The organism is Saccharophagus sp. K07, from assembly GCF_014336955.1.
In the GTDB taxonomy this organism is placed as follows: Bacteria; Pseudomonadota; Gammaproteobacteria; order Pseudomonadales; family Cellvibrionaceae; genus UBA5868.
Map to the genome: position 1 here is coordinate 1,094,228 of NZ_QRAI01000001.1, position 115,343 is coordinate 1,209,570.

At 51.4% G+C, this 115,343-nt stretch carries 93 protein-coding genes and 7 tRNA genes (2 of these 100 running past the window's edge); 61 read left to right on the forward strand and 39 right to left on the reverse strand.

Going from position 1 to position 115,343, the window contains the following annotated elements:
- On the forward strand, positions 1-18 hold the final stretch of the coding sequence (locus DWB84_RS04665; RefSeq protein WP_187408562.1) for a pseudouridine synthase. It extends 699 nt beyond the left edge of the window; 18 of the gene's 717 nt are visible here — the last part of the coding sequence; its start codon lies off the left edge, out of view; the stop codon is at positions 16-18.
- Positions 1-1,523 carry the 3' portion of an alpha/beta fold hydrolase gene (locus DWB84_RS04670; RefSeq protein WP_187408563.1) on the forward strand. Its footprint begins 1 nt before the window's first position, so only the last 1,523 of its 1,524 coding nucleotides appear in the window; the start codon is cut by the window's left edge — 2 of its three bases fall inside, at positions 1-2; the stop codon is at positions 1,521-1,523. The genes DWB84_RS04665 and DWB84_RS04670 overlap by 19 nt, the downstream gene beginning before the upstream one ends.
- A gap of 2 nt (positions 1,524-1,525) precedes the next feature.
- Positions 1,526-1,891: a rhodanese-like domain-containing protein gene (locus DWB84_RS04675; RefSeq protein ID WP_255428828.1), complete on the forward strand. Its 366-nt coding sequence runs from the start codon at positions 1,526-1,528 to the stop codon at positions 1,889-1,891.
- 22 nt (positions 1,892-1,913) lie between these two features.
- On the opposite strand, the gene DWB84_RS04680 is transcribed toward DWB84_RS04675, so the two are convergent.
- From DWB84_RS04680 to folD, 3 genes are read right to left on the reverse strand one after another with little or no spacing between them, the layout of a single operon-like run.
- Entirely contained in the window at positions 1,914-2,942 is a 1,029-nt protein-coding gene (locus DWB84_RS04680) for a class I SAM-dependent methyltransferase (protein WP_187408564.1), read from the reverse strand.
- A gap of 2 nt (positions 2,943-2,944) precedes the next feature.
- Positions 2,945-3,637 (reverse strand): pseudouridine synthase, encoded by a 693-nt coding sequence (locus tag DWB84_RS04685; RefSeq protein ID WP_187408565.1) that lies wholly within the window; start codon positions 3,635-3,637, stop codon positions 2,945-2,947.
- Entirely contained in the window at positions 3,634-4,482 is an 849-nt protein-coding gene (gene folD, locus DWB84_RS04690) for a bifunctional methylenetetrahydrofolate dehydrogenase/methenyltetrahydrofolate cyclohydrolase FolD (protein ID WP_187408566.1), read from the reverse strand. The genes DWB84_RS04685 and folD overlap by 4 nt, the downstream gene beginning before the upstream one ends.
- Before the next feature lie 223 nt (positions 4,483-4,705).
- On the opposite strand from folD, the gene DWB84_RS04695 reads away from it, so the two are divergent.
- The 9 genes from DWB84_RS04695 to rfbB all read left to right on the forward strand — a co-directional run bounded on the left by DWB84_RS04695 (position 4,706) and on the right by rfbB (position 10,955).
- Positions 4,706-4,782, forward strand: a tRNA-Pro gene (locus DWB84_RS04695).
- Positions 4,783-4,874: 92 nt separating this feature from the next.
- Positions 4,875-4,951: transfer RNA gene (locus tag DWB84_RS04700), tRNA-Arg, on the forward strand.
- A 26-nt stretch (positions 4,952-4,977) separates the two neighbouring features.
- Positions 4,978-5,053, forward strand: a tRNA-His gene (locus DWB84_RS04705).
- Positions 5,054-5,284: 231 nt separating this feature from the next.
- Positions 5,285-6,163 (forward strand): glucose-1-phosphate thymidylyltransferase RfbA, encoded by an 879-nt coding sequence (gene rfbA / locus DWB84_RS04710; protein WP_187408567.1) that lies wholly within the window; start codon positions 5,285-5,287, stop codon positions 6,161-6,163.
- A complete protein-coding gene (rfbC, locus tag DWB84_RS04715) occupies positions 6,163-6,711 on the forward strand; it encodes a dTDP-4-dehydrorhamnose 3,5-epimerase (protein ID WP_187408568.1) in 549 nt (182 codons plus the stop codon). Before rfbA ends, rfbC begins: the two co-directional genes overlap by 1 nt.
- An 8-nt stretch (positions 6,712-6,719) precedes the next feature.
- On the forward strand, positions 6,720-7,580 hold the full coding sequence (gene rfbD / locus DWB84_RS04720) for a dTDP-4-dehydrorhamnose reductase (protein ID WP_187408569.1): 861 nt from the start codon (positions 6,720-6,722) through the stop codon (positions 7,578-7,580).
- Positions 7,577-8,587: an NAD-dependent epimerase gene (locus DWB84_RS04725; RefSeq protein WP_187408570.1), complete on the forward strand. Its 1,011-nt coding sequence runs from the start codon at positions 7,577-7,579 to the stop codon at positions 8,585-8,587. Before rfbD ends, DWB84_RS04725 begins: the two co-directional genes overlap by 4 nt.
- A 48-nt stretch (positions 8,588-8,635) precedes the next feature.
- Positions 8,636-9,802 carry a nucleotide sugar dehydrogenase gene (locus tag DWB84_RS04730; protein ID WP_187408571.1) on the forward strand — a complete coding sequence of 389 codons (1,167 nt, stop codon included), beginning with the start codon at positions 8,636-8,638 and terminating at the stop codon, positions 9,800-9,802.
- Between the two features lie 46 nt (positions 9,803-9,848).
- Positions 9,849-10,955, forward strand: coding sequence for a dTDP-glucose 4,6-dehydratase (rfbB, locus tag DWB84_RS04735; protein WP_187408572.1), 1,107 nt, complete (start codon positions 9,849-9,851; stop codon positions 10,953-10,955).
- Positions 10,956-10,978: 23 nt separating this feature from the next.
- Here the strand turns inward: rfbB and cmoB are convergent, their stop codons facing one another.
- Positions 10,979-11,950 (reverse strand): tRNA 5-methoxyuridine(34)/uridine 5-oxyacetic acid(34) synthase CmoB, encoded by a 972-nt coding sequence (gene cmoB, locus DWB84_RS04740; RefSeq protein ID WP_187408573.1) that lies wholly within the window; start codon positions 11,948-11,950, stop codon positions 10,979-10,981.
- Positions 11,947-12,675: a carboxy-S-adenosyl-L-methionine synthase CmoA gene (gene cmoA / locus DWB84_RS04745; RefSeq protein WP_187408574.1), complete on the reverse strand. Its 729-nt coding sequence runs from the start codon at positions 12,673-12,675 to the stop codon at positions 11,947-11,949. The genes cmoB and cmoA overlap by 4 nt, the downstream gene beginning before the upstream one ends.
- Positions 12,676-12,920: 245 nt before the next feature.
- Between cmoA and DWB84_RS04750 the strand changes: the two genes are divergently transcribed.
- Both DWB84_RS04750 and DWB84_RS04755 read left to right on the forward strand, forming a co-directional pair.
- Positions 12,921-14,546, forward strand: a complete 1,626-nt coding sequence (locus DWB84_RS04750; RefSeq protein ID WP_187408575.1) for a tetratricopeptide repeat-containing response regulator — start codon at positions 12,921-12,923, stop codon at positions 14,544-14,546.
- A gap of 13 nt (positions 14,547-14,559) precedes the next feature.
- A complete protein-coding gene (locus tag DWB84_RS04755; protein ID WP_187408576.1) occupies positions 14,560-15,252 on the forward strand; it encodes a sensor histidine kinase KdpD in 693 nt (230 codons plus the stop codon).
- A 19-nt stretch (positions 15,253-15,271) separates the two neighbouring features.
- Here DWB84_RS04755 and DWB84_RS04760 read toward each other — a convergent pair whose 3' ends face one another.
- Positions 15,272-16,630 carry a nitrogen regulation protein NR(II) gene (locus DWB84_RS04760; protein ID WP_187408577.1) on the reverse strand — a complete coding sequence of 453 codons (1,359 nt, stop codon included), beginning with the start codon at positions 16,628-16,630 and terminating at the stop codon, positions 15,272-15,274.
- Positions 16,631-16,930: 300 nt separating this feature from the next.
- Between DWB84_RS04760 and DWB84_RS04765 the strand changes: the two genes are divergently transcribed.
- The 5 genes from DWB84_RS04765 (at position 16,931) to DWB84_RS04785 (ending at position 21,154) form a co-directional block, all read left to right on the forward strand.
- A tRNA-Val gene (locus DWB84_RS04765) sits at positions 16,931-17,006 on the forward strand.
- Between the two features lie 45 nt (positions 17,007-17,051).
- Positions 17,052-17,128 (forward strand) — tRNA-Asp (locus DWB84_RS04770).
- A gap of 550 nt (positions 17,129-17,678) precedes the next feature.
- On the forward strand, positions 17,679-19,025 hold the full coding sequence (locus tag DWB84_RS04775) for an apolipoprotein A1/A4/E family protein (protein ID WP_187408578.1): 1,347 nt from the start codon (positions 17,679-17,681) through the stop codon (positions 19,023-19,025).
- Between the two features lie 39 nt (positions 19,026-19,064).
- Positions 19,065-20,000: a 1-aminocyclopropane-1-carboxylate deaminase/D-cysteine desulfhydrase gene (locus tag DWB84_RS04780; RefSeq protein ID WP_187408579.1), complete on the forward strand. Its 936-nt coding sequence runs from the start codon at positions 19,065-19,067 to the stop codon at positions 19,998-20,000.
- Positions 20,001-20,032: 32 nt separating this feature from the next.
- On the forward strand, positions 20,033-21,154 hold the full coding sequence (locus DWB84_RS04785) for a cyclic nucleotide-binding domain-containing protein (RefSeq protein ID WP_187408580.1): 1,122 nt from the start codon (positions 20,033-20,035) through the stop codon (positions 21,152-21,154).
- 23 nt (positions 21,155-21,177) lie between these two features.
- Here the strand turns inward: DWB84_RS04785 and DWB84_RS04790 are convergent, their stop codons facing one another.
- The gene (locus DWB84_RS04790; protein WP_370589682.1) at positions 21,178-22,068 is read right to left on the reverse strand and encodes a DUF1853 family protein; all 891 of its coding nucleotides are present in this window, start codon (positions 22,066-22,068) and stop codon (positions 21,178-21,180) included.
- A gap of 134 nt (positions 22,069-22,202) precedes the next feature.
- On the opposite strand from DWB84_RS04790, the gene DWB84_RS04795 reads away from it, so the two are divergent.
- The 7 genes from DWB84_RS04795 to DWB84_RS04825 all read left to right on the forward strand — a co-directional run bounded on the left by DWB84_RS04795 (position 22,203) and on the right by DWB84_RS04825 (position 29,234).
- Positions 22,203-23,090: an NAD(+) kinase gene (locus DWB84_RS04795; RefSeq protein ID WP_187408582.1), complete on the forward strand. Its 888-nt coding sequence runs from the start codon at positions 22,203-22,205 to the stop codon at positions 23,088-23,090.
- A gap of 9 nt (positions 23,091-23,099) precedes the next feature.
- A complete protein-coding gene (locus DWB84_RS04800) occupies positions 23,100-24,071 on the forward strand; it encodes a metallophosphoesterase (protein ID WP_187408583.1) in 972 nt (323 codons plus the stop codon).
- A gap of 57 nt (positions 24,072-24,128) precedes the next feature.
- On the forward strand, positions 24,129-24,989 hold the full coding sequence (locus DWB84_RS04805; protein ID WP_187408584.1) for a rhomboid family intramembrane serine protease: 861 nt from the start codon (positions 24,129-24,131) through the stop codon (positions 24,987-24,989).
- A gap of 33 nt (positions 24,990-25,022) precedes the next feature.
- Positions 25,023-25,289, forward strand: a complete 267-nt coding sequence (locus DWB84_RS04810; RefSeq protein WP_370589668.1) for a YeaC family protein — start codon at positions 25,023-25,025, stop codon at positions 25,287-25,289.
- 51 nt (positions 25,290-25,340) lie between these two features.
- Positions 25,341-28,004, forward strand: a complete 2,664-nt coding sequence (pepN, locus tag DWB84_RS04815; RefSeq protein WP_187408585.1) for an aminopeptidase N — start codon at positions 25,341-25,343, stop codon at positions 28,002-28,004.
- A 5-nt stretch (positions 28,005-28,009) separates the two neighbouring features.
- Positions 28,010-28,561, forward strand: a complete 552-nt coding sequence (locus DWB84_RS04820) for a cytochrome b (RefSeq protein WP_187408586.1) — start codon at positions 28,010-28,012, stop codon at positions 28,559-28,561.
- 82 nt (positions 28,562-28,643) lie between these two features.
- Positions 28,644-29,234, forward strand: coding sequence for a YceI family protein (locus DWB84_RS04825; RefSeq protein WP_187408587.1), 591 nt, complete (start codon positions 28,644-28,646; stop codon positions 29,232-29,234).
- 82 nt (positions 29,235-29,316) lie between these two features.
- Here DWB84_RS04825 and DWB84_RS04830 read toward each other — a convergent pair whose 3' ends face one another.
- From DWB84_RS04830 to DWB84_RS04860, 7 genes are all read right to left on the reverse strand, one after another.
- Complete coding sequence (locus DWB84_RS04830) at positions 29,317-31,701, reverse strand: hypothetical protein (protein WP_187408588.1); 2,385 nt, start codon at positions 31,699-31,701, stop codon at positions 29,317-29,319.
- 161 nt (positions 31,702-31,862) lie between these two features.
- Positions 31,863-33,584, reverse strand: a complete 1,722-nt coding sequence (locus DWB84_RS04835; protein ID WP_187408589.1) for a BatD family protein — start codon at positions 33,582-33,584, stop codon at positions 31,863-31,865.
- A 4-nt stretch (positions 33,585-33,588) separates the two neighbouring features.
- A complete protein-coding gene (locus DWB84_RS04840) occupies positions 33,589-35,472 on the reverse strand; it encodes a VWA domain-containing protein (protein WP_187408590.1) in 1,884 nt (627 codons plus the stop codon).
- Positions 35,469-36,488, reverse strand: coding sequence for a VWA domain-containing protein (locus DWB84_RS04845; RefSeq protein WP_187408591.1), 1,020 nt, complete (start codon positions 36,486-36,488; stop codon positions 35,469-35,471). Before DWB84_RS04845 ends, DWB84_RS04840 begins: the two co-directional genes overlap by 4 nt.
- Positions 36,481-37,017, reverse strand: a complete 537-nt coding sequence (locus DWB84_RS04850; protein WP_255428873.1) for a DUF4381 domain-containing protein — start codon at positions 37,015-37,017, stop codon at positions 36,481-36,483. The genes DWB84_RS04845 and DWB84_RS04850 overlap by 8 nt, the downstream gene beginning before the upstream one ends.
- The gene (locus DWB84_RS04855) at positions 37,017-38,000 is read right to left on the reverse strand and encodes a DUF58 domain-containing protein (protein ID WP_187408593.1); all 984 of its coding nucleotides are present in this window, start codon (positions 37,998-38,000) and stop codon (positions 37,017-37,019) included. Before DWB84_RS04855 ends, DWB84_RS04850 begins: the two co-directional genes overlap by 1 nt.
- Positions 38,000-38,968, reverse strand: a complete 969-nt coding sequence (locus DWB84_RS04860; protein ID WP_187408594.1) for a MoxR family ATPase — start codon at positions 38,966-38,968, stop codon at positions 38,000-38,002. The genes DWB84_RS04855 and DWB84_RS04860 overlap by 1 nt, the downstream gene beginning before the upstream one ends.
- A 266-nt stretch (positions 38,969-39,234) precedes the next feature.
- Here DWB84_RS04860 and DWB84_RS04865 point away from each other — a divergent pair, with 266 nt between their 5' ends.
- The 8 genes from DWB84_RS04865 (at position 39,235) to DWB84_RS04900 (ending at position 48,399) form a co-directional block, all read left to right on the forward strand.
- A complete protein-coding gene (locus tag DWB84_RS04865) occupies positions 39,235-44,130 on the forward strand; it encodes an NAD-glutamate dehydrogenase (RefSeq protein WP_187408595.1) in 4,896 nt (1,631 codons plus the stop codon).
- Positions 44,127-44,375: a DUF2835 family protein gene (locus DWB84_RS04870; protein ID WP_187408596.1), complete on the forward strand. Its 249-nt coding sequence runs from the start codon at positions 44,127-44,129 to the stop codon at positions 44,373-44,375. Before DWB84_RS04865 ends, DWB84_RS04870 begins: the two co-directional genes overlap by 4 nt.
- A 67-nt stretch (positions 44,376-44,442) precedes the next feature.
- A complete protein-coding gene (locus DWB84_RS04875; protein WP_187408597.1) occupies positions 44,443-45,447 on the forward strand; it encodes a quinone-dependent dihydroorotate dehydrogenase in 1,005 nt (334 codons plus the stop codon).
- A gap of 26 nt (positions 45,448-45,473) precedes the next feature.
- Positions 45,474-46,016, forward strand: coding sequence for a DUF2939 domain-containing protein (locus DWB84_RS04880; protein WP_187408598.1), 543 nt, complete (start codon positions 45,474-45,476; stop codon positions 46,014-46,016).
- 148 nt (positions 46,017-46,164) lie between these two features.
- A complete protein-coding gene (locus DWB84_RS04885) occupies positions 46,165-46,704 on the forward strand; it encodes a pyridoxamine 5'-phosphate oxidase family protein (RefSeq protein WP_187408599.1) in 540 nt (179 codons plus the stop codon).
- A 17-nt stretch (positions 46,705-46,721) separates the two neighbouring features.
- Positions 46,722-47,105, forward strand: coding sequence for a hypothetical protein (locus tag DWB84_RS04890; protein WP_187408600.1), 384 nt, complete (start codon positions 46,722-46,724; stop codon positions 47,103-47,105).
- 85 nt (positions 47,106-47,190) lie between these two features.
- The gene (locus tag DWB84_RS04895; protein WP_187408601.1) at positions 47,191-47,634 is read left to right on the forward strand and encodes a DUF2383 domain-containing protein; all 444 of its coding nucleotides are present in this window, start codon (positions 47,191-47,193) and stop codon (positions 47,632-47,634) included.
- A gap of 81 nt (positions 47,635-47,715) precedes the next feature.
- Positions 47,716-48,399 carry a phosphoribosyltransferase gene (locus DWB84_RS04900; protein WP_187408602.1) on the forward strand — a complete coding sequence of 228 codons (684 nt, stop codon included), beginning with the start codon at positions 47,716-47,718 and terminating at the stop codon, positions 48,397-48,399.
- Here DWB84_RS04900 and DWB84_RS04905 read toward each other — a convergent pair.
- The 4 genes from DWB84_RS04905 to DWB84_RS04920 all read right to left on the reverse strand — a co-directional run bounded on the left by DWB84_RS04905 (position 48,396) and on the right by DWB84_RS04920 (position 51,794).
- Positions 48,396-49,379, reverse strand: a complete 984-nt coding sequence (locus DWB84_RS04905) for a lysylphosphatidylglycerol synthase domain-containing protein (protein WP_370589669.1) — start codon at positions 49,377-49,379, stop codon at positions 48,396-48,398. The two genes, DWB84_RS04900 and DWB84_RS04905, sit on opposite strands and share 4 nt — an antisense overlap.
- 1 nt (position 49,380) lies before the next feature.
- Positions 49,381-50,682, reverse strand: coding sequence for a cardiolipin synthase ClsB (clsB, locus tag DWB84_RS04910; protein ID WP_187408603.1), 1,302 nt, complete (start codon positions 50,680-50,682; stop codon positions 49,381-49,383).
- A gap of 48 nt (positions 50,683-50,730) precedes the next feature.
- A complete protein-coding gene (locus DWB84_RS04915; RefSeq protein ID WP_187408604.1) occupies positions 50,731-51,492 on the reverse strand; it encodes an endonuclease/exonuclease/phosphatase family protein in 762 nt (253 codons plus the stop codon).
- A 134-nt stretch (positions 51,493-51,626) separates the two neighbouring features.
- Positions 51,627-51,794 carry a DUF1328 domain-containing protein gene (locus DWB84_RS04920; protein WP_187408605.1) on the reverse strand — a complete coding sequence of 56 codons (168 nt, stop codon included), beginning with the start codon at positions 51,792-51,794 and terminating at the stop codon, positions 51,627-51,629.
- A gap of 291 nt (positions 51,795-52,085) precedes the next feature.
- Here DWB84_RS04920 and DWB84_RS04925 point away from each other — a divergent pair, with 291 nt between their 5' ends.
- Both DWB84_RS04925 and DWB84_RS04930 read left to right on the forward strand, forming a co-directional pair.
- Positions 52,086-52,619 carry a lipocalin family protein gene (locus DWB84_RS04925; protein WP_222868004.1) on the forward strand — a complete coding sequence of 178 codons (534 nt, stop codon included), beginning with the start codon at positions 52,086-52,088 and terminating at the stop codon, positions 52,617-52,619.
- A 313-nt stretch (positions 52,620-52,932) separates the two neighbouring features.
- Positions 52,933-54,162, forward strand: a complete 1,230-nt coding sequence (locus DWB84_RS04930; protein ID WP_187408606.1) for a glycosyltransferase — start codon at positions 52,933-52,935, stop codon at positions 54,160-54,162.
- 123 nt (positions 54,163-54,285) lie between these two features.
- Here the strand turns inward: DWB84_RS04930 and rmf are convergent, their stop codons facing one another.
- A complete protein-coding gene (gene rmf / locus DWB84_RS04935; protein WP_187408607.1) occupies positions 54,286-54,489 on the reverse strand; it encodes a ribosome modulation factor in 204 nt (67 codons plus the stop codon).
- A 530-nt stretch (positions 54,490-55,019) separates the two neighbouring features.
- On the opposite strand from rmf, the gene rlmKL reads away from it, so the two are divergent.
- The 4 genes from rlmKL (at position 55,020) to DWB84_RS04955 (ending at position 61,687) form a co-directional block, all read left to right on the forward strand.
- Positions 55,020-57,209, forward strand: coding sequence for a bifunctional 23S rRNA (guanine(2069)-N(7))-methyltransferase RlmK/23S rRNA (guanine(2445)-N(2))-methyltransferase RlmL (gene rlmKL, locus DWB84_RS04940; RefSeq protein WP_187408608.1), 2,190 nt, complete (start codon positions 55,020-55,022; stop codon positions 57,207-57,209).
- A gap of 10 nt (positions 57,210-57,219) precedes the next feature.
- The gene (gene uvrB, locus DWB84_RS04945; RefSeq protein ID WP_187408609.1) at positions 57,220-59,223 is read left to right on the forward strand and encodes an excinuclease ABC subunit UvrB; all 2,004 of its coding nucleotides are present in this window, start codon (positions 57,220-57,222) and stop codon (positions 59,221-59,223) included.
- A gap of 20 nt (positions 59,224-59,243) precedes the next feature.
- Positions 59,244-61,043, forward strand: a complete 1,800-nt coding sequence (locus DWB84_RS04950) for an ABC transporter ATP-binding protein/permease (protein WP_370589670.1) — start codon at positions 59,244-59,246, stop codon at positions 61,041-61,043.
- A gap of 161 nt (positions 61,044-61,204) precedes the next feature.
- Positions 61,205-61,687 carry a type VI secretion system tube protein Hcp gene (locus DWB84_RS04955; RefSeq protein ID WP_187408610.1) on the forward strand — a complete coding sequence of 161 codons (483 nt, stop codon included), beginning with the start codon at positions 61,205-61,207 and terminating at the stop codon, positions 61,685-61,687.
- A 160-nt stretch (positions 61,688-61,847) separates the two neighbouring features.
- Here DWB84_RS04955 and DWB84_RS04960 read toward each other — a convergent pair.
- The 4 genes from DWB84_RS04960 to DWB84_RS04975 form a co-directional block, all read right to left on the reverse strand.
- Positions 61,848-61,924, reverse strand: a tRNA-Pro gene (locus DWB84_RS04960).
- 137 nt (positions 61,925-62,061) lie between these two features.
- On the reverse strand, positions 62,062-64,860 hold the full coding sequence (locus DWB84_RS04965) for a DUF349 domain-containing protein (RefSeq protein ID WP_187408611.1): 2,799 nt from the start codon (positions 64,858-64,860) through the stop codon (positions 62,062-62,064).
- 397 nt (positions 64,861-65,257) lie between these two features.
- A complete protein-coding gene (locus DWB84_RS04970; protein WP_187408612.1) occupies positions 65,258-66,946 on the reverse strand; it encodes a hydrogenase maturation protein in 1,689 nt (562 codons plus the stop codon).
- Between the two features lie 512 nt (positions 66,947-67,458).
- Complete coding sequence (locus DWB84_RS04975) at positions 67,459-68,268, reverse strand: MHYT domain-containing protein (RefSeq protein ID WP_187408613.1); 810 nt, start codon at positions 68,266-68,268, stop codon at positions 67,459-67,461.
- 512 nt (positions 68,269-68,780) lie between these two features.
- Between DWB84_RS04975 and DWB84_RS04980 the strand changes: the two genes are divergently transcribed.
- The 5 genes from DWB84_RS04980 (at position 68,781) to DWB84_RS05000 (ending at position 75,995) form a co-directional block, all read left to right on the forward strand.
- A complete protein-coding gene (locus DWB84_RS04980) occupies positions 68,781-69,659 on the forward strand; it encodes a response regulator (RefSeq protein ID WP_187408614.1) in 879 nt (292 codons plus the stop codon).
- Complete coding sequence (locus DWB84_RS04985) at positions 69,656-70,018, forward strand: PleD family two-component system response regulator (protein WP_187408615.1); 363 nt, start codon at positions 69,656-69,658, stop codon at positions 70,016-70,018. Before DWB84_RS04980 ends, DWB84_RS04985 begins: the two co-directional genes overlap by 4 nt.
- Before the next feature lie 48 nt (positions 70,019-70,066).
- Positions 70,067-70,636, forward strand: coding sequence for a chemotaxis protein CheW (locus DWB84_RS04990; protein ID WP_187408616.1), 570 nt, complete (start codon positions 70,067-70,069; stop codon positions 70,634-70,636).
- A gap of 136 nt (positions 70,637-70,772) precedes the next feature.
- Entirely contained in the window at positions 70,773-72,932 is a 2,160-nt protein-coding gene (locus DWB84_RS04995; RefSeq protein WP_187408617.1) for a methyl-accepting chemotaxis protein, read from the forward strand.
- A gap of 30 nt (positions 72,933-72,962) precedes the next feature.
- Positions 72,963-75,995: a response regulator gene (locus DWB84_RS05000; RefSeq protein WP_187408618.1), complete on the forward strand. Its 3,033-nt coding sequence runs from the start codon at positions 72,963-72,965 to the stop codon at positions 75,993-75,995.
- A 451-nt stretch (positions 75,996-76,446) separates the two neighbouring features.
- Here the strand turns inward: DWB84_RS05000 and DWB84_RS05005 are convergent, their stop codons facing one another.
- Positions 76,447-76,779, reverse strand: coding sequence for a hypothetical protein (locus DWB84_RS05005; protein WP_187408619.1), 333 nt, complete (start codon positions 76,777-76,779; stop codon positions 76,447-76,449).
- Positions 76,780-76,918: 139 nt separating this feature from the next.
- Between DWB84_RS05005 and DWB84_RS05010 the strand changes: the two genes are divergently transcribed.
- The 4 genes from DWB84_RS05010 to DWB84_RS05025 are packed head-to-tail and all read left to right on the forward strand — an operon-like array spanning position 76,919 to position 82,651.
- Positions 76,919-77,314, forward strand: coding sequence for a hypothetical protein (locus DWB84_RS05010; RefSeq protein WP_187408620.1), 396 nt, complete (start codon positions 76,919-76,921; stop codon positions 77,312-77,314).
- A 60-nt stretch (positions 77,315-77,374) separates the two neighbouring features.
- Positions 77,375-78,607 (forward strand): TolC family protein, encoded by a 1,233-nt coding sequence (locus DWB84_RS05015; protein ID WP_187408621.1) that lies wholly within the window; start codon positions 77,375-77,377, stop codon positions 78,605-78,607.
- Entirely contained in the window at positions 78,604-79,545 is a 942-nt protein-coding gene (locus DWB84_RS05020) for an efflux RND transporter periplasmic adaptor subunit (RefSeq protein WP_187408622.1), read from the forward strand. Before DWB84_RS05015 ends, DWB84_RS05020 begins: the two co-directional genes overlap by 4 nt.
- A gap of 10 nt (positions 79,546-79,555) precedes the next feature.
- On the forward strand, positions 79,556-82,651 hold the full coding sequence (locus tag DWB84_RS05025) for an efflux RND transporter permease subunit (RefSeq protein WP_187408623.1): 3,096 nt from the start codon (positions 79,556-79,558) through the stop codon (positions 82,649-82,651).
- Here the strand turns inward: DWB84_RS05025 and DWB84_RS05030 are convergent.
- Positions 82,634-83,467, reverse strand: a complete 834-nt coding sequence (locus DWB84_RS05030) for an acyl-CoA thioesterase II (protein ID WP_187408624.1) — start codon at positions 83,465-83,467, stop codon at positions 82,634-82,636. The genes DWB84_RS05025 and DWB84_RS05030 overlap by 18 nt on opposite strands.
- Positions 83,468-83,547: 80 nt before the next feature.
- On the opposite strand from DWB84_RS05030, the gene DWB84_RS05035 reads away from it, so the two are divergent.
- Entirely contained in the window at positions 83,548-84,165 is a 618-nt protein-coding gene (locus DWB84_RS05035; protein WP_187408625.1) for a DUF4823 domain-containing protein, read from the forward strand.
- A 38-nt stretch (positions 84,166-84,203) separates the two neighbouring features.
- Here the strand turns inward: DWB84_RS05035 and DWB84_RS05040 are convergent, their stop codons facing one another.
- On the reverse strand, positions 84,204-85,829 hold the full coding sequence (locus tag DWB84_RS05040; protein WP_187408955.1) for an electron transfer flavoprotein-ubiquinone oxidoreductase: 1,626 nt from the start codon (positions 85,827-85,829) through the stop codon (positions 84,204-84,206).
- Between the two features lie 217 nt (positions 85,830-86,046).
- Here DWB84_RS05040 and DWB84_RS05045 point away from each other — a divergent pair, with 217 nt between their 5' ends.
- The 4 genes from DWB84_RS05045 to DWB84_RS05060 all read left to right on the forward strand — a co-directional run bounded on the left by DWB84_RS05045 (position 86,047) and on the right by DWB84_RS05060 (position 91,746).
- On the forward strand, positions 86,047-86,799 hold the full coding sequence (locus DWB84_RS05045) for an electron transfer flavoprotein subunit beta/FixA family protein (RefSeq protein WP_187408626.1): 753 nt from the start codon (positions 86,047-86,049) through the stop codon (positions 86,797-86,799).
- On the forward strand, positions 86,796-87,722 hold the full coding sequence (locus tag DWB84_RS05050; protein ID WP_187408627.1) for an electron transfer flavoprotein subunit alpha/FixB family protein: 927 nt from the start codon (positions 86,796-86,798) through the stop codon (positions 87,720-87,722). The genes DWB84_RS05045 and DWB84_RS05050 overlap by 4 nt, the downstream gene beginning before the upstream one ends.
- Positions 87,723-87,868: 146 nt before the next feature.
- Positions 87,869-90,004, forward strand: a complete 2,136-nt coding sequence (locus DWB84_RS05055; RefSeq protein ID WP_187408628.1) for a hypothetical protein — start codon at positions 87,869-87,871, stop codon at positions 90,002-90,004.
- 113 nt (positions 90,005-90,117) lie between these two features.
- Entirely contained in the window at positions 90,118-91,746 is a 1,629-nt protein-coding gene (locus DWB84_RS05060; protein WP_187408629.1) for a response regulator, read from the forward strand.
- A gap of 52 nt (positions 91,747-91,798) precedes the next feature.
- Here the strand turns inward: DWB84_RS05060 and xthA are convergent, their stop codons facing one another.
- Together xthA and DWB84_RS05070 are read right to left on the reverse strand one after the other, a co-directional pair.
- Entirely contained in the window at positions 91,799-92,614 is an 816-nt protein-coding gene (gene xthA, locus DWB84_RS05065) for an exodeoxyribonuclease III (RefSeq protein WP_187408630.1), read from the reverse strand.
- A gap of 152 nt (positions 92,615-92,766) precedes the next feature.
- Positions 92,767-94,896 carry a carboxy terminal-processing peptidase gene (locus DWB84_RS05070; RefSeq protein WP_187408631.1) on the reverse strand — a complete coding sequence of 710 codons (2,130 nt, stop codon included), beginning with the start codon at positions 94,894-94,896 and terminating at the stop codon, positions 92,767-92,769.
- A 351-nt stretch (positions 94,897-95,247) separates the two neighbouring features.
- Here DWB84_RS05070 and DWB84_RS05075 point away from each other — a divergent pair, with 351 nt between their 5' ends.
- From DWB84_RS05075 to DWB84_RS05085, 3 genes are all read left to right on the forward strand, one after another.
- Positions 95,248-96,540 carry an HD domain-containing phosphohydrolase gene (locus tag DWB84_RS05075; RefSeq protein WP_187408632.1) on the forward strand — a complete coding sequence of 431 codons (1,293 nt, stop codon included), beginning with the start codon at positions 95,248-95,250 and terminating at the stop codon, positions 96,538-96,540.
- Positions 96,533-98,023, forward strand: a complete 1,491-nt coding sequence (locus tag DWB84_RS05080) for a PAS domain-containing sensor histidine kinase (RefSeq protein ID WP_187408633.1) — start codon at positions 96,533-96,535, stop codon at positions 98,021-98,023. Before DWB84_RS05075 ends, DWB84_RS05080 begins: the two co-directional genes overlap by 8 nt.
- Positions 98,024-98,221: 198 nt before the next feature.
- A complete protein-coding gene (locus tag DWB84_RS05085) occupies positions 98,222-101,275 on the forward strand; it encodes a S8 family serine peptidase (RefSeq protein ID WP_187408634.1) in 3,054 nt (1,017 codons plus the stop codon).
- 44 nt (positions 101,276-101,319) lie between these two features.
- On the opposite strand, the gene DWB84_RS05090 is transcribed toward DWB84_RS05085, so the two are convergent.
- Positions 101,320-101,805, reverse strand: coding sequence for a protease complex subunit PrcB family protein (locus DWB84_RS05090; RefSeq protein WP_187408635.1), 486 nt, complete (start codon positions 101,803-101,805; stop codon positions 101,320-101,322).
- Between the two features lie 200 nt (positions 101,806-102,005).
- Between DWB84_RS05090 and DWB84_RS05095 the strand changes: the two genes are divergently transcribed.
- Complete coding sequence (locus tag DWB84_RS05095) at positions 102,006-103,247, forward strand: hypothetical protein (RefSeq protein ID WP_187408636.1); 1,242 nt, start codon at positions 102,006-102,008, stop codon at positions 103,245-103,247.
- Between the two features lie 4 nt (positions 103,248-103,251).
- On the opposite strand, the gene DWB84_RS05100 is transcribed toward DWB84_RS05095, so the two are convergent.
- On the reverse strand, positions 103,252-105,240 hold the full coding sequence (locus DWB84_RS05100; protein WP_187408637.1) for an ATP-binding protein: 1,989 nt from the start codon (positions 105,238-105,240) through the stop codon (positions 103,252-103,254).
- A gap of 254 nt (positions 105,241-105,494) precedes the next feature.
- On the opposite strand from DWB84_RS05100, the gene DWB84_RS05105 reads away from it, so the two are divergent.
- Positions 105,495-106,592 (forward strand): DUF748 domain-containing protein, encoded by a 1,098-nt coding sequence (locus tag DWB84_RS05105; RefSeq protein WP_187408638.1) that lies wholly within the window; start codon positions 105,495-105,497, stop codon positions 106,590-106,592.
- 29 nt (positions 106,593-106,621) lie between these two features.
- Here the strand turns inward: DWB84_RS05105 and DWB84_RS05110 are convergent, their stop codons facing one another.
- The 3 genes from DWB84_RS05110 to DWB84_RS05120 form a co-directional block, all read right to left on the reverse strand.
- Positions 106,622-107,620: a Gfo/Idh/MocA family protein gene (locus DWB84_RS05110; protein WP_187408639.1), complete on the reverse strand. Its 999-nt coding sequence runs from the start codon at positions 107,618-107,620 to the stop codon at positions 106,622-106,624.
- Positions 107,621-107,725: 105 nt separating this feature from the next.
- Positions 107,726-108,670: a YihY/virulence factor BrkB family protein gene (locus tag DWB84_RS05115; protein WP_187408640.1), complete on the reverse strand. Its 945-nt coding sequence runs from the start codon at positions 108,668-108,670 to the stop codon at positions 107,726-107,728.
- Positions 108,671-108,704: 34 nt separating this feature from the next.
- A complete protein-coding gene (locus DWB84_RS05120) occupies positions 108,705-109,181 on the reverse strand; it encodes a DUF4112 domain-containing protein (protein WP_187408641.1) in 477 nt (158 codons plus the stop codon).
- 316 nt (positions 109,182-109,497) lie between these two features.
- Between DWB84_RS05120 and DWB84_RS05125 the strand changes: the two genes are divergently transcribed.
- Both DWB84_RS05125 and DWB84_RS05130 read left to right on the forward strand, forming a co-directional pair.
- A complete protein-coding gene (locus tag DWB84_RS05125) occupies positions 109,498-110,046 on the forward strand; it encodes an HD domain-containing protein (protein ID WP_222868005.1) in 549 nt (182 codons plus the stop codon).
- A 128-nt stretch (positions 110,047-110,174) separates the two neighbouring features.
- Positions 110,175-110,798, forward strand: coding sequence for a YceI family protein (locus DWB84_RS05130; RefSeq protein ID WP_187408642.1), 624 nt, complete (start codon positions 110,175-110,177; stop codon positions 110,796-110,798).
- A gap of 6 nt (positions 110,799-110,804) precedes the next feature.
- Here DWB84_RS05130 and DWB84_RS05135 read toward each other — a convergent pair whose 3' ends face one another.
- The 6 genes from DWB84_RS05135 to rne all read right to left on the reverse strand — a co-directional run bounded on the left by DWB84_RS05135 (position 110,805) and on the right by rne (position 115,241).
- Positions 110,805-111,119 (reverse strand): TusE/DsrC/DsvC family sulfur relay protein, encoded by a 315-nt coding sequence (locus DWB84_RS05135; protein ID WP_187408643.1) that lies wholly within the window; start codon positions 111,117-111,119, stop codon positions 110,805-110,807.
- Between the two features lie 10 nt (positions 111,120-111,129).
- Positions 111,130-111,402 (reverse strand): sulfurtransferase complex subunit TusB, encoded by a 273-nt coding sequence (tusB, locus tag DWB84_RS05140; protein WP_187408644.1) that lies wholly within the window; start codon positions 111,400-111,402, stop codon positions 111,130-111,132.
- A gap of 2 nt (positions 111,403-111,404) precedes the next feature.
- Positions 111,405-111,761, reverse strand: coding sequence for a sulfurtransferase complex subunit TusC (gene tusC / locus DWB84_RS05145; RefSeq protein WP_187408645.1), 357 nt, complete (start codon positions 111,759-111,761; stop codon positions 111,405-111,407).
- A 21-nt stretch (positions 111,762-111,782) separates the two neighbouring features.
- On the reverse strand, positions 111,783-112,172 hold the full coding sequence (tusD, locus tag DWB84_RS05150) for a sulfurtransferase complex subunit TusD (protein WP_187408646.1): 390 nt from the start codon (positions 112,170-112,172) through the stop codon (positions 111,783-111,785).
- Between the two features lie 109 nt (positions 112,173-112,281).
- Positions 112,282-112,369: transfer RNA gene (locus tag DWB84_RS05155), tRNA-Ser, on the reverse strand.
- A gap of 67 nt (positions 112,370-112,436) precedes the next feature.
- Positions 112,437-115,241 carry a ribonuclease E gene (gene rne, locus DWB84_RS05160; protein WP_187408647.1) on the reverse strand — a complete coding sequence of 935 codons (2,805 nt, stop codon included), beginning with the start codon at positions 115,239-115,241 and terminating at the stop codon, positions 112,437-112,439.
- Positions 115,242-115,343 lie beyond the last annotated feature (102 nt).

Here is a 115,343-nt window from a genome sequence, read left to right on the forward strand (position 1 = left end):
TGGCAGTGGGAGCTCTGATGCGGCGGGCTTTGGCGGTCGTTGTATCGGTTGGCTTGGTCGCTGTTTTAGCTCTTTGGCTGTCATATAGTGCCGATCCTCCCCAATCCCCCGAGCCTGAACTCAATTTTGTTGCAAAGCGCGCTTGCGAATTCTCTTCTCAATACCGTCTCCATATCGATTGTTACTGGGTGTCTTTAAAAGACGATGGCGTCGAGGCTACCTTATCCGCGGCTATATTTCGCGCAGGTCCAGACGCCGCGTCCGATCCTCTGGTTTATGTGGCCGGTGGCCCAGGGGAATCCGGAAATACCACAGCAGAGAGTTTGGAGATTTGGGATGAGTGGCTTAGCCGGCAAGCGCTTGGGCGGGATTTTGTGCTGTTGGATTTGCGTGGTTTGGCTCCCAGTGTGCCGGCTTGGGATTGTCAGGAGTACAGTGACATTTCCCGAGACCTGCTGCAGCGCAATCTGACATTTGCGCAAGAAGCCGAAATTGTGATGCCGGTTGCCGAGCAGTGCTTGGATGCCTGGCAACAGGCCCTGACTGAGCAGGGCGGGCCAGTGCGGCAAATCCGCGATTTGCACAGCCGGCGATATGCCGATGATTTGCACCGGGCGTTACATCATCTGGGCTATCAGCAATGGAATTATCTGGCCGTTTCCTACGGCACTCGTGTTGCTCTTTTGTCTGCGACTCTGCATCAGGAAGTGCGCCGCATAATTTTGGATTCACCCTATCCGTTCGATGCAGGCAGCCTCAGCGACGGAATGATCATTTGGGCGGAGGCCTTTGCGGAATATTGGCGCGATTGTACGGCAGCGGGCTGTGCATTCGACGAAGAGAAATTCTGGCAGTTGATGGTGGAACTGCGCACAGAGCCCAGATGGGTTGAGGTGGAGGATTGGCGAACCAATCGCAAAGCACGTTGGTTGCTTAACGATGGTCGTTTGGCCGCGGCGATTTATACGGCGTTTTACAGTAGTGTGCTGCGCTCGGAGATTGCGGATGCTTTGGCGGAATTTGCGCGCGGCGATCACGCCAAATTGCAGTATCTACTGGAGGTTTTCTATAACCAGGTTTTTGATTCGCGCTTTAATAGCTCTGTTTATTGGGCGGTGGAATGCAACGACAATCCGCTGGATCCCAAAGCGTCATTTGACGCGGTGTTGCAGCAAGTCGGTCGGTGGCAGCCGTATTTTTTCGTTGACTGGGAGTACAACATCTGCCGATCGTCCCATTTTCACAATGGTCAATTGCCTGCAATGCGCAAGTTGCAGATTCCTGTATTGAACGCGGTTGGCTCGCAGGATCCAATCACCACCAAAAAACACGCGCAGGCATTGATGCCGTGGTTAGCGCAAGGTTATCTGGCGGAGCTGGCGGATACCTCGCATGCGGAATTTTTTGGTGGTGACTGCGGTCAGCGACTTATCGGTTGGTTTTTGAATGCCGCTGAGGATGAGTTGCGCGCCCAATGGAGCGAACAGCTGTCTCAATGTCGACTGAGTAAGCAGGGAGACTGACCATGCGTCTGCCGAAGGGTTTTTTGTTATTGCTTGCTGGATTATTCGCGCTACTATGCGCGCCGGTTTTTGCTGAAGATCAGAAGAATGGGGGAAAAATGACGATTTGGATTGATGTTCGCACGCCAGAGGAATACGCCCAGGGCCATATCCCGGGTTCCATCAATATTCCGTATGAAATTATCGGCCAGGAAATTAACAGCGTGACCCGCGATGTTGATTCCGATATCCGTGTCTACTGCCGAACTGGCCGCCGATCTGGTATAGCCATGGATACGCTGAAAGGCCTTGGTTTTGCCAATGTCATCAACGAGGGCGGTTTCGAGGACTTGCTCAATCGTAAAGCTCAAGGTGAGCCTATTCCTTAAAGGTTCTAAGTGTTCGCCTGAGTTAAGCGCGTAAGGCGAACACTTTGAACTGACGATTATCCTGCAGCAGATCAATTTTGCTAAAGAGCCCCGCCGCTTTCTTTTCCAGGGGAATAAAGCTATTTACAACGAAAAGGGTTGTTCCGTTATTTGCCAGTTTTGTTTTTGCCGCGGTCAGAAATTCCTGCGTCAAATCACCATCTACAGAAAATCCGCGGTGAAAAGGCGGATTGCATAAAATCAGATCAAATTTCCCTTCGACCTTATCTCCTTTGTCTCCGGCAACCACTTCAACGTTGAGCCCGCGTGCAGCAGCATTTTTTTGTGTGCAGAGAAGAGCACCGGCATTGTTATCTGTGGCAACTCGGCGTTCGCAGTTAATCCAATTGCTCGCGAAAGTGAGAAATCCGTAACCGCAGCCGAGATCCAAAATACTTTTGGCCGTTTCCCAAGCGGGTGTGTGTTCCATCAGTTGCTCTATCAGCAACGTGCTACCCGCATCAATTTTGTCCCAGCCGAACACCCCGGGTTTGCTGAAAATTGCAACGCCGTCCCAGGAACTGATTTCGACCAGTTCATGGTACGAATCGTTTTTTTCAATTTTGCCTTCAGCCGTTTTGGTCAAACTGCCGCAATAGGCCATGCCGTGTTTTTTTAACCGGCTGTCAGAGGAAAAAATTTCGCATGCGAAATCCCAGCAGGTTTTGATCCCTTCGTTTTTTTCGCCAGCAATATGCAATGCGCCGCCAGGCGTTAAATGGTTCCAGGCTTCTTGAATCAGGTGCTGGTTAATGGCTTTTTCTTTACAAATGCGCAGATAAATATGGGTGTACTGGTGATCAGATGCGAATTCCCAGTCGCAAAAGGTGGTCGGAATTCCGTATTTTTCCGCCGCGACTGCCTGGTCGAATCGGTTGGTCAGCACATCAATGGAGCGATTTGTCGCTTTGATCTGCGGCCAAATATCCCTGCCACTCTCATCCGCAAGCCAAAGACCATTGCCGTCGCTGGAGCGCATAAGCTGCAAGAGAATTTGAGTGCTGGAATCCATGGTCATAGGCTGCGTACTTCATCTTGTGTCAGATGGCGGAACTCACCCGGTTGAAGCGAGGGGTCAAGGGTCAATGAGCCAATTGATTCCCGACGAAGCTGGGCCACATGGTTGCCGACCGCTGCAAACATGCGTTTCACTTGATGGTAGCGACCTTCTCTAAGGCGGATGCGTACCTGATTGGGTGTCAGGATCTCAATTTGGCAGGGCAGGGTGGGTTTTTCCTCGGAGCGAAGAAGTACGCCTTGTTCTAGCTCGCTTACAGACTCTTGCGTGATTGGCTCAGCCAGCTCTACCCAATAAACCTTGTCACAGCGACTATTGGGCGCAGTAACGCGGTGGTTCCACTGACCGTCGGTTGTCAGCAGAAGCAGGCCGGTGGTGTCGAGATCCAGACGGCCGACAATTTGTAGAGGTTCGGTGGGATGCAGATCCCGCGGCAGCAGATCCAATACCGTTGGGTGAAGACCATCGGTATTGGCGCATACGTATCCCGCAGGCTTATGAAGCATAAGGTAGACAGGTTCGGGCAGGCGAATGACCTCATCATCGAGGGTCACCTGCTCACCTTTGATCTGCAAACCAGGGTCTTGAACAACTTGGCCGTCCACGGCAACGAGGCCGTTTTTGATGCAACGATGTGCATCGCGGCGCGTCAGCTGCGTGGCGGCACAGAGGAATTTATCCAACCTCATTTGTTGACGAGGCTTTTTTCACCTGCGTCTACGGTCTGATAAATCAGCGTATTGATAGTCATTGGGCCGACGCCGCCAGGAACAGGGGTAATCGCAGCAGCTCGTTCTGCCAGAGGCCCTAATTCGATGTCGCCGACACCGCCCGGATGGTAACCCGCGTCAACTACCACAGCGCCGTCTTTGATCCACTCGGCTTTAATGAACTCTGGCTTACCTACGGCGCCAACGACTATGTCTGCGCGTTTGATGTGTTCTTCCAGATTTTGCGTCTTGGAATGGCAAATGGTGACGGTGGCATTAGCGTTGAGCAGCATCAGAGCCATGGGTTTGCCCAGGATTGGACTTCGTCCAACCACTACCGCATGTTTGCCTGCGAGTGGGATGTTATAGGCTTCCAGTAAACGCATAATGCCTTTTGGGGTGGCGCAACCATAAGCGTGCTCTCCCATGGCCATGCGTCCAAAGCCCAAGCAGGTCACACCATCCACATCTTTATTCAGAGCGATAGCGTCAAAGCAGGCGCGCTCATCGATTTGAGATGGAACCGGGTGCTGCAGCAATATGCCGTGGACGTTGGGGTTTTGGTTGAGTTCGTGGATTTTGGCCAATAACTGCTCGGTAGTGGTGTCGTTGGGCAGTTCGACTTTGAGTGAATCCATGCCGATGCGGGCGCAGGCGTTGCCTTTCATTTTGACGTAGGTGGCAGATGCTGGATCGTCGCCGACGAGAATGGTGGCCAGAATAGGCGTGGATCCGCTGGCTGCTTGGATAGCTTTAACTCTCTCCGCCAGTTCTGTTTCGGTTTTTTGTGCCAAGGCTTTGCCGTCAAGTATGAGTGCCGTCATGATCCGGTTCCGTAAAAGTGCAGATGGGAAGGGCGCGCATTTTCCCATACCGATGCGATAGCGCCAACGTTTCCGATCTTTTTATTCGTTTTCCGTTTGTGCAGGGGCTTTGAAAAGAGAATTTCGCAGAACTGTTTTTTTGCCGTTGACGAGGCAAGGGACGATGAGTATTATGCGCACCTCTCGACGGGCGGGTAGCAAAGTAAGCCCCATCGAGTTTTGTCGGAGTGTAGCGCAGTCTGGTAGCGCGTCTGCTTTGGGAGCAGAATGTCGGGGGTTCGAATCCCTCCACTCCGACCATTCCTGAGACGGTCGACTGCCTGTGACCCCACGTGCAGAGCGATTATCCAGATCGAGCCTATAACTCGCTCCGGTTAACAACAGTAGCAAGAGCGCCCGTAGCTCAGCCGGATAGAGCAACGGCCTTCTAAGCCGTGGGTCGGGGGTTCGAGTCCCTCCGGGCGCGCCATCCACACTGGTGTCCCGGTGTCAATGGTGACTGTAGCTCAGTTGGTAGAGCCCTGGATTGTGATTCCAGTGGTCGCGGGTTCGAGCCCCGTCAGTCACCCCATCCGTATTCTCTCCTGGTTCTTCTTACTCGTTTGTGTCGATAATTTTTCCATAATTTCTCTTGTTCCTTTTTTGCGGCTATGCCGTTCTGTATTCTGTTTTAATCACACCCCTCCTGCATTAATATCTACGCGGCAAGGCCCACAGACGTGGGCGCATTTTTGCTTACAATTTGCACTCAAAATTCTGATTTGCCATCCATCTAAAACACTAAGCTAAGCGGGGTAATGGCTTGAGAAAAGGAATCATATTGGCCGGTGGCAGCGGCACCCGTCTCTATCCGCTCACTCAGGTTGTCAGTAAACAGCTGATGCCTGTCTACGATAAACCCATGATCTATTACCCGCTCGCGACCTTGATGCAGGCCGGTATCCGCGAGATTTTGATCATTACAACGCCCCTTGAGCGTGCGCGGTTTGAAGCCTTGCTCGGCAATGGAGAGCAATTTGGAATAGAAATCCAGTACGCGGTCCAACCATCTCCTGACGGTCTTGCACAAGCGTTTATTATCGGTGAATCCTTTTTGAATGGCGCATCAGCGGCCCTAGTTCTGGGAGATAATCTGTTCTACGGCCACGATCTTGTGAAATCGCTGAAAACTGCAGCGGCGCAAGAAAGGGGCGGCACTGTTTTCGGTTATCACGTAGCCAATCCGCAAGCTTATGGCGTGGTGGAGTTCGACTCGACCGGCAAAGTGCTTTCACTTGAAGAAAAACCCGCCAAGCCAAAATCCAACTATGCCGTTCCTGGCATCTACTTCTTCGACCAAAACGTCGTCGAATACGCGAAAAATGTGAAACCCTCTGCGCGAGGAGAGTTGGAAATCATCGATGTGATTAATCAATATCTCAGCGCGGGTAATTTGCGTGTGGAAATTATGGGGCGAGGAACTGCGTGGCTGGATACTGGGACGCACGATGATTTATTGGCTGCGGCACAATTTATCGCCACCCTCGACAAGCGCCAAGGCTTAAAAGTGAACTGCCCGGAAGAAGTTGCTTATCGCAACGGCTGGATTACCGCAGAACGCCTGTGTGAGATCGCCGAACCCTTGAGAAAAAGCGGTTATGGTGAGTATCTGTTGAAACTCATAGAGCGCCGGGTGTTTTAATGAAATTTATCGATACCAGCATCCCTGATGTAAAAATTTTGGAGCCGTCTGTTTTTGGTGATGAGCGCGGATTTTTTATGGAGACGTTTCGCGCTGAGGAATTTGAAAAACAGACCGGCGCTCGACCATTTGTCCAGGACAATCACAGCAAGTCCGCTCACGGTATTTTGCGAGGATTGCATTATCAATTAGAGCAAACACAAGGCAAGCTCGTCCGTGTTGTCGCTGGTGCTGTATTTGATGTGGCGGTGGATATGCGGCGGTCATCGCCAACATTTGGTAAATGGGTGGGTGTTGAGTTATCCGCGGACAACAAACGCCAGTTGTGGGTGCCTGAGGGCTTCGCGCACGGATTTTATGTGCTAAGCGAATTTGCTGAGTTCGTTTATAAGTGCACCGATTATTATCATCCGCAATCCGAAGTTTCTTTGTTGTGGAACGATCCGGAAATTGGCATTGAATGGCCTTTGGTCGGGGGTGCGCAACCAAAGTTATCAGCCAAAGATCTCAACGGCTTGTCGTTTACACAAGCTCCAAAATTTGATTGAGGGACTATATGCGCATTTTGATCGTTGGCAAAAACGGACAGTTGGCCTGGGAGCTAGAGTGTTCAAGCCCGGGCGAACATCAAGTGCAGGCCTATAGTCGCGAACAATTAAATATCTGTGAGCCAGCGAGAATTCATGATGCTTTTCGGGAATTAAATCCCGAAGTCGTGATTAATTGTGGAGCTTACACCGCAGTTGACAAGGCGGAGTCAGATGCAATGGCGGCTTACGCCATCAACGAGGGCGGGGTTCGCAATCTGGCGCTTGCTTGTCAAGAATACGGTGTCCGACTTTTGCATGTATCGACTGATTTTGTGTTTGACGGCAAAAATCACGTCCCTTATTTGCCAGAGGATCGAGCTCATCCGCTGAGTGTGTATGGCGCGTCCAAATATGCGGGTGAACAGGTTCTACGGGACTTGTTGCCGCAATCCGTGATTGTGCGCACGTCGTGGGTTTATTCGTCGAATGGCAATAATTTTGTTAAGACGATTTTGCGGCTGATAAAAGAAAAACCTCAGATCAATGTGGTGGCCGATCAAATTGGCAGTCCCACTTGGGCAAAGGGGTTGGCTCAATGGTTGTGGCAGATTGTTGCCAAACCAGAAGTGTCCGGCGTATTTCATTGGAGTGATGCCGGCGTGGCCTCTTGGTACGATTTTGCTGTCGCGATTCAAGAGCTCGCCTTTGAAAAAGGTCTTATAGAAAAGCAAATACCAATCAATCCTATTCCTTCCGAAGCATATCCGACGCCTGCGCGGCGACCCAATTATTCGGTTCTGGATAAGCGATCCGCAGAAGCGGCCGCGGATATCAAAACAGCTCACTGGCGGCAGCAGCTGTCAAAAATGTTGGATGAATTGAAATGAAAAAATACCTTGTAACAGGTGCAGCTGGCTTTATTGGTTTTTTTGTTGCGCAACGTTTGTGCGCGTTGGGACATCAAGTTGTTGGACTTGATAACCTTAATGATTATTACGAGGTGAGTTTAAAAGAAGCGCGCTTGGCGATTTTGCAGAAAGAACCAAATTTTCGTTTCGTGCGCATGGACTTGGCGGATAAAAATGGAGTTGCGCAATTGTTCGCGCAAGAAAAATTTGAGCGAGTGATCCATCTGGCGGCTCAAGCGGGAGTGCGCTACTCACTCGACAACCCTATGACCTATGTTGATAGCAATCTGCTTGGGCATATGACGATTTTGGAGGGGTGTCGCCACCACAAAGTGGAGCATCTGGTATATGCATCGAGCAGTTCTGTTTACGGCCTGAACAAAAAAATGCCATTCTCCACCGCAGATTCGGTGGATCATCCCGTGTCTCTTTACGCAGCGACTAAAAAAGCCAATGAGCTCATGTCGCACACTTATTCCCATCTCTACGATATTCCAACCACCGGTCTGAGATTTTTTACCGTGTATGGTCCGTGGGGACGCCCGGATATGGCATTGTTTAAATTCACCCGGGCAATACTCGAAGGAAGGCCGATCGATATTTATAACAATGGTGATTTGAGTCGGGATTTCACTTATATCGACGACATTGTGGAAGGCATTTTGCGAATTCAGGATGTTATTCCAACGCGCAATGCTGATTGGACGGTGGAGTCAGGATCGCCAGCGGATAGCAGCGCGCCTTACCGAATTTATAACATTGGCAATGGTCGGCCAGTAAAACTAATGGATTTTGTCGCTGCATTGGAAGCCGCTTTAGGGAAAGTGGCAGAGAAGAATTTTATGCCGATGCAGCCGGGAGATGTTTACGCAACCTATGCGGATACGCGTAGCTTGTTTGATGCCACCGGATATCAACCCGATATCACGGTGACAGATGGTGTCGGTCGTTTTGTTGAATGGTATAAAAGTTTTTACAAAATTTAGAACAATAAAACACAACGCTACTAAGCGTAAGAATAGGTGGGAGTGAAAATGAAAATTGCAGTTGTAGGTACAGGGTACGTGGGGCTATCCAATGCGGTTTTGTTTGCGCAAAACCATGAGGTGGTAGCGCTGGATGTGGTGCCGGAAAAGGTTGCGATGATCAACGACCGCAAGTCGCCTATCGTTGACAAAGAAATAGAAGAGTTTCTGGCAAACAAAAAACTGAATTTGAAAGCGACTCTCGATAAAAATGAAGCCTATGCTGGTGCGCAGTTTGTGGTGATTGCCACGCCCACAGACTATGATCCGGATACCAACTATTTCAACACGCGCTCGGTAGAAGCGGTTATTAAAGATGTGACCGCCTTTAACCCGGAAGCCGTTATGATCATTAAATCGACGATTCCTGTGGGCTTTGTAAAAAGCATGAAGGAAAAGTTCGGAATTGATCAGATTATTTTTTCTCCCGAATTTTTGCGTGAAGGCAAAGCGCTTTACGACAACTTATATCCTTCTCGCATCATCGTTGGCGAACGCTCAGAAAGAGCCGAAACTTTCGCTGCTCTTTTGAAAGAAGGTGCTATCAAAAAAGACGTCCCGGTCCTTTATACCGATTCTACCGAAGCTGAAGCCATCAAGTTGTTTTCCAATACCTTTTTGGCGATGCGGGTTGCGTTTTTTAACGAGCTGGATACCTATGCGGAAACACACGGGTTGAACTCCAGACAAATCATCGATGGGGTCTGTTTGGATCCGCGCATTGGCAATTACTACAACAATCCATCATTTGGATATGGTGGTTATTGTTTGCCGAAAGATACTAAACAGTTGTTGGCGAATTACCACGAAGTACCCAACAACCTTATCCGCGCTATCGTCGATGCCAACAGTACCCGGAAGGATTTTATTGCAGATTCCGTGCTGCGTCGTAAACCGAAATGTGTCGGTGTATACCGATTGATTATGAAAGCGGGATCGGATAACTATCGTGCTTCTTCCATTCAAGGCGTGATGAAGCGCATTAAAGCCAAAGGTATTCCTGTGGTGGTGTACGAGCCGGTGTTAACGGAAGACTTATTCTTTAATTCTCCTGTGATTCGCGATTTGCAACAATTTAAATCCCAATGTGATGTAATCTTGGCGAACCGTATGGTCGATGAGATTCGCGATGTGGCAGACAAAGTTTATACGCGGGATTTGTTCAACAGTGATTGATGCAGATATTTCGCAATCTCCGAATTAAGTGAATGAGTAAATAACAATGGCAAAAACATTATTGGTTACGGGCGGCGCAGGTTTTATTGGGGCCAACTTCGTCCATTATTGGCTCGCCCAGTATCCGAAAGATCGGGTGATTGTGCTGGATGCGCTGACTTATGCGGGTAATTTGGCAAATCTTGACAGTGTGTCCGCGAATGAAAAATTGAAATTTATTCGTGGCAACATCTGCGATACCCAGCTTGTGGAAAAAATCCTGGTGGATGAAGCGGTCGATACTCTGGTGCATTTTGCCGCTGAGTCTCATGTGGATCGCTCTATTCTCGGGCCAGATGCTTTTATCGAAACCAATATCCTGGGTACATATAGCCTGTTAAAAGCAGCCAAAAAAGTATGGTTGGACGGCCCGGCTCCGGTGCCTCATCGATTTCACCATGTGTCGACAGATGAGGTATATGGCACTCTGGGGCCAAATGATCCGGCATTTACGGAAAATACGCCTTACGCTCCCAACTCGCCTTATTCTGCGAGTAAAGCAGCGTCGGATCATCTGGTGCGTGCCTACCACCACACTTATGGTTTGCAGGTAACTACGAGCAACTGCTCCAATAATTACGGTCCATTCCATTTTCCGGAAAAGCTGATTCCACTGGTAATTACCAATATATTGCATAATAAAAAATTGCCGGTTTACGGCGATGGTTTGCAAATTCGCGATTGGCTGTATGTGGAAGATCACGCGCGCGGAATTGATCTGGTATTGCAAAAAGGTCAGGTGGGCGAGAATTACAATATTGGCGGCCACAATGAATGGGCCAATATCAATATTGTGAAACTGATTGGCAAATTACTTGAACAGGAATTTGCAGCCGATTCGCGCTGGGCAGAGAAATATCCAACAGCCGCTGCAGCAATTGCTGGCGATACCGAAAGTTTGATTACCTTCGTCAAAGACCGCCCAGGCCATGATCGTCGCTATGCCATAGATGCCGCCAAAACTGGTCGAGAACTGGGTTACAAACCGCAGGAGTCCTTCGAATCCGGCATTCGCAAAACAGTGCGCTGGTATTTGGAAAATGACGCTTGGTGGAAAGGCGTTATGGATGGCTCTTATAAGGACTGGGTGGCTAAGCAGTATTCCCACCAATAGTTAAAAATAGGAAAGCCCGCGAGTTAAGCGGGCTTGCGCGCAATCAATACAGCGCGGCGCGGCGCCGGATGACCTTCTGCTGTGAGAGCGGGATTGTTGGGGTCGAGAAATTCCGGCAGAGAATGGAAGCGCATCCAATCCGTGCTGCGTTGTTCTTCAGTGGTAGTCACACATTCGTTGACCACTCGAACATCGACGAATCCGCTTTTGCGCAGCCAGCTTGTCAATGTGATGGAGGAGGGGATAAACCATACATTGTTCATCATGGCGTAGCGTCCTTCTGGTACTAGCACCTGACCTTCGCCGCCTTCTATGACGAGTGTCTCCAATACCAGTTCGCCGCCAGGGCGCAATGTGTCTTTGAGTTCGCGCAAGTGGTCCATAGGTGAGCGGCGGTGGTAGAACACCCCCATGGAAAAAGTTGTGTCGAAGGCTTCGAGATTGGGAGGCAGTGATTCTATGCCGACGGGCAGAACATCTACCGGAATATCCCCGAGATATTTTTTCAGCATATAAAACTGCACCACGAAGCGAGGTGAGGGATCTATGCCAATGACGCGCGCTGCACCAGCGCCGAACATTCTTAGGCAGTGATAACCGTTGCCACAGCCGACGTCCAAAACACGGCGTCCCTCCAAGGAGCTGAGGTGAGGTACTACTCGATCCCACTTCCAGTCGGATCGCCACTCAGTGTCTATATGGATGCCAAATACCTCGAAGGGTCCTTTTCTCCAAGGAATTAACGCACGAAGAGCCTGTTCAAGCTGGGAGCGTTGATTGGGATCGATATTGTCTAAACCTATAGCAACCCGCTCGCGCAGTTCGACCCAGTCCGGTTGCAGATCTGGCAGTTGGTCCATGGCCTGATACCAATCCGGCAAATCGCCGTAGCGCTGTATAGAAAGGCCTTTCTCAATTGCAGAGGGGAGGTTGGCCGCCAGGGGTGCAAGAGGTGTTTCGGCCAGCTGTTCCAGCAGACGTGAGTAGTCAATCATTTGAAAGCGATGATGGAGGCGAAGTTAAAACACTGAAACCAGCAGTCGACTGAGCGAAATCCGGCGTTCAACAGGCGTTGTTGATGGGTTTTGAGTGTTTCCGGGATCAGCACATTTTCCAAGGCGGTGCGTTTTTGCGCAATTTCCAGGTCGCTGTAGCCATTGGCGCGCTTAAAGTTGTGATGAAGCTCAATCATGAGGTTTTGGTGCTCTTCATCTTCAAAAGCGATTTTCTCCGACAGGATCAAAACTCCCCCCGCCACGGTTCCCGCTGCAATTCGGCGCAAAACCGCATCTCGCTCGGTTGGAGGGATGAACTGCAAGGTAAAGTTCAGGACCGTCATAGAGGCCTGATCGATTACGGCATCCTGAATATCGCCACATATCAGCTGCACTGGAATTTCCCCGGAATCCGCAGCCAGTACCGCGCGGCAGCGTTCGATCATATCGGGGGAGTTGTCTATGGCGATGATGTTCACGTCGGCTGCATTGATGCGGTGCCGCATCGCCAAAGTCGCTGCGCCGAGAGAGCAGCCGAGGTCGTAGAGCCGCGTGCCCGCTTGGGCGTAGCGCTCAGCGATCTGTCCAATCATATGAATGATGGTGCTGTAGCCGGGCACGGACCGCTTGATCATATCAGGAAAGACAGCCACTACCTGTTCGTCGAAACGAAAGCCGGTGACTTCTTCCAGCGGGGAGGCATAAATACGGTCGATATCCGACATGGTGCGCAGGCTCAGAGGGTGCAACGAAGGGCCGAAATTCTAAACCCTTCGCGATGGAAGTCACAATCAACGCAGGGGCGATTCCGGCTAAAGGCAGGTTTGCCGGAAATTTGGCGATGATCATCTACACTTTTATAACCCTGTGCCGGAATGGCGACACTTCGTGCCGGAATGGAATTTTTGCCGTCAGAACAGGAGCTGGCGGTTGGTAGAGCGATCAACAGCAGTCTGTAGGGTAATAGACGGTGGGCGAGATTAACTTCAGCAAGTTGCGGTTCTTGATAGCCGACGACTACAGCAATTTCCGCTTTACAGTCAGTGCGATGCTGAGAAATCTCGGAATCGGCCAGGTTGATATGGCGATTAACGGGGCTGACGTGCTCGACAAGTGTCAGCGCCACACCTATGACGTGATTCTGTGTGACTACGATCTGGGGGCGGGCAAGAACGGCCAGCAGGTTTTGGAAGAACTTCGTTTTCGCAAGCTGCTCCCGCGCAAGTCCTTGTTTATTCTCATTTCGGCAGACGCCACCAAAGACGTAGTGATGGCCGCATATGATTGCGAGCCTGACGACTATTTGATGAAGCCGGTCACCACCAAGATGTTGGAGCAGCGTATCGTCCGTTTGCTGCACCAGCGCCAGGTGCTGGGACGGGCATACAATGCCCTGGAGTTGGAAGATCACCGGAGGGCGATTGCGATTCTCGGCCATTTGGCTTCCAGCGAACACCGCCATTCCCGTACTGCACAGAAAATGCTCGGTGAACTGTTTCTGGCGGAGGGGGAATATCAGAGGGCGGAGGCTCTATACACCCGAGTATTGCAGCTTAGACCTTTGGACTGGGCACGCCTGGGTTTGGCGCGGGTGAAGCACCATCTGGGGCAACTTGATGTTGCCGGTGATTGGCTTGAGAAAATCGTGCAAGAAAACCCTCTGTATCTGCCTGCTTACGATGTTTTGGCGAATAACTGGGAGCGCCTGGGTGAGGCCCGGCGAGTACAGATGACAGTGCAGCGCTCGGTGGAGATATCGCCGAAATCCATTTTGCGCCAAAAGCGCCTTGGGCAGGTGGCGGAGCGCAATGGCGACTTAAATACATCGTTGCAAGCGCTGCGTTCCACTGTGCGGCTTGGCGAATTGTCATGCCACGCCTGTGCAGAGGACGTATTCCATTTTGCGCGCGTTGCAGCTGCTTCGGTTGAGCAACGACTTTATCCCGCGGAGGCTTTGCTGGCGGAGGTCACAGAAGCCATCAGAGTGGCAAAAGAACGCTTTCGTCTACCGAAGGAGCAGACCACTCGCGCGGATTTATTGACCGCCCGGATTTTGGCCCAGGGAGGCAAAGGCGAGCGAGCCCGTTTGTTAATACGGGAAGCGGAGACGCTGTTGAACACCAAGCAGGACGTACCGCTGGAGGTGCACCTGGAGAGAATCCAGGCACTGCAGGCTCTGGGAGAAAAAACACAGGCGGAAAGTCTGCTGCAGGATTTATTGCAACGTTATGAAAATGATCAAGATGCGTTGGAAAAGCTGGATGCTCTCTTGTCTGAGCCCGTCAGTGAAACCAATCGCGCATTGCTTGCGGCGGTTAACCGCGAAGGTATCGAACTGTATAATCAGGCGCGCTTTGACGAGGCCATCGATTGCTTCGAAAAAGTAAGGCATATATTTCCGCGCCATGTTGGTGTGCATCTGAACATTGTGCAAGCGCTGATTGGCAAGTTGAGAGCAGGGCACAAAGATGCACACACCATTAAGGACACAGAAAAGGCGCTTGCCACGATTGGTTCATTGATAGGGCCGACACATTCTCAATACGCCAGATTTCAGCGGTTGCAAAGCATGGCAGCCGCTAGCATGGCTAGTTAACAGGAAAATAATAATGACAACACCTACTAATTCGGTTGATTTCTCGCTGGTTCTCGCATCCAGTGTGCACGACATGAAAAATTCCATTGGTATGCTGGTCGCATCGTTGGAATCCTTTATCGAAGATTGCCCGCCCGCCAACGAAAAGCAGGCTAAACATTTCAATACGCTGCACTATGAAGCGTCGCGTATTAATGCAGAACTTGTTCAGTTGTTGACCATCTACCGTATGCAAAATGGCCATCTGCCGTTACGGGTTGATCAACACTATGTCATCGACGTTTTAGAAGATCAGTTGGCGCGCAATCACAGCCTGCTGGACAGTCGCAATATCCACCCTCGTTTGGAATGTGACGATAATTTGGAGTGGGCATTTGACGCGGACTTGATCGGCAGTGTGGTGCAGAACGTTATCGTCAACTGTTCCCGCTACACTCGCAACGAATTGCTGGTTTCCGCAAAAGTCGAGAATGATTTTTTACGCATTTTTGTTGCGGATGATGGCACCGGTTATCCCCCCAGCATGTTGGAGGCGCCGACCTCATCAGTGAGCGGTAGTGGGGTTAATGAAGGCAGCACCCATCTCGGGCTTTACTTTGCAGAAGAAATTGCGCGCTTGCATAAGCAAAAAAATCGCGTCGGATATATTCGCCTGGAAAACGGCGCACCTTTGGGCGGCGGCTGTTTTAATCTGATGCTGCCTTAAGGCAATTCCAACTTTCTGATTATTTCACCCGCGCCAGTGGTGAACACGGCTGTCGAACAGGCAGCCGTATCAGAAAGCGCGTGCCCACGCCGGGCTTGGAGTCGACCTCAATCGACCCCTGATGGTGTTCTTTGATAATGAAGTAGGACACTGACAGTCCCAGCCCTGTCCCCACCCCCACATCCTTCGTGGTAAAAAAAGGCTCAAAAATGTGCTTTTGCACCTGGTCGCTCATGCCGGGGCCGTTGTCTTGTACCTCCAGCAGTATGTGGTCCTTTTCTACGGAAAGTCGCAAGTTGATTGTCGGCGTACCTATGGGCGTCTCTGCCAACTGAAACGCCTGTGCCGCGTTCAGTAACAGGTTCAGCAGAACCTGCTGGATTTCCGAGGCAGAACACTCTACTTCAGGCAGGTTTGGCGCGAAGTCGCGAATAAAGAACGGCATCCGCCCCTTGCCTTCTGTTTTCAACTCGAAAGTGTTAGTGGCGAGTTCCAAACTTTCGTCGACGAGCAGGGTAAGGTCGTGAAGGGCGAAGGCTGAATTGCGGGCGTGGGAAAACTCCAGCATGGTTTTAACGATTTTGGCCGCGCGTTCGCCCGCCTTTTGAATGCCGTCGAGAAACTTGGGGATTTCCCGGCTTTCCAAATACTGCACCAGACTGTGGAACGGGATGTTCAATTCCTCGGCTGCTTGAACATTTAATGCCATGCTGGCGGAGAGCCGCCGGTTAATGGTTTGCAGATTGCTCATGATGGCAGCGAGTGGGTTGTTGATCTCGTGGGCCAAGCCTGCAGCCATAACCCCAAGGCTGAGCATTTTTTCATTCTGGATCAGCGATCTTTCCATGCGCACGCGCAGGGTGACATCCTGCACCAGAATGACGGCTCCCAAAGTGTCCGGCGATACCAGTGGTTGAATGGTCAGATCCAAAAATCGCGCATCGGCCCCTTCGCCGAATGGAATGGCTTCTTGTACGTAAGCCTTGCCTTGCGCGATGGTGGCACGGATTTGTTCAGAAGGAATAGGCGGGGCGTTGTAAACGGCAGAGATCTTCTCTCCCAAAGCGCGCTGGCTGGATAAACCGGTAATTTCCTCTGCGGCCACGTTCCAATGGGTGACATAACCATCTTCTGTCACCCCGACGATTACCGTCGGCAATGAATTGATCAGGCAGCTTAAATATTCGCGCGTCTCCAGCAACAATTCTTCGGTCACTTCGTGCCGGGCGATTTCTCTATGCAACTGGAATTTGGTTTTTTGCAGAATGGGGTCCAGATCTGCAGGAGTAGGGCGATTGCGCAGATAGCGAATCAGCACGTAGACAAGAGCGATGGTTTGGATAAGGCAAATCGCCAGCAAACCCCAAACTAGCCACATGTTTTCTCCGCCCGTCAGGTCGTCGGCCCGAGCGTGCATAGGACAAACTACAGCCCCTAGAAGCAGAAACAAATGACGTCTCATTGGTGTTTTCATCAGTCAGCTAAAAAAACAGGGGCAGCTCATATTGCGCCCCAACTTACTGACAGCTTAAGCGATTTAAATATCAATTGAAAAAATGCCATGGTGCCTAAATCAACAAATAGTTCATTAAATGAGCTGTAGAGAAAAATATTGCCTGACTTGGCGATAAATGATTGACACGGAATAGGAGATGGGTAGAATGCGCGGCCTCAGCCAGGGTGGTTAGCTCAGTTGGGAGAGCGACGGCCTTACAAGCCGTAGGTCATAGGTTCGATCCCTATACCACCCACCATCGCTATGCTTCCCCAGGATAGCGGGTTGATGTTGTGAAAAAAGCGGACCGGTAGTTCAGTCGGTTAGAATGCCGGCCTGTCACGCCGGAGGTCGCGGGTTCGAGCCCCGTCCGGTCCGCCATTTTCACTATTCAAAGATCTTCTTCTGCCTCTTCACGGCTTTTCGCTGCACATTTTTGTGCGAAACTCCCTTGTCAAAATCTTGTCATCCTGCCTAACTTATTATCTATTGGACCTGATCGACGTCCATCGTTGGCCTCAAATCAGTCATGAACAATCAAATCAGTCATGAAATAGGAGTTGGGTATGCAAGACTATGTAGAAGAACTCTTGGAAGATCTGAACTATCTGGGGGAAGAGCTGGATCTGGATGAAGAGCTGGACGAGTTTGTTGAGGTGTAGTCCTAGCTCTCTCGCCGCTCTGATCGTTAGTTTGTCCTCAGTTATCCCTTTTCTTTTGCCATCTCTGTTCTATCTTTAATTCAATTGGTACTGCCATTTGGGCAGTATTTGGCGTGGCTCCGCCGTCGTTCTCCACTGTGACGTCCCTACAACTTTGTGTTGTGGTTTCGCTTCACTCTGTAGTTTCGTCGGATTTCGGGCTACTCTATGGCGCATTTCGCTGGCATCCCTGCGTCTCCTAACACAAGCGTCAAACAAGACCGGACATCATGTTTTTACTCGATACGGAAAAAGCACAAGCCGTTCTGTTCTTTGGCAGAGAAGGCATTTCGAAGGAGCTTCTTTATCCGGAATTGGAGGCGTTGCTCGACGGTTTCGTCCCTTTGGTGGAATGGGCCAACACCAAACAGCGCGGGGTCTACGTCGAATTCAATCACCAGTTCATAGTTACCGCCGCAGTATTTTTTACCATAGGGTTTGATGCGCGCGGGGCGATTGAATCTGGTTGGAATCTCCCACTTCAGGATCTGGCGCGTACTACGACCAAAGGCCCCGATCTGGGTGCCGGTCCCATCCGCATTGCCTGCGCCAGCCAATGTCCTATCGCGTATTTCAAAGATTGGCTGTGGGACCCGGATCTGAACGCCGAAGGGCCCCATTTCAAACAAATTCTGCGCTCTCTCAAACGCAATCGTTTGGGGGTGCACTTCAGTCCATCGCGCAAAGCTGAAGCAGTTTCGGGTTTGTCCGCCGAAGAAGCTCAACGTCTCGAGCTGCATCTCAGCCAGCAATTCAGCAAACAATATGAAGCCGCTCTGCGCGAGCAGATGACGCAATTGCTGGAAAGTCAGCGCCAGCGCATCGCCAGCATGATGAGCGACAAAGATCAGGCGATGCAGTCGCTGCGCAGTGAATATGAACAACGCCTTGAGGCTCTGCACAAGCGCCTGGAAGAGAGTGACGCTAAGCGCCAAGTGTTGGAAGGCAGCAATCAGGAGCTGCGCCAGACCATTGAAGGGCAGCAGCAGAAGATCGAAGGTTTGCGCGATTATTACGAACACAAGCTGCAGCGTGTGCAAGGGACCAGCAGTGAGACCTTGGACGCCGTGCGCGCCCGTCTGGATGCGGAGATACAGAACAAAGTCCGCACCGCCACCGCCGAATTAAACGAGCTGCTGAAAATTAAAGAGCTGGAGTTGCAGTACCACAAAGAACACCAGGAGCAGCTGCAGCAGGAAATTCAACGGTTGCGCCGCGAGCATCAGATGTCGCTGGCCAACAGCGGTGACTTGCTGCTGGAACGTATGAGTCAGAAAGGCGTGAACTTTGTGACTTATCAGCCGGGCGCGGGCCATATCACCATTCCTTATTCGGAAATGTCCCTGTTCCTGGAAAATCCACCTGCTTTTACCGCCGCTTATTGCGGCGTCAGTGAGGCGCAGTATCTTGCCTGGTTGAAGCACTATCAAACTCCGGTCTGTTGTGCGACGGATGAACAGGGCGAAATGTGCTGCGCAAATCTGACACGGATAACCAATCCGGCGGAATTTACGCCCGGTGAGAGCGACCTGTGCGATCTGCACAGGCGCAATCAGCGCAAACTCAAAGCCATTTAACCTATTTCCTTTCCAATGCTGCCACCGAATTGGCGGCGATTGCCGCTTGCCACCGTTGCCTCCCTTGCTCCTGTGCAAAAACTGGAATGGGGGCTGGCTCGGGCATCTGGTATCGAAGTGGCGGTCAAACGCGAAGATCTTCTCCATCCTCAGCTTGGTGGCAACAAGTTCTATAAGCTCGCGGGTCATCTTGATGCTGCAGAGGAGTCGGGCGCTGCCCGTCTGCTGAGTTTTGGTGGGGCCTTTTCCAACCACTTGTATGCCTTGGCAGCCGCTGGCGCGGCTTTGGGTGTGCCAACGGTCGGCATAGTCCGAGGTGAGCGACCATCCGTTTTAAGCCCGACTTTGCAGGATGCTCAGAACATGGGAATGGAGCTGCGGTTTGTTTCCCGAGCGGACTATCGGCAAAAAACTGACCCGGTCTGGCTGGCCCGACTGCAGCAAGATTTTCCTGGCACTTACATCGTTCCTGAAGGTGGGGGTGGCCTTGCTGGTGCGGCAGGTTGTCGAGCCTGGGGAGCTGCCGCTATAGCGCTCTCGCCCTGGACCCCAGACTGGATCTGCCTAGCCGCGGGTACGGGAAGCTCGACGGCGGGAGTGCTGGCGAGCGAAACGGGCGTGCCGGTATGCGCAGTCTTGACGCTAAAAGGGGGCGAAACCGAGGTCTCCGCCATGAAAGCCGGAATTATTGCTCAAGCTGAGCGCCTGACCAGCCAAGATTGCGCCTGTTTGCCGTCATTGTTGCTGGAGAGCAACTATCATTGTGGAGGGTATGCGCGGTTTCCGTCGGGATTGCGTCAATTCGCAATGGAGTTTGAAGCGGAAACCGGCGTGCCTTTGGACCCGGTTTATACAGCCAAGGTGTTTTGGGCGATAGCCCAAAAAGCGCAAGCAGGGCATTGGCAGCCGGGAACACGAATCCTGGTTCTCCATAGTGGCGGCCTTCAGGGACGGCGGGGGTTTTCCGGTCTCTGAGCCAAGCATGGAGCCGTTATACGGTCGTACCTATGCACGCTCAAACGATCCCTACACAACCGAATCAATGGAATTTGTTGCCGATTGCGCAGACGTTTGTCCCTCTCAACGCGCTTAAACCACACTATCTGGAATTTCTGCTGGAACAGGGCCAGGTGGAATACCTGTACGCCGGCCAGCAAGTCTTTCGGCGGGGTGTGTGTGATTACCGCCATGTCTATTTGCTCAACGGTCGCATTCGCCTTGAGTACTCATCCGGTTACAGCGAGAGCGTCGCTGCCAAAGACAGTTTTTTCCCCCTCGCCAATGAAATGCCACGCCCGTGTGATGGCATAGCGGAAACGGATTGTGCGGTTTTGAAATTGGATTCCGAGCGCTTGGATCGCATTTTGAGCTGGAGTCAGATTTCGGACTATTTACTCAGCGAGTTGAGTGTAGAACGCGATTACGACGAGGATATCGGCTGGATCAAAACCGTTCTGGATTCCAACCTGTTTTACAAAGTCCCGCCGGTAAATGCTGAACGCATTCTCGATCGTATGACGCCCCAGGTGGTATTGGCCGGTGAAGTCATTTTGCGCCAGGGTGAAATCGGCAACTGCTGTTACTTCATCAAAGAAGGGGCAGCCCGAGTCACCAGACGCAATGACAAAGGTCAGGAGCAGCATCTGGCGGATATAGGTGTGGGACGTTGCTTTGGTGAGGATGCCTTGGTGTACGAGACTCTGCGCAATGCGACCGTCACCATGGCAACCGACGGCGTCCTGATGCGCCTGGAGAAAAACGACTTCAAATTGTTGTTGCTGGAACCGCAAGTAGAAGAGGCCAGCGAGGAAGATTGTCAGGGCTTTGCTGACACTCCGGTCTATATAGACGTGCGCGCGGAAAGCGAATATGACGCAGGCCATTTATTGCTCGCCGCCAATATACCCCTCGGCTTGTTGAGCCTGAAAAAACGTTTATTGCGCCTGGATGTGCCCTATGTGTTTTATTGTGATACCGGAAGACGCAGCCGCGCTGCCGCTTATTTACTGGGCAAACAGGGTTACAACACCTTTGCCTTAAAAGGTGGTTTGATCGGTGCGGGGATGCAATATCAATTGATCAGCGATACCAGCTACATCCTGCGTGACGGCAAAGTTGAGCGGGTTTAACAGCAAGCTAGAGCGGGTTTAATTTATGGGTCGGTTAACAAGGCTTCCCGTGCTCGGTCCGGCCAATCATCCGGCACTACCATTAAACGCCGCTCGCTGAATTTATGTTGCAGCATTAAAACCTGAGTTAGCGGTGCAGCGTGAAGATCAAGGATTTCCTTCCGGTTGCGAATTTCCCCCGTTAATTCATCTGCGCCGCCAAGCCAGCGCGATTTGGTGAGCACTATCCATTCATTATTGATGTATTCGGGTGCCTGTGATCGGGTAAGCCAGTGGCTTGCTGTGCTATGCGTGGCAATTCCTGGAGGAAGCGGCAGTTCTTCGGAGCAGGGATGGAATAACACGCCTTTGACCCAAAACACCGGGTCTATAGGTCGAGCGAAATCGAGCGCATGGCTGAGCGGTAATTGGTGATCGCGCAAATGCGCCAGTTTTCTATCCAGCCGGTCGGCCAGGCCCGGTCCTATCCAATGGGGGCCATTGGCGTCCGCCACGCCGAGATAAAACTTTACCGCCGTCTCCAAATGCAGAACGCGTTCATTCTGTTTGAGCAGAAAATCTAATTCACCCAGAGTCACCTTCTGGCCTTTGATGGACTGGTAGATCGGATAGTTGTGCTCCAGAACAGTCAAGCGCGGTTCGGGTGAGTGCAACAGGTAAAACAGAATCAAGCGTTCGAAGTAGTGACCCAACCGCCGGTTGAGGTAAGCCGCCATAAATTCTTCCAGCGCATGGGGCTCGCGTTCGAGCTGCTTGAGCCAAGTGCTGAGTACTTCTGGAGATTGGCTAGGGGCAAATCTCTGGAAGGGTGGGAGGGACAACAACAGATCAAATGGCGGCGCAAGGGTCCAGCACAGGTCTTTGACCAGCGGGTGGCGAAAGTCTGTAGGGGTGGGGTGTGTTTGGGCTTGCAGAGCGGGATCTCCTTGTTACTTCTTTACCTGAACTGGCTAGTTGGAAAGAGCTGTTTACCTGGATCAACGCGGTTTACCTGGATAGGACTGCGGCATTTCCGGATAATAGGCGTTTTCGTTCGCGGAAACACGGTATGAGCCAATTCAAAAAGATCGGCCTCGTAGGGCGCCTCGGTAGCGAGGCTGCGTACTATTCACTGCAACGTCTCATTCTGTTTCTGCAAAAACAGGGTGTGGAGATTTTCCTTGATGAGGAAACTGCCGCATCCGCTCCTGTCACCAAACTGCCGCGCCTGGAGCGCGACGCGCTCGCGGATCAATGCGATTTGGTCATAGTCGTCGGCGGCGACGGCAGCTTGTTGAGCACGGCGCGCAGCATGTGTCGCACGGGAGTGCCGTTGCTGGGGATTAACCGCGGACGCCTGGGATTTCTCACCGACATATTGCCGGAGGAAATCGAGCGCAAAGTCGGCGCGGTATTGGAAGGTCGATACATTTCTGAAAGCCGCTTTTTACTGGATTGCCATGTGTATCGCGGCGGTCAGCTGATGAGTTCGGGCACAGCCTTGAACGATGTGGTGCTGCACCCCGGCGAATACATCCGCATGATCGAGTTTGAACTCTACATAGATAAAGAATTTGTTTACCGTCAGCGCTCTGACGGTTTGATTATCTCCACCCCCACGGGCTCCACTGCTTATGCTCTCAGCGTCGGTGGGCCGATTATGCATCCCGGTCTGGATGCGATAGTTGTAGTGCCGCTTAATCCCCACACTCTCAGCAGTCGTCCTATAGTTGTACATGGTGACGCCGAAATACGCGTTGTTGTCGGCGACCAACGCGATATTCGGCCTCACGTCACTTGCGATGGGCAAACTCACCAGGTTACGACGGTGGACGATGAAATTGTGGTGCGTAAAAAACCGGAAAAGCTGTGTCTTATCCATCCAGAGGATCACGACTTCTACGAAATTTGCCGCAACAAGCTCGGTTGGGCTTCTCATTCCGGTAACGGGTATTGAGGATCGACCATGACCGGACAAGAGCGGGTGTGGCGGGGGTACGACATCATTGGTGATGTGCACGGCTGTGCTTTCACTCTTGAAAAACTGCTGCACAAATTGGGTTATGAACGCGTTAATGGGGTGTACCAGCACCCGGAGCGGCAGGCGATTTTTGTTGGCGATATAGTCGATCGCGGGCCGCATATCCGCGAAGCGTTACATCTTGTAAAAGCCATGACCGATGCGGGAGTTGCCCGCTGCGTCATGGGTAATCACGAATTCAATGCCATCTGTTACACCACTCCAGCGCCTCCCGAAACGGGCCAGACGCACGTCCGCGCCCATACCCAGCGGCACAACCGCCTAATCGCCGAAACACTTGCGCAACTCGCCGCTTACCCCGAGGAGTGGCGCATGTTTTTGGAATGGTTCAAGACTTTGCCGCTCTTTCTCGAACTGCCCGGGTTTCGCGTGGTGCATGCCTGTTGGGATCATAAGTTGATCGATGAATACAAAAGTCGTTATGGCAGCGGTTTGTTTCGCGAAGAGTTGATCGTAGAGTCCATGGACTCCAATAGTTTTGCCGGCAGAGTTTTTGATCGTCTGACCCGGGGAACGGGAATTCCTCTGCCAGAGGGGACCACGATCATAGGACGGGATGGATACGTGCGTGATTCCTTCCGCACCAAGTTCTGGGCGGAAAATCCGCAAACTTATCGCGACGTTGTGTTTCAGCCCGACCCTCTGCCGGAATACATCGCGGATCGGCCCCTATCGCCCAGCGAAAGCGAGCAATTGTTGCGCTATGGCACAGACGAGCCGCCTGTGTTCGTCGGACATTACTGGCTGCAGGGAACGCCCAAACCATTGCGTCCCAATGTGGCCTGCCTGGATTACAGCGCAGTGAAATTTGGTCGCTTGGTTGCTTATAGATTTGATGGTGAGAGCAAACTGTCGCCGACAAAATTTGTCTGGGTGTATGTCGACCCCGAGAGTTGACCACCCACGGAGAAACAACTTGATAAACACATTTGGAACTAGCTTGGCAGGGCAGCGATGCCCATGGTGAAACTGTGCAGTTTTGCACCGGGACAAGTGCTTGCCCCTCTATTCGAACAATTGGATGCGCAGGGCGTGCGGTATGAGCTGCGCGATGCGAATGGCGTAGCCGAACTCTGGGTGGATGACGGCCATTTGGAATCCGCCGCGCAAGTGTTGGATCAGCTGCGCGAGAAGAATCCTCAGCCTTCGCAGATGTCTCGTGCCGAGATTGCCAAAGCCTTTTTGAGAACTTGGCCGATCAGCATCGTCACCATCGCCTTGGGTTTCGCGGGTTTTTTTCTGACGGAATATCGACCGGAATGGATACCGGGATTTACCTTTACCAAAATCACCGTCTTTGTGACTTATCTGGCCTCGTCCACTTTTACTGAAACCTATTGGATTCACCATGAGTGGTGGCGTTTGATTACACCGGCGTTTCTCCACTTCGGCATTTGGCACGTGTTGTTTAACAGTCTTGCCATGTGGGAGCTGGGCCGCCGCCTGGAATTTGTGTTGCCGCGTTCTATTTTTCTGGTTCTGTTATTGGCGACTGGCGTTATGGCCAATGTGGTCCAATATTGGTTGCCAGGGTCAGCCATTTTTGGCGGTTTGTCTGGCGTAATCTTCGGCTTGTTTGGTGCGATTGCGGTGCTTTATAGACGCACAGCATCTCCGATTTTGAAACTGCCCAAAGGGCTCTATATCCTTGCGGCCGTGTCTTTGGTGGTGTTGCCGGTCATACTGGAAAAAACCGTCTCCATTCATGTCGCCAATGGCGCCCATATTGGGGGGCTGGTGGCCGGGCTGGCGTTTGGCCTGTTGTTGCCCACCCGTTTTGTGCGTGATTTTGGGTTCCAGGATTCACGCACTTAATTTCAACACTCCTGATCCCTGTAGGTGTTCTAAGTGGAATCCCATATACAAGCAGTACTGGCGGCCATGACGCCGCAGATTTACGAGAGCTTCAAGCGGGCAATTGAACTGCGCAAATGGCCAGATGGTCGAGTATTGAGCGAGCAGCAATTGCGGACTTGTATGGAGGCGGTGATTGCCTATGAGCATCACCATGTCCCGCTTGAGCAGCGCACCGGCTATGTGCCGCCCAAAGAAGAAGCGTGCGAAGACGAAAGCCATATTCACACGCGCGAAACCCCGCTGGTCTGGCGGGACTAAAAATCCACATCTTTCTGCCAGGGACGGCAGCCATGCTTTCTGAGGTCGCAAATGACGGTTGCCCATCCCAAAACGGTTTATTTAAAAGACTATCAACCACCGCGGTTTCGAATTCAGCAAACTAAGCTCCACTTTACCTTGCGCGAACAGTTCACTGAGGTGAAAGCTGTTCTGCAGTTGGAGCGTCAGCCAGGCAGTGATGAGCGCGAGCTGCGTCTGCACGGTCAGGAGTTGCAGTTACAGGAGTTGCGCTTGGATGGACGGCTATTGGGCGAAGGGGAATATGAATTGACGGAAGAGGAGTTAATTGTTTTTTCCGTTCCCGAGCGTTTCGAACTCAGCAGTGTGGTTCACATAGAACCCCATAAAAACACGGCGCTGGAAGGGCTGTATCAGTCGCGCGGCTTGTACTGTACCCAATGCGAGGCGGAAGGTTTCCGCAAGATCACCTTTTACCTCGACCGGCCGGATGTGCTGAGCGTTTTCACCACCACCATAGTGGCGCCAGCTGGCGATTTTCCAGTGTTGTTGTCTAACGGCAACAAGATTGAATCAGGAACCAATGCCGACGGCACCCACTACGCAACCTGGCATGACCCTTTTCCTAAACCCGCTTATTTGTTCGCCCTGGTCGCCGGCAAGTTGAGCTGTGTGGAAGACCACTTCGTCACCATGAGTGGCCGGAAGGTAACGCTGCAGATTTTTGTCGAGGACAAGGATCTGGATAAATGCGAGCACGCCATGCGCTCACTGAAAAACGCTATGAAGTGGGACGAAGAGGTCTACGGGCGCGAGTACGATCTGGACATCTTCATGATCGTTGCGGTCGACGATTTCAATATGGGGGCCATGGAGAACAAGGGGCTGAATATCTTTAATACCTCCTGTGTACTGGCCAATCCGCGTACCACAACCGACCTCGGCTTTCAGCGGGTGGAAGGGGTGGTGGCCCACGAATATTTCCACAACTGGTCCGGCAACCGCGTTACCTGCCGCGATTGGTTCCAACTAAGCCTGAAAGAAGGTTTCACCGTATTCCGCGATTCCGAATTCTCCGCCGATATGGGCGCACGCATCGTCAAACGAGTGGAAGATGTGCAGCTGCTGCGCACCCTGCAATTTGCCGAGGATGCGGGCCCCATGTCCCACCCGGTGCAGCCTGCATCGTTTATTGAGATTTCCAACTTTTACACATTGACCGTGTACGAAAAAGGCGCCGAGGTGGTGCGTATGATCCATACGCTGCTCGGCCCGGAATTGTTCCGCCGCGGCACGGATTTATATTTTGAGCGGCACGACGGCCAAGCGGTCACCATCGAGGATTTTGTCCAAGCCATGGTGGATGTGTCCGGACGTGATTTCAGCCAGTTTATGAACTGGTATAGGCAGGCGGGAACGCCGGTAGTGAAAGCGCAAGATCACTACGATGCAGAAACGCGCCAGTACCACCTGACCTTGTCGCAGTCCTGCCCGTCAACGCCCGAAGCTACTGCTGAGCAAAAAGCCCCGTTCCATATCCCGGTGGCCATGGGGTTGCTTGGCGAAGCCGGTGCGCTGCGCCTGCAGCTTGCGGGGCAGGAGGTCGACGACCTGCCTGCCGACAACACCCATCTGGTGCTCGAGCTGACCGAGCGGGAGCAGACCTTTGTTTTTGAAAATGTCCCTGAAAAACCGGTGCCGTCGTTGCTGCGCAATTTCTCCGCACCAGTAAAACTGGAATACGCCTATGCGCCGGACGACCTGCTGCGCATCATTACCACCGACGACGACGGCTTCTGCCGGTGGGACGCTGCGCAGCAGCTGGGCATTATGGCGATACAAGCCAATCAAACTGATGCCGCTTTTAAAGCGCAGGACTTGGCCAACGCCTTCAAGCTGGTGCTGGACGATGCGAGTCTGGACCCGGCGCTGGTCGCTTTGATGTTGGATTTGCCCTCTGAAACCTATCTTGGGGAACAGCAGGCGGTGGTCGATGTCGATGGCAATTACCGAGCGCGCAGAGCCGTGCAAGTGCAGTTGGCTGAGGCGCTGGAGGGCGGGCTGCGGGACGTCTATTTGCGCTGCCAACAAGCTCTGTCACCTTTGGGCGACAGCGTGGAAGGCAAGGCGATTGCGCTGCGCAGTCTGCGCAACCGTGCGCTGTCCTATCTGACGCTCCTGTACAAACAGGAATACCGCAGCTGGTGCGAACGGCAGTTTGCATCCAGCACCAATATGACGGATGTGCTGGCGGCGTTGACCTGTGCGGTGCAAAGTCAGGATCCGGATATTCAGCCGTTTAGAACCCGGGCGTTGCAAGAGTTTTACGATCGCTGGCAGCACGAGCCCTTGGTGGTCAATCAGTGGCTGTCCGTGCAAGCTGCCGATCCAGGAGAAGGAGCGCTCGCGCGGGTGAAAGACCTGTTGCAATCGCCGGCCTTCGATATTCGCAACCCTAACAAGGTGCGCAGTTTGATCGGGGTATTTGCCACCCAGAATCCGCGCAATTTCCATGCGGTCGACGGCGAAGGTTATGTATTTCTCGCCGATCAGATTTTGCTGCTCAATCAGCAGAACCCGCAGATCGCCGCGCGCTTGCTGACGCCTTTGACGAAATGGCGGCGGTTTGATGCTCATCGCCAGCATTTGATGCGCGATCAACTGCGGCGCATAGCCAGGGTATCCAAACTTTCCAAGGACGTGTACGAAGTTGTGAATAAATCATTGGTGGAGTGATCTTTATGAGCTTTTGGCGCTCAAACGAGCGGAGCTATTCGGGTTTCGCAAAACTGCTGCACTGGATATCCGCACTGACAGTAGTGGGCTTATTTATTCTCGGTCTGTGGATGACAGGGTTGACTTATTACGACCCCTGGTACCGCCGCGCGCCGGACATCCATAAAAGCGTCGGAATCGCATTGCTCCTGGTGACGGTGATTCGCTTGATTTATCGGTTTTCCGTCCCATATCCCGGATCTCTGCCGAGTCATTCCAAGTTGGAGCGGCTGGCGGCCAAGTTGGCCCATGCGGGGTTGTATGTGTTGCTGTTTGTCATGTTTATCTCGGGATATCTCATTACCACGGCGCAGGGCGATCCTTTGGAAGTGTTTGGCGGTGTGCAGATTCCGTCGTTGATATCGGGTATCGATAATCTGGAGGACCTCGCCGGTGAGATTCACGAAATTGCCGCCTACACTCTCATTGGCTTGGCGGTCCTGCACGCAGGAGCGGCGTTGAAGCATCATTTCATCGATAAAAATGTCACTGTGCGGCGCATGACCAGCGGCAAATAAAAATTCAATTCATGTTGTATCCCCGCTCCCCGGGGGCATTTAGTAAAAACCCATAAAGAAAGACCATCCTTTGGAGGAAACAATGAAAAAGCGAATTACAGGTGTACTAGCGGCAGCCGTATTGGGTATGGCCGCACAGGTCGACGCCGCTGACTACGTGGTAGACAAACAGGGCGCTCACGCTTTTGTTCAGTTTCGAGTGAAGCATTTGGGATACAGCTGGCTGTACGGACGTTTCAACGATTTCGACGGCACCTTCACTTATGACGAGAAGGATCCCAGCAAAAACAAAATCAATGTCACGGTAAAAATCGCGAGTCTCGACAGCAACCACGCTGAGCGCGACAAGCATTTGCGCAGCGCGGATTTTCTGGACGCGAGCAAATTCCCGACGGCGACTTTTACCAGTACTGCTTATAAACCCACAGGCGAGAAAACTGCCGAACTCACCGGCGATCTCACTCTGCACGGTGTAACCAAACCCATCACCATCCAAGTGGAGCATATCGGTGCAGGTAATGATCCTTGGGGCGGCTATCGTGCGGGCTTTGAAGGCCGAGCCACCATCAAGCCAGAAGAGTGGGGCATTGCCATGGCTAAACTCGGGCCTGCTTCTCAGGAAGTGGAATTGTTTTTGACCGTAGAAGGCGTGCGTAAAGACGGGAAAAAATAATTTGTAACTGGATAAACAAAAAAGCGCTGGTTGTTTAACCAGCGCTTTTTTTATGCCTGTTGCTTGAATCTGGCCGAGATAATCAACGGGTCAGGGTGACGAATTGCGGTGTATCACCATTTAAATCCAGCGCGCTCAGAGTGCCGGTGAACTCATCAATCAATAACAGGTAATTGAACGTTGGATGGAGGACCATTTTGGCCGGAGTCCATACAACCCGCGGTGAAGCGTCTGCGTAGCGATAAACATCCGCGCGTTTACCCGTAGTGAGGTCCACACCGACGATCGCTTTGCGTCCACTATCCAATACCAGCGCACGGTTATTGGTTTTATCAATCACGATTGATTTAGGAATCGACAAAATATCCTCCGCATCCGGGGTCGCGGCTGGGGGAGAGAATAAGCTTCTGGCTCCTGTCGCGAGATCAACCGCAAGCACTGCATTTAAACCGCTATCTATAGCTAACAGTCGATTGTTGTCAGCATCCAAAGCAATTCCGCGCAAATTTTGGAAATTGTTGATGCGGTCAGGAGTGCTCGAGGATGAGAAAGTCGTGGATCGATACTTGTCTGCGAGATCGACCTTAATAATACCGGTTGAAACAGCTACGTATGCGGTATCGGAGGCTGGATCAATCAGTACATCCGTCGCAACTACGGGAAGGTTTAACTTCGATTCCGCTTTTTGCGTGGCGGGATCGTAGGTCAAGAATGCGCCGTTGGCTTCGTTTGCCAAAAGAAGATGCTTCTTGGCTGGATCCCATGCGCCAGTCGTCGGTGATCGCAATATTTGGACTTCAAGGCCATTGGTTTGATTGTTGTTAATGATGGCTTTATGGCCGAAATACAGGTTGTAGGCGAAAACAGAGGAAAATCTCAGGTCGAGAAGATAGGTCTGATGATCGTCGGCCAGAATGACATTTCTGACCAAGCTGTTGGTAATGTAGCCTTTTTTATCTACTGGGCCCGAAGACGCAACGGGGGTGCGAGCACCGGTTTGCATATCAACTCGGAATACCACGTCTTGCGCATCTTCCACCATATAGATCGCGTTGTCGGCAGGGCTATAGTGGAAATTCACAGAGCGGCGCAGTACATAGTCGCCGTTTTCCGGGTAGGCATTTGAGGTCAGAATTTTTGACTTATTGTCTGCGAGATCAATTGATATGATCGATGGATCATAGGGGTTGCGAGAAACTGTATCGTTCAACAGCAATACTTTTTGATTGGCGACATCTATATCAATTTTGTCAGGCAGACGCAGGCTGATATTGCTCCCACTGCTGTTTTTGACGGCGACTAAACTGCGTTTTCCATCGGCAAGCTTGACCTCTAAAAGACGCGCAGCAACTCCGCCTACATCCAACGCATAGAGAACTGATTTGGTTGGGTTGTAGGCAAGAGACTTGACGTTATCCAGTGAATTGCCGGCCCCTTCTTCGGGGAAATATCGGCTGGAAATAAGCGTGCGCTCTCCGGAGGTGAGATTGATTCGGTAGATGATTTCTCCCTCTTGTACGGAGACCGCATCTTCAGAACCCTCTGGTACTTCTTCTTTGTTGGCGTTGAAAAACTTCGCTTGTGTATCTGCAACAAACGCTACGTCATTGGCGACGATCAATGCTTTAGGCGAGTGAGCAAGATAGATGTCGGTGAAATCCGGAACTGTAAAAACGCTTTGTGCTCCAGTGGTGAGATCAACTTGGATGAATTCAGGATTGGTGTCCTTGGTGCTTTGTCTTCCCTGATAAATCAGCACACGGTTGCGCGCGACGTCTAAGGCCAGTCCGCGGCTATTTTTAATCAAATTGGTCTCTCCTGCTGGCGGTGACAGGACAGAAAGTGCACCACTTTCTTTATCAGCCGCGATCAGCAGATTTTGCGAGGTGTCCAGGATAAGCAATCGGCCATTGGCGTTGTCATCAACCACATCTCCTGGAGTTATGAGATTCGGCGAGCGATCGACAAAGATTCGATCAATTTCATTGACGCCATCTGCGGTTTCTTCGCTGATGACCAATTCATTTTGACCAGGTACGAGAGTCGCAGTGTAAGTCCAGTTCACCTCGTCGCTGGTGGCAGGCTGGCCATTGATTAAAACCTGATTGACGCCAGTAGGGTCCACCACAACTCCGCGCAAGGTGATGCTCTGCTTGTCAGTACGGGAGTAACGCGGCGGGAAGTGAACTCTGACATTGCCTTCGATGATGACACCAGAACTGCTCGATGAGCTGCTTGAGCTGGAAGAGCTGGATGAACTTGACGAAGAGCTCGATGAACTCGAAGTCGATGAGGTGCTAGTGCTGGTACTGGTAGATGAACTGGAGCTGCTACTACCCGTGTTGGAACTACGATTTTTGCTGCCGCTGTCACAAGCGGACAGCAAGCCCAAGGAGCCGAGCAGGATCGCAAGAGCGAAGAAGGAAGAAATCTTGTGCATCAATTTACCTATGGGGCTGTTTACCATGTGGGGCCGTCTAGCAGCTCTGGCAGGAACACCTGAGAATCGTTTTGCAAACCCTGGTGTGCAGCTCTGAGTTTTGTTCGTATGCTGAGCCATCTCACCAAGTCGAGGCGGGCATTGTACGGGGTGATGACACCACAACCAATACCCGGGCAGTTCTGCTTCTAGCTTGTTTTGTATAAAGGTTGTAATCCCGCTTGCGACTTTCCTGCTGAGGTTTCACTCATTCGCTGCGCGGTTCGCGCCAAAAGCGGATAGTTAATCGTGTGATCCCGACCCGCAAATAAGTTTTCCTCCAACTTGCGCAGCTCTCCTTGAACCTCGGGATCCTGTGACAAACGCCCAATATCCGCGAGCAGCAGGCGCTGCTCCGGCCAGCGCCGTTTGGCCCATTCCAGCAGCGCTGTACGGACTGCAAATGCATCCGCACGGTCGCAGGCGCGTCTTAGCTGGCGCAAAGCATCTTTGAGGCTTGCTGGTTCCGGGTCAGATGTGTTCGCGGTCTTTGCTGGTTGCTGGCGACTGTGCCACCAGAAAGCCAAGGTCAGCAGATTGCACACCAGAAGAGCGAGACTGATCCACACCCAGCGGGGATCGGTTTGGACCTGGGGAGCGGATGATGGGCCGCCAACCACAGTGGCAGTGTCTGGCAGAACTGGTGCCGCCTGAGGTGTACTGGATGTTTGCATACCTTCCGCTGGCGCGACCATCAAGGTTCGGGCGGGCAGGGTGGCTTTCTCGACTCTTTTAAGCTCAGTGTTCCACCAGGTGACGCTAACTTCCGGCAGACGCACCTCGCCAGCGGTGGAAGGAACTATTGCAACGCTTTCGACACGTTTGGCGTTTACTCCGTCGGAACTGTAGCTTTTGTCCTGCTCGGGTTTATCCGGATAGAACTTCAGCGCCGAAGTGCCGCGCTCGTCTATCAGCGGGGGAAGTTGTTCCGGCATCACTCCGGCTGCCGTTACTGTGATGGTGCGAGTTATAGGTTCGCCGACGCGGAATTCATCAGGAGAACGGCTCCATTGTTCGGCAATCGTCAGATTGTGGGCTGGCAGCCAAGGGGCCTGAGCCGGGAAATCGTCCGGCTTTGGATTGACGGTAATCGCCAGCGGCTTGGTTCTCACCCGGTGCAACTTGAAGCGACCGCCGCCAAAACCAAAGCGGGCCATGCCGGGTTGGTCGGTGGTGCGCACCGTCCACACCTGCTCGGGAATATTCACCACGCCACTGGCATCAGGAAAGACGGCATAACGAAATTCCGCGACAGCGTAGGGAGTGTTCCCGATAGTTGTCTGGAAATCCAGGCGCGGCAGCTCTTCAACTCGCGCCTGGCTGATATTGATTTGGCCGCTGTCTAGCGAATCGACACTTTGATTGAAATGCAGCCTATAGGTGACGATGAATTGCTCCTGGACGAATACAGTGGATTTGTCCACGAAAGTTTCCAAAAACACATCTTCTTTGCCGCTAATGGGGTCTTTGGCGGGCTCGGTTACGGTGATGGTTATCGCCTTGCTGTGCTGACCTCTAAGACTCAGTGGCGGAATCAGCAGCTGTCCGGTATTGCGTGGTGCCAGGGTCAGGCGCCATTCAGTAAAGGCGCTGATGGTGCCGTTGATAATCGAGTGCTGAGTGGATTTGTGGTTGGAGAGAATATCGAACTGGTTGAGCACTGAGAAATCGGGATCGCTGGCCACCTGGCGACCTTCGTAACGCACGGACAGATTCAAGGTTTCGTTGAGGCGGATATTTTGCCGATCCACTTCTACCGTCAGGCTGTCGGCGCAGACGCGTCCAGCAAACAGCAACAGCAGCAGTGTCAGCAGCCAATGGCTCCACTGAATAGGCTTGTTAGCGCTTGGGGTTTGAGCAGTTTGGTCCATAGTTCTACCAGCGTTGTTCCGCTTCGTTATCGGTAAAGCCGCCGCGCAGGGACTGTCGGCGCTGCATATATTGGTATTTGAATTTGTTGCGCAGCAGTCCGCTCGGATCGTCCGGCACTTTGCGCAGCCATTGCTCCAACATTTGCTCTTCTTCTGTCATGGGTTTGTGCATGGTGTCCGCTAACAGGGGATCACCTTCTTCATTGGCTTGCTCTTCCGTTTCAGTTACGGATCTGAGCTCGTCGTTTCCAGATGAATTCTGCTTCTGTTTCTGCTCCGCCTGAGCATAAGGATTCTCTTCTTGCGCGGCGCTTTCTTCAGATTCCTGACGCTGTGCGGCCTTTTGCGCTTCTTCATCGCTCATTTCCCCCTCTGATTGGTTGCCCGGTTGGGAGTCTTCGGACTGCTGTCCGGGATTGCCGCCTTGCGAATCGCTTTGTTCGCCCTTTTCACCGTCTTCTTGCCCGTCCTGATTTTCGCCATTAGAGCCATTCTGTTTTTGTTGTTTTTGCATTTCTGCTAGCTGACGGGCTATCTCCCGGTTTTGTTTTGCCTCGGGAAAATCCGGCTGTTGCTGGAGCGCCTGATCATACGCTTTTAAAGCTTCTTCAAATTGGCCCGCTTGGGTGAGGGCATTGCCTCTGTTATACGCATTGGTTGCGTCGCTGTTTGCGCCAAATTCATTGGCGGCAGATTCGTAATCGCCTTGCTCGTACAAAGCCGCTCCTCGCCTGTCCGGTGTGGTGAAACGAGTTGCGGCCTCGGCCTCGCCCTTTTTCAGGTCGCGCGCGGCCTGTTGGTCCTTGGTCAACCACAGGTCATCCCAGGAGAGCGCACTGGCCTGCGGGCTATAGCCGAGAGGCAGGAACACTGTCAGAAAGAACACAAAAATCCAGCCGCGCCGGAAAGTCCAGGCGACAAAAGGAATCAACAGCAGCGCCAGATACTGGCCGTGTTCAAACCACTGGTCGAACACCCGATCAGTACGCCGGGTGGCGTTGTCGGTCAGACTTGGCGACAACAGTTGTTCCAGGGTTTCGATATCGCTGTTGGTAGTCAGCATGGGGATATAGTAGGCCTGATGATCCGCAGCGAATTTCTGCAGTTGGTCTTCATTAAGGCGCGCCACCACCATCTCTCCACGACGATTTTTCGCAAAACCGCCATCCGGTAGTGGAATGGGGGCGCCATCGCGAGTTCCTACACCCCAGAAAGTCACTTGGTGGGGGATAGTGCGCAGATTCTCTCCTATAACTTGGAAGGCGCTCGGCTCGATTTCATCGGTGAGAAACAGTATATGGCCGCGCGGAACTCCGCCGTCTTTAAGCAGTTGGGTCGCCATGCTCAATGCCATTTCCGGATTGCTACCCACGGTTGGCAAGGTTGTCGGGCTTAGTGCCGGCAACAGGTTAATAATGGTCTGGCGGTCGTCGGTGAGTGGCGTGACGGTATATGCCTCACCGGAATAGGCAATCAAAGCGACTTGTCCTTCCTTGCGGGTTTGCAACAAATCGATCAATTTCAGACGTGAGCGCGCCAGGCGCGATGGTTTGACATCTTCGGCCAACATCGAAGGCGAGAGATCCCAGCAGATCACCAGCGCTTGGGTGTTGCGTTCCACTGGCTGCGGAATTTTCTGCCATACAGGCCCAGCCAAGGCTATGACCGCTACAGACCAAAGAGCCAGAAGCGCAAAAAGCGGCCATTGCCGCTGCCGTCCGTGAGCCTGATCCAGCAGGAAGGGCAACAGAGCCGGGGAGATATAACGCATCCACTGCTGGCTTTGGCGTTGGTGACGCAGGAGCGTTACGCATAACAACAGCGCCGGCAAAAGCGCCAGAAACCAGAGCGGGCGGAGAAAATGGAAATCGGCGAATGTGGCCATCATACAAGCCGTCCGTTCGTTGATCCCAACTGAAACACTCCGCTGAATACGCGAATCAGCGCGAGCAGGAAGCTGCCGAGCAGAGCTGCCGCCAGTGGCCAATAGAAGAGGGCGCTGATTGGGCGGAACACGTCTTCTTCTTGCTCTATGGGCTCCAGACGATCCAGTTCGGCGTAGATGCGAATCAGCTCTTCCGGATTGCGCGCGCGGAAATATTGGCCGCCGGTTTTGTCAGCGATATAGGTCATAGTCTCTTCGTCGAGATCGGCCGAGGGGTTCACTTTACGCCGGCCGAACAGCGTCTGCTGAATCATTTCATCCGCGCCCAGGCCGATGGTGTAAATCTTGACCCCGGCCAGCCGCGCAAGATCCGCAGCGTGACGCGGATCGACTTCGCCTGCAGTGTTGGCACCGTCGCTGAGCAGAATCAAAACCCGGCTGGATTCCGGACGTTCGCGCAGACGTTTTATCGCCAAACCGATGGCATCACCAATCGCAGTCTGCTGCCCGGCAAATCCCAATTGCGCTTCCTGCAGCAGAGTTTGCACCGTGGTTCGGTCGAAGGTCAGGGGAGCCTGCAGATAGGCGTTGGTGCCGAACAGAATCAAACCGAGTCGATCGTTTTCCCGTCGTCGCACAAAGTCACTGACAACAAACTTCACTACGTCAATGCGCTGCAGGTTGCGGTTTTGAAACACCATGTCCGGTGTTTCCATACTGCCGGAGATATCCACGGCCAGGAGCAAGTCGCGACCCGTGGCTGGCAATTGCACGGGTTCGCCCACCCATTGCGGGCGCGCAGCGGCGGCTACGCAGCACAGCCAAATCAAAACCAGAAGAAGCTGTTGCAACCAATGGCGGGCAGCGTGAATACGCCCTTGTTGCTGCATGCCAGCCAGTTGCTGAAAGAAGGGCACGCGCAAGGCGGTTTCCTGGCGGGTGTTGGGTGGTACCAGAAAATAGATCAGCAGCGGCAGGGGTAGTAACGCAAACACCCAGGGCCAGGCGAATTCAAACATGGGCGCCTCCCGGATTGGCATTGCGTTTATGTTTTTCAATCCAGCGGCGCGCGCTCTCGAGCAATTGAGCGCGTGGACAAGCCAGATCGGGTTGATAGCCGCCGTAGGCAATTGCCAAAGCCGCGTCACCTTCGAATACGGATTGAGAGCAACAGTGGTTCAGCCACAGTACCCAGGCTTCGCCGAATGCCTGATTAATGGCAGTGGATTGCGCAGGGTAAGCGCTCAAGGCAGTGCGTTTTAATAAACGGTTAACTTCTGTAGGCAATAAATCATCCGAGCAGCTGTCCAGTCGGTTGAGCAAGGCAAGCGCCTGGCGACGGTACAGGCCGCGAAGATAGTGGCGGCGCCAGCTCACAATTCCCCAGATCAAAAGGGCCAACAGCAGCACTGCGAGAACCCACCATCCCGGCGCGGGAGGCCACCAGCCCACCGCAGGTGGGGCGATGATGTCGTGCATTTGTTCTATCAGCTGCTGCGGGTTCATAGGCGAACCGCCCGGTTGGGGCATTTGCGCGATCGGTTGCATCACGACTTACCTCCATCCGTGCGGCGCGTTTGTCGCCGCGGACTGAATAAATCCTGGGCAAAGGCTTCCACTGTCTGATTCACCGGCGCATGAATATATTGCACGCCGGTGTTATTGCAGCTCTGGCGCAACTGATGCTGATGTTGTTCGAACGCAGTCAGAAACGGTTCGCGCAGGGTGGAGACATCGACGGTTACTCGGTCGATGCCATTGGAGATGGCGAGACTGCCAGCGGCGGGAAGGCTGCGTTCCAGTGGATCGTAAATATGCAGCGCCATCACATCCGAACGTTTGGCGAGATGGCTCAGCGGCTCTATGCACTGGGGTGAAAAGTCATGGAAATCGGACAGCAGAATCACCAGGCTTCCGGGGCGGGCAATGCGGCTGGTTTCCGTCAGCATATCGCGCAGGTTAGTACTGTTCTCCGGCGCTACAGGACTGGTGAGACGGTGATTAAAAGCGACCAGCTGGTGCAATAAATCCAGAACCGCGTGCTGAGTGCGGCGCGGGCGTATATCGCCCTGTTCGCGATCACTGAACAGCAGAGCGCCTATGCGATCGCTATTGTTGTTGGCAATCCAGGCGACTACCGCTGCCACTTGGGCAGCGAATACGGATTTGAAGCAGATTTTGCTACCGAAAAACATCGGTGAGCGCTGATCCACCATTACAAAAATAGGGCGTTCGCGCTCTTCCTGAAACAGCTTGGTGTAAGGGGCCTGCACCCGGGCGGTGACACGCCAGTCGATGGTGCGGATATCGTCGCCGGGCTGGTACGGTCGCACTTCGGAAAATTCCATACCGCGACCGCGATAGCGTGTGCGCACCGATCCTTCCAAAAGTGCCTGACTGCGTTTACGCGTGCGCAGGGTCAGATCGCGACTCAAATGGCGCAGACGGATCAATTCATCCACCGAGGTATAAACCCCGGCGGGGCGAGGGGCCGTTTGGCCAGTATCAGTGGGAGATGAGCGGCGCAGCATCAAAGCACAGGAACATGCTGAAGCAGTTGATCGATCACTCGGTCCGTGTTCTGGCCACTGGCTTCCGCTTCAAAGCTCAACAGCAGGCGATGGCGGAAAACATCATGCAGGACCGCCTGTACATCGTCCGGGCTGACAAAGTCTTTGCCGGCGAGCCAAGCGTGGGCGCGAGCGCAGCGGTCGAGACTGATGGTCGCCCGGGGGCTCACCCCAAATTCAATCCAGCGGGCGAGCTCCTCACTGTATTGCTCGGGCTGACGGGTCGCCGCTGTCAGTTGCACTATGTATTCCTCTACCGCTGGCGCCATATGAATCGCCAGAGCCTCCTGGCGCGCTGCGAACAATACTTCCTGACTGACTTCCGGTGGCGGCTCAGGCCGGGCTTGACGGGTGTTGGCTTCGGCGCGCGTCAAACGCAGGATTTCCCGCTCTGCTTCCACCGATGGGTACGAAACTCGCACATGCATCAAGAATCGGTCTAACTGGGCTTCCGGCAGTGGGTAGGTGCCTTCCTGCTCGATGGGGTTCTGGGTTGCCATCACTAAAAACAGCGCGGGCAATTTGTAGGTGTGTTTGCCGACGCTGATCTGGCGCTCGGCCATGGCTTCCAACAGCGCCGACTGCACCTTTGCGGGAGCGCGGTTGATTTCGTCCGCCAATACCAAGTTGTGGAAGATCGGCCCTTTTTGGAATTCGAAGGTGCCGGTTTCCGGGCGGTAAATGTCGGTTCCTGTGACATCGGAAGGCAAAAGGTCCGGAGTGAACTGAATGCGGTGGAAGTTGCCTTCGATAACGTCCGAAAGCGTTTTGATAGCCTTGGTTTTTGCCAATCCGGGTGCACCTTCTACCAAGAGGTGCCCATCGGCGATAAGGGCGATCAACAAACGGTCGATCAAATGAGGCTGGCCGACGATCTGGCCGTTCAGCCAGGTCTGGATAGTGGATACCGCTTCACGTGTTGTAGCCATGTTTTTATCCGTTCTGTTGCGCGGCTGACTGGCCGACGCAAATCAATTATGAGGAACCTTAAGTAACGAACCTTAGAAACAACAAGACCGCCGTAGACTGCGGTCTTGTTGTTGAGTTCCGAGCCAGGCCTCGCCGGGGAGCGGCGGGCAAATTGGCTATGCTATGTAAGGGCAATATTAAAAGACTTCAATAGAGGCAGAAACCGCAATGAGAGAAAAGGTTTTTGTCGCGCGATGTCCAATAAATTTTTGGGGAGAGGGTTCTCATGACAATCAATTTACCTATAACCACACCAGACGCCGCGGAAACTGCACGTTTGGGGTTGCTTGAGCAGGTTCTCACCTTTATCGACAGTCGGAGCAATCAACAGGACGCTCAACTGTTCCGTCAATTTGTCCGCATCTTTTGGAATCAATTGAATATTGAAGACTGGCAGTCCCGCGAGGTCTCGGATATTGCTGGCTGCTGTTATTCCCTTTGGTTGGCTCTGCGCAATACCAGTCAGGCCGTCTACGTAAAACTTTTCAATCCGAGTCTCGAAGAAGATGGCTGGCTGTGCAACGGTTCGGTGGTTGTTGTGCGCCAATTGGATATGCCGTTTTTGGTGGATTCTTTGCGCTTGGAACTCAACCGCCGCGCCTTGCCGATTCATTTGATCAAAAGCACCTTGATCAATGTCGCCCGTTCGCCGGATGGTGAGGTGCTCGATTTACAACCGATTCTGCAGCAACCACCACCGAATACCGGACACACTTGGCAGCAGGAGGCGGTGATTTTTCTCGAAGTTGGTGCCATTCCTTCGGAAGACGAACGACTTGAAGTTCAGAGCGCTATAAAAGATGTGTTGGCAGAAGTCGCCACCGCGGTGACTGATTATCAAGCCATGCTGGAGCAGGTGCAGTCGCTCAAGGAGAATTTGTGCTACGCGCCGGACAAAGCTCAAGCGGAAGAATGCCGCGCATTTCTCGACTGGTTGGCAGACTCTCATTTCACGTTTTTGGGTTCGCGCGTTTTTCATTTGCAATCTCCTGCGGATAATCTGCAGCTGCGCGAAGTTGAATCTCAACGCCTGGGCATTTTCCGTCGCCGCTCTGACGATATTTCTCAGCAAGGTGAAGAAGATTTTTATCACAGCACGGATTTAATTTCGTTCAGCAAAGCTTCCACGCGCTCATCCATACATCGAAGAGTTTATCCGGACTATATAGTCGTCAAACGTTTTGCCGAAAATGGCGAGGTGATTGGCGAGACGCGTTTGCTCGGTTTATTTACTTATGCCGTGTACAGCTTGAGCCCGCGCCTGATTCCGCTGTTGCGGCAAAAGGTTGAGCAGATTCTCAAACGTTCAGGCTTGGCGCCGGTCAGTCACGACGGTAAAAATCTGGTACGTGTCATCGAAAGTTTTCCGCGGGACGAGCTTTTTCAGTCCGACCTGGAAACCCTGTTTCAAACCATTATGGGGGTGACTCGCATTAATGAGCGGCGCGTGGTGCGACTCTTTATGCGCAACGATCCGTTCGGCAAATTTGTTTATTGCGTGGTTTATGTGCCGCGCGATATTTACAACACGCGTGTGCGTCTGAAAATTGAAAATCTCATTAGTCAGGCGATTCAATCGGAGCAGTGGGATTCCACCACACATTTTTCCGAATCGATTTTGGCGCGCGCCTATATGGTTTTCCGTCTGCGCGACGGTGTAACCCCCGAATACGATCCGAAATTTTTGGAAACAGCAGTTGTTGAAATTTGCCGCGGTTGGGACGACCGATTTGAGGCGGCATTGATCGAAGCTTTTGGAGAGGCCAAGGGTTTGCAATACCGCCGTCAATACAGCGGCGCGTTCGGTATGGGTTACCAGGAAAATTACGATGCGCGCGCTGCGGTGAAAGATATTCAAATGATCGACACGCTCAAAACCGAGCGCGATATCGCCATGCTGTTCTATCACCGTGTGGGAACGGCGGAAGATCAGATGGGCTTCAAGGTGATGCAGTTGCACCAGCCACTGATTTTGTCGGAAGTGATTCCGGTGCTGGAGCACCTCGGCCTGCGCGTATTGGGCGAACATTCCTACAAAATTTCCCGCAGCGACGGTGTTGTTATTTGGATGCACGATTTCCGCTTGACGCTGAATCTTTCCGTTAATTTGGACGTGCACGCTGCCAGCCGTCTATTCGAACAGGCATTCGCTGCAGTGTGGCATCAACAGGCGGAAGACGACGCATTCAATCGCCTAGTGCTAGGCGCGCGTTTGAGCTGGCGCGAAGTCGCCATGTTGCGCGCTTACGCCGGTTATATGAAGCAGACTACATTTACCTTCAGTCAGGATTACATTGCCGAAACACTGGTCAATCAGTCGGACATCACGCGCAATCTGGTGGCTCTGTTCAAAGCCTATTTTGATCCGCGCATCAACGCGGATCAAAATAAATCCGAAGCTCGTGTGGAACGCCTGAAAGAAAAAATTCTGCAGGCACTCGATGGAATTCAAAACCTCAACGAAGACAAAATCCTGCGCCGTTATTTTGAGTTTATCAATGCGACTCTGCGCACCAACTTTTATCAGAAAACCGAGTCTGGCGAAGATAAGGATTACATCTCATTCAAATTTAGTCCGCGAGAGATCAGCGATATTCCGGAGCCGCGTCCGCTGTACGAAATTTATGTGTATTCACCGCGCGTCGAAGGCGTTCATCTGCGCGTGTCCAAAGTGGCGCGCGGCGGTTTGCGCTGGTCCGATCGTTTGCAGGACTATCGCACGGAAATTTTGGGCTTGGTGAAAGCGCAGCAAGTTAAAAACTCGGTGATTGTTCCCAATGGCGCAAAAGGCGGATTTGTCGCGAAAAAACTGTATTTATGCAATTCGCGCGATGAAGTTCAGGCCGAAGGTGTCGAGTGCTACAAAATCTTTATCCGTGGCTTGCTGGATTTGACCGACAATTTCCGCAATGGTGAATTGGTGCGGCCGCAGAGTGTTTTGTGTCGCGATGAGCCAGATCCCTATCTGGTGGTAGCGGCGGACAAAGGCACCGCATCATTTTCCGATATTGCCAATGCGATTTCCTTGGAATACGGCCATTGGTTGGGCGATGCTTTTGCCTCCGGCGGCAGTCAGGGATACGACCACAAAAAAATGGCGATTACCGCGCGCGGCGCCTGGATTTCCGTGCAACGGCATTTCCGCGAGCGCGGCATTGATGTGCAGAAGGAGCCTTTTACCTGCGTCGGCATAGGGGATATGTCCGGCGATGTATTCGGCAACGGCATGTTGCAATCGCGCTGCATTAAATTGGTTGCCGCATTCAACCACCAACATATATTCGTCGACCCCAATCCCGATCCAGAAAAGTCCTACGAGGAGCGGTTGCGACTGTTTAAATTACCGCGCAGTACCTGGGCAGATTATGATGCGTCCTTGATTTCTCGCGGTGGCGGTGTGTTTTCCCGTACACAAAAATTCATTGTGATTACGGAGGAAATGCAAAATGTGCTGGGTATTGAAGAAAAACGACTGGCGCCGACGGAATTGATCAGTGCCATTTTGCGCGCGCCCGTGGACTTGTTATGGAACGGCGGTATTGGCACCTATGTGAAAGCGACGCGTGAAAGTCACGCAGATGTCGGCGATAAAAATAATGACGCGGTGCGAGTCAACGGCGCGGAATTGCGCTGCAAAGTGATAGGCGAGGGCGGCAATCTCGGTATGACGCAGTTGGGACGTGTCGAATATGCGCTTAACGGCGGTGCCTGTAATACGGACTTTATTGATAATTCAGCTGGCGTCGATTGTTCCGACCACGAAGTCAATATCAAAATTTTGCTGGACGATATGATTGCCGCCGGCGATCTCACCGTCAAACAGCGCAACCAGTTGCTCAGCGATATGACCGATGCGGTAGCGGATCTAGTGCTGCTGGATAACTATCGCCAGACATTTGCACTTACCATCGCCCAGCAGCAGTCGTTGGGACGTATGCGTGAATACGGCCAATTTATCCATTATTTGCAGAATTTGGGTTTGCTGAATCGCAAACTGGAATTTTTGCCGAGTGATGAAGAACTGGCTGAGCGTATCAATAAATCTCAACCGCTGACACGCCCGGAAATGGCGGTGCTGCTGTCCTACGCCAAAGTGATGTTGAAAGATGCTTTCGGCGAGGAAAATCTCGCAGCAGATCCTTATTTGCGCAGAAGTGTCGAAAAAGCTTTCCCGGCGCAGTTGAATGAACTCTATCGCGAGCAGGTTTATCGCCATCGCCTGATGCGCGAAATCGTCGCGACGCAGGTGGCCAATGATCTGATCAACACGCTCGGCATTACGGCGGCTTATCGCTTGCAAACCAGTACCGGCGCGCCTCTAAAAAATATCGCCCAGGCGTTTGTGATCGCCAAAGATGTTTTCAAAATGGATGCGTTCCAGGCCTATCTCACGCAGTTGGACAACCGCGTTTCTGCCAACGAGCAGGCGGCCATGATGATCAATATGGAGCGCCGCGTGCGCCGCGGTACGCGCTGGTTTCTCGCCCGCGCGCGCGGTCGGGTGGAAAGTGAAGCCTATGCTCCAGAGCGCGAAGTGGAATTGTTTCGTCGCGGCGTGGAGGACGTCAGCCGTTCGCTCGAACAGGCGTTGAACGGCGAAACCCGGGATGCATGGCAGGCGCGCTGTGATCGCTATAGGGAGCTTGGCCTTGCGGACGAGTGGATTCTGCAATTAGCTATGCCGGACAATTTATTTTCCGGCCTTTGCATTACCGAGGTCGCTCGTACGACGGGAATACGGGTTGCCGAAGTGGCAAAAGTTTTTTACGCCCTGCACGACAAACTCAAACTGGATTTGTTGGCGACGCGTTTGTCCGATGTGACCATCGAAACCCACTGGCAGGCGGTTGCACGTGAGGCTTATCTGGAGGATCTGGAATCGCAGCTGCGCGTCATTATGAGCGCGCTACTGCAGCGCTATTCCGTCGCTGAAGCGGTAGCCGGATTGGACGGATGGTTGAGCGATGACTCCTCGTGGCTGAAGCGCTGGCTGATGATGGTGAATGAAATCCAAAATGCCCGCTCAGGAGACTTCGCGCTGTTTTCCGTCGCTATCCGCGAGTTGATGGAGCTGGCTCATCTCAGCCGTGGGGCGCTCGGACAGGTTGAGGCTAAGGCATGAACGAACCGGAGATTCGCACCGTCACAGTGGCGGTCCGCCTTTCCGCAGACGAGTATCTGCGCTACTACCGGGGCGCTGCGCGTAATGTTTACGCGCGCGACCTGCAAGGCAAGGTGGTGCAGTTTCCGGCAAACCTGTTGCAGCGCTTTGTCACCACCGATGGCGTCGACGGCATTTTTGAGATTGCGTTCACTCCTGCGGGCAAAATGGTCGATATCCGACGTCTGGGGCCGAGCAATGGCTAAATCCTGGTGGCTCTGAAGCGGCAGAGCCACTAAAATTCGCGCCTTTCCCCCACTTAGTGAGCATTCTATGTACGGCCTAGCGAAAAAAATCCTGTTTGCCATGTCCCCGGAAGTCAGTCACGAGTTGGCGCTCGATTGGTTGGGGGCGGCCCAGCGCACAGGATTGCTTAAGTTGTTCTATTCGCAGCCAAGTCGCCCGGTGGAAGTGATGGGGCTGAAGTTCCCCAATCCGGTGGGGCTTGCCGCGGGCCTTGATAAAAATGGCGACTATCTCAACGCTCTTGGCGACCTGGGTTTTGGTTTTGTCGAAATCGGCACCGTGACTCCCAGACCTCAGCCCGGCAATCCACAACCGCGTTTGTTTCGTCTGACCGAACACAACGCCATCATCAATCGCATGGGGTTCAATAACAAAGGTGTTGGCCATTTGGTCGAGCGGGTGAAAAAGCGCACTTACCAAGGTATTCTTGGTATTAATATCGGCAAAAATAAAAATACGCCGGATGAGCAGGCACTGGATGATTACCTGATTTGTTTGCGTGCTGTATATCCTTACGCGGACTACGTGACAATCAATATCTCTTCGCCAAATACCCCTGGATTGCGCAGTTTGCAGTTTGGTGAATCGCTCGAAAAATTAGTGGTCGGAATTAAAAGCGAGCAAAAAATTCTCGCGCAACAACACGGACGCTATGTGCCGATTGCGGTAAAAATCGCGCCTGACATGACTGACGATGAAATCCGCGAAGTTGCCGCCACACTACAACGTCATCAAATTGATGCGGTAATCGCCACCAATACCACACTTTCCCGTGCCGGTGTCGAAACATCCCCCCATGCCAATGAAGCCGGTGGTTTGAGTGGCGCACCTGTGCGCGATGCCTCGACCCATGTGATTCGCGTATTGAGGGAGTTTCTCGGTGATACTATGCCGATTATTGGGGTTGGCGGCATTATGAGCGGCGCGGATGCCAAGGCAAAAATCGAAGCGGGTGCTAATCTGATTCAGATATATAGCGGATTTATTTATCGCGGTCCGGAATTGATCAAAGAGTGTGTAAACGCTCTGTAAAATTTGGTGTGGTTTGGGATTAGCCAATGAAAAAGCTTTTTATTCTGGTCGTAGTGCTACTGCTGTCGCTGGGCGGCTATATTGTTGCAGGGCCTTATATCACAGTATCCGCCATCCAATCCGGTATTGCGGAAAACAATCCGGAAAAACTGGAGCGTTATATCGATTTTATTGAGCTGCGCAAAAACATCAAGGCTCAGTTGATCGCCAAAATGGAGGAGTCCGATCGGGAAAGTGAAAAAAATATTTTTTCCTCTCTTATGTCAGGAATAAAGGCCAAACTGGTCGAAAGCATGGTGGAATCCCTGATAACACCTAAAGGATTGGCGAATCTCGTAGAAGGCAGAAATGCGGTAAAATCTTTGACGGCAGACGATCCTACCCCAAAACAAAATGAAGCCGAAGAAAAAGAAAATATCTTCAAGGACGCACGCTTTACCTATGATTCAGTTGATTCCTTTTCCATTCGGGTTCCTACCGAAGGCAACGAAGAAATACGCTTTGTGCTGCAGCGTCAAGGGATATCCTGGAAGCTGGTGAATTTGATCCTGAATCAAAATGTCAATTAAATAATCGATACGAAAAGAGGCTTGGATGACAATTCCAAGCCTCGCCCAATGCTCTTCTTAATTCCTCTGCTCTTATTAATTCCTTAAAAGTCCATTCTCGCCCAAAAATTGCATCGCACTCTGACATTTCATTTGTTGGAGTAGAGCCATGGCAACTTTTAAGCGAAGCGATCTGGATAACCAGCACGACGATCTTCAGGGGAAAGATGCCCTAGATAAAGTGCGGGAAATTGCTGAGAAAAATCGCGTCTGTTTTTTTGTTACTCACGCTCTGGATAAAAACTCAAGCGGCGCGCGGCCAATGACGGTAGCCGACGTCGACGACCAGGGCAGTCTTTGGTTTATCAGTGCAATCGATACTCATAAAGATCAAGAAGTGCAACAAGACTCGGATGTCAGTTTGTACTTTCAGGCCCCAGATCAGGCGGATTTCCTAGAATTGCGAGGCAGAGCCTTTGTTTCTCAAGATAAAGCACGAATCCAGCAACTTTGGGAGCCGCGCATGAACGCTTGGTTTGACGGTGGTAAGGATGACCCGCGTGTTTCTGTTATTAAAGTTGTGCCAGACGAAGGTTATTACTGGGACACCTATAAAGGTGGATTCGCATCCGGTGTGCGCATGCTGGTTGGAACTTTTTTGTTGCAGGAAACGCATCCAGACTCAGCCGAGGGGCAATTACGCATTTGACTCGAAAGGTTTCGCTAATGCTCGCTTGCTTTGCATGGCTTCTGATGGCGACCATCTTTGTTCAAGTACCTAATTTATTAGGGGTCCATGAGCAGCATAAGGATGGTTTGGTATCGGTAATGGATGCGACCAAAATCGCATTTTTTACGATTCCTATTACCTTTATTGCAACCGCAGGGTTTGCACTCTATTACGGCAGAGCAGAGCAGTATTTCAGTTATCCGGCAATGGTGATTTACGCCCATATTGCCGCGCTTATGGTTGGTATTGTTATTCAAGTTCTCTTTTTAAAAAGTAAAGAAATCAACGTATTGGAGTGGGTTGGTTTGGCTATAGCGCTGCTAGGGTTAGTTTTATCCGTTTATAGCAAGGCCATTTTGGTATGGTTTAAAAGCGGATAAGGACGGATATTGGCGTGACATTTGAATATTGAGATAGCAACCAGAATTTAACTGGTATTAATAAAACACAGCGAGGAATATGAATATGCAAACTTCTGATCGCAGCCAAGATATTAAATATCTCAATTCCTTTTTGAGAAGCGAGCTTTCCGCGGTGGAAACCTACAATCAATGCATCCGCAAACTGGATGATTCACAAATTGCCTCTGGCTTGAGCGATTTGCAAATTTCCCATCAACGCCGCGCTGAATTGTTGCGGGAAAAAATCCGCGAACTCGGCGGAACTCCGGAAGACTCATCTGGCTTGTGGGGTAGCTTTGCCAAAATGGTCGAAGGTGGTGCCAAATTGTTTGGTGATCGCTCAGCTATCGCAGCCTTGGAGGAGGGCGAAGATCGCGGACGGGATGAATATATTGAGAAGAGCGATAGTTTATCTCCGGAGGTGCAACGTTTCGTTAACGCCGAATTGTTACCGGAGCAGCGCCGCAGTCACGACGTTCTCAATCGCATCCAAAAATTGGTGCATTAATTTTTAATAACAAAAAGAAGGAATGAACCTTTAAAGCCGACACAAGTCGGCTTTTTTAATTCGGCGAAACTAGGGCAGCATATGGCCATAAATAAAATACGCTATCTTGATCGAATCGAAGCAGGGCATCAGCTACTTGACGCGATTAAACCCATGGCTGATCCTCAAGCAGTAATACTGGCCTTGCCCAGAGGCGGTGTGCCTTTGGGTTATGTGTTGGCGCAGGCTCTACACGCTCCACTGGATGTATTGTTAGTGCGCAAGTTGGGCGTGCCGGGCCAAGAGGAGGTTGCCATGGGGGCCATAGCTTCCGGCGGTTTTCATTTTGTAAACGAAGAATATACCAAAGCCTTGCAAATCGAGGATTCGGAAATTCATCTGGTAATCGAAAGGGAAATGCAGGAATTAGAGCGCCGGGAAATTTTGTATCGCAGCGGGCGCACATCGATACCATTACAGAATCGACAAGTGATCATAGTGGACGATGGTATAGCAACCGGCGCCACTATGAGAGTGGCGGTTGAGGCTGTTAGGCAGCGAATGGCTGCTGAGGTGATCATTGCTGTTCCGGTGGCTCCCGCGCAAGTCGTACATTCGCTCTCAGGAGTGGTCGAGCATATTGTATGTCCCTTGACGCCACCGAATTTTCGCGCCGTTAGTTTGTGGTATGAAAACTTTCCCCAAACGACGGACGAAGAAGTGTTGGACCTTTTACAAACATCATGGAGAGAGCTGCGTTCGTCTAAGCGAATTTCCCAAGCTTAACTATTTCCGCTCTTGCGATAATAGCTCTCATAACCAATATAAACCGGCAAGCTGATGGCAAGCGGCACCAGATAAAAAATGCAACGATAGGCAAAAACGCCTGCGATCAATTGATGTTTAGGCACTTCGCCTGCCAGTAATGCAACAAATACCGCTTCCAGTACACCTAGTCCACCGGGTACATGTGATAGAGCTCCGGCAACGCAGCTCACAAGCAAAACAGCGTAAACGGTAGGAAAGCTTAATTCGTCCGGCATGAATTGATAGATAGACGCCGCCATCAAAGTCCAGTGGATGCATGCAATGGCAAACTGTAGAACAACGATTTTTCCAGGTGGCAAGGTAATATTGTGATCTCGTATTTGGAATTCCCGCTTTTTTGAAAAAAAGCAGAAGCCCAGATACACCGCCACTATCAGTAACAATACAGCGCCAATACCTTGCAACGCGATTTTTCCAACAATCCAATTGCCTGGCGGATCAATCGCGCCTGAGGCGAAAAGGCCACCTGCCAATAAAAAATAGCCAAGCCAATTGCTGAATACGGTAATTCCTAAAATTTTGGTGACATCGCCGCTGCTGACGCCCAGACGTGAGTACAAACGATAACGAAACGCCACACTGCCTACCACAGCGCCGAGGTTAAGATTGCAGGCATAACTGATCCAAGCGGCGAGCCAAGTGGCAAAAGCAGATGTTTTGAGTTTCAAAAGATGGCGACCGATAAGATCATAAGCCGCGTAAGCGGAATAGCAGAGAAAACCTATGCCAAAGCCCACTATCAGTGTCGTGAGCTTGGTTTCGCGCATTGTGCTAAAGACTTTATTCCATTCTATTTCGCCGGCGTTTTTAATCAGCAATGTGATTACGGCGATAAAAAAGACAAGGGTTAACGCCCGTTTCAGTCCGGTGGAATGGGCTTTCGCCCAGTGCGTCATGCCGTGTCCATACTGTCTGATGGAGTTTTGTGCGGCCGTCATATCAAACCTCGCTGAGATGACTGAAATCGCGCGTTACTACCTTGCGCATATTGCCCGCTTCGGGATGTTGTTTGTTTACTCGATCTCGCATGGATTCATCTTCCATATCTGCCCGGGCTCTAATTTCACGAATGACCGGATTGTGTTTAGGGAACCAGGCAGCCAAAGAGGGCCAGTGACGCATAATGTGATAAGAGAAAAAATTCTTGATCAAATGAATACGACTGCGGCGGCTTAGCCATTTGCTCTCGATTAAGCGACTGGCCTTTTGCAGCTTGCGCATCTCCTGCATCAGCTGATAATTAAAATTGCGATCCAGCACTACTACATTCGCTTCAAGATTTAAAGCCAAGCTCAGAGGGTCGAGATTACTCGAGCCTATAGTCGACCATTCATCATCGATCAAAGCAATTTTGGCGTGTAAAGGGCGCTCTAAGTATTCATAAACACGAATGCCGTTACCGGTCAGCTCATCATAAAGGCAGCGCGCCGCACGTAGAGCTAAAGGAATATCTGGCTCGCCTTGTAGGATGACAACCACTTCAACGCCGCGTTTAGCTGCATTGCGTAGTGCGTGCAGCATACGGAAACTCGGAAAAAAATAGGCATTGGCAATATAAATTCGATGTTTGGCTTTGCGTATGCCGAGCAAATAGGCCTTTTCAATATCATTGCGATAATAGCGGTTATCGCGCGCGACGAATGCAATCCTGGAATCCCCAGCCTTTGGAGGATTGTGAATATACTTGATCATTTCCCCAAGATGACTATCGTCGGCGTCTTGCACATAGGCTTTGCATAGATTGCGGATAACTGGAACAATCGGACCTTCCACTTCAGCGGCATAGTCCTGTTTGCCGATGGGCTCGAATTCGGTCATATGTTCGTGACAGAGATTAATCCCTCCAATCAACGCGTAGCGACCGTCGATGACAACCAGTTTTCGGTGTAGGCGGCGAAACAGATTGGGGCGTGAACGAGACCATTTTGGCTGTGGGTCGAAAATTTGAAAAATCGCCCCGGCTTCCGTCAGCTCCTTTATATAGTCCCCGTCCAGGAAAAATGTACCGTAGCTATCCGCCGTGATGCCGATCCAGACGCCGCGTTTTGCTGCGGCAATCAAGGCTCTTTTAAGCGCTTTGCCCACTCTGTCGTTATTTAGAATAAAGGTTTCGATAAAAATTTCTTTTTGGGCTTGCCGAATACGTCGGATCAGGAGTGGAAAAAATTCATCCCCATTTTCCAATAATTGAATTCGGTTGCCGTTATGAAAGCGTTTATGATCTTTATAAAGCTCGAACATGGTAGTTCCCTCGACATCTGATGATTCATTGAAAATCAAAATGTCAATTTAAAATATGATCTCCGCCAGCAGCGGTTTGTGATCGGATAAATGCGACCACGGTTTATTAGGTAATACAACAGGTATCACCGTCCGGGCGCACCGGGTGTAAATCCGGTCCAGTCGCAGTAGCGGAAAATGTGCCGGAAATGTCCGGGCTGGTTTAGCACCTGTGTGTCCGAACGCTTCGCACAGGCCAAGCTCTTCACGCATATAACGATCACCGTGTAGCCGCCAGTCATTAAAATCTCCAGCGACGATCAAGGGGGCGTTAAGGTCTATTTTGTCGACCAAGCCTCGCAACATGCGCAATTGTTGCTGCCGATCATTTTCTCTCAGACTTAAATGAACGCAGATCGTATGCAGCGTTATATCGTTCGGCAAATTCAAGCAGCTGTACAGAAGTCCACGTTTTTCCATCCCATTCAGCGACACATCATGATTTTCCCAATGGCTGATGGGATATTTGCTCAAAAGGGCATTGCCGTGATGTCCTTCGGGATAAACAGCATTTCTGCCATAGGCGTAAGCATGCCAGATGCTATCAGCCAAAAATTCGTATTGGGGTTTGTGGGGCCAGCGTTCCCGATGGCGGCGAGACCAAGCATGATGTTCGCCGAGTACTTCCTGGAGAAAAACCACATCTGCGGATAGAGCTCGGACTGCATTGCGCAGTTCGGGCAATATGAAACGTCGATTAAAACTGGTAAAGCCTTTGTGTGTATTCACCGTCATCACTTTTATCGAATAAAGTGGCGCTCTGTTTGGCATCTGTTGCGCTTCTCCTGCATTTTTTACAAACAACGGCGTGTGGGTAGTTGTCTCCTGCGTAAAACAAATGCTCTGTAAAAATAAAAGCCGATAAATCGGCTTTTATTTTCTTGCAAGCTTAAGGTATTCAGCCCCTATATCCTGGGACCCCGACGTCCGGCTACAGCAAATACGATCGCCAGAATGATACCTACGACAAAGAGAATCCATGCGATGTTTGTCGCGGTGCCGGCGATGCCGGTGAAACCAAATACCGCAGCGATAAGGCCGATCACTAGAAATGTAAGTGCCCAACTAAACATATTTATATCCTCCAAGGATTTCGCTGTTTATATATGACGAGCCAAGGATCAATAGAGCTGTCGCTGTTGGCAGTGCAGTTAGTGTGCCACAACAGAAAGTCCTTGCAGATGAAGCCTGTTATGCTCACAAGGCGCATTGAATCGAAACGCTTTTACAAAAGATCCAATCTTTTTCGCCAAAAATGTAAAAAAGAACTTTTGTGTTGTTCGTGGTATCGATTTTGTATCGCTGGCACGAAGCCAAGTTGGTCATGACTGGCCAATTTTCCATTAATCAAAAGGAATAAAACTATGCGTTGTTTAATTCATTGTGTTTTTATTGTAGTGGTGTCGTTCTTGCTCCCTGCATGTGTTTCAGTACCCAAGGGCATACAGCCTATAAGTCCGTTTGATATACAGCGCTATTTGGGGGCATGGTATGAAATAGCCCGCCTGGAAAATTCATTTGAAGCAGGTCTTACTCGTGTAACGGCTGATTACTCGTTGCTCCCCGACGGCACAGTTCATGTCAAGAATGTGGGCTTTTCGCCTGAATCAGGAAAGTGGAAAGAGGCGATAGGTAAAGCTGATTTTGTGAATGGGGAAAATAAGGCGCATCTTAAAGTCAGTTTCCAATGGCCGTTTTATAGCTCTTATATAGTATTTAAATTGGATCCTAACTACCGCTACGCTTATGTTACCGGGAATGACCGGGATTACCTATGGTTGCTATCGCGCACGCCTTCCGTAAGTGAAGAAGTGCTGGAAGATTTTAAGAAAACAGCACAGGCACAGGGATTTAACTTGGACGATTTAGTGATAGTCGATCATACCCCTCTCGATTAATAGCATAATTACGGAATGTCTTAAGCTTGCAATTTTTACACGCTCTGCTTGGCATTCCGTAAAATTTATGCTCTACCTCGATCTGCCATACTCCTTTGGGTTGTCTGTAAACATTCAATTTAGTTGGGAATCTCTTTCGCTGGCACGGATCTTGAGAAGCTCGCTACGTCATTTCGTTACCTGATGAACCTTAGTCTTTTAATTACGTTCTGTTCGGTCACATCCAAGGTGAATTTTCAATGTGGGATGGGATACATTGGATTGGCGGCGCGAGCAATGAGAGAGAAGCGAGAACAATGCTATGAGAGATCTGTTGGCTAAGATCTACGAATCGTGGGGAGCGAAATCTCCTATAAATCGCATTTTTGAAAATGCGTATTTTGGCCGTCCATTTGGTAAATCAGGCCGAAAAATTTTGATGCTATATTGCCCGAGCAATCCGGTTGCGTTTAGTCAAATTTACCCTTTCTTTTTTTATGAGTCTGATATTGAAGCTCGATATGACATATCCATTCGTGCGCTGCCGCTCGACCGTTGCTACTCCGACTTGGTGCGTGAAGCTGACCTAATTTGTGTGCAAACAGAATTCTTCATTGAAGATTATCAAGTCGATGCGCTTTTTACCGATCTGAAAAAACATAATCCGAATGCTCGATTTGCTTATTTTGACTGGTTTGCGCCGCTCGACTTGCGTTTGGCAGAGATACTCAATCCTCATATCGACTTATATGTAAAACGCCAAGTATTTCGTGATCTGAAAGCTTATGATCGGCCGACATTGGGTGATACCAATTTGACTGATTATTACAGCCGCGCCTTTAAGATAAAGGACAATGTGCGTTATTTCCCCGTGCCCAATGATTTCTTTTCGAAAATCATTTTAGGCCCCGGACTATTAACCGGGCCTCATTTGCTCAATAAATTTGCTTCTGGAAAGGATTTGTCTGAGCCGAAAAACATTGATCTGCATGCGCGCTTTGCCAAATCGGGCACGCCGTGGTATTCGGCGATGAGGACGGACGCCTATTTGGCATGTCAGAAATTGACGATCGGACCTAAATTGTCCTCTTTTGCGGTGGTGTGCGGCGGAGGGGTGTCGCGTCGCCAATATTTATCTGAGCTTGCAAAATCGAAAATTTGTTTTAGTCCATTTGGCTATGGCGAAGTGTGTTGGCGCGATTATGAGGCTGCGTTATACGGCGCGCTTTTGCTAAAGCCTGACATGAGTCACGTCCGCACCGATCCAGAAATTTTTGTCAAGGATGAGACTTACGTCTCACTGTCTTGGGATCTCTCTGATCTGGCGGAAAAGGTTGAGTTTTATCTCAATCACGCTCATGAACGTAATCGCATCGTGGACAATGCCTATTCTGTAATGCGGGCTTATTTCGCCAACAAGGGCTTTTTGCAGCAGATGTCTCCCATTTTTGATCTGGCCCATGGCCGGCTGGTCAATAACGCGTTGGAGTATCCATATCCAGTATTGCCTTCGAAGAAAAAAGCTGGCGCGATGGGGAAGCTCTCTTACGGGGAGGGGTTTTGAGCGTCGTGAACGGATTGAAAATAAAAAAATTAGGCCCGCTAGAACGGGCCTTGTATCGCGTCAGCGATCCTGGGGGAGATTATAAGTTGATGAGAATGCTGCACCTGCAGCACATTGGCGAAGTCAAAAACTGTGTAATTTCTGCACCTGGGCCCTGGTGTCGAATCCGCTCCACTGATCTTCCCTTCCTTCACGCCATCCGTTCATCCATACTACGCGCGCTTTACCGGACTCGAATGGGCAGGTTGCCCAGGATCTACCCGACATGGCGGCTTGGTACCCTTTGGCAAAGGCTCGTTCAATCGGGCTACGTTTCTGGCTTCTCATTGCGTATACACCTCTCTATGGTGGGTGGAGTGGTCGATAAACGTCCGTAAGGATTTGCTATTCCCAAGAATGAATGTCCGGAGAATATGTGCAAAAACTATTTTTCGGCCATTTACCTCCGAAACTGATGGTGTCGGTTTTGACCGGGCAATTCCGCAGTCGTTCCGAGACGATCCGCACCGGAAAGTGCGCAAGGTCGTCAAATGTGACTTGGTTATTGCTCGGGAGGATGTGGAATAATTTCTACTTAATTTCCATTGCGATGACTTTATTTAAGTACAACAACATTTAAGTACATCGAACAATGGGCTGATGAGGCGGTAAGTACTATTTATCCCATATGAAAATCAGGGCCACCTCTATTCTTGCTACGCTATTGATTCTTGTTACGCTCGACATCATCTCGCAAATACATCTGCCGATGATTGCGGCCAGGTCTTTCAGTTAAACAAAGACATAAGACGATGTGAACGAATTTATACTTCTAGGCCCAGCTCCCGTTATTACCAGAATTTCTTACGATAAGTGATATGACTACAGAAAATCTCTCTTTTTTCGCCACATGCCCCAAAGGACTTGAAGATTTACTTGCGCGTGAGCTGGAAGTGTTCACTCCTGCAGCGGTCCATATGTCAATTGGCGCTGTGTACTTTGATGCAACAATCGATGTCGCTTATTCCCTTTGTTTGTGGTCGCGCGTTGCAAACAGAGTTTTTCTTCAATTAAACGATCCAAAGAATTCGCCTCCCATTGCCACGGAGTTGGCACTTTATTCCGCTGTGGCAGAAATTCCCTGGGAAAATCATATGGCTACCGATACCACCTTCGCGGTGGATTTTGTCGGCACCAACAAAGCGATCACTAACACGCAATACGGCGCTGTACGTGTCAAAGATGCCATTGTGGACCGTCTGCGGGCCCGCATTGGTCGCAGGCCCGACGTAAACAAACAGCAACCGCAAATCCGTATCCAGGCTCGATTAGCGAAAGGGCGGGTGCAAATAGGGTTGGATTTGTCCGGTGGCAGCTTGCATCAGCGGGGCTATCGCCTGGAGCAGGGCGCAGCACCTTTAAAAGAAAATTTAGCGGCCGGCATCTTATTACGTCTGGGCTGGCCAGAGCTGGCGCAGCAGGGGGCCTATTTGGTTGATCCTATGTGCGGTTCCGGCACTTTTTTGATTGAAGCGGCATTGATTGCAGCAGATACAGCCCCGGGATTGCTTAGAACGCGCAACTCCGTGAATCCGTGGGGGTTCGAACACTGGCTCGGGCATAAGCCCAAGATCTGGGGCGAACTCCTGCAATCTGCGCAAGAGCGGGCTTCCACCGGTAAGGCTGCGCTCTCAGGTGAGCGATTTTGGGGGGCGGACCAGAGTGCACGGATGTTGCAGATGGCTAAAGCCAATGCCGAAAGAGCCGGGATGGCGGAATTTATTGGGTTCAGCAAGGCCGAAATAGCCGAATTCCGCCGTCCCGAGCATATGCAGGGGACGGGTGTAATACTGTGCAATCCGCCCTACGGCGAACGTTTGGGTGAAATCGAAGAGCTAAGAGACACTTATTTGAAAATCGCCGAGATGAGCAAGCGCGAATGCCCAGGCTGGCAGCTCGCGGTGTTTACCGGAAATCCCGAGTTGGCGCGGGAGATGCGCCTGCGTCCGAAAAAGACCAATAAATTTTTCAACGGTCCGCTGCCATGTGAATTGTATGTGTACGATCTTATGTCCAGCGAGCAGGCAACTCTGCGGCGCGATCGCGAAACGATCAGGGAAGAAGATTTAAGTGAAGGCGCTTTGATGGTCGCCAATCGAATCAAGAAAAATCTGCGCAAATTGCAGCCTTGGCTCAAAAATGCTCAGACTAATGCTTATAGGGTCTACGATGCGGATATTCCAGAGTACGCTGCCGCAGTCGATTTTTATGACGGCCAATTGCACGTACAGGAATATGCAGCACCTAAAACCATTCCGGAAGATGTAACGCAAAAACGTCTGCGCGAATTATTGAATGCGGTCGCGCATGTGTTTTCTGTGCCGCAAAAAAAGATCGCGTTAAAAACCCGGCAGCGCAATAAAGGATTGCAGCAGTATGAAAAAATGGCGGATGCTGGCGAATATTTTCAGGTAACCGAAGGAAAAGCCAAACTGTGGGTGAATTTGCGCGATTATCTGGATACAGGACTGTTTCTGGATCATAGGCCGCTGCGCAAAATGATCTATGAACAAGCGCTGGGCAAACGTTTTCTCAATCTATTTTGTTATACGGCAACAGCGAGCGTGCATGCTGCTCTCGGTGGCGCAGCCCAAACGGTCAGCGTTGATATGTCGAAAACCTATTTGGAGTGGGCAGGGCGCAACTTTGCACTGAATTCCATTGTCAGCGAACGCCATCAATTGGTTCAGGCAGATTGTCTAAAATGGCTGAATCAATGTCGTCAGGGGTTCGACCTTATCATGCTGGATCCACCGACTTTTTCTAACTCCAAGCGTATGGAAGGCGTGCTGGATGTGCAGCGCGACCACGTCGCTTTGGTGCGCCGATGTATGGAATTGCTCAATCCAAAAGGCAAATTGTATTTCTCCAATAATTTGCGCGGATTTAAATTGGATACCGAAGCATTAGAGGAGTTTAATGTTCAAAATATAACGGCTCAGACCATCGACGTGGATTATTCTCGCAACCCCAAAATTCATCATTGTTTTTTGATTGAACATAAATGAAGGCAAAGCCATGAGCGATTTATTTAAAGTCAAGTGCGCTTACGCTCCTGCAGGTGATCAGCCCAAAGCCATTGCGGAATTGGTCAAAGGCATTCATGCCGGATTGGCCCACCAGACATTGCTCGGGGTCACCGGTTCGGGAAAAACGTTCACGATTGCGAATGTAATCGCTCAACTGCAACGGCCTACCATGGTCATGGCGCACAATAAGACGCTTGCTGCGCAGCTATATGGCGAATTCAAAGAATTTTTTCCGCACAATGCGGTGGAGTATTTCGTCTCCTATTACGACTATTATCAGCCCGAAGCTTACGTTCCTTCGTCCGACACCTTTATCGAAAAGGATTCGTCCATCAACGAGCATATCGAGCAAATGCGGCTTTCTGCCACCAAGGCTTTGTTGGAGCGGCGCGACGCCATAGTGGTTGCCACGGTTTCGTCCATCTACGGTTTGGGTGATCCGGACGCTTATCTCAAAATGATTTTGCATCTGGTGCGCGGCGATCAGATCGATCAACGCAGTATTTTGCGGCGTTTGGCAGAGTTGCAATACACGCGTAACGACGTGGATTTCTTCCGCGCAAACTACCGGGTTCGCGGCGATGTGATCGATATATTCCCGGCTGATTCCGAAGCGCAGGCGGTGCGCGTTGAATTGTTCGACGACCAGGTGGAGCAAATATCGCTGTTTGATCCGCTTACGGGAGAAATTCAAGCCCGCGTTCCACGTATTACCATTTATCCAAAAAGCCACTATGTCACACCGCGAAGCCGCGTGTTGGAAGCTATCGAACAAATCAAAGAAGAATTGCGCGATCGCCTGGAAATGTTGCGCAAAAATAGCAAATTGGTCGAAGCACAGCGTTTGGAACAGCGGGTTAAATACGATTTGGAAATGATGCAGGAACTGGGCTACTGCAACGGCATTGAAAACTATTCGCGGTTTTTATCCGGCCGGGCTCCCGGCGAACCACCCCCGACTTTGTTCGATTATTTGCCGCGGGACGCTCTTCTGGTGATAGACGAATCCCACGTAACGATTCCGCAAATCGGCGCTATGTACAAAGGTGACCGCTCGCGTAAAGAAACCCTGGTGGAATACGGGTTTCGCCTGCCATCGGCGCTGGATAACAGACCCTTGCGTTTTGACGAATGGGAGCGCTTAGCGCCGCAGATGATCTTTGTTTCTGCAACCCCAGGCGATTACGAAGCTAAGCACGCTGGTGCGGTGGTGGAACAGGTGGTGCGTCCGACTGGGTTGGTCGACCCTGTGGTGGAAGTGCGGCCGGCAACCACTCAGGTGGATGATTGTTTGTCGGAAATTCGCGCCTGTGTGCAAGCGGGTGATCGCGTTCTGATCACCGTGCTCACCAAACGCATGGCAGAAGACCTGACGGAATTTTTGCAAGAACACGGGGTAAAAGTCCGTTATCTGCACTCGGATATTGATACCGTCGAACGCGTCGAAATTATTCGGGATTTGCGCGCGGGTGAATTTGATGTTCTGGTGGGGATCAACCTCTTGCGGGAAGGCCTGGATATGCCGGAAGTCGCCTTGGTCGCCATCCTGGATGCGGATAAAGAAGGCTTTTTGCGCTCGGATCGCTCGTTGATTCAAACCATAGGGCGTGCGGCGCGTAACGTGCGTGGACGGGCAATTTTATATGCGGATGCAATTACCGGTTCCATGAAGCGCGCGCTGGATGAAACTGAGCGCCGCCGCAATAAACAAATTCAATTCAACAAAGAGCACGGCATTACACCGCAAGGCATTCGCAAGAATGTCACGGATATTCTGGAAGGGGCGCGTATTCCAGGCGCCAAAGTCGGGCGCAAACGCATGGTGGCGGAAAAGCCGGCGGATTATCTGCAAAAGGTCGACCCAGGCAAGGATTTGTGGGCGCAAATTGCCGCACTGGAAAAAGAAATGTTGGCCGCAGCCAGAAATCTGGAATTTGAAAAAGCAGCCAGCATCCGTGATGCGATTCACGAACTCAAAACCCGCATTGAATAATCAAGCCATTAAGGATTCTTGTGCGTCCAAGTCATCACGTTCCATCCGACTCTGATATTCAACCCAACTGGCGGGTCATATTGTTATTGGCACCCTATTTAATGGAGTTTAAAGGGCGCGTCCTGCTTTCTTTGCTCCTACTGATTGCGGCCAAGGTCGCAGGCGTCGCGGTGCCATGGGTTCTTAAATTGATTGTCGATGATCTCGACTTGGCAAGTACGGCGGCTATTGTCGTTCCCGCGTTTTTACTGCTTGCCTACGGCGCCTTGCGCTTTGCCTCGGTATTTCTCGGCGAGTTGCGTGATGCTGTTTTTGCGCGCGTGACCGAGCGTGCAATGCGGCGGGTGGGATTGAAGGTTTTCAGTCACTTGCATTCGCTGGATTTGGATTTTCATCTGTCGCGGAAAACAGGCGGACTGTCGCGCGATATAGAGCGCGGAACTTCCGGAATAAATTTTTTATTGCGCTTTCTGTTATTCAATATTATTCCCACTATTTTTGAGCTGCTCCTGGTGGCGCTCGTTCTGTTCAAGCAGTTTTCTTTCACATTTTCCGTCGCTGTCATAATCTCCATCGCCATTTATATTGTTTTTTCCGTGGTGATTACCGAGTGGCGTACAAAATTTGTGCGTGAAGCCAACGAGCAGGACAACCGCTCCAATACCCGCGCAATCGACAGTTTGCTGAATTATGAGACGGTCAAATATTTCAATAATGAACAATACGAATCCCGAGAATACGACCAGCACCTGCAAGCGTGGGAGCAATCGAGATTAAAAAATCGCTTGTCCCTGGCGGCACTGAACTCCGGCCAAGCTTTGATTATCGCGGCATCCGTCACCGTGATGATGTTTATGGCAGCGCAAGGCGTAGTTGCAGAGGAAATGACTCTCGGCGACTTTGTGATGATCAATGCCTATATGATCCAATTATTTATCCCACTCAACTTCCTCGGATTTGTCTACCGTGAAATTCGCCAATCTTTAATCAACGTTGAGCGAATGTTCGAACTGCTTCGAGTCGAACCCAAAATCAGGGATTTGCCTACGGCCAGGCCCTTTATCACCAGTGACGGCAGATCGGTTTCTGTTGAGTTTCGTTCCGTGTCATTCGCCTATGATCCGGCCAGACCGATTTTGCGCAATGTCAGTTTTACTGCTGCTCCAGGGCAAAAAATTGCGATTGTCGGCCCGAGCGGCGCCGGCAAATCGACTATCGCGAAATTATTGTTCCGTTTTTACGATCCGAACGAGGGTGAAATTTATCTCGGCGGCCATAATATCCGCGAGCTGTCTCTGGACAGCTTACGCGCCCAGTTTGGCGTAGTGCCGCAAGATACAGTCCTGTTTAACGACACGATCTTTTACAACATTGCTTACGGCAATCCCAATGCCTCCCGCGAGGAAGTTCTGCGTGCGGCGGAAGCCGCTCACCTGAAACAATTTATTGAGCGATTGCCCAAGGGTTATGAAACACAGGTGGGTGAGCGAGGGCTCAAAGTATCCGGTGGGGAGAAGCAGCGCATCGCGATCGCCCGAGTTCTGTTGAAAAATCCCTCGGTCCTGATTTTTGATGAGGCGACTTCGGCGCTGGATACGGAGACTGAAAGAGTGATTACGCAGGCGCTGGATGAGCTGGCGGTGAAGCACACAGTTTTGATTATCGCGCATCGTCTTTCCACCGTTATGAACGCCGATCGCATCTTGGTATTGCATGAAGGTGAAATCGTAGAGCAGGGTACGCATATCGAATTATTGGCGCGTAAAGGCGTTTATAGCGTCCTGTGGCAGAACCAATTACATCAGGAGAGCCAAGAATAATCGCTAAAAGGATATTGCCCGAAGCCGGATTGAGATCTTAGTAGCAAATTTCCTACACGAAACATCGAATAAATCGGTTGAATCAAAATCAACCCCTGACATAAGATGTCCGCCAACACTGATACCCAGTGTACAGCCATCGACATCGAAGGAGCATTAATATGGCAATTTATATTGAATATGAAGGAATTAAAGGCAACGTCACTGCGGAAGGGTTCGCCGATCACATCAAAGTCCTGTCTTTGAGCTTTGGTGTCAGCCGCGGTATTTCCATGGAAGCCGGCCACATGGCCAATCGTGAAGCTACTCGCCCAAGCCTGAGCGAAGTCACCTTCACCAAACTTGCCGACAGTTCAACCACCTCCCTGTTCAAAGAAGCCGTAACCGGGTCCGCTGGTAAAAAAGTTTCCGTCAAGTTTTGTCAAACTGGCGCAGACAAGGTTACTGTCTTTATGGACTATGAATTGGAAGACTGCTTGGTCAGCAGCTATTCCATTTCCGCCAACAGTGAGGGTGATCCCATCGAAACCATCAGCCTCAGCTTTGCCAAACTGTTGGTCAACTATCACGACTATGACAAGAAAAACGCAGGCAAGAGCCCGCAGCGCGTGGGGTACGACCTTACCTCTGCAAAACCGCTGTAAGTTTAATAGTCCCTGTTATACAAAAGCCCGCGAAAGCGGGCTTTTTCGTTTCTATACGCAAGTAAATGGAAGTTGCGTTTGCGAATAGTAAGCGTGAGCCTAGGGTACGTATAGATAAGGGAGGAGTATTCGGATGAAATGGAAGCGTAGCGGGAGGAATTGGTCGGAGCGGCGGGATTTGAACCCACGACCACTACACCCCCAGTGTAGTGCGCTACCAGGCTGCGCTACGCTCCGAACGATGCGCCGCACCAGGGTGCGGCGAAGAGGCGCAAATCATACCGGAAACCATACGGAATGCAAGGCCAAAATTTTGTGGGCGCACGCCAGTACTGAAGGAGCCCGGTACTGGCGGCAGGGCGGGGGCTTTTGCCTTACTCACCGGCCAGCCAGCAAGCCAAAAAACGCTTTTCCAAAGGTGGGTAGTCTTTGCTGGAGGCTGCCGGGACGGCGAGCCACTCACGGAAAAGCTCGAGCATGGCAGCGTCGTTTACCTCCAATCCCTGGCCAAAGTTCTGCTTGAGGTTTTCGACCTGGTATTGCAAACGAAGAGCTTTGTCACTCTCTGGAGTGACACGGTCGGTGAGAATCTCCGAGCGTATGCAGAGAATGCGCAGTTGCTGCTCCGCTTCAAGCTGTTTGTCCTTGGTCAATGAGGCTGCATTTTGCAGACGATGCTCAAGGATATCTTTGGCATTTTGTGGCCATTGGAATTTGGCTTGCGCGATTGCCGTTTGAACTTCCTCTGCAGAGGCATTGGCGGGTGACAGCAAAACGGCGTTTTCGTATAAGCGAACTTGGTCCGCCAGAGTGAACACGCTGTGCCAGGCGCGGGCTATAGTCGCTTTTCGTTCGCTGGATGCTTTCTTATGCAGGGCATCTACAAGCTCGTGAAAACGACTGGCAATGGCGCGCGCGTTTTCGCGAGGCAACTCTCCGATCGCTTGAAATTCACTTTGCAAAGCTTCGGCGCGAGTTCTTCCCGCAAAAAATTCTTCGCCGCTCTTGGCCAGAATTTCTTCCAGTTGACCGAGAATATCTTCCGCTTGCTGTTTGGCAGCGTTTCTTTCTTCTTTCAGAGCCTCAGATTCCTGCTGACGTTTGGCGAAAATTGCATCGCAATGGGAGCGGAATTCCTGCCAGAGTGCTTGATCGTCTTTGCGTTTGCATTGGCCGATGGTTTGCCATTGGGCCTGCAGTTTTTTGGCGCCTTCTATCGCTGTGTGAGTGTCCGCAGTCTCTATGAGAGCCTTTGCCTGTGCAACTACATCAGCTTTTTTCTGCCGGTTGCGTTCGAACTCCTGATGAAGTTTTTCGTACAGCTGATCCATCAAATGATCAAAAGATTTTTGCAGCTCCTTAATGTCTTTACGTGGGATTGGCCAATAAGTTGCCCAGGCATCGCGCGAGGCGCGCAGGGTTTTTTCTACTTCCTTCCAGTTGGCATTTTCCCAGTCGTAGGCGTTCAGATACTGGGTTAGTTGCTCCAACAGAGTGCGCCGCAAACTAGCATTGTGTTCGCGTATTTGGCTTTGTTCGTCGAAATAGCGTTTGCAGGGTTCATAAGCTGTTTGTGCTGCTGCGTGGAATTCCTGCCACAGTTCTTCATCCTGGTTTTGGCCGCCGCGACATAGTTCTTTCCAAGCTTCTTGCAGCGAGTGGATTTTATCGGCCAGATCTTTCGGATGCAGGTCGCTATTTTCCAGCGCACGCATTTGTTTGATCAGCTCTTCTTTTTTGGGGGTAACGGCAAATTGGTGCCAATCCCCCAGCTTTTGAATGGAAAGTTTCAGATCTTCAAATTTTTGTCCGAGGTGGGAGGGCAGATCCACCTCCTGAACTTTACTTTCGAGTTCTTTGAGAATGGCGCGCGCGCGACCAACATAGCCTTGTGATACCGCCCAATTACCTTTGCGGATTAATTCCGCGCTTTCACGAATATGTTGTTTGGCAGATTCCGCTTTGGATTTGATCTGCTCGCTCCATTCATTAATGGTTTGTTTGCCGTGTTGGACAATTTCTGGTGGTGGCACCTCTTTCAGAGCGCGCGCATAAGAAACAATGGAATCGATGGCGGTTTTAATTTTTTGTCCCTGTTCTTCTTTCGTTGCCTGCAGGGATTCAATCAGTTGGGATAAGGAACCAGACTGACGTAGCTTTTGCAGCAATTCGCTGGCGCTGGTGCGCAGCTCTTGCAGACGCTGTTTTTCGTGCTGGACGTTGAGGCCATTATTTTGTGCGTCTTCGATGGCATGAAGAGATTGCTGTGTGTGCTCTTGTAATTCGCTTTCCAGTTCTTGCGGATTGGGATGGTTGTACAGTTTGGCAATAAATTCCTGCAGAGTGATTATGGCTTTGTGAACTTCTTTTTTGGCCTCTTGTTCTGCCGCACGAATGGAAGCAAGCAGCTTCTCTTTTTCGATCACTTCATTGATCTTCTGTTGGCATTTTTCGATGGCTTGCTGGTAACGCTGGCGGGCCTCGACCGACGCGCGTTCGGCAAATTGATTCCAGGCCGCTTCAATTTGTTTTTTGCGGGTTTCGAAGATGTCGTCGACATTGCGCTTGGCCAGTTGCTCGGCCTGGCTGCAGATCGCGTTAATTTCCGCGGCCATTTGCGCTTCTTTAATTTTTTCTTCTTTGAAAACGTCGAGTTTGGTGCGAACGATTTTATAAACTGATTTGTCTTTGTTTTTCGCCTGTTTGGCGAGTTGTTCCAGACTGGTACGGTTTTCTATCTTGGCTGCAGCAGCTTGGCGAAGTTGTGTGGTGCTGCCGTTGACGGCGATTTCCAGCAACAAATTCTCATTGTTGATTTGCTCGAGCAGGGAAACTCCCGCCTGGCTCGAATAGCCGCACAATGCTAATAACAGGCTCTGGTTTAAGGTGGATTTGCTGAGTTGCTCTACTGTGAGCTCGCCGGAGTCCAGCAGCTCGCCAATCCGCTTGCGCGCTGCGCTCTGCACGGTATTGGAAATGTCTTCGCGAGTCGCAAGGTTAAACAGTGCATCACTAAATGCCAGTTTTTTAATGGCAGCGAGACGGACTTGTTCCGTTGATGAGGTCAATGCATAGTCGGCGAGCTGTTCTTGGCTGGCTTGCTCCAAAGCGGCGAGCTTTTGCTCCAAAGTTTCGGGCTGCTTGCTTTTGAAAAGACGGGAAAAAAGAGACATATCGTTCGCTCTTGCGTGTTAATCGTTATTCATTTGAGGCGGCCATGGCCGCCTCAGCTAATATTCTGTTGCTATTCCTGTCGGGCGCTTTCATGGCGCGTCTACCTGCTGATCCTGATCACCATTGGCCAAGGAGCAGCCGGTACATATTTAAGAGCTTGGGTCCTTGCAAGCGGGCAAAAATTGTCCCGCCCGTCGCAAGTAAATGCAAGCTCTGCAGCGAGAGTCGCTCCTAACCCTATAACGCCTTCTCGTGTTGGATTTGCAGGTTGGGGGAAGCTCTCGCCGAAAAGCCTAAAGTTTATCGCAGAGGCAGTCTGGAAAGGGTGGGTTTGGTCCGCAGAATGAAGCGATAGGGAGGGAAATAAAACAGCCGCCCCGTAGGGCGGCGTCTGGATCAAGAGGCAATGGTTTCCGTTTCCAGCAGGTGAGCGGGCACTTTTCCTTTATAGACAAATTGGCGGCGCTCGAGATGGTAGCGGCTGCTCGGGTTGTAAAAGGTCGCGTGCATTTTTTCCAACTCGTGCTGGCGATAGGCTTCCAGAGGCTTTTCCGCTTCATCTGTCGCACGCTCGCGGCGTTTGATTCGCAACGCGTTATCGTAGTCCTCGCCTTCGGATACGCGCTCGACCAGCTCATACAGATGAGCATGGAATTGCTCCCAGTCTTCCTCAACCAGAGTATCTGCCAAGCCGAAGTTAAACGCTTCGGATGCGAGCATCGGCTGACATTCTTTGGTGAGTTGAAACGCGAGTTCTGCTCCTACCTTTTTGGGGAGGAGGTAGGTCCAATACTCGGAGCCGTACAGACCCATATTGTCGTAGTGTGGATTGAGCACTACGCCGTCGCGAATTACGACGCGATCGCATGCCAATGGCAATATGGCGCCACCAGCACCAGCGTTGTTGCGCAATGCGGCTATGGTCAGATGGTCGGGTGAATCGATAATTTCGCGCACGACATCATCGATCGCATTGATATTGGCCCAGGATTCGTCGGCGGGACTTTCGGCCGCTTCAATGCAATTGAGATGTATGCCATTGCTGAAAAAGTCTTCACCGCCCATAAACACAAGTGTTTTTACCGGCTCTTGTTTGACTTGTTTTATGGTCGCCAGCAAACGCTGACATTGTTCTGTGCTGGCTGCACCATTGTAGAAATCAAAATAGATGTAGGCGGCAGATCCACGGCGCTCCACGCGAATATCGTTGGGCGTTTCACTGCGCGTTTGTTGCAGTTTTGCGTACACATCGGCGGGAACCAATTCTTGAATCACCCGCGCAGCTGGCAATTTGATAGCCGGAAGATTTGGGTGCTCCTTGCATTTCATTTGGCGAATCCACACCGCGCCATCTTTAGTTGCAATGCAGGCAGCGCCATAGGACACGGCAATCAGTTCGCCCGGCTCTCCCCGCAAATTAGGCTCCTCGATGGGACCGTACAGAAATACTTCATGACCGAAAACCTGATCCAACACGCCGGGTGAAGTGTCTGCTGCGCGGATTTTTTGCAGAATGGTTTTGGTGGAATCTTCTAGCCAATCAATTTTGCGGTGATGTTGCCGCATGGTATCCAGCAATGTGCCTTTGACGTTGGGGTTGCTGTAATCCAGCGGGCGGGGTTTGAAGGTAGGTGATACAGCGTCTACGAGAGCTTGTTTAATAAGAGCGACTGCTGCCTGGCTGACTTCACGTTTATAAACACTGGTCTTGCCTGCTGGTCGCAGCGGGAATTCTGCTGTGCCCCAAATATCTCCCGCATCCATTTCTGCGTCCGCCTGGAGCAGAGTAACTCCCCAATAAGACCGATTATCTTTGATAGCCCAGTCCAGTGAAGAGGGGCCGCGATCACCTTCGATTCCTGGGTGGACGATCAGGCAGCGATGATTTTGCCAAATATCTTCCGGAATTCGATGGGTGAGGTAAGGGCACACAATCAGGTCAGGTTGAAAGCGGGAAATTTGCTCGCGCAATCGCGGCGGGTCCATGCCGTAATGCTGGTCGACTACATGACCAGCTACCAGAAGTTCTCGTAAAACTCTTTGACAAAGGCCGCTGAAGGATGAGGCAAGAAGCAGAATTTTCACTGTAGGTTCCTTGTATCGGTTGCAAAACCTGGATTAAGTTCCTGAACATCAAACAACAGATACCTGTGGGCGCGGGCGAAATTAAAAGGCTCCGCGCGAAGGATTCACTCACAAAAATGTCGGTTGAATTTCGTTGCCAACATCTCGCGAGTTAAGCTGCAAGAGTTTCAGAAGCTTTTTTGTTATAGCTTTACGCCGGATATCCCGGAAATATTAAAAAAAATTAAAATTCTAATTTTTATAATCAAGATAATTTTCTTTACTTGATGCCGTGCGCGAGGCAGCAATCGTAAAAGCAAATTTTTTAAATTGTTCAGAATCCTTAACAAGCAGCGCAATGAAGCGGTACTGGCGCGTTAATCTATGTGAGAGCTTTCAGTGATGCAAGTCTCAGAATGACGCCTTGTTGATTTTTGTGCCAATCTTTCCAAAACCTATTGCGCGGAGAGAAAAATCGGCACAAGGGAGGGAGCTTGAGGGTGATTAAAAAGAGGCCATCGGCCTCTTTTTAATCAATTTTTTTGTGCGGACAGGTCGAGTCTGCCGAATTGTTCACTATGTGAAGACGCTTCAGCCTCATCTTCGGCTTCCATTGCTTCATACATTTTGCGACTGAGCTGAGCCATACCCACAATCAGACACAATACCAGCAGCAACATGGAAAAACAGAAGATAAAAAGGCCCAGAGTAAGGGGTTTGATGCCTTCTTCGATGTGTGCAGTGTGGTCCATGGAGTCCATATTCATAGCGGCCATGCCCACGTAGTGCATACCGCATACCGCAACACCCATCACAACCGCGGCAAACAACATCTTAGTATTACCTTCCAGGTTAAATGCCAGCCAGAGAGCTGCCGTGGCGGCAACCAGCGCAATAACAATGGAAAGTGCAAATAGAGCAGGGTTGTAGGTCATGTTGGCCGCCATGTTCATGGCATACATTCCGCTGTAGTGCATGGAAGCAACACCAAGTCCGGTAATCACACCGGCAATTAATAAACGTGCGATGGAGTTTTTGTTGCCGCCGACGAAAAACAGGCCCGCCCCAACCACAATCACGGCGATCGCCAGAGAGGCAAACGTAATGATGGGGTCATAATTGACGGGCATGCCCATGTCATAAGCCAGCATACCGATAAAGTGCATGGTCCAGATTGCGCCGCCTCCAAGTGCCACGGCAGCAGCCATGATCCATGCCGCTTTATTAGTGATCGAAGATTGCGCCGCCTTCACTAACAGAATGCCAGTGTAAGAACCAAAAACAGAAACGCAAAAGGAGAGGGCAACCAGAAAGAAGTTGTAGCTGGGCTCTAAGTGATGCATGGCAATGTCTCTCAATGACGAATACAAATGGCATTGTAGGCGAGGATGGGTATGCTGACCTGCAAGTCGGCCGTCGCATTCTCACTTGTTAATTAGGCCTCTTCCCCTCAGAACCAACTTCCAATTAGATGGAGTGGTCGCTTCGGTTAGAAAACAAGTTTAGCAAAGGTTTTTTTGTTACGTATTTGCAGTGCAAGCTGACAATTGTAACCAGATGTTGGCTGTTAGCATTCCCTAATTTGCGCGAGCGGTCACTTGTTTGAAATTTCAGGTTAAGAAATAGTCATTAATGCACATTGTTTGTTGGCGAGACATACGGTCCCTGGGTTAAACTTACGCGCCATTGAAAAATGGCACTCCCATCTTCGTGCTGGCGCATGCAATTGAATGTGCCGCTGAAAAAATGCCCAATATGTTGCGCAGTTAAACTTTTGGATCTACACAGTTAGAGGTAACGAAGGCATCACTAACAAATAGAGCCTTCACTGGATGCCGAGGTAGAACGGTTGTCAATGCAAAATATAGTTAAAGGTCAGGCAAAGGCGCTCCGGGTTTTCCAGATCGGGGTGGTCGGTGCATCCCGCGATGCTTTTGCAGCGCTAAGTCGCATATTCGGCGTAACCCGATATCGCACTCGCAGCTATCAGGCGGTCCCGCTTGCGGTGAATGCCAAGCAAGTCGATGATGCGATTGATTTCATCATTCTCTGTACCAGCAATCCCAACGTTTTGAATTATTGGCAAAGCCGGCGACCGCAGGGCAAAGCCTTGGGCAGGCCTCTTATCCGAATTGAAAAAGGTGCTGCCGAATCTAAGGACGGATATGTCATCTCCGCACCCGTGAATCCATCGCGTCTCTTACGCCAGTTGGATCAATACACCATCAAGGAAATGAATTTTTTCCCCGAATTCCAGATCGGCAGCGAATCCGACGAATTGTGCGAAACGACTTTGGAAGGGCTCAAACTACTGAAGAAAGATGGCTCTTCTGTTAACAAACGTTATGGTTTGCAGCGCGCATTGGTTGTCGACGACAGTTTGGCAGTGCGCAAACAGATTGAAATCGAATTTGGTTTGCTGGACACTGAAGTTGATTGTGTTGATTCTGCTGAAGCTGCTATAGATGCATCCGCCAAGACCGCCTACGACATTATCTTTATGGATGTTGTGATGCCGGGGATGGATGGATACGCCGCCTGTAAACGGATAAAACGCAGTCCTTTGAATAAAAATACTCCAATCGTACTCTTGACCAGTCGGTCTTCTTCATTCGATAAGATCAAAGGGACCTTGGCCGGGTGCGATACATATTTGGTCAAACCCATCAATCACAATGAGTTTGAGTCCGTAGTAAATAAATACTTTTCAGAAATAAGGACACAGGCAAGATGACAGCTAGCAAAGTATTGGTAGTCGATGATTCCCCAGTTGATCTCGAACACCTGAAATCCATCGTCGAATCGGCAGGCTATCAAGTGATTACTGCCACTAACGGTCGGGAAGCTTACGAAAAAGCGAAAAAAAATCGCCCGGATTTGATTTTGATGGACGTGGTCATGGATGACGTCGACGGCTTTGAAGCTTGCCGCAATATCACCAGCGATCGCGAAACCGGCAATATCCCTGTAGTTTTCGTCACCAGCAAAAATCAAAAAGCAGATCGCGTGTGGGGTGAATTGCAAGGCGGTCGGGGCATGATCACCAAGCCTTATTCAAAAGAACAAATTCTCAACACCATCAGCGCGATTTAAAAATAACTGCAGTGCCAACTGCGGACGCTCCTCTTCTAGGGTAGATTTGTGGAAATAAGACATCCCGGCGCAAACGGAGGAGCGCCAGACGAACGATGGGAACTCGCGGAATACGCCCTTTCTTTTACTACCGATCGACCGGCGGCCAGTGCATCGGTCGCCGCTCGCTGTTACGGCTTTACGATTTCAGATCAGCATTTTTTATTGGCAGAGGGTCAAGCGGCCGAGCTTATTAGCCAGCCCGTATTCACGCCAATGCCCAATACCCCCGAACACTGTTTGGGGCTCGCCAATGTGCGCGGCAACATAGTGCCTTATTACACAATACGAATTTTCCTTAATTCTGCATTGGATCAAGTCCAGGAATCGCATCGCTATGCGCTTTTGGTCGGCGATGCGATTAACGGTGTTTTGCTCGCTCTGGACGCAAAACCCACGGCGGTTCTGCGTGATTCTTTGCAGCGAAACCCACAGCCGAGTTCTAAACTTGGTGAATTTCCGCAGACGCTTATTAAAGGTTATTTTGTAGCGCAAGAGCGTGAGTGGGTAATGCTGGACACGCAAAAGCTGATGCAATTTTTGGCGAGTGCGGAACTTTCTCGCGAGCGAAATATTTGATTCGTTCGCATGGTAATGACATCTGCAGCGCTGCTTTATAAAAGAGTGCGCTGCGAAAGACCGATAAACCTTGGAATGCGCGCAGTAGGGCGGTCGGTCGAAATTTGTTGATTTAATCCGCTGACAGGTATCAATCATGGTGATTTCAACCCTTCGCATATCGCAAAAGATCATGCTGCTGGTGGCAGGTCTGGCATTTGGTTTCGTGGCGATTGGTATTGCCTACTTTGCGCAGATGTCGACTGAGCAGGCAATTCAGGAGCAGCGCGCGGAACTTGCCGAGCACGAATCCGTGCTGAATGCTGCGCGAATGGATGTGGTGGAACTGAACCGACTCCTGGTGGAATCCACTTTATTGCGCGATGCCAGCCTGCGAGAGAATCAAAATTCACTCAAAAACGACTTGCAGAATAAGTTGTCCGCCTTGAGCGCGCGTGGGACCCAGATCGGTATCTCTGGCGATTTGCGGGAAATTCAGACTTTGCTGCAAGGCTATGACAAGGTTTATCAGGAAATCACCACTCATTTGACTGTATTAGGTAATCGCCCTGAAGCGGATGCGCAAAATTCTGGTCTGCGCGCAGAATTGGCGGATTCAGCGAATAACTTGGAGAATGCAATCCGCGATTCTGGCAACGTCGCTCTGTTCGCCAATTATTTGCGCTTGCGTGAACGCGAAGCTGGCTTTTTGAGTCGCCAAAACGAGCAGAGCCTGGCTGAGTTTGAGCGTCAAGCCTCCAGCTTCTTTGGGGAGGTATCTGTCGCCAATATCGCGGAAGTACAAAAAAATCAGATCCGATCCGCAGCGGAAAATTATTCCAGCAAACTCAACGCGGTCGCAGAAGTCGGCTTAAAAATTACTGCGCTCGAGCGCCAGCTGCGCGACACAGGAACAAAATTGTCAGCCGCTATGGCGAGTGTCGGTCAGCATTTGCGTGAATACGCCAGCCGGGTGACGGAAGAAACAGCCTACAAATCTCAGGTCGCGATGGTGACCTTCGTGGGCTTGGGCTTCCTGGTTGTAATGGCGGTAGCGGTCGGGGTTTTCTTCATTTATCGCAGTATCGTTTTCCCGATGGCGCATATTCAGAACGTGATCCGCCGTATTAACAAAGGCAATTTGAAAGCGCGTGTGCGTTTGCTGCAACAAGATGAATTGGGAGACTTGGGGCGCGCCTTCAACGTTTTGCTGGATGAACGAATTCGCACTCTGGAAGAGCAGGCTCTGGAAAATGAGCAGCTCAACAACTCCATTATTTCGCTGATTCGCGCCCTGGGTGCGATTGCGCAGAAAAACCTCACCATCAAGGTGCCTGTGTCCGCGGACATTACCGGTACCATTTCCGACGCGGTAAACCTGTTGACCACGGAAACCGCCAAGACACTGGCGCAGGTAAAAGATATTTCCGAACAGGTAAACGCAATTTCCGACTTGCTGCAGCGTCAATCCAGTGCGGTAGTGCGCGTGGCGGAAGATGAGCGCAAACAGGTAATGGCAACCAGTAAAGCGCTGGATATGGCAGCTCGCGCCATGAACGAAATTGCTTCGCGCGCGGAGACTGCGGACAACATTGCAACCAAAACCATTGCCGACACGCAGCAAGCGCGCGACGCGGTAATGCGCACGGTGAAGGGTATTCAAACTATCCGCGAAACCATTTCGGAAACGGAAAAACGGATCAAGCGTCTGGGTGATCGCTCACAGGAAATTTCCGGTATCGTGAACTTGATTAACACCATCGCTGAACGAACCCACATTCTGGCGTTGAACGCGAGTATGCACGCGGCATCGGCGGGTGAGGCGGGTAAAGGCTTCGCGGTGGTTGCGGACGAGGTTCAGCGATTGGCGGAAAACGCGCGGGAAGCGACTGCAGAAATTGCGTCGATGGTAAACAATATTCGGGTGGAAACCTCGGATACGGTAAACATCATGAACAAACTGATTGCCGAGGTGGCCGAAGGTACGCGCTTGGGTGAACAGGCGGAAAAACGCATGGAAATTACTGAAGATGCCACGCGCCAGCTGGTGGAGACCGTACAGGTTATTTCCCACAGCTCGGTGCAGCAGGCGCAGATTTCCAACAAAATTCGCGACCGCGCCAACATTATTCGCCACTTTACGGAAAAAACCGGTGGCGAATTGGTGCAGCAGAAACACCATACCGACAGCTTGAAACATTTCGCCGAAGTCTTGTTGGAGAGGGTAAACGTCTTTATCCTGCCGGACAATCTGTCGACGCCGGTGCTGCACGAGCCTGTTGCTGAGTTGCCGGAACCCGTATCGAAAGTCGGTTAATTCATTCTGCTGATCAGAGGTCCAAGACCTGTGGCAATTTCTTCGCAACAACAAGAGCTTGTTGATCTGCTGCGCAACGAACTGGCGGAAATCATCAGCAGTGATTTTTCACCGCTGAGCGGTGATGATCCGTCAGCGCGTCTCGACCGTTTGGAAGAGTTTGAAGGGCAGGCGGAAAATATTGGCAACGCCGCGCGCTTAGTGGGATTGGAAGGAGTTGCCTCCGCCTGTGAGCGATTGATGCAAAATTTTCAGTCACTGGCGGCGCAAGGGCAGCCTTTAACGGAAAAACTCTACTCCTTGGTGCAATCTTGGCCGGTGATGATTCTCGGCTATCTGCAATATCTGGGCGATGAAAAAAACGAACCTCAATCGGTTGAGACTTTGTTGACCTACTTGGCCGATTCCTCCTGGCCACAACCGCTGAACGACAATGAAATGGCGGCGCTGGCCGAACAATTCAAAGGCTCTACCGTCGTGCTCGACGAGCCGTCTGTTCATTATCCCGATGAAGTGACCGATGAAATGACTTCGTTGGCTGTGGCCGACGACATCAATCCGGAACTTTTGCGCGGTTTGCTGACGGAATTGCCTAATCAGGTATCGGCTTTCGACCGCGCGGTCGAGCAGTACCTGATTATGGAAGATGATGTGCAATTGCGAATTGCACAACGTATTGCCCACACCCTTAAAGGCGCTGCTAACGTGGTGGGCATCCAGGGCATCGCCAACCTGACGCACTATCTGGAAGACTTGCTGGAAATCTGCGCCAAGCAGAAAAAGACATATCCACAACTGGGTTATGTACTGCAGGACGCCGCTGATTGTCTTTCCAGCATTTCCGAATTTCTGGTGGGAATTGGTCCGCGACCGACAGATCTGTACGATGTGATGAGCGCAGTGCTCAAATTATTGCGCCAGATTGAGTCTGGCGCTGTCGAGATCGAAGAAATATCTCAGCCTGCACCGAATAATGTTGTGCCCTTTACCGGGCGCGCGGCGGAAAAAGTCGAGTCACAGGATTCACCTGTCTACACCGTACCTGAAGAGGTTGAGGCGAGCGACAATATCCCGTTACTCGAAGATATTTATCACCGGCCCGGAAATTCCTCTGCGCAAGCCAGTGTCGAGAATGTTGAACCCGAGCCTCCCAAGGTTAGTGAAACTGCCGCTGAATACGTTGCGCCAGCAATAAAATCATCTGTTGAAGCTCCGGCTGATCCTGAAGTTTTTGATACCACGTTAAATATCACTGAGGCGCAAGCGCAGGAATTGTTGCGCCTGAGCGGTGAAAGTCAGATCGGCAATACACAGATTCTCAGCCGCTTGGATGTGGTGTTGTCCGGTGTGCGCGCGGCGGAAAATTATCACGCGCAATTGCGCCAATTGGCGCAGGATCTCGAACGACTTTTGGAATTGCAGACTGCTATGGCCGCGGCTATGAGCGGCGTTCAAGGGGAGGAAATGGACCCCTTGGAGCTGGAGCGCTACAACGAGCTGAACAGTTTTGCCAGCCAATTACACGAAGTGACCACCGACGCCCACGAAGCCTTTATCGATTTGGAAGGCGAAGTCCGGTCACTAAAAAACCTCGTGGTGAACCAACGGCAATTGGGTTTTGAATCGCAAGAATTATTGCTGAATATCCGTATGTTGCCAGTCAGTGTATTCAGTAGCCGCTTTACCCGCTGTGTGCGCCAGGCGGCGCGTTTGACCAATAAATCAGCGGTGCTCGAAATCAAGGGCGAAGATGTTTTGGTGGACAGCAAGGTGTTGACCACCTTGGTGGACCCCATCATGCATTTGCTGCGCAATGCCGTGGACCACGGCCTGGAAAGTGCGGAAGAACGCGCGGCATGCGGCAAACCTGCGAACGGGCGCATTATTTTGGAATTCAATCGGGCTGGCGATACGGTGGTGGTGAACTGTCGCGATGATGGTCACGGATTGGATTACGCCGCTATTGCGCACGCAGCGGTGGAGCGGGGAATTGTTCCGCAAGGCACGCGCCTGAGTATCGCAGACCTCAATGCTTTGATCTTGTCGCCAGGGTTTTCCACTCGCCGGGAAGTTACTCAAACATCGGGACGCGGTGTCGGTTTGGACGTGGTAAATGAGCAAATCCGTCTGCTCAAAGGAACCCTCACCATCAACAGCCAGGAAGGGCGTGGCACGACCTTTACTCTGGTTGCGCCCATGAGTATTTTGTCCGCCCATACTTTGGTGGTGCGCGTGGGCGAGCATGAGGTCAGCGTGGTTTCCCGTGCGCTGGAGCAGATTGTTTATCTCGACCAGGAGCGCATCGAAAAACGCGGCGAGCGCCAGTTTTATCGTTTGCAGGGCGAGGACGAGGGTGAACCATTGCCGCTGTTCCGCCTGGACGATCTGATTTTTATGAATACCCGCCGGGCAGAGCGATACAGCGCGCTTATAGTGCTACGCAACCGCGAAGGTCGCCGCTGCGGTGTGATGGTGGAATCGGTCAAATCCAGTGAAGAGCAGATCATCAAACCTTTGAGCCGCGCTACCTATAAAGTACCGGGTGTGGTGGGCGCCACCATTCTTGGTGACGGTCGGGTATCACCGGTAGTGGATCTTTACGAATTGCCGGGACTGGTGATCGCCGATAATGGCGGGGAAGCCTGGCGGCAACGCTTCGAACAACGTCTACGGCATCTGGAGGAGGATGTTGTAAAAGAACGTCCTGTGGCGCTGGTCGTCGATGACTCCTTGAGTGCACGCCGTTCATTGGCGCAGTTCGTCGGTGATATGGGCATGGAAGTGTACACAGCAAAAGATGGTTTCGAAGCTATCCAAATTATTCAGCAGCGTATTCCTTCGGTCATTCTGGTGGATCTGGAAATGCCGCGTATGAACGGTTTGGAACTGACCAGCCACTTGCGCGCCAACGACGAAACCAAAGACATTCCGATCATTATGATTACTTCACGTGCAACGGAAAAACACCGCTCCATGGCAGCGCGCGTCGGGGTGAATTCCTATCTCAATAAACCCTGGACGGATGAGGAATTGTTGAATTCCATTCAAGCGCAAATTGCGTAGGTCCGATGTCTGTGCTTGGTAGTGACCTACGCTTGGTTAGTGCTTGCCAGCTTAAAAACTGACAAAATAAAAAATAAATCATATTTTTATTTATGGTTTAAAAAGCCATAAATAAAAAAAGCCCGATGCTCGGGGGAACATCGGGCCAGGACCATTAGGAGTGAAACATAAGGACTTTCATCCTCACCGAGCTACTCCAGAGTAGCTCTCCTGATGCGCTGCACTTGGGGGGATGAGCACATCAGTTAATTTAAGTATCGAGCATTCCTCGAATTTTTCCAGTCGATTATTAAATCGATTGGCAATGCTTACCTTGTTAATTCCAGCGACTTGGCATAAATCGGAAAAATATGTCAAAAATCCATCACTTATCCTGCGATAAGTGGCTGCTTATAAAAAACTAAATAAAAATCAGAAGAATCCAGGATGGTGGTGAAGGATTCTCGGCTGGTCAGCGCAGATTCAAAAGCTGCATAACCGCAGGCAACTCTTGTTCCAGATGACTGGCGGTAGATGAGCGCAGAACCCAGTGTTGCAAGTTGGTTTGCAGAGTTTTCAGCTTGATATGGCTTTTGCGAAACGCGGCTGTAATCGGCTCGTAAGCCATGTAGTGATCTTCTATGCTGAGTTTGGCAAGCTCGCTGATTTCCCCGTGCAGGGTGCTGATGATGTCGTAGATCACGTCCTTATGAGCGATATCCGAAGCTTCCCAATAGGCGTTGTCGAGAATTTGCAACAGGGTTTCCAGGCTCCTAGCAGCGTCGGCAACGGTGATGCGGTCCATTAGGGCTCCTCGAATAAAAGAGTTAATTCGGCCTTAAGTATAGACATCAATCGGCCAGCAATAAGTCAGCGCCAGCATTTTTATTTCGCCGCCGTTGCGGCTCGTATTTTGAAATCGAGCAGAGTACCGGGTATTCTGCTTGGCACCTCCACTTTTGGATGAGCAGCCGATGGTGCGCTCCAATTCTTCGAGATATCTGCTGTTTGCTGCCCTGGTTATGTGGTTGTTGACTGGTTGGGCGGGTGCGCGCGGACATTTTTGCTTTGATGGAAACGAGCCGCCGATGTCCGTGCATATGGAATTGGTTGGCGACCATCCGGAGCATTCTTCGGCCGATGTTCATATGGATGTTGATGTGGATTTATGGCAGCTGATGAAAGCCGGGCAATTCTGGTTCTGGGTATTAATCAGTGTCGTTGGATTTCCGCTTTTATATCTCCTCCCATTGGGCGTTGCCCCGCCGCGAAATGCCGGTTTAACCGCACAGCAAAATTCCTATTTTGTCCCGCCGCTCCGCGCTCCTCCCTGTCGTTAATTCGAGTTTCCCTTTTCGCGAAGAATCGTTCGGGTATTCGTATTACACAGGTACGCAAAAATGAAAAAGCGTTGTTCCCTCGCCGCGGCGATGCTGTGCTTATCGCTGCTGGCGGCTTATGCAAGTGCGGAGTCTTTAAGCCTCGCCGATGCTCTGCGAAGCGCGCTGCACAATCATCCGGATTTGCAGGCGTATTCACTTAAAGGCCAGGTGGCCACAGCCGAAATTGCGACAGCTGAATTAGGGCCACCTGCTCAGATCAATCTCGAAATCGAAAATCTCGCCCATTCCAAAACTAGTGATACGGTGGAACTCACGCTGACCTTCAGTTCTTTAATCGAGCGAAAAGGACAGCGTCACGCACGCAAAGCGATCGCTACGGCGCATCAGCAACGGCTTGCAGATGAGCAGCGGGTTGCCGCTTTGGATGTGTTGGCGCGAGTAAACCAGGCATTTGTTGAGCTGCTGGCTGCCCAGGCGCGTCAGGAGTTGGCGGAAGAGGCGGAACGGGTGAGTGCCGCTGCGCTGACAGCTGTTGAGCGTATGGCGCGCGCAGGCAGTGTGGCTGTCACGGATGTATTGCGCGCTCGTGTTGCCCTGGAAAAGCACCGCATCGCAAAAGCAGGCGCGCAACATAAAGTGACTGCCCAGGCGCAGGCTCTGAGTTTTGCCATGGGAGCTGTGCATGAGGTCACTCGCGCCAATGGCGATTTCTGGTCATTGTCTACAACCCCGCCGTTGGCAGAGTTGATAGTGAAGGCGCGAAATAATCCGGATCTCGAACTACTCGCTGCGGATTTACGTGTGCGCGACGCCGAGTTAACCAGCGCCGATCTTTCCGCCAAAACCAATGTGGAGTGGCAGGCCGGAGTTCGCTACCTGCAGGAGGCAGACGCCACAGCGCTGGTGTTCGGAGTGAGTATGCCGTTGGGAGCTGCGAGCCGCAGTCGCGGTACCGTGGCCAAGTTAAGAGCCGAGCGAGATATCAGCGCTTTGACAGTAGTCAATGCGGAAGCGGTTATGACCCGCCGAGTTCGTCAAATGTACTCCGCTTATATACAGGCTTTCACTGAGGCGACGGCCATACGCGGGCAAGTCTTGCCGCTTATTGAGGAGTGGGTAAAGGAGGCCACCAGCAACAACCGCCAGGGGCGTCTCGACGCATTGTCGGTACTGCAGGCGCAGCAGGAGTTGATCGATGCCAGAGCCTCGCTGATCGAATCGACGCTTGCCGCTCATCTCGCCTTGATTGAACTAGACCGCCTGACTGCATCCCTGGAGGCCATCCCATGATCCGCCTGATTGTTTTGACGCTTTTGTGTGGTTTGGTAGCGTGCGAAGCGAACCGTGATCATCATGAACATGACCATGAGTCCCATACACATGAGCACGATCACGAACATGACCACGACGAATCTGGCGTGGTGGAAATCGCCGAAACACACGGTATTCGTGTAGCGCCGGCGGAGCCGGGTGAGGTGCGAGAGACTGTGGCGCTGCTCGGCAAAGTTGTGCCGTCGCCAGAGCGCGTCAGCCACGTGGAAGCCCGCTATCCGGGGCTGATCCGTCGGGTTGAGGCAAATATTGGCGAGCACATTAAAGCAGGGCAGATATTGGCGACGGTCGAATCCAATGAAAGCCTGCGCGAATACACCGTTCCGGCGCCGATTAACGGCGTTGTCATAGATCGCCACGCCAATACAGGAGAATTTACCGGCAGTCGGGTGCTGTTCACTCTGGCGGATTACAGCTCATTGGTTTTGGAGCTTCCGGTTTTTCCCCAGGAGGCCGCCCGTATTCGGGTTGGCCAGCCAGTGTTATTGCAATCCCATGGGCGCTCGGCAGCTGCTGTTATTTCATCCCTTACACCTCAAGAAACGGGTGCGCCTGTAGTTGTTGCCCGCGCTGAACTGGATAACGGGGAAGGGCGGTGGGCAGCTGGGGAAATGCTTAATGCGCTGGTTGAGATTGGTCGCACTCCTGTGGCGGTACGTATCGAAAATTCGGCAATCCAGCCGATAAAAGGCCGCACCAGTATTTTTGTGGAAGTAGGGCAAGGCGAACATCAGGGCGAGCGCTTATTCGAAGCGCGCGCTATCGTTCTCGGCCGCACCGACAGCCAATTTTCTGAAGTGTTGGAAGGTTTGCATCCCGGCGAGCTTTATGTGGCGGAAAATTCTTATGTCCTGAAAGCCGAACTGGAAAAATCCAGCGCGGCCCATGAGCACTGAGGGCAGGGCAATGATTGACGCCATTTTGCTCGCTTCAATCCGCCAGCGTTGGATAGTTATCACCATAGTGCTGTTGATCGCTGCTTTAGGCGCCTGGAGCCTTACCCGTCTACCGGTGGATGCGGTGCCGGATATCACCAATATTCAGGTGCAAATCAATACCGAAGCGCCCGGTTATTCTCCGTTGGAAGTGGAGCAGCGGATAACCTGGCCGGTGGAAACGGCGCTCGCCGGTATGCCCGGGCTCGATTACACCCGTTCCCTGTCCCGCTACGGCTTATCCCAGGTGACTGTGGTGTTTGAGGAAGGCACCGATATTCACTTTGCCCGCAACTTGATCGACCAGCGCCTGTCGGCCATTCGCAACTCTTTGCCTGCAGGAGTGGAGCCTGCCATGGGACCATTGGCGACGGGACTCGGCGAAATTTTTATGTACACCCTCGAAGCGCAAGATCCGCAACGCTTCAACGCCACGGATTTGCGCGAGCTGCACGACTGGGTGGTGCGCCCACAATTGCTCCAGGTAAAAGGTGTGGCAGAGATCAACGCCATGGGCGGCCACCGCCGCCAGTACCACATAACTCCGGACCCGGTGAAGTTGCTGCAGTGGGGTCTGTCGTGGCACGACCTGGTCAGCGCAGTCGCCGCGAGCAATGTCAATCGTGGCGCGGGTTATCTGGAGCGCAACGGGCAGCAATTGCTGGTTCGGGTGCCCGGTCAATTCTTATCGCTCGAAGACATCAAAACCTTGCTAATACCCACGGCCAATGGTCCGGTGTCTCTGACGCAAGTGGCGGACGTTGGAGAAGGGCAGGAATTGCGCACAGGCGCGGCAACCGCAAATGGCCGCGAAACCGTACAGGGAACCGTATTGATGCTGGTGGGAGAAAATCCGCGCCGAGTTGCGTGGGATTTGGCGGAGCGGCTGGAGCAGGTGAATTTATCCTTGCCCGAAGGCGTTACCGCTACAGCACTCTACGATCGCACGCGTCTGGTGGACAGCACCATCGCCACTGTGCGCACCAACTTGCTCGAAGGTGCTCTGTTGGTAATTGCCGTTTTATTTTTACTGCTCGGCAATTTGCGCGCGGCGCTGATTACAGCGGCGGTGATTCCATTGTCCATGTTGCTGACGGCCATCGGTATGGTGGAAGTCGGCATACCTGCAAATTTGATGAGTTTAGGCGCGCTGGACTTTGGTTTGATCGTCGATGGCGCGGTGATCATTGTGGAAAACTGCATTCGCCGACTTTCGGAAGCACAACGCCAAACCACTCTGTCCCTGGCCGAACGATTGCATTTGACCTTTCAAGCCACACGCGAAGTGATTCGTCCGAGTTTATTGGGTGTGGGCATTATTACCTTGGTATATGTGCCGATTTTTACCTTGAGCGGCGTCGAGGGAAAAATGTTTCACCCCATGGCTGCCACTGTTGTGATGGCCTTGATTGCGGCCATGATTTTGGCTTTGACATTTGTTCCAGCAGCGGTTGCTTTATTGGTGCGCGGCGGAAAAGTTGAGGGCGAAAATTCTTTATTAAATATTCTCAAATCGGCTTATCAGCGTGCTTTAACCAGAGTTTTACGTATGCCAGTTGCAGTACTTTTGCTGGCAATCATTCTCGTATTTTTTGCCGGATTTATTGCAACGCGCCTCGGCTCCGAGTTTTTGCCGCAATTGGACGAAGGTGATATAGCGCTGCACGCGTTGCGCATCCCAGGGACTAGCTTGCAGCAAGCGGTGGATATGCAAATTCTGGTTGAAGAGCGTTTAAAAAAATTTCCGGAAGTCGCAGCGGTGTTCAGCAAAATCGGTACAGCGGAAATTGCGACTGATCCCATGCCGCCATCGGTTGCGGATACCTTTGTGATGTTAAAACCTCAATCTGAATGGCCAAATCCTGCACGCAGTAAAGAAGATCTTCTCGCGGATATGCGCCAATCCTTGCAAACACTTCCGGGCAATAATTACGAATTTACTCAACCGATCGAAATGCGTTTCAACGAATTGATTTCCGGTGTGCGCGCAGATTTGGGAATCAAAATATTCGGTGATGATTTGATGGAATTGCAGCGTCTTGCCGCAGAAATTTTTGCAATCGTGCAAACCGTTTCCGGTGCTGCCGACGCGCGCGTGGAGCAAGTGACCGGTTTGCCACTGATGGAAGTCGTGCCGGACCGTCAGCGTTTAGCGGCTTATGGACTGTCGGTAGCGGATGTGCAGGATGTAGTTGCAACTGCTATTGCAGGCAAACCAGCGGGGCAGATGTTCGATGGCGATCGTCGCATCGATTTAGTTGTGCGCTTGCCGGAAAATCTGCGCAATCCGCAAACCCTTGAAGATCTGCCATTGCCAATTTCTCTTGCGCCGGGATTTATTCCATTGCGCGAGGTGGCAAATTTGCAATGGGTGGATGCTCCGAACCAAATCAGCCGGGAAAATGGCAAACGTTTGATAATTGTCACCGCCAATGCGCGCGGACGGGATCTCGGTTCATTTGTTGAGGATATTCGCGCACGCGTCAGTCGCCAGGTGAAATTGCCAGTGGGTTACTGGGTGGAATACGGCGGAACCTTTCAACAGCTGAAATCCGCCCAGGCGCGTTTGGCATTAGTGGTGCCAATTACTTTGGTGCTTGTTCTGGTGTTACTGGTGCTCGCATTGGGATCGTTTACAGACTCCCTGATGATTTTTACTTGCGTGCCTCTAGCTTTAACCGGCGGTGTACTTTCCTTATGGATTCGCGATATGCCGTTTTCCATTTCCGCTGGGGTCGGCTTTATCGCGCTCTCGGGAATTGCGGTTTTGAACGGCTTGGTGTTGATGACTTTTATGCAGGCGAAAAGGCGCGAGCACCCCGCATTACAGACGGCTGTTATCGAAGGTGCGCTTTTGCGCTTGCGGCCAGTGCTGATGACTGGATTGGTGGCTGCGCTGGGCTTTCTGCCAATGGCCTTTAACACGGGAGTGGGCGCCGAAGTTCAGCGCCCTTTGGCGACTGTGGTCGTCGGCGGTATCGCCTCATCGACCTTGCTGACCTTGTTTGTGTTGCCGGCCTTGTTCAGCCTGGTCTACCGCCGTTCGCAATTAGGCTTTAGGGCGTAGCCGCAAGATGCCTTCCTGGCAAACAGAGGCGACTATCTGGTCCTTCTGGTCGTATACAGTGCCGCGGCAAAAACCGCGTCCGTCGCCAGCCCAGGGGCTTTCTGTCAAATATTGATGCCAATCGTTAAACGTGGGTTGGCGATGGAACCAGATGGAGTGGTCCATGCTGGCCGGGAACACATCGCCGGAAAACAGCGTGGTCGGGTGGGGCATCATGGCTGTGGCGAGCAAGCCAACATCGGAGGCAAAAGCCAGTGCACAATAGTGGTAGAGGGGATCATCCGGGAGTGTTTCATTGCAACGCACCCAAAATTGTGCCGAAGCTTCGCTCGCTTCTTTACCGAAAATATTGCGGCTATAAGGCACAAAATCGATAGGCGATACACCGAGCTGGCGAAATTCTTTTGCCGTTGCAATGCTGTGTTCGTCCTGCTGTTCGAGCAGTTTTTCCGGTGGGATATTGTGTGCAGGTTTGCTGCTTTGGTGCTCGTATCCAGGCTCGTGTTTATGAAACGAAGCCTGCATATTAAAAATTACTTCGCCTTCCTGAATAGCTCGTACTGCGCGCGATGAAACGGAATTGCCGTCGCGCAAATTTTCTACCCAGTATTCAACTGGCGTATCGACATTCCCCGCCCGCATAAAATAGGCGTGCAGCGAATGCACGGGTCGGTTGCGTACGGTACGTCCCGCTGCCATCAGGGCTTGTGCCAGGACTTGTCCGCCAAAAATGGTTTTTCGAAAGCTTTCTTGATGGTTACGAGTGGTAAAACGATGGGATCCGATGGGTTGAAGATCCAAAAGCTGTGCAAGCATAAAAAGAATTCCGCCAATGAGGACTCAAAAGAAAGGACTTGCGGCCGATAACCTGTAGCGTTTCGTCGTCAGGAGGCCATGTGAGTCATATTTCATGTCTTAGTGTAGCTGCTCGTGCGAGTAGGGTTCTGATAATTAATCTGCTGATTTTCGCCATGCTTGGCTGTACGGTTCAACACACGCGTGAAGTGACACGTTCCACACTTGAGGAATTGGGTTTGCGCTCTTCGGTTGAAGTCAGTCGCACCAATTTTTGGGTTCTCCCCCACAGCACAAAAATCGTTTTGTCCCGCACCGCTTTAAGTGAAGGGTTAAACAGCGAATTTCCGCGTTTGCGAAAGCAGCTCGACGAATTATTCGTAGTTGCGACGCGCGAAAAGTTTCCTCTGGTGCTGCAGCAAGATACTGAAATGTCGATTCCCGCAGCTTTGCTTGCCGCGCAATGCTCCAATGCAGATGTACTTTTGTATTTGACGCTGCGCCAAGCAGACGACAAAGAAGGTATTTGGAATAAAGATCGTCTGGAATTGGTTTTAACGGTATTGGATGTGCGTTCTGGCAGGGTTCTGGATACCTTGATGACACAGAGTGGCAGCGGATGGCCGGACTGGAGCGAACATAAAGTGGCATCCCTGGTAAAGCCTTCTGTACACGCCATGATCTCGCAACTGCATGCGCGAGAAACCGCTGCCCGTTAAGGCAGCGGTGCTTTCATAACATTTTCGGATAATTGGCGTTACATATTCGGATAATTGGGACCGCCGCCGCCCTCGGGCGTTACCCAGGTAATGTTTTGTGCCGGGTCTTTAATATCGCAGGTTTTGCAGTGGACGCAGTTCTGCGCATTGATCTGGAAGCGCGGCTTGCCATCTTCCCCCGTCAGCACCTCATATACGCCCGCTGGGCAATAACGCTGCGCAGGCTCGGCAAATTCCGGCAGGTTTTTGCTGATCGGAATCTCCGGCGAGGTCAGGCGCAAATGGCAGGGCTGGTCTTCTTCGTGGTTGGTGTTTGACAGATACACGGACGACAAACGATCGAAGCTGATAACCCCATCTGGCTTGGGATATTGAATCGGCTTGGAATCCGCTGCGCGTTTTAATTGCGCATGGTCAGCGACAGGATCGGACAGAGTCCAGGGCAATTTGCCGTTGAATATATTGATATCGAAAAACGCGTAAGCTCCTCCCCAGAATGGGCCCCATTTATGTATCGCGGGACCGAAATTGCGCTGGGTATGCAATTCTTTCCACGCCCAACTGTTGCGATATTCCTCGGCAAATTCCGCCAAATCATCATTGGCGCGTTCACTGGTAATAGCGCGCACCACAACCTCCGCGGCGATCATGCCGCTTTTCATGGCAGTGTGTGAGCCTTTGATTTTGGCGAAATTCAAGGTCCCTGCATCATCACCAATCAATAAACCGCCGGGAAAATGCATTTTCGGCTGCGACTGCAAGCCACCTTTGGTAATCGCCCGCGCGCCATACGCCAAACGCTGTCCGCCGGTGAGAGTCTGCTTGATCACCGGGTGATGTTTGTAGCGTTGAAATTCTTCGAATGGATTGAGATAAGGATTGTTGTACGCCAGGTCGGTTATCAAGCCGACAGCCACTTGATGATCTTCAATGTGATAAAGAAAACCGCCGCCTGTCGCGCCGTTTTCCGACAGTGGCCAGCCTGCGGTATGAACCACCAAGCCTTCTTGGTGCTGTTGCGGCGGAATTTTCCAGATTTCCTTTATGCCGATGCCGTAATGCTGCGGCTCCGCATCTTTGTCCAAGCCGAAATGCGCAATCAATTTTTTACCGAGATGACCGCGGCAGCCTTCAGCGAAAAGGGTATATTTCGCGTGCAATTCCATGCCCTGTGTATAGCTGGACTTCGGCTCGCCTTTGGCATCGACACCCATATCGCCAATCAAAATGCCTTTCACCGCGCCGTTTTCATCAAACAAGGTTTCGGCGGCGGCGAAGCCTGGGAAGATTTCAACCCCGAGCTCTTCGGCCTGCTGGCTCAACCAGCGGCACAGGTTGGCCAGACTGATGATGTAGTTGCCATGGTTGTGCATGGTCTTGGGCGCAGCCCAGCCAGGAATAGGGCTACTTTTTTCTCCATTGCTCAACCAGAGAATATGATCTGCCGTCACGGCGGTTTTCACTGGGGCTTGGCGTTCGCGCCAGTCCGGAAAGAGTTCCTGCAGTGCGTTCGGGTCGAACACGGCCCCCGACACAATATGGGCTCCTACTTCGGAGCCTTTTTCCACCACACAGACGCTGATGTCACTATTGAGTTGTTTGATTCGACAAGCAGCCGCCAGTCCCGCAGGACCTGCACCGACCACTACTACGTCGTAGGGCATTGATTCTCGTTCCACCCGAAACTCCTTATATGATGTTTATGCACTAAGTATACGCGTAATAAAGCTTTTTATCGGCAAGCGCTCTCTCTTAGCGGGTTGACCGCGGAACCTAGCGTTCTTTCCATCGTCAACAGCGGTTCCAACTCATAAAGGGTTTATCGTTATACTGTGTAAGTGCAAACGCTTGTCATTCTGCTTCTAACGGAGTTTTCAACCCATGAAAATACTTGTACCCATTAAGCGCGTCGTCGACTACAACGTCAAAGTGCGCCCTCTGAGCGATGGTTCCGATGTCGATATCGCCAATGCCAAGATGGCCATAAACCCATTTTGCGAAATCGCCGTTGAAGAAGCGGTGCGCTTGAAAGAAAAAGGAGTGGCTGCAGAAGTTGTGGTGGTAAGCGTTGGCGATGCAAAAAGTCAGGAGCAGCTGCGTGCTGCGCTGGCTCTCGGAGCGGACCGAGCCATTCTGGTTGAAACATCCGAACGTCTGCAGCCGTTGGCCATCGCTAAAGTATTAAAGGCCGTGGCAGAAAAAGAATCTCCACAATTGATCATTCTCGGAAAACAATCCATCGACGGTGATAACAATCAGACCGGCCAAATGTTGGCAGCGTTGCTGAATTGGGGGCAGGGCACTTTTGCTTCCAAAGTCGAAATCAGCGGTGAGTCGGTTGATGTGACCCGCGAAGTCGACGGCGGATTGCAAACTGTCAAACTCAAATTGCCTGCGATAGTCACCACCGATTTGCGCCTCAACGAGCCGCGTTATGCCTCTCTTCCCAATATCATGAAAGCCAAGAAAAAACCTCTGGATACTATCGCCATTGGCGATCTCGGCCTCGACCTGTCCAGCCGCAGCAAAATCGTCAAAGTGGCTCCGCCATCGGCGCGCAAACCTGGCGTTAAAGTGGCCAATGTCGATGAATTGATTTTTAAATTAAAGAATGAAGCGAAGGTGATTCCATGAGCGTCCTGGTCATTGCAGAACACGATAACCAAGAGTTGAAGGCGGCTACGCGCAATACCATCGCAGCAGCACTGAAATTCAACGAAGACGTTCATGTACTGGTCGTTGGATCCGGCGCTCAGAGCGTGGCCAATGCAGCAGCAGCTTGTAGCGGTGTTGCCAAAGTGCTCTTGTCCGACGCGGTCCATTACCAATATCAATTAGCGGAAGATGTCGCGCCCCTGGTTGCGAGCATTGGCAAACAGTACAGCGCAATCCTCGCGCCTGCGACCAGCAATGGCAAAAACCTGCTGCCTCGCGTAGCGGCTCTGCTGGACGTTCAACCGCTTTCCGATGTTATGGCCATTGAAGGTCCTAATTTGTTCCAGCGACCGATTTATGCCGGTAACGTTATAGCAACCGAACAAAACGATGAACCTGTTAAGGTTTTGACGGTGCGCACTACTGTATTTGATCCCGTGGCCGATCAAAGTCCGGCTCCAGTAGAAGCCTTGGCTGCGCAACCCTCAAGTGGCCTTTCCAGTTTTGTCGGCGAACAGTTAGCGCAGTCAGATCGTCCCGAGCTTACCTCTGCGCGGGTAGTGGTTTCCGGTGGCCGTGGTTTGCAGAACGGCGACAACTTCCAGTTGCTCTATGCTTTGGCCGATAAGCTTGGTGCAGCAGTCGGTGCGTCTCGCGCAGCGGTGGACGCCGGCTTCGTTCCCAACGATATGCAGGTGGGCCAAACCGGAAAAATCGTCGCGCCAGATCTTTACATAGCTGTCGGTATTTCGGGCGCGATTCAGCATTTGGCCGGCATGAAGGAATCCAAGGTGATCGTTGCCATCAACAAAGACGAAGAAGCCCCCATTTTCCAGGTTGCTGACTATGGCTTGGTTGCGGATCTGTTCACCGTCCTGCCTGAATTGACGCAGAAAATCTGACCTCCCCACAGGCCCGCTTTGGCGGGCCTGCTTTTCTCAAGGTGTCTCCACACCTGTCTTACAGTAGAATGTGCGACCGTTCTGATCGTCCAGGCTCTTCATCCAATATATGCCCGGACATATTTCACTCTGGATAAGGCGCGCGAATGCTGACGTTTTTTGAGCCTCAGACCAAAATCCAAAAAGACCGGCAGATTATTCGCGACACGGATATGCGAATGGCGAAGTACAGCCGTCGCGGTATCGTCTCGAATTTCACTATCTACGCACTCTGTTTACTCATCGAACAGAACTTCATTCGACAATATCCGAATCTGGCGATCATTTTTACGATTGGTCTGCTACTGACCACCGCGTTACGCGGTTATTTGTTGTTCCGCATGGATGCCATTTATCCGCGCGCGCCTACGGCTTGGCGCAATAAATATTTTGCTGCGACTCTTATAGGTGCAGCTTGGTGGGGATTGATTCTTTCGTGCCTTACCTTGTTGATGCATATGCAAGGGGAAGCGGCGTTAATGTGGCTATACACTGTTGTCTTCTTCGCCACTACCGCCCACGCTTTTGCACCTTATCAACGCTTTTTATCCATTTATCAGCTGGTTGTTATAGTGCCCGCCGCCTGCTGCACGTTTTTTAGTGGTGGCGGTTTCTTCGGCGTCTTTTACGGCTGCATTCTGCTGTTCTATTACGGGATTCTGAAGCACCACTGTGAATTGATATCGCGCAATTACTGGGATCGACTGGAAGCACATTTTATTTTGGCGAAGAAAGCCGAATCTCTCGAAGAAGAGAAGCGCGATACCATCGCCTCGACGCAATTAACCAACGATTATTTGCAGGTGCTCAGCCACAAAATGGCTGATTTGTTGAGTGCGACTCCATCCGTGGATGAAAACACGCCGCCGACGCCGGTTGCGCTGGCCAATCAGCGTTTGGCATTCGAAACGATTTATCGCAATGTCGACGCATTTAGTCGGGTCATCGCCAAAGACGTAAACATCGAATCGCGCGCGTTCAATATCCGTCATTACGTGCAGAGTCTGGTGCGCGGCATGGTTGCAGAGGCGGAGGCCAAGGGCATTGAGCTGGAGAGTGCGCTGTCACCGGCGTTGCCAGCACGTCTGCTGGGCGATCCGAAACGGATAGGGCAGATACTTTCCGCCATGGTGAAAAACACCATTGAACAAAGTCAGGGCGGGCTGATTTTTGTTGAAGTGGAGTTTGTCCGCGAGTTCGAAACCAGCGGACTGTTGCACATCACCATCGCGCGCCAACTGGAAAATAAACGCGGGGTTTTCGTCAACGAGAGCGAGCGGGGTGTTGCGGCGAGCCTCGACCTTATGGTGGCCAAAGGCTTGGCGGAAGCCATGAAAGGCAGTCTGGAAATCAACGAATCCGGCGATAAAAACGGCAAACATTTGCGTCTGCGCCTGCCGTCGACCATTGCGGAAAAAGACTCCCGCCAGGACTACCATCGCGCCTGCTACAAAGGGCGGCATCTTATGCTGGTCCACCCCAATCCGCGCTGGCTGGACCACAAAAGAATGGAGCTGGACGCCATGGGGTTCACGGTACACACCGCCACACGTTTTGGCAGAGCCTTCCAATCCTTGGTGGAAGCGGTGGAGGCGGGTAAGGCTATGGATTGTGTGGTTTATTACGCAGCTTCAGGTGACGAGCAACCAGTGCAGTTTTGCAACGATCTTTTGGGGCGCGCGGACCTTAAGTACATCCATCAATTCATCATCTGCTCTGATGTCGGCCAGCGATTTTTCGCCGAGCGCATGCTCCAGCCGAGCCCGTCGATTCATTTCGTGGCCAAGCCTTCGAGCATTTTCGAATTCGAAGTCAGGACCTATGGCCTGTTCCGGGATCCAGCGGACGATGCGGAAGATAAAGCCGACTCACCCCCGCGAGCCGGCCGTGTTATTTGGATGAGCAATGGCAAAGCGACGGATGGACCCCATTGGGCCGATCCCAAATTGGATATCCAGGTGATCAACGATATGCGCCAGATTCCCAAAGTACTGGAGGGGCGCGGCTATCGTCTGGTCGTTGTGGAATGTGCGGGCAGTGAAGATGTCGACGCTATCGCCAACATCCGGGAGCAGGAACAAAAGCATAAGCCGAAGTCACTGGTGACGATTGTCGGGGTGGGGGCGTCGAATCTGGAGCTGTCAGTGCTGAACGCCGGAGCGGATCACTTCCTCGACATCGAAACCCTGCTCACCTGGGATGCCCATGAGTTGCACTATTGGGCTAATGGTCGAAGTCATTGATCTCACTTCGCTTGGCATAGCTTGATTCGTTATCTCGACTACACTTCTAGCAAAATCTTTCTTTCAAACTGTGTATCGCTGGGTATGGAAGCTGCGCTGTCTTCGAGGTAGTAATGCCCCTGCAAGATCCTGGAAAAATTCACGCCCTGATAGTCGACGACTTCTCCAGCTTTCGCTCGACCATGTCGAGCATGCTGAACAAGTTAGGGGTGAAGAATATCGAGGAGGCAAGCAAGGCGCATGAAGTCTTGAAGTGGTGCAAAGACCGCAAGTTCGATCTGATTCTTTGCGACTACAACCTTGGCCCGGGTAAAAACGGCCAGCATGTGTTGGAGGAGCTGCGGTTTCGCAAGCTTATCTCCCACAATACTTTGTTCATCATGGTGACAGCGGAAGCCAGCAAGGACATGGTGCTCTCTGCTTACGACTGTGAGCCCGACGATTATTTGATGAAACCTCTGAACCTTCACGTTCTCGAGCAAAGGATTTCGCGCCTGCTGCAAATGCGCGACGCCCTGGCCAATGTTTATCAGCTTCTCGACCAGGAAGAGTTTGAAAAAGCCGTAGATGAACTGAATGTCCTGGTGAACCAACACAGTCGCCAGACCGTCATCGCGCAAAAGCTGCTGGGTGAGACCTTGATCCGCTTAAAACGCTACTCTGAAGCTGAGACCCTCTACCGTGAGGTGCTGGAAAACCGGCGTTTGGATTGGGCAGTTCTTGGATTGGCAAAAGTGCACTACGCGCAGGGCGACAAGGACAGTGCCAAGACTGAACTGCGCGATCTGATCGATGAGAGCAATCTGTTTTTGCCGGCGCATGACGCCCTTTCAGAAATTCTTACCGACGAACAAGATTTAGAAGCCTTGCAAGCCACTATGGAGCGGGTGGTGGAAGTGTGCCCGCGCTCGATATTGCGCCAGCGCAAGCTCGCGGAAGTGGCGGAGAGTAACGGTGATGTGGTCAAAACCTTACAGGCGGCAAACCATGCCATAAAACTGGGAGAGCATTCCTGTCACCAGGATAACAACGACTCCTTACGATTTCTCAATGCCGCAGCCAAAGGTCTTGAACACAATATTGTGGTTGAAAACATGGATTTGGTTGAAGAGAGCAAACGCTGTCTCAGCAACCTTATGGCGTCCAACCGGCTGCCACCGGATCAGGAAATTCAAGCGCGCCTATTAATGGCGCGCGTTCACGCTCTAGCCGGACGACCGGACGAGGCGAAAAACGTGGTGAAGGACTGCGTGAGCTTGGCAGGCAGCTCGGTGGGCAAAAATATCGATTTGGATATAGCTTATGTGGGATATCTGAATAGTATCGGTCAGACGGGAGAAGCGGATTCGCACCTCAAAGCTATGGCCGAATGCTACGAAAGCGATCCTGCCAGTCTGGAAAAGATCGACAAACTGACTCCCGAACCGCGCACAGAAAACAACCGTCGCCGGGTTGCTCAGCTGAATAAAACCGGCATCGAGTTATACAAAGATGGCCACTACGACGATGCGTTGGATTTTTTTGGCCGCGCCTGCATGCTCTTTCCTCGCCATGTGGGGTTGCAGCTCAACCGCTTGCAAACCTTGATATCCAAAGTGAAATCCGAGCCTACCGACCCGGGGTTGCGCGAATATCTGCAGGATCAATTGGCTAAGGTAGAGGAGATGCTCGCAAGCGAACAAAATCCCGCGCATATGGACCGCTTCCGCCAGTTACGGGACAAGGCGCGTCAAATCGGCTGAAAGCAGGCCCGGTTGGGCCTGATTTTTTGCTTCACTATTTTATTCCTTGGCATTAAATCTGAAACTGCGCCCAGATCGGGCAGTGGTCGGAAGGTTTATCCATAGAGCGGATGGTGTAGTCGATGCCGGCATCGATACAGCGATTTGCCAAGGACTGGCTGGCAAGGATCAGGTCTATCCGCAAACCGCGCTTGGGATCGGACTCAAAGCCGCGGCTGCGGTAGTCGAACCAGCTGAACAGATTTGCTTCTTCCGGATGCAGTGTCCGAAAAGTATCCACCAAACCCCAATCCAGTACGCGCTGCAACCATTCCCGTTCTTCCGGTAGAAAACTGCATTTGCCGGTACGCAGCCAACGTTTGCGGTTTTCCTCCCCGATGCCTATGTCTTGGTCTGTATGGGAGACATTCATATCTCCCATCACAATCAAGTTTTCGTCTGTCCTGTGGTGTTTCTCCAGGTGTGCAATCAAGTCTGCGTAGTATTTGCGTTTATTGGGGAATTTCACTGGGTGATCCGAACTTTCTCCCTGCGGAAAATAGCCGTTCAAAATGTGAATATCCTGGCCATTCGGCAAGGTAAAAGTACCGCTGATAAAACGTTTGTGATCGTCTTCGGTAGCGCCAATAAAACCCTTGCAAACATTTTTGAAAGGATGCTTCGACAACAGGGCAACGCCGTAATGAGTTTTCTGACCGAAAAACTCCACGTGATAGCCCATGCTTTGAATTTCGGCGACGGGGAAGTCGGAATCGGTAACTTTGGTTTCCTGCAGGCCAATAAAGTCCGGTTGATGGGTCGCTACCACGGCAGACAGTTGGTGAAGGCGCAAGCGAACGCTGTTGACATTAAACGAAACGCATTTCATGACTTTGCTCAGGCGTAAGTAATGGAAAAAAGGGCTTATAACATAAGCGAAGCGATAAAAACAAAAAGCATAAGCGAAGGCAAAACAAAAAGCTCAAACGAAGTGACAAAAACAAAAGGCCCCGAAGGGCCTTTTGTTATTGCGGAGAAAAATCAGAAATTGGCGACTTGTTGTAGAGGGGTTTTCATCAAATCAACCATGTCGACCAGGATATAACCTGCCTCGTTGAGCAGTGCATCGGTTTCGACATTGATTTTACGACGGCTTTCCGAAGCTACTTTTTCTGCGGTGGCTTCTTCCTCTTTTTCGTACGCGCGGTATTCCTCCAAGTTAGCGAAGGGTTTCAGGCCTTTTGCCACGCGACGTTTGTTTTCCAGAACCATCTGTTCACGTTCAAGATTTTCCTTTTCCTTGAGGCGCTCTTCTTCGTTCAGGGAGACGGCAGTACGCTCCTTATTACGCATCATCAACGCCACTTGCTCCTGCAGCAGGATAATGTCTGGATCCTTGGCAGAGCGCTCGCGATGCTGTTTGTCCAACACGGGCAGAATTTGGCTGAAATCAAAATATTTGCCGTGTTTTGCTGACGGAATCTGATCCCATGGCAGGGCGGTTTCGTAGGCGGATTCACCCACCTCTTGGTGATCGATCAACATAGGCATGGAGATATCGGGAATAATCCCGCGGTGTTGTGTGCTGTCACCGGAAACGCGATAGAACTTGGATTCGGTCAGCTTCAATTGACCTTCCGGCAAGTCACTCAGCAGTTGCACTGTGCCTTTACCGAATGACTGACTGCCGACGATAACGCCGCGGTTGTAGTCTTGGATGGCGCCGGCAAAAATTTCAGAAGCCGATGCGCTCAAGCGGTTGATCATCACCACCAGTGGACCGCGGTAGAGCGCGCGTGAGCGGGCGCGGTTGTGTTGTGAGATGCGGCCATCGGCCTCGCGAATCTGTACCACTGGGCCTTGGTCGATAAACAGGTCGGTCAACATAGTGGCTTCCTGCAGAGAACCGCCACCGTTGTTGCGCAGGTCGAGAATAATGCCTTCGACATTTTCATCCTGTAATTCGCGCAGCAGAGCGGCGACGTCGCGAGTGGTGCTGCGGAAGTTCTGATCGCCGCGGCGATAGGCTTCGAAATCGTGGTAGAAGGCGGGAATGTCGATTACGCCAATTTTGCGTTTGCGCTTGCCGTCGCTGATTTCGATTATGGCTTTTTGTGCAGCCTGGTCTTCAAGCTTCACGGTGCCGCGGCGGATAGCGACGATTTTGGGTTCAGCGTCGCCGCTCAAGACTTCGAGGCGAACCACGGTATCTTTTTTGCCGCGGATCTTGTCGACGACCTCATCCAGGCGCCAGCCGACCACGTCGACAATTTCACCTTCCATGCCCTGGCCGACGCCGATGATTTTATCGGCCGGTTTCAGTTGTCCTTGTTTATCTGCTGGGCCGCCCGCCACCAAACGGACCACTTTGGTGTGCTCATCTTCAGACTGCAGCACAGCACCGATACCTTCGAGCTGCAGAGACATATTGATATTGAAGTTCTCGGATGTGCGCGGCGAGAAGTAGTTGGTATGCGGGTCATACAGCACGGTGAATGAATTGATCAGCGCTTCGTAGACATCCTGGGCATTCTGCTGCGTAGTGCGGTTCAACTGGTTTTTATAACGGCGCTCAAGCGTAACTTTGGCTTCGTCCACCGTTTTGCCGGCCAGCTTGAGGTTCAGAACACTGAGTTCCAGGCGCTTGCGCCACAGCTCATCAGCTTCCGCTTTATCCGCCGGCCAGGGCGCTGCTTCACGGTTCATCTCCACGCGGTCTTTGCCTTTGAAATCAAAGGTGCGTTTGGGGTCCGCCAGTTGCGCCAAAACCCACTCCAAGCGTTCGACGACACGCTGTTGGTAGACGTGATAGATGGCAAAGCCAGGCTTGAGATTGCCTTTTTTCAGGTAATCGTCGTGCTGGTTTTTTTCCTTCATAAAGTTATCGACGTCAGCCTGCAGAAAATACAGGCGAGCCGGGTCGAGCGTCTTGAGGTAGTTTTTCAGAAATTCTTCCGACAACTTGTCGTCGATGGGCAAATTTCGATAGTGCCGTTTCGCCAGCTTATCGATGATATCGATGGTGGTAGCCGACTGGGCCTGGGTGGGTTCAAGGGGTTTGAGGGGGGCCGCAGTTACGCTGATCGCCGCGGAAATCGCGACAAAGCCCCAGAAAAGGCGTGCTAAGAACAAGTTGTTGAATCCTGGGCGTGGTCTGGAAGAAAAATTCATAATCACCTAGCCAGTGACGCTGAGAGAAAAGGGGTTGCCATAATCCGAAAAAAGCCACTGGTATCGAAAAAGTTTAGGAAAGTCCACCCCGTTAGTCGAGGGTTGCGACCAGTCTAACTTCGATCAGTACCCGGCTGGCCTATGCTATACCAAGCACGCGTCCGATTGACAGGTGGCGTCGCGGTGCCGATAAAACTCATGTTTAGTCAGTCGAATAGCGCGTTGGTTCCAGAACCGGGAAGCAGAATCTTGGCTTTGCTTCGGACCAGGGGCAGAAAGCAGGCATTTGCAGGAAGGGTGTGAGCATAGGGTCTACACTTTCTCTATTGGCTTTGTGGATTACCCATCCCCATGTCTGAGCGGCTCAAGATAATTGCAATCGACGCCCTGCGCGTCGGCATGCTCGTGGTTAAGCTCGATGTTTCGTGGCTGGAGAGCCCATTTCTAAGTCACACCCGAGCGATTCGTGAACCCGCGGATATTCAGGCTTTGCGTGACGCTGGCGTTAAAACCGTCACTATTGACCTATCCAGAGGTGTAGACGTCGATTTTTCTGCGCAAGCAAACGATGCACCCCCTCCCGCTGTAAAACCTCGCGTCTCCAGGTTTGCAGGTTCAACTGCAAATAGCCCAAATAATCAGAAAGCAGAGAAGAACCAGGAGCAGGAAAGTCCCGGCCGAGTTCTTTTCGAAAAAGAATGGCAAGCGGCCGTGAATCTGCGCAAGCAGATTAAAAAGTCTGTCGAATCCATCACCCTCGCGCTGGAGCATGACTTGCCACTGCCAGTGGATGAAATGACATCCCTGGTCGAAACCACCTTGGACAGCTTGGCGCGAAATGATCAGGCGTTAATGGCTCTGGTACACCTGAGCCGCAAGGCGCAACCCATCGCAGATCATGTTTTTGGCACCTTTTGTTTGGTGCTCAACCTCTCCGTGCTTCTAGGCGTGTCAAAGGCCGAGCGGGAACAGTTGGGGTTAGCTGCGCTGTTGCACGAAGCGGGCTGGACGCAATTGCCGTTGAATCTGTTGGGTAAAAGAGCGCGCTATACGCCCGCAGAAATCAGCCTGATCCGTAAGCACACATTGATCGGCGGGCGAATGCTGGAAAATTCCGGCCTTTCAGAATTGACTCGCCGGCTGGTGGCGGAACACCACGAACATCTGGATGGCTCCGGCTATCCGCACGGTTTAAAAGCGGATCAGCTCCATCCGCTCAGTCAGCTTTTGCGCGTCGCCGACGAATATGAAGAACGGGTGCATCAGTTGACCGATGAACCAGGCATGATTCCGACCCTTGCATTGCGTTCTTTGTATCAGCAGGCAGGCAACGGAGTTTTTGATATAGAGGTCGTTGCTGCGTTGATCTCTCTACTGGGAATTTATCCGCCGACTACCGCCGTGTTGCTTAACACGGGAGAGAAGGCGCTGGTCAAGGAACATCACCGGGATAAGCCACTAAATCCCACCATTATCATCTTTTACGATGCCGACGGGCGCCCGTTGCACCGTCCCCTGGAAATCGACCTGAGGCAGCAGTCGGGGGAAGAACAACGGGTGGTTGAAAGCGCTGTTGATCTTATGTCTCCGGGACATGAAGGTTGGCGACAGCGATTAGCGGCGGAGGAATTGTTCCATGCTTGACCTTCCACGCAACTCCGGGCGCGGTACCAGCGACCGAGAGGCGGAGAATTCTCGTGCTTTTAACCTTCCTACAGAGGCCTTGAACTGGCTGGCGATCTGGCCGGATGGTTTGATCGCCGCAGATGCGGACTGTCGCGTGTTATATGTTTCCGCCAAAGCCAGCGATTGGTTGGGTTGGACCACTGACACGGCGGCAGGGAAGCACTTACACGAATTGCTGTGTTCGCGCAGTCGAGACAGTTTGCACAGTGTGGATGACTGCCCTCTGTGCACCGAAGAGATCGATGAGGGCGAAACTCACTCAGGGTTTTGGCTTTCCAAAAACGGCCTTAACGTGAGTGTCGATTATCGCGTATTGCCAGTCGAGCCGAGAGGCATCACCCGGCGCATTTTGACTTTCTATGAGAATCGACAGCGTCATCACAGTCACCGCGAGATGTTGAAGTTTGCCGAATATGTGGAGCGCAGTCCTGCGCCCATTGCAGAGTTTGATGCCGAGGGCCAGCTGCTGTTTGGCAATCCCGCCCTGCAGGACGAGCTTCTGCTGCACGGCTTTGACGAGCGCGGCATTGCGCGAATACTACCGCCAAATCTGTCCTCGCTGTGCCAGCGCGCCTGGGAGCAGCGCCGCAATATCAACGACATTGAATTAAAAGTGGACGATAACTGGTACCGCTGGCATCTCCATCCTGTGCCATCGGCGGCTGGCCCATCGGTATTGGGTTATTTGTTTGATGTGACGGAACAAAAGCAGGCAGAACTTCGTTTGGCCGCAGAGAAATTGGTCGCAAGGCGCGACTTTTTTGCCAAGATGGTGCACGAAATGCGCACGCCACTAAACGCGATTGTCGGTTTTTCCCAGGTTCTGCTGCGCCGCCTCGCACCTGTATTGGAAGAGCGTGATATGGCGAATCTGCGCGCAATTCGAGTAGCTGGTATGCAGCTCAATGACTGGGTCTCGGACACTTTGGATGTGGCCAAAATCGAAGCGGGAAAAATGGACATAGAGCGCGATCGCTTTCGCCTTGGTGAAGTATTTGAGTCTATCCAGGACCAGATGATGACGCTGACGGAGGCCAAACATCTTTTTTACCGCTGCGAATATGACGCCGAATTATGGCTCTATACCGATTTTCGCAAGGTTCGCCAGATTCTGCTCAACCTCATTGGCAATGCCATTAAATACACCCCCAAAGGGGGGGTGATTGTGCGGGCGTATATGGCTGAGCGCGACCAGCTCACCTTGGATGTGCGGGATACAGGAATCGGCATGTCGGCGGAGCAACAAGCGAAATTGTTTCGCAGTTATGAACAAATCAGTGAGGAGCGTGATAGTGGTATTCAAGGGACAGGGTTGGGATTGGTGTTGGTGGCGGAATTGGTCCAACTATTGGGAGGTTCAGTGCATGTGGAGAGCAAACCGGGCTCTGGAAGCCTATTTCGTATCATCTTACCTGTGGAGGTTGCTTCTTCCGCCACTTGAGGGGCGGAAATTTTACGGAACGGGCGATTCCAATAAACGCGCGGCTTAAACTGAGTCGTTCGTCACTGCATGAAGCTGGAGCCATGTTCACAATGCGTCGTGGTCCCTTTATCCGCCATCAGATGCATGGTTTATATGCCTAAATCCCCGTTTCTAAAAAACTATTGTTACCGCGTTCTCCATTTGCGCGCTCTTCTTGTGCTGCTTCTCGTCCAGCTTATTGCTTGCGGCGGAACTCAACTTACCGAAAATCAATCGCCCGTTGCAACTATTCTGGTAGCCCAAACCAAAATGCGCGCGCCCGTGGAGGTCAGTTTTGATGGTGGGGCTTCCACTGATAGCGACGGCCAAATCGTGAGTTACGCGTGGGATTTTGGTGACGGAAGTAAAGGGCAGGGCGTTAAGGTCCAGCATTTGTACGCGGCGGGAGGAGTCTATACCGTTACTCTGACGGTCACCGACGATCGCGGTAGCCGTGCCTCAGCGTCCACCCAGGTTGAAATCAGCACGGTGAACCAAATTCCTATCGTCTCGATTGCGACGAGCGCCCAGCGCGGTGAAGCACCGTTTACCGTGGAATTCAGCGGTGCGAATTCCTATGACCTGGATGGCAATATCGCAGCCTATGCGTGGACTTTCCCCGGCGGTGATACCGCAACTGGGTCAGTCGTCCGCCGCACCTTTTCGCAGCCTGGAGATTATCCGGTGACTTTGCGCGTTACCGATAATGAAGGCCTTTCCGCTGAAGCCTCCTTGGTTGTCACAGCTCTTGCGCCTGGCTCCCGTTTCACTATCAGCGGAGTTATTACGGCGCTGCCTTATACGGATGTTGACGGCGATGTAAACGATCCTTTTGCCGATTACTTCGATAACGATGGCCATACGCCGGCCAATGTCCAACCGATTACCAATCCTGTTTTGCTCAACGGTTTTGTCACCGCGACGGGAACCGGTGTTCTCTCCGATGCGTTTGCCTTTGAAGCCGACCGGCACGACGTCTATTCCGTCGAATTGAAGGAGGGTGACTATGTATCCATGCGGGTAGTGGATTACACCTTCGGCGACGTGGATTTGATTCTGATTGACGGCGGTGGATACGACATAGTGGCTTCCTCCCAGACCACTGGCGAGTTCGAGTCCGTCAGAGTGCCCGCAGCAGGCAAATATTTCGTTATGGTGACTGCTGTGTCGCGCCGTTCATCCTATGTCTTGAAGGTGGGTGCCACATCTTTCGTCAATGGGCCAGCTGCGGCCGGTCAGCGCGCGGACTTCGAGTTGGACCAGGTGGTATTGAAAAGACGGGATGCCTTTTTGCGCGGACTTAGCGTTGTCGAGCAGGCTCAGTTAACGGTTTCTCATACCAGTACAAAACGTGCCGCTTTGGCCCGTTTGAACGCTCTCAATCCCCAGACCCAAACAGCATTGAGGCTGGATCCTCAGCAAGCCGGATTCGAGCAACTTCTGGCGACCAAAAACCCCCAGGCTGCTGCCAAACTCCGCACTTTGAAGGCGATCAAACATCTGCGCCAACAGCCGGAAATCGAATACGCCGAGCCGAACTACCGGATCAAATCCCTGCTTACGCCTAGCGATCCGGCCTACGTGTATCAATGGCACTACGGTGCCATCAATTTGCCTCAGGCCTGGAATATCACCACCGGCAGCAGTGATGTAACGGTTGCTGTGGTGGATACCGGCGTCTACCTCGCGCATCCGGATCTGCAAGGCCAGTTAGTGCCCGGATATGACTTTGTTTCGGCTGTCGCTAACGCCAACGACGGCGACGGTATAGATCCAGACCCTAATGACCCCGGCGACAGCGTTCATGTGGGCAGTAGCTCATGGCATGGAACCCATGTCGCGGGAACCGTGGCAGCGGCGATGAACAATCGGGAAGGTGGTACGGGTGTAGCACCCGGTGCCCGTGTTATGCCGCTACGAGCGCTGGGCAAAGATGGCGGTTTGAGCTACGACGTGTTGCAAGCAGTGCGCTTTGCCGCGGGTTTGGAAAACGACAGCGGCACAGTGCCCGAGAAGCCTGCTGACATTATCAACCTCAGCTTGGGTGGGGGTGGATATTCCCAGGCTGCACAAAACCTCTACCGAGAAGTCAGGGCCAAGGGGATCATTGTGGTAGCGGCCGCTGGCAACGAAGGAACCAACGAGCCCTTATATCCCGCCTCCTATGACGGTGTGATTTCCGTTGCGGCGAGCGACCTGCGCGGCAACCGTGCGCCTTATTCCAATACTGGCCCATTTGTCGATGTGACGGCCCCGGGTGGACTTATGTCGGTGGACTATAACAACGATGGCTATGCGGACGGTGTGCTCAGTACTGCAGTGCGCGAAACTACCACCGCGAAAGAAAAGAGTTACGTGTTCTATCAGGGAACCTCTATGGCGGCGCCGCATGTGTCCGGCGTTATCGCCTTGATGAAGTCGGTTTATCCCGGGTTAACTCCAGATGAATTCGATAGCTTATTGGCCTCGGGAGCGATCACCGACGATAAAGGCGAAGCGGGTCGGGATGACCTCTATGGCTACGGTCTGATCGACGCTTATCGCGCTGTAGAAGCGGCGCGTACCTTGGCGTCAGGCGGAACCACTGCAGCCGTGACCGCGGATACCAGCTTCTTGATTTTCGAAGGTGACACAACGGCACAAACCATTACCTTGCAGCAATTAGGTAACGGCGCGATCAGTGTCACGGGCGCTCAGACCACCGAGTCCTGGCTTAATGTTACCGCTCAACAGGTAGACCGCAACGGTATAGGCCGCTACCTGGTGACTGTGCAGAGAGAGGGTTTGCAGAATGGTCTTTACCGGGGCTATGTCGAATTCACCACCGATCAGGGAAGCATCGTTAAAATCCTGGTCAATATGCGGGTGGGAGAATTGGTGCCGGTGGGTAATGCAGGTTATCTCTACACGCTGCTAATAGACGCCAATTTGGGCACGGTAGTGATGGTGGTGGGCGGGGCTCCGAGTGAGGGGCGCTATACGTACAAATTCGAAAATGTCCCGATTGGCGATTATTTCATCGCCGCTGGTTCGGACATTAACAACGACGGCTATATCTGCGAGTTTGGCGAAAGTTGTGGTTTTTACCCATCGTTTGGCGAGCCCACGACTATCCGTATTGATGCCAATAGAGACAATCTCGACTTCCCTGCGGGTATATCACCGATGTTGGATACCGAAAGCACTGACAATGAGCGGCGAGGATTTTCCCGAGTTCTCTACCAGTACTGAATCAATTTTGGTTCTGAAAAAAGCAGCGCCTAGCGGTGCTTTTTTTATTGGTCGATCGTCAAAACATCCGGAAAAAGATCGCTGCGGACACTGGTATATCCCCTGGTTGGTAAAGCGATTATCAGGCAGGGATAGGTGAGCTGCATGGTTTGCATAGATCCTGGTACTGGTTGCTGTGCAGAGAGAGGCAGTGTAACTACGCCGTCAGCCACTTTGGCCGCTTCGCCGGCCAACGACAATGAATGACCTCCGGAAGGTTTTTGCCCCAGACTCACCAGAATCAAGCGTTCATCGGTTGAGATTTGCGGCGCTGTTTCCTCTTCCCAACGATTCGCCAATTTGCCGCCACCGCCGCTCAGTGCCGCCAATAAATTATGATCGATCGCATACAAACCCGCTTTTTCGTAAGAACACTGCTGCCCTTGAAAAACGCTGCGCACGGAGATGGTTCCATTGGTGCTGGTTGAGCATGCGCTGATACCCATCAGCAATGCAGAGGAGAGAGCAAACGAGGAGAGGGGCTTTTTCATTGTGTGTGTCCTGTATGGTGGTGCCAGATCAATTGAACCTAAAGGTTGCAAGCCTACCTAAGCAAAGGCCAACTGATTATTAATTTCTCAGTTTTATCCCATAGAATAACCGGTTTTTGCCTCCTGACTTCACATCACAAAGCGGAGCGGAAGTGAAGGAGAATAGCTTTATAGAGCACTTAAAGAGGAAATTTCCTTTTATGCCATTTGCTTTTTACCGACTGCGGAATACGCATATTGTCCTATTGGTGGTTTTGACGTTGATTGGCAATGTCGCGTACGCCTCAACAAGTTCTCGAATCGATTATCAAGTAGCCTTTTTACCAAGGGAAAAAAGCGCCGAGGTTCGCATTGAAATTGACCGAGCGGATTGGCTGAAGCAAGTGCGTTTCAATCTGAAAAAGCATGATCTAAAAGATATTAAACACAGCGGCAAGATTGAGCACAATGGGGGCGAATTGGTCTGGCGCCCGCAGAAAAAAGGCAAGGCTTTTTTCTCCTACAAAATTCTGCTTAATCATCAGCGCTCGTCGGGGGGCTATGATGCCTATATCACCGATGGCTGGACGCTTCTGCGCGGCGAGCATCTGGTACCACCCATCACAGCCTCCCGTATCAAAAAACGTGAGAGCGAGGTTTATATCCAATTCTCCTTGCCGGAAAAATGGACTTCCGTAAACGCCGGATGGGTGCCAACTGAAAATCGTCAAGTGTTTATTTTGAATAAACCCGACCGAATTTTGCCCCGACCGGATGGTTGGGTAATCGCAGGCCAATTGGGAACGCGGCGCGAGCAAATGAACAAAACGCTGCTCACTGTAAGCGCGCCGCGCGGGCATAATTTCCGCCAAATGGAATTGACGACTTTTCTGGGATTGATATGGAAACAGCTTGATGGATTATTTGCGAATATGCCGGAGAATCTTTTAATTGCCGGCGCGTCCGATCCCATGTGGCGCGGCGGTTTGTCCTCTCCCACTTCTTTGTATATGCACAGCGATCGTCCCCTGGTAAGTGAAAATGGCACCAGTACGGTACTGCATGAACTTTTTCATGTGATCTCAGGAATTCATGGCAAAAATGATCACGATTGGATAGCGGAAGGATTGGCGGAATATTATTCCGTCGAACTCCTTTTCCGCGCTGGCGGCTTTTCGTCAGAACGTCGCGAGAAAATTTTCAGCGGTTTGGCGGAATGGGGTAAAAACGTTAAAACATTGCGACAGGACAGATCATCGGGTCCGGTGACCGCTCGAGCAGCGGTATTTTTTAATGAGCTCGATCAGGAAATTCAGAAAAAATCGTCGGGGAGCTATCGCCTGGATAATCTGCTGCCCAAATTGGTTGAAACCAAATATGTGGAGTTGGCGGATCTTCAAAAACAATACAAAGCGTTACTCGGAGTGGATTCGCCACTATTAAATGGCGCATTGGTGAAATAACAATCTAAGTCGGCTTTGCCGGACGCAAACGCGCCAGGATAGATTCCAGATCTTCGCGGCTGACGGGTTTCACTAAGTGGCCGTCGCAACCCGCAGCTTGCGAGCGATTGCGATCGTGCTCCTGACCCCAGCCGGTTAATGCAACGATCAGAGTGTTGTGCGACCAGGCTTGTTGACGAATCCGCTGGGTTGCCTCGTAACCATTCAATAACGGCATGCCGATATCCATCAAAATCAGTTGCGGACGAAATTCCTCTGCCAGTTGGACTGCGCTGAGTCCGTCGTATGCGGTCTTTACCGAGTGCCCCATGATATCCAGCAGCATAGCCATCGAAGTGCAGGCATCCCGATTGTCATCGACGACCAGAATTTTGGCTTCGGGAATTGTTGCGAGTGGTTCCGAATAATTTCCTTGGATCTCTGTTTCCTGAAATTGAGATGGGAGTGGGAGGTGGACACTAAATCGGCTGCCACGACCCGGTCCGTCGCTTTGCGCCGTCACCCGCCCGCCGTGCATCTCCACCAGCGTGCGCACAAGAGCAAGACCAATGCCGAGACCCGCATTCGTCCGGTCAGATGAATGCACCTGGGAAAACATTTGAAACAGATTGGGCGCTGCGTGTGCGGGAAAACCTATGCCAGTATCGCGAACAGAGACAACAACTTCATTGCCTTTCACCTCCGCAGCAAACCATATTTGACCACCTGGTTCTGTGTACTTGATGCTGTTGGAGAGCAAGTTGCCAAACACCTGTGCAAGTCTGGTTAAATCCGCTTCCAGCAGTACATCGTCCGGAGCGAACTGCACAAATAGTTCATGCCCTGCTAATTCCAAAGCCGGACGCGTCGCTTCCAGTGCGTGATTTATGGCGTCATTAAGTGATACCCAACTTTTTTTCAGGTACAACTTGTTGCGGTTCATTCGCGAGACGTCCAGCAGATCGTCGATCAAGCGCACCATATGATTGAGTTGCCTGCCCATCATATCGCGTACTTTTTCCAGCAGTTCCGGTTTGTCTGATACCAATGACATGACTTGCAGTCCGTTGCGAATCGGCGCCAAGGGATTGCGCAATTCGTGGGCGAGCAGGGCAATAAATTCATCTTTTTGTCGGTCGGATACAGCGAGTTCTTCTGCTCGTTTTTGTAGTTCCAGCTCCAGTTTTTTATGTTCGGTTAAATCAATTCCGTGAACTAGAACGCCGCTTGGGCTGCCGTCGGTTGCTAATAAAGGTTCGTAGACCAAATCCAGCGTTTTTTTGATGGTTTCACCATTGCTGGATCGCAAAGAAATCGTGACTTCGTTGCCGATAAATGTCCGGCCGCTGCTGTAAACCCGATCCAATTTTTCCACAAAGCCCTGACCCGCCAGTTCCGGTGATACATCTTCCAGGCGTTTTCCGATAATGTCTCGCTGGCCGATCATATCCAAATAGCGTTCATTTGCTTTTTCGTAGATATGTTCGGAACTGCGTAGCACCGCCATAAATGCAGGGGAATGCTCAAAAAAGCCGATCAAACGCTCGCGTTCGGTATGCATGATTTCTAGCAGTTGTAAGGAATGTGCTTCTGCCTGTCTGCTGGCGGTGACGTCGACAAAAGTATTGATGGCGCCAATAACGTGTCTATGACGATTTAATATTGGATTGATATTGAACATTACAAAAATCCGGCTTCCATCCGGACGTTCCATTATCAATTCGGCATTGCGTATAGTTGCTCCTTTTTGCAAGACCTCAATCATCGGAATATCGCTGCGTGGACAGGGGCTTCCATCCAGATGAAATAAACGGTATGCCCCACAATATTTTTCTGCCGGTTCTTCGAGTCCGGGGGTGCGCCCCCATAGTTCCGCTGCCATGGTATTAAAGTGTTTGATCGTGCCGGAGGGAGCCTCGCAGATATAACAGGCAACCGGTAAAAGATCGATGAATGTTAAATCCAGATCCATCAATGTCTCGGTGTTCCGCGGTTCCGATGCGATTGAATTCATATTTGTCCTGAGGGCTGTGGTTGTCCTAAAGGTGTTTTGATTTTTGGAACAGTATAGGGAAAGGCAGTCCACAAAATCCATTTGTTCATGTGTTATCAAAATTTTTAATTAATATGTTGGCGCAAAAATTCGCGATAAGATCTTGATTGCCGTTCGTATCAAAAATGACTTGCGAGGCGAAACATAAGACACGTTCTGAGATGGCACATCTCTTGATGAATAACAAACGGAGTTGGATAGAGCGAAACACAATTATGCAAAAAATCTTTATGAAAAATAAAACGATATGGCGGGTTATTCTTGTGGTTGTTGTGATCGTTTCATGTGTCTGGATACTGGCGCCGTTGGGGGTTCGCTACTATTTGAACAATAAAATATTTGCTGATATGGGAAGTTATACCGGTTATGTAGAAGATGTGGATGTGAATCTCATAGCAGGTTCTTATGCCCTCAATAACCTGACTATATGGCCTAAAGATGGATACAAAGAGGTGCCGTTTTTTTACGCAGAAGAATTTTTTATCGGAGTGAGTTGGGAGGCATTGATTCGTGGAGAACTTCTGGCTACAGCAGCAGTTAAAAATGCAGAGCTCAACTTTTTGGATGCAGATAAATCCGAAAAGCCTCAAACGGGCAAGGGCACTGATTGGTGTGATGTTTTGGATGCTTTGATACCCATAACTCTTCATCGCTTTGAAGTGTCGGACAGTAGCATTACTTTCCAGAATTTTGACGCGCAACCCAATGTTGATGTTCGGGCAAGAGATATAGAGGCCGTTGTCACCAATTTAACCAATGTTAAAGACGCCGCCGGACGCAGAGTTGCCAAAGCCCAGCTGCAAGCAACCATACTGGAAGACGCTCCATTGATTGCCAACGCAGATTTTGATCCGTTCGATTTTAACGATTTTGTTTTTGCCGCCGAGCTTCAAAACATTGACCTTACACAGATCAATAATCTAACCATGCATTACGCCAATCTCGATTTTGCCAGCGGCCACGGCAATGTATTTGCAGAGTTGATTGCTGGAGACGGTAATCTTACCGGCTATATCAAACCACTCCTGGAAGATGTTGATATTGCGAGCTGGGAGCAGGATGTGGAGGAGCAGGGGGACAATCCGTTTCAGTTGTTATGGGAGGGCACATTGGGCTTTTTGAAAACCTTGTTTACCAATCCGAGCAGCAAACAATTCGCAACCCAAATCGATATTAGCGGTACTTTGGATAATACCCAAATCGATTCCTGGAAAGCGGTTTGGGGTGTTGTGAAAAACGCCTTTTTTCAAGCGCTTGAAGAAAATTTTGAAGAGATTACCCCTTTTACTAAAGGGGCATCCGAGGAAGACTAAAAACAAGTCCCTTTGCTGGAGTAAAAAAATTATTCGAAGGGGTAGCGAAAATCCCACTCTGCCCGCAAATTATCCATCAATTGCATAGTGGCAAGAGTTTCGTTGAGCGGAATGGTTTTGCTTTCCAGATCCCCTGCGCGGATGCAGTGCACGACTTCTGCGACCTGATAGATAAAACCGTTGCCGTGGTTTTCTTCCGTTATGGTGTCCGAGCGTTCGATAGTACGGCTGCCATTGTGAATATGAACTGTAAATGTGGTGCCTTGCTGGAAGTGAGGAAATTCAATATAACCTGATGAGCCATAGATCATGGCTTCCATTCTGGTCAAAAGAGCAAAGCTGGTATTAATGCTGGCGATAACGCCGGATTCGTACTGCAGCTGATAAGTCGCCAATTCGTCGACACCTGTGCTGGCCAAACGGCAGAAGGATTTGCTGGCCGTAGGTAGTGCGTCCAATAAAAAATTGACGAAAGTAATAGGGTAAATGCCCATATCTAAAGTCACGCCGCCGGCCAGCGCAGGATCTGTAAGGCGTGGCAAATATTGCGGATGGGCAATTCCGCCAAAAGAGATATTAAACAGTTTGATATCTCCAATCGCACCGCTTTGCAGTATCTGCTTAAGGCGAATCATGCTGGGAAGAAACCGTACCCAAATTGCTTCCATGACAAAACAACGTTTTTCGGCAGCCAGCTGGATAATTTCTTGCGCCTGTGTCGCGTTGACGGTAAATGGCTTTTCAATAAGAAGGTGTTTGTTATATCGCAGTGCCAATATGGCGTTTTCGTGGTGGAAGTTGTGTGTGGTTGCAATGTAGATAACATCTATGTCAGGTCTGCTAACCAAATCCTCGTAATTTGCAGCGGCCGTTATTCCGTATTGTTCGGCGAATTGACTGGCTTTTTCAAAACTCTTGGAGGCAACGGCGACCAGTTCGCTATCGGGGTCTAGCCGGACGGCGTCGGCCAATTTATGCGCTATAAGCCCGGCGCCAATAATGCCCCATCGAATAGGTTTTGCGGTCATAACAACTCCAAAGGTAGTTAAAGCGATAGGTTTGCAATCCTACCTTATGGATCTCGACCGCGAAAGGAACAGGCGTCGAGCGTATATGTAAAAGTGACTGCCGGATCAAGATGGCTCGGAGGGATGAGAGTGGGTTTCTGTCTCTTCGCGAGGGGCGGTTCCCCTGGTTGAAACGGCAAACTCTGCCGGTCGGATCTCCTCGCCAAAACGATCCGCGTAAATACGGGTAAACTCCGCGCCGTAAAGCAGAATCAGTGCGCCGTAGGTGACCCAAAGCATGATCAATACAATGCTGCCGGCTGCTCCGTACGTGGATGCCGGTGCGCTATGGCTGAAATAAAAACCGAGTGCGTATTTGGCCAAGGTGAATAAAACGGCCGTAACAAAAGCGCCTACCCAGACATCCTTCCAGCGGACTTCGGCATCCGGTAAGAATTTAAAGATAGCAGCGAATAGCGCAGTAACAGCCGAAACGGATACGCCTATATCGAGAAGACGAAACAATATTTTAAGTGCGGGGGAAAAATGTATGGCTACCCAATTGCTGACGAAGGCAAGCAGGGCGGACAATATAAGCGAAATCAGTAACAAAAAGCCGACCGTCAATATAAGTCCAAAGGAAAATACCCGGTCAAGAATCAGCTTAAGGAATTTTTGTTTCGGCTGCGGTTTGACTTCCCAAACAATATCCAAGGTTTGCTGCAACTGATAAAAAACACCAGTTGCACCAAATATCAGTGTGGCAATGCCAAATAAGGAGGCGGCCGTAAAACCTTCTTGTTCCCAAGCGCGCGCCAAAATGCCTGCGACGTCGCGCGCAGCTTCTGATCCAATTACTCCTTGAATTTCCGCAGTGATTCGCCGGGTGACTTCTTCTTTACCAAAAAAATAACCCGTCAGATTAACGATAATAACGAGAAGTCCCGGCAGCGAAAAAATGGTGTAATAAGAGATCACAGTGCTATTGCGAAACGGATCGCGCGACCACCAGCGGATAGTGGTTTCTTTGAAGAGCTGGGCAATTGTCTTGGTTTTTTTCCAGGCGCTCATATTGGACCCCAGGTTGCTTTTTGTTGTTTATTGCTCAATTTAGCCTCTGCCAAAGGTAGCTCATTAGAACTATAGCGAAATAAATAAGACCGAAGAGTAATAGGGCTATACCCGCCAGCACAAATATGGAGGTGGCAGCGGAGCGACGGTATGTTCGCGTCGGATTGGCTTCATAAGCATCTAACAATGAGGCGTTTTTTAAATTCGCTTTCCAAAAGAAATCGAAAATATCCCCCAGAATTGGAATGGCTCCGATCAGGCTATCAACTGCCACATTAACCAGCATGCGCAATAAGATCATTTTAGGAACGCCAAGCCTATAGGCTTGATAAATAATCAATGCGGATAAAAATCCGCCCGCTGCATCGCCCACACCGGGAATCAATCCCAGGACTCCATCCAACCCTATACGAAAACCGCCGGGTAGCGGAATGCTGCTGTCGAGGAGTCTGCTAAGCTTGTGATATGAGGCGCTGCTGTTACGTCTGTGCGTCTCCGGGTGATCAATCATAGGAACACTCCGTTGCGGCTCACATCTTTTTGTGGATAACTCCATTGATCGAGAGCAAAATTGAGGCCATGCACATTTGCAGCTGAGGCGGACCTTTAACCATCCTTGCGCGGGGATTAATGAGCTTCTTTGCAAATTCTTGTAAAAACGCCAATGAGCTTGATTTGGACCTATATGAAAAATTCCGGTCTAAATGTAATGCGTGAATCTAAATGCAATGTCTGAAAAAGCAATGCCTGTAAAGCAATACGGGATCGACCAATGACACTACAGGGCCCAGCGAAGACGATGTAGATGACAATGCTATGGGGAGCAAATGCGCGAAATACATATAGACCGAAAAATGCCCGCGCCGCCGTTTGCGTCGAGGCTGGGTGAAAAGGTTCAAAATGCCCGAGCCTTTGCTATGCGCGCCCATGGCTCGCAAAAATATGGCGATATGCCTTATGTCTTCCATCTGGATCAGGTTGTCGAGTTGCTTCAGGATTACGGAGAAGTAGCGCAGGTCATTGGCTATCTGCATGACTCCGTTGAAGATACTTCCATAAATATTGCGGATATAGAAAATGAATTCGGCGCTTTTGTGGCACATTGTGTGTCACTTGTTACAGACCCTCCCGGTCCAGACCGCGCATCGCGCAAAACTAAAACCTACGCGCGCCTTGCCACTGTAAAAGGCGAGGCCGAAATGGCCTTGATCGTAAAAGCCGCGGATCGTTTGGCCAACGTTCGTATGTGCGTCAAAGAAAATAATAAAAAGCTTCTTGAGGTGTATCGCAAGGAGCAACCGGTATTTTTCCAATCTGCCTATCGCCAAGGCTTGTGCGACGAATTCTGGCAGGAACTACAGCAACTTTTGCAATGATTGTTTCCGAGCTAGGTTTACCTTGGTCGTTAAGGTGAATATGCTTGGAACCCGTTTGGGCTTGTATGGTCTTCCCACGAGTTTGCTTCCGTCATAACAATCACTATCGCAAAAGGAGCGTAAATCCCATGCGTAACACAAGGTTTTTGTCCAAAAATAAATCCATTTGCAAAATGGCCTTATTGCCAATCGTTTTTTGGAGTACCACTAGCCTGGCCTCTTGGACGCTCAGCGGTGAAGAGTCCAGCCTTCATTATGTTTCCATCAAGGCTGACCAAGTTGGTGAACTGAATACCTTCAAACATCTGGAAGGAAAAATCAGTGATGCTGGAGAATTCGTGTTTTCGATTCATCTGGCCTCCGTGGAAACCTATATCCCAATTCGTAACGAACGCACGAATGAATTTTTGTTTGAGACAGCCAAATTTCCGTTGGCCACCGGAAAAGGAAAAGTGGATGCCTCTGTTTTGGCAAACTTGACCATTGGCGAAGTGAAGTCCATTAAGGTTCCGGTGCAGATCGATTTGCACGGTAAATCCGCCACCAAGGAAGTGGTATTTCAAGTAACCAAATTAAGTGCAGAGAAACTGTGGACAGTTACTCCGGCGCCTTTCCTGATTAATGCGGCTGAGTTTGATTTGAATGCCGGCGTCGACAAGCTTAAAGAGCTGGCAGGACTGCCAAACATTGCGAGGGCTGTACCAGTGACTGCCAGTCTGGTATTTACGCTCGATAAAGCCGCTAAAAAATAAACTGCGTTATAGGCAATTAGCCGGTCGAGGCAGACCGGCTATCTTGGCAGCGAGCTTTGGGGGGCTACCAGGGAAGAGGGTCAACAAATAGACGGATTTGCCTTTTTCGGCTCCCAGTTTCATGCCGACATATTTCACCAGTGGGCGCATTGCCGGCGACAAATCATAGGTCGCGTAATAATCGCGAATCACTTCAATAATTTCCCAATGAGCTTCTGTTAATTGGATACCTTCTTGCTGCGCAATTTGTGCAGCAACTTCGGGATTCCAATCATCGAGATTCAGCAAGTAGCCTTCTGCATCAGTTGCGTAGCTGCTCATGGCGATATGATCAGAACCAGGTTTGGATAGGATGATGTTGTTCCGTCAGGGCGACCATGCCGTCGTAATCAATGCTGGTTGCCCAGGATGGAAGGGAAATGCCACGAGCTTCTGCATGCTCTCCCAAAATATGAACGCTCAAGCCATTAAACACCTTTTCGCCCTGCTGGACCGCGTATACACCATCCGCTAATAGCAGCAGACTGTCGCCGGTCTGGGCAATGGCTAAACACTCCCGAATTGCAGGGCTACGAAAAGGTGATGTGCTGATAATGTGCAGCATGATCAGAAACTCAGAATATGGTCCGCGCCGGACATGATTTGCCGTATTTCGGAGTCCGTAACCTGGGTGCAGTTAATTGAGAGATACTGCGGATTGATGCGTCGCTCCTGCAAAGCTGATGTTTGCACGTACAGTTGATTGATGTCGTACATCTCCAGCGCCCGCAACATTTTCTCCATATTTTTACCTGCTGAAGGACGCTGGTTTGGCTGCAACTGCCAAACGCCATCACTCATAAAAATCACGCTGACGTTTTGATCGAAAATCGCTGCTGCCATAAGAGCATCCAGGCCCTCCTGCGCCATAGGTGAAGAGCAGGGGGCGGAGCGAAAGATAAAAAGCAGATTTTTATTCGTCATGGTATCAGGTGTTTCGCGGGGTCATGCAAAGGTGACGATTTTGTCTGAAGCGACCGCGGCGTCAATCAATTGCCCAAGGCCGGACAGATTGTATTCCGCAGGCAGTGTGATGGCCTCCCGCTGGTAGCGTTTGCCTTCGGCGGCGTCGATGATTCCTCGTTTTAACGCCGACGCGATGCACACGACTGAGTCGATTTTTTGCTCCGCGATAAATGCGCGCCACGCGGCGTAAATATCGGGTTCATCTTGCGGAATAACCGGATTCTGATTGGCAATCGTTACGCCGTCACCATAAAAAAACAGACGGTGGATTTTATGTTGCCTGCGAACCAATGCCTTGGCGAATTCCAGGGCGGTAACGGCCGTTGTCAGATTCTGCGGAGAGGTTTGAATCAGCAGGCTAAAAATCATGGATTGCTCCGGCTCAAGATTGCGCTTCACACTCGCGAAGTAAAAACCTTAACAGAGCTGAAAATGTGAAGGATATGAAATGAACAGGACAACAACTATGGAGGGGGAGTGGCGGTGGGCTAGGGATTCGAACCCCAGGAACCTCTCGGTTCAACGGTTTTCAAGACCGCCGCTTTCGACCACTCAGCCAGCCCACCGGAAGAGGCGCAATTATACATAGCTTTGCGCCTCCGACAAGAGATCATCCCTGATTTTTTTAAAAAATTATCCGACTGAAGCTTCCGAATTGGCGGACGAGTTCGCCGCCATATTTCCCGCAACCCTTGGGTCATTCGCAGGACGTGGCAATGGACGCGGATTGCGTTCGATGCTGACCGGCAAAGATGTATCCAAAGGACGAGATCTGGAAACGGTGTAAGGCACATTGGAAACTTCGGTATGAGTTACCGGCTTCGGATTTGCGCGCGGATCGTTCGCAGGTCGCGTGTACTGTTTTTCCGTAACACTGGCAATTTCAATCCGACTCTCAACTTCGACTTTGCCATGACCATTTGCATTGCTGCCATTGCCATTTAAAGCAACAACAGGTTCAGCGGGTTCCGCGGCATCGTTGCTGACAACTTCCTGAGCTACATGCACGCCTTCAACTGGCGTTACGGATTCAACAAATTGCACCTGGGCGGTTTCAGTCGCAACAGTATCAACCGCCTCTACGGCAGGGGAGGTATAAGACTGACTTTCCTCCAGAGCTGTTGAATCCGCAATCACCTCGGCAGCAGTTTCTTCTACAGCGACCACAGGTGATTCGTTCGCAGCGATCGCCGCGTCTTGTACGGGCTGCTCAACCACTGGTGGTTCGAACTTGGGTGCTCCAGCGGACGAGGCCACTTCTTCTGCTTCAACCACATTGGCGGTAGTTGCTGTCTCTACGGATGCAACTTCGCCCACTTCCAATCTGGGACCGCGTTGCCGTTCGTTATTGCGCGGCTTGCGGTTTTGGGGGCGTTTGGCCGGAGCATTGTCGTTGCCCTCGTTAGCAGAGACGGGCGCTAGGGGTTCTTTTGCTACGGATGCTGTCTCTACCGCTGTTGGAGTTGAGGATTGTTCATTTCCTTCACCTCTGCGGCGGTTACGACGATTGCGCCCACCGCGATCATTGCGATTGCCACCGTTGCCATTGTTGCGCTGCTGCTCGGTATTTTCGTTTTCTTTTGCTGCCGCCGCTTCCCGGTTGTAACTCAGGTTGTCGGTGATCTTGTCGCGGTTGCGCGCGTCGCGTGCATCTTTGCGGTCGCGCCTGTGATGGCGACGATTATCTGCATGCTTTTGTTGGCGAGTTGGTTCTACCTTTTGTGGCTGGCTTGGCTTAAACAAATCCGTAATGGCATTGATGATTTTGCTCAGTAGGCCTGGACCTGATTTCTGCGCAGGAGCCGCAGCTTCTACGGGGCGCTCAGGAACAGGCATGGCAGGTGTAGAGTGCTGTACGGACGGTTTGGGCAACTGCACAGTACTGGAACGCGCATCAATTGCTTCTTCCAGCTCTTCTTCGGTGGTGTGGAAAGTGATCTTGTAGCTTTCCTGCACCTCTTCACCCAGATCGTCGTCGCGCAAGCGCATGACTTGGTAGTGCGGAGTGACCATATCGGCGTTCGGCAAAATGACGACGCGCGCGTGGTGCCGTTGTTCAATGCTGAGAATCGCGTTGCGCTTTTCGTTCAGCAGGAAGGTGCCAACGGTAACCGGAACAATTGCGCGAATTTCCGCGCTGCGCTCTTTTTTCGCTTCTTCTTCAACCAGGCGCAAAATAGAGAGTGCCAATGATTTGGTGCTGCGAATGGTGCCTTGGCCGGCGCAACGGGGGCAGACTTTGGAGGTGGTTTCTTCCAAGGAAGGGCGCAAACGCTGGCGCGACATTTCCAACAGGCCGAAGCGTGAGATGCGGCCGATCTGCACACGCGCACGGTCCATGCTGAGGGCTTCGCGCATACGGTTTTCGACTTCGCGCTGGTTTTTAACCGGCTGCATGTCGATAAAGTCGATCACGATCAAACCGCCGATATCGCGCAAACGCATCTGCCGAGCGATTTCGTCCGCCGCTTCCAGGTTCGTGGCAAGGGCGGTTTCTTCGATATCTGCACCTTTGGTGGCGCGTGAGGAGTTGATGTCGATACTGACCAGTGCTTCGGTTACGTCGATCACGATAGCGCCACCAGAAGGCAATTTCACTTCACGCTGGAAGGCGGTCTCGATCTGACCTTCAATCTGGAATCGATTGAAGAGCGGAACCGGCTCATCGTAGAACTTCACCTTATGCTTGTTGTGCGGCATTACACGCTGCATGTAGTCCAGGCAGTCGTTGTAAGCCTCTTTGTTGTCGACGATAACCTCGCCGATATCGGGGCGCAGATAGTCGCGAATGGCGCGGATAATGACGTTGCCTTCCTGCCACAGGAAGTGCGGGGCTTTGACTTCATCGGCTTGTTTTTTGATGGCGTCCCACAGCTGGATCAGGCTGTTAAGGTCCCACTGCAGATCTTCAGCGCTGCGACCGACACCCGCTGTGCGGACTATAACGCCCATACCATTTGGCACTTCCAGCTGACTCAAGGCGTCTTTCAGTTCACTGCGATCATCGCCATCGATACGTCGGGAAATTCCACCAGCGCGGGGGTTGTTGGGCATTAATACCAAATAACGGCCCGCCAGGCTGATAAAGGTTGTCAGGGCAGCGCCTTTATTGCCGCGCTCTTCTTTTTCGACCTGAACCAGAACTTCCATACCTTCTTTGATGACATCCTTGATGCGCGCGCGGCCATCGATGTCTTGGCGGATGAAGTATTCGCGGGAAATCTCTTTGAGAGGGAGGAAACCATGACGCTCAGCGCCATAGTCAACAAATGCAGCTTCCAAGCTGGCTTCGACGCGGGTAATTCTTCCTTTGTAGATATTGGCTTTCTTTTGTTCTCTCTGGCGGTCTTCTATATCGAGGTCGTATAACCACTGACCATCAACCAAGGCAACCCGTATTTCTTCGGGCTGGGTTGCGTTTATTAACATTCTCTTCATTAGCGGATCTCTGTTAAGAAATCAGCTTTAGCGAGAAACACCCTCGGAGACAATCGGAGATGGAATGCCGCAGGAAGAAGATAGTGGACCGTTCTTACAGGT

Excerpts from the sequence above, each read along its gene's own strand:
- DWB84_RS05030 (WP_187408624.1), bottom strand. The coding sequence starts at position 83,467 with ATGCTTGCACAGCTTTTGGATCTTCAACCCATCGGATCCCATCGTTTT.
- DWB84_RS04835 (WP_187408589.1), bottom strand. The coding sequence starts at position 33,584 with ATGGACCAAACTGCTCAAACCCCAAGCGCTAACAAGCCTATTCAGTGG.
- DWB84_RS04830 (WP_187408588.1), bottom strand. The coding sequence starts at position 31,701 with ATGGTAAACAGCCCCATAGGTAAATTGATGCACAAGATTTCTTCCTTC.
- DWB84_RS05100 (WP_187408637.1), bottom strand. The coding sequence starts at position 105,240 with ATGAATTCAATCGCATCGGAACCGCGGAACACCGAGACATTGATGGAT.
- DWB84_RS04685 (WP_187408565.1), bottom strand. The coding sequence starts at position 3,637 with ATGAGGTTGGATAAATTCCTCTGTGCCGCCACGCAGCTGACGCGCCGC.
- DWB84_RS05120 (WP_187408641.1), bottom strand. The coding sequence starts at position 109,181 with ATGATTGATCACCCGGAGACGCACAGACGTAACAGCAGCGCCTCATAT.
- DWB84_RS05095 (WP_187408636.1), top strand. The coding sequence starts at position 102,006 with ATGCCATTTGCTTTTTACCGACTGCGGAATACGCATATTGTCCTATTG.
- folD (WP_187408566.1), bottom strand. The coding sequence starts at position 4,482 with ATGACGGCACTCATACTTGACGGCAAAGCCTTGGCACAAAAAACCGAA.
- DWB84_RS05105 (WP_187408638.1), top strand. The coding sequence starts at position 105,495 with ATGCAAAAAATCTTTATGAAAAATAAAACGATATGGCGGGTTATTCTT.
- DWB84_RS04820 (WP_187408586.1), top strand. The coding sequence starts at position 28,010 with ATGAGCTTTTGGCGCTCAAACGAGCGGAGCTATTCGGGTTTCGCAAAA.
- DWB84_RS04755 (WP_187408576.1), top strand. The coding sequence starts at position 14,560 with ATGACAACACCTACTAATTCGGTTGATTTCTCGCTGGTTCTCGCATCC.
- DWB84_RS05005 (WP_187408619.1), bottom strand. The coding sequence starts at position 76,779 with ATGGACCGCATCACCGTTGCCGACGCTGCTAGGAGCCTGGAAACCCTG.
- uvrB (WP_187408609.1), top strand. The coding sequence starts at position 57,220 with ATGAGCGATTTATTTAAAGTCAAGTGCGCTTACGCTCCTGCAGGTGAT.
- DWB84_RS04825 (WP_187408587.1), top strand. The coding sequence starts at position 28,644 with ATGAAAAAGCGAATTACAGGTGTACTAGCGGCAGCCGTATTGGGTATG.
- DWB84_RS04855 (WP_187408593.1), bottom strand. The coding sequence starts at position 38,000 with ATGCTGCGCCGCTCATCTCCCACTGATACTGGCCAAACGGCCCCTCGC.
- DWB84_RS04675 (WP_255428828.1), top strand. The coding sequence starts at position 1,526 with ATGCGTCTGCCGAAGGGTTTTTTGTTATTGCTTGCTGGATTATTCGCG.
- DWB84_RS04840 (WP_187408590.1), bottom strand. The coding sequence starts at position 35,472 with ATGATGGCCACATTCGCCGATTTCCATTTTCTCCGCCCGCTCTGGTTT.
- DWB84_RS05075 (WP_187408632.1), top strand. The coding sequence starts at position 95,248 with ATGTCTGAGCGGCTCAAGATAATTGCAATCGACGCCCTGCGCGTCGGC.
- DWB84_RS04730 (WP_187408571.1), top strand. The coding sequence starts at position 8,636 with ATGAAAATTGCAGTTGTAGGTACAGGGTACGTGGGGCTATCCAATGCG.
- rfbD (WP_187408569.1), top strand. The coding sequence starts at position 6,720 with ATGCGCATTTTGATCGTTGGCAAAAACGGACAGTTGGCCTGGGAGCTA.
- DWB84_RS05025 (WP_187408623.1), top strand. The coding sequence starts at position 79,556 with ATGATTGACGCCATTTTGCTCGCTTCAATCCGCCAGCGTTGGATAGTT.
- rlmKL (WP_187408608.1), top strand. The coding sequence starts at position 55,020 with ATGACTACAGAAAATCTCTCTTTTTTCGCCACATGCCCCAAAGGACTT.
- DWB84_RS05110 (WP_187408639.1), bottom strand. The coding sequence starts at position 107,620 with ATGACCGCAAAACCTATTCGATGGGGCATTATTGGCGCCGGGCTTATA.
- DWB84_RS05125 (WP_222868005.1), top strand. The coding sequence starts at position 109,498 with ATGCGCGAAATACATATAGACCGAAAAATGCCCGCGCCGCCGTTTGCG.
- DWB84_RS05040 (WP_187408955.1), bottom strand. The coding sequence starts at position 85,829 with ATGCCCTACGACGTAGTAGTGGTCGGTGCAGGTCCTGCGGGACTGGCG.
- DWB84_RS04795 (WP_187408582.1), top strand. The coding sequence starts at position 22,203 with ATGAGCCAATTCAAAAAGATCGGCCTCGTAGGGCGCCTCGGTAGCGAG.
- DWB84_RS04955 (WP_187408610.1), top strand. The coding sequence starts at position 61,205 with ATGGCAATTTATATTGAATATGAAGGAATTAAAGGCAACGTCACTGCG.
- DWB84_RS04900 (WP_187408602.1), top strand. The coding sequence starts at position 47,716 with ATGGCCATAAATAAAATACGCTATCTTGATCGAATCGAAGCAGGGCAT.
- DWB84_RS04845 (WP_187408591.1), bottom strand. The coding sequence starts at position 36,488 with ATGTTTGAATTCGCCTGGCCCTGGGTGTTTGCGTTACTACCCCTGCCG.
- DWB84_RS04980 (WP_187408614.1), top strand. The coding sequence starts at position 68,781 with ATGCAAAATATAGTTAAAGGTCAGGCAAAGGCGCTCCGGGTTTTCCAG.
- DWB84_RS04850 (WP_255428873.1), bottom strand. The coding sequence starts at position 37,017 with ATGCAACCGATCGCGCAAATGCCCCAACCGGGCGGTTCGCCTATGAAC.
- DWB84_RS05135 (WP_187408643.1), bottom strand. The coding sequence starts at position 111,119 with ATGAGCAGCTACGCAACTGATGCAGAAGGCTACTTGCTGAATCTCGAT.
- DWB84_RS04680 (WP_187408564.1), bottom strand. The coding sequence starts at position 2,942 with ATGGATTCCAGCACTCAAATTCTCTTGCAGCTTATGCGCTCCAGCGAC.
- DWB84_RS04760 (WP_187408577.1), bottom strand. The coding sequence starts at position 16,630 with ATGTGGCTAGTTTGGGGTTTGCTGGCGATTTGCCTTATCCAAACCATC.
- DWB84_RS04985 (WP_187408615.1), top strand. The coding sequence starts at position 69,656 with ATGACAGCTAGCAAAGTATTGGTAGTCGATGATTCCCCAGTTGATCTC.
- DWB84_RS05080 (WP_187408633.1), top strand. The coding sequence starts at position 96,533 with ATGCTTGACCTTCCACGCAACTCCGGGCGCGGTACCAGCGACCGAGAG.
- DWB84_RS05130 (WP_187408642.1), top strand. The coding sequence starts at position 110,175 with ATGCGTAACACAAGGTTTTTGTCCAAAAATAAATCCATTTGCAAAATG.
- tusC (WP_187408645.1), bottom strand. The coding sequence starts at position 111,761 with ATGACGAATAAAAATCTGCTTTTTATCTTTCGCTCCGCCCCCTGCTCT.
- DWB84_RS04925 (WP_222868004.1), top strand. The coding sequence starts at position 52,086 with ATGCGTTGTTTAATTCATTGTGTTTTTATTGTAGTGGTGTCGTTCTTG.
- DWB84_RS04975 (WP_187408613.1), bottom strand. The coding sequence starts at position 68,268 with ATGCATCACTTAGAGCCCAGCTACAACTTCTTTCTGGTTGCCCTCTCC.
- DWB84_RS04805 (WP_187408584.1), top strand. The coding sequence starts at position 24,129 with ATGCCCATGGTGAAACTGTGCAGTTTTGCACCGGGACAAGTGCTTGCC.
- DWB84_RS04920 (WP_187408605.1), bottom strand. The coding sequence starts at position 51,794 with ATGTTTAGTTGGGCACTTACATTTCTAGTGATCGGCCTTATCGCTGCG.
- DWB84_RS04965 (WP_187408611.1), bottom strand. The coding sequence starts at position 64,860 with ATGTCTCTTTTTTCCCGTCTTTTCAAAAGCAAGCAGCCCGAAACTTTG.
- DWB84_RS04785 (WP_187408580.1), top strand. The coding sequence starts at position 20,033 with ATGCACGCTCAAACGATCCCTACACAACCGAATCAATGGAATTTGTTG.
- DWB84_RS05115 (WP_187408640.1), bottom strand. The coding sequence starts at position 108,670 with ATGAGCGCCTGGAAAAAAACCAAGACAATTGCCCAGCTCTTCAAAGAA.
- DWB84_RS04885 (WP_187408599.1), top strand. The coding sequence starts at position 46,165 with ATGGCAACTTTTAAGCGAAGCGATCTGGATAACCAGCACGACGATCTT.
- cmoB (WP_187408573.1), bottom strand. The coding sequence starts at position 11,950 with ATGATTGACTACTCACGTCTGCTGGAACAGCTGGCCGAAACACCTCTT.
- DWB84_RS04775 (WP_187408578.1), top strand. The coding sequence starts at position 17,679 with ATGTTTTTACTCGATACGGAAAAAGCACAAGCCGTTCTGTTCTTTGGC.
- DWB84_RS04915 (WP_187408604.1), bottom strand. The coding sequence starts at position 51,492 with ATGCCAAACAGAGCGCCACTTTATTCGATAAAAGTGATGACGGTGAAT.
- DWB84_RS04870 (WP_187408596.1), top strand. The coding sequence starts at position 44,127 with ATGAACGAACCGGAGATTCGCACCGTCACAGTGGCGGTCCGCCTTTCC.
- DWB84_RS05070 (WP_187408631.1), bottom strand. The coding sequence starts at position 94,896 with ATGAATTTTTCTTCCAGACCACGCCCAGGATTCAACAACTTGTTCTTA.
- DWB84_RS04895 (WP_187408601.1), top strand. The coding sequence starts at position 47,191 with ATGCAAACTTCTGATCGCAGCCAAGATATTAAATATCTCAATTCCTTT.
- DWB84_RS04860 (WP_187408594.1), bottom strand. The coding sequence starts at position 38,968 with ATGGCTACAACACGTGAAGCGGTATCCACTATCCAGACCTGGCTGAAC.
- DWB84_RS05015 (WP_187408621.1), top strand. The coding sequence starts at position 77,375 with ATGAAAAAGCGTTGTTCCCTCGCCGCGGCGATGCTGTGCTTATCGCTG.
- DWB84_RS04995 (WP_187408617.1), top strand. The coding sequence starts at position 70,773 with ATGGTGATTTCAACCCTTCGCATATCGCAAAAGATCATGCTGCTGGTG.
- DWB84_RS05045 (WP_187408626.1), top strand. The coding sequence starts at position 86,047 with ATGAAAATACTTGTACCCATTAAGCGCGTCGTCGACTACAACGTCAAA.
- DWB84_RS04865 (WP_187408595.1), top strand. The coding sequence starts at position 39,235 with ATGACAATCAATTTACCTATAACCACACCAGACGCCGCGGAAACTGCA.
- DWB84_RS05090 (WP_187408635.1), bottom strand. The coding sequence starts at position 101,805 with ATGAAAAAGCCCCTCTCCTCGTTTGCTCTCTCCTCTGCATTGCTGATG.
- cmoA (WP_187408574.1), bottom strand. The coding sequence starts at position 12,675 with ATGTCGGATATCGACCGTATTTATGCCTCCCCGCTGGAAGAAGTCACC.
- DWB84_RS04875 (WP_187408597.1), top strand. The coding sequence starts at position 44,443 with ATGTACGGCCTAGCGAAAAAAATCCTGTTTGCCATGTCCCCGGAAGTC.
- rmf (WP_187408607.1), bottom strand. The coding sequence starts at position 54,489 with ATGAGAAGCCAGAAACGTAGCCCGATTGAACGAGCCTTTGCCAAAGGG.
- DWB84_RS04800 (WP_187408583.1), top strand. The coding sequence starts at position 23,100 with ATGACCGGACAAGAGCGGGTGTGGCGGGGGTACGACATCATTGGTGAT.
- DWB84_RS04890 (WP_187408600.1), top strand. The coding sequence starts at position 46,722 with ATGCTCGCTTGCTTTGCATGGCTTCTGATGGCGACCATCTTTGTTCAA.
- pepN (WP_187408585.1), top strand. The coding sequence starts at position 25,341 with ATGACGGTTGCCCATCCCAAAACGGTTTATTTAAAAGACTATCAACCA.
- clsB (WP_187408603.1), bottom strand. The coding sequence starts at position 50,682 with ATGTTCGAGCTTTATAAAGATCATAAACGCTTTCATAACGGCAACCGA.
- DWB84_RS04905 (WP_370589669.1), bottom strand. The coding sequence starts at position 49,379 with ATGACGGCCGCACAAAACTCCATCAGACAGTATGGACACGGCATGACG.
- DWB84_RS05060 (WP_187408629.1), top strand. The coding sequence starts at position 90,118 with ATGCCCCTGCAAGATCCTGGAAAAATTCACGCCCTGATAGTCGACGAC.
- xthA (WP_187408630.1), bottom strand. The coding sequence starts at position 92,614 with ATGAAATGCGTTTCGTTTAATGTCAACAGCGTTCGCTTGCGCCTTCAC.
- DWB84_RS04725 (WP_187408570.1), top strand. The coding sequence starts at position 7,577 with ATGAAAAAATACCTTGTAACAGGTGCAGCTGGCTTTATTGGTTTTTTT.
- rne (WP_187408647.1), bottom strand. The coding sequence starts at position 115,241 with ATGAAGAGAATGTTAATAAACGCAACCCAGCCCGAAGAAATACGGGTT.
- tusB (WP_187408644.1), bottom strand. The coding sequence starts at position 111,402 with ATGCTGCACATTATCAGCACATCACCTTTTCGTAGCCCTGCAATTCGG.
- DWB84_RS05020 (WP_187408622.1), top strand. The coding sequence starts at position 78,604 with ATGATCCGCCTGATTGTTTTGACGCTTTTGTGTGGTTTGGTAGCGTGC.
- DWB84_RS05050 (WP_187408627.1), top strand. The coding sequence starts at position 86,796 with ATGAGCGTCCTGGTCATTGCAGAACACGATAACCAAGAGTTGAAGGCG.
- rfbC (WP_187408568.1), top strand. The coding sequence starts at position 6,163 with ATGAAATTTATCGATACCAGCATCCCTGATGTAAAAATTTTGGAGCCG.
- tusD (WP_187408646.1), bottom strand. The coding sequence starts at position 112,172 with ATGATTTTTAGCCTGCTGATTCAAACCTCTCCGCAGAATCTGACAACG.
- DWB84_RS04880 (WP_187408598.1), top strand. The coding sequence starts at position 45,474 with ATGAAAAAGCTTTTTATTCTGGTCGTAGTGCTACTGCTGTCGCTGGGC.
- rfbB (WP_187408572.1), top strand. The coding sequence starts at position 9,849 with ATGGCAAAAACATTATTGGTTACGGGCGGCGCAGGTTTTATTGGGGCC.
- DWB84_RS05055 (WP_187408628.1), top strand. The coding sequence starts at position 87,869 with ATGCTGACGTTTTTTGAGCCTCAGACCAAAATCCAAAAAGACCGGCAG.